This is a genomic window from Ruegeria sp. BI11 (genome assembly GCF_056538005.1).
In genome coordinates, this window is sequence record NZ_JBQFSM010000012.1 from 1 (window position 1) to 113,559 (window position 113,559).

At 57.5% G+C, this 113,559-nt stretch carries 107 protein-coding genes and 1 pseudogene (1 of these 108 only partly in view); 48 read left to right on the plus strand and 60 right to left on the minus strand.

From position 1 onward, the window contains the following. Window positions 1-567: 567 nt before the first annotated feature. From ACR0DT_RS20165 to gcvA, 6 genes are all read right to left on the minus strand, one after another. A complete protein-coding gene (locus ACR0DT_RS20165; protein ID WP_480712480.1) occupies window positions 568-1,227 on the minus strand; it encodes an FMN-dependent NADH-azoreductase in 660 nt (219 codons plus the stop codon). 95 nt (window positions 1,228-1,322) lie between these two features. Continuing rightward, window positions 1,323-2,594, minus strand: a complete 1,272-nt coding sequence (locus tag ACR0DT_RS20170) for an amidase family protein (protein ID WP_480712481.1) — start codon at window positions 2,592-2,594, stop codon at window positions 1,323-1,325. Further along, a complete protein-coding gene (locus ACR0DT_RS20175) occupies window positions 2,591-3,478 on the minus strand; it encodes a polysaccharide deacetylase family protein (protein ID WP_480712482.1) in 888 nt (295 codons plus the stop codon). The genes ACR0DT_RS20170 and ACR0DT_RS20175 overlap by 4 nt, the downstream gene beginning before the upstream one ends. Before the next feature lie 15 nt (window positions 3,479-3,493). Next, a complete protein-coding gene (locus tag ACR0DT_RS20180) occupies window positions 3,494-5,005 on the minus strand; it encodes an amidohydrolase family protein (protein ID WP_480712483.1) in 1,512 nt (503 codons plus the stop codon). Continuing rightward, on the minus strand, window positions 4,995-5,678 hold the full coding sequence (locus tag ACR0DT_RS20185; protein ID WP_480712484.1) for a DUF1989 domain-containing protein: 684 nt from the start codon (window positions 5,676-5,678) through the stop codon (window positions 4,995-4,997). Before ACR0DT_RS20185 ends, ACR0DT_RS20180 begins: the two co-directional genes overlap by 11 nt. A gap of 97 nt (window positions 5,679-5,775) precedes the next feature. Continuing rightward, window positions 5,776-6,702 carry a transcriptional regulator GcvA gene (gene gcvA / locus ACR0DT_RS20190; protein WP_480712485.1) on the minus strand — a complete coding sequence of 309 codons (927 nt, stop codon included), beginning with the start codon at window positions 6,700-6,702 and terminating at the stop codon, window positions 5,776-5,778. Window positions 6,703-6,865: 163 nt separating this feature from the next. Between gcvA and ACR0DT_RS20195 the strand changes: the two genes are divergently transcribed. The 4 genes from ACR0DT_RS20195 (at window position 6,866) to ACR0DT_RS20210 (ending at window position 11,456) form a co-directional block, all read left to right on the plus strand. Beyond that, window positions 6,866-8,395: an ABC transporter ATP-binding protein gene (locus ACR0DT_RS20195; protein ID WP_480712486.1), complete on the plus strand. Its 1,530-nt coding sequence runs from the start codon at window positions 6,866-6,868 to the stop codon at window positions 8,393-8,395. Then, window positions 8,392-9,477 carry an ABC transporter permease gene (locus tag ACR0DT_RS20200; protein WP_480712487.1) on the plus strand — a complete coding sequence of 362 codons (1,086 nt, stop codon included), beginning with the start codon at window positions 8,392-8,394 and terminating at the stop codon, window positions 9,475-9,477. The genes ACR0DT_RS20195 and ACR0DT_RS20200 overlap by 4 nt, the downstream gene beginning before the upstream one ends. A 3-nt stretch (window positions 9,478-9,480) precedes the next feature. Beyond that, window positions 9,481-10,413: an ABC transporter permease gene (locus ACR0DT_RS20205; protein ID WP_480712488.1), complete on the plus strand. Its 933-nt coding sequence runs from the start codon at window positions 9,481-9,483 to the stop codon at window positions 10,411-10,413. An 89-nt stretch (window positions 10,414-10,502) separates the two neighbouring features. Further along, window positions 10,503-11,456 (plus strand): BMP family protein, encoded by a 954-nt coding sequence (locus tag ACR0DT_RS20210; RefSeq protein WP_480712489.1) that lies wholly within the window; start codon window positions 10,503-10,505, stop codon window positions 11,454-11,456. 394 nt (window positions 11,457-11,850) lie between these two features. Here the strand turns inward: ACR0DT_RS20210 and ACR0DT_RS20215 are convergent, their stop codons facing one another. Beyond that, a complete protein-coding gene (locus tag ACR0DT_RS20215) occupies window positions 11,851-12,546 on the minus strand; it encodes a hypothetical protein (protein WP_480712490.1) in 696 nt (231 codons plus the stop codon). 255 nt (window positions 12,547-12,801) lie between these two features. Next, window positions 12,802-13,263, minus strand: coding sequence for a hypothetical protein (locus ACR0DT_RS20220; RefSeq protein ID WP_170347863.1), 462 nt, complete (start codon window positions 13,261-13,263; stop codon window positions 12,802-12,804). Between the two features lie 356 nt (window positions 13,264-13,619). Between ACR0DT_RS20220 and ACR0DT_RS20225 the strand changes: the two genes are divergently transcribed. Then, complete coding sequence (locus ACR0DT_RS20225; protein WP_480712491.1) at window positions 13,620-14,198, plus strand: thymidine kinase; 579 nt, start codon at window positions 13,620-13,622, stop codon at window positions 14,196-14,198. On the opposite strand, the gene ACR0DT_RS20230 is transcribed toward ACR0DT_RS20225, so the two are convergent. The 5 genes from ACR0DT_RS20230 to ACR0DT_RS20250 form a co-directional block, all read right to left on the minus strand. Continuing rightward, the gene (locus tag ACR0DT_RS20230; RefSeq protein WP_480712492.1) at window positions 14,195-15,145 is read right to left on the minus strand and encodes a 2-hydroxyacid dehydrogenase; all 951 of its coding nucleotides are present in this window, start codon (window positions 15,143-15,145) and stop codon (window positions 14,195-14,197) included. The two genes, ACR0DT_RS20225 and ACR0DT_RS20230, sit on opposite strands and share 4 nt — an antisense overlap. Beyond that, a complete protein-coding gene (locus tag ACR0DT_RS20235; protein ID WP_480712493.1) occupies window positions 15,145-15,483 on the minus strand; it encodes a tRNA-binding protein in 339 nt (112 codons plus the stop codon). The genes ACR0DT_RS20230 and ACR0DT_RS20235 overlap by 1 nt, the downstream gene beginning before the upstream one ends. Then, entirely contained in the window at window positions 15,476-16,291 is an 816-nt protein-coding gene (gene proC, locus ACR0DT_RS20240; RefSeq protein WP_480712494.1) for a pyrroline-5-carboxylate reductase, read from the minus strand. Before proC ends, ACR0DT_RS20235 begins: the two co-directional genes overlap by 8 nt. Before the next feature lie 36 nt (window positions 16,292-16,327). Beyond that, entirely contained in the window at window positions 16,328-16,828 is a 501-nt protein-coding gene (locus tag ACR0DT_RS20245) for a type III secretion system chaperone family protein (protein ID WP_480712495.1), read from the minus strand. Between the two features lie 314 nt (window positions 16,829-17,142). Continuing rightward, on the minus strand, window positions 17,143-17,391 hold the full coding sequence (locus ACR0DT_RS20250) for an accessory factor UbiK family protein (protein ID WP_171669487.1): 249 nt from the start codon (window positions 17,389-17,391) through the stop codon (window positions 17,143-17,145). Between the two features lie 97 nt (window positions 17,392-17,488). On the opposite strand from ACR0DT_RS20250, the gene lgt reads away from it, so the two are divergent. The 5 genes from lgt (at window position 17,489) to ACR0DT_RS20275 (ending at window position 21,710) form a co-directional block, all read left to right on the plus strand. Further along, window positions 17,489-18,376, plus strand: coding sequence for a prolipoprotein diacylglyceryl transferase (gene lgt / locus ACR0DT_RS20255; RefSeq protein ID WP_480712496.1), 888 nt, complete (start codon window positions 17,489-17,491; stop codon window positions 18,374-18,376). Further along, window positions 18,373-19,440, plus strand: a complete 1,068-nt coding sequence (locus ACR0DT_RS20260; RefSeq protein ID WP_480712497.1) for a class I SAM-dependent methyltransferase — start codon at window positions 18,373-18,375, stop codon at window positions 19,438-19,440. Before lgt ends, ACR0DT_RS20260 begins: the two co-directional genes overlap by 4 nt. Then, window positions 19,437-20,195 (plus strand): peptidoglycan editing factor PgeF, encoded by a 759-nt coding sequence (gene pgeF / locus ACR0DT_RS20265; RefSeq protein WP_480712498.1) that lies wholly within the window; start codon window positions 19,437-19,439, stop codon window positions 20,193-20,195. The genes ACR0DT_RS20260 and pgeF overlap by 4 nt, the downstream gene beginning before the upstream one ends. A 270-nt stretch (window positions 20,196-20,465) precedes the next feature. After that, a complete protein-coding gene (locus ACR0DT_RS20270; protein ID WP_302476795.1) occupies window positions 20,466-20,594 on the plus strand; it encodes a hypothetical protein in 129 nt (42 codons plus the stop codon). 333 nt (window positions 20,595-20,927) lie between these two features. Continuing rightward, the gene (locus ACR0DT_RS20275) at window positions 20,928-21,710 is read left to right on the plus strand and encodes a Hint domain-containing protein (RefSeq protein ID WP_480712499.1); all 783 of its coding nucleotides are present in this window, start codon (window positions 20,928-20,930) and stop codon (window positions 21,708-21,710) included. A gap of 116 nt (window positions 21,711-21,826) precedes the next feature. Here ACR0DT_RS20275 and ACR0DT_RS20280 read toward each other — a convergent pair whose 3' ends face one another. Continuing rightward, complete coding sequence (locus ACR0DT_RS20280) at window positions 21,827-22,327, minus strand: Lrp/AsnC family transcriptional regulator (protein ID WP_170490337.1); 501 nt, start codon at window positions 22,325-22,327, stop codon at window positions 21,827-21,829. A gap of 226 nt (window positions 22,328-22,553) precedes the next feature. On the opposite strand from ACR0DT_RS20280, the gene trxB reads away from it, so the two are divergent. The 3 genes from trxB to ACR0DT_RS20295 all read left to right on the plus strand — a co-directional run bounded on the left by trxB (window position 22,554) and on the right by ACR0DT_RS20295 (window position 25,697). Further along, entirely contained in the window at window positions 22,554-23,495 is a 942-nt protein-coding gene (gene trxB, locus ACR0DT_RS20285) for a thioredoxin-disulfide reductase (RefSeq protein ID WP_480712500.1), read from the plus strand. Between the two features lie 3 nt (window positions 23,496-23,498). Continuing rightward, the gene (locus tag ACR0DT_RS20290; RefSeq protein WP_480712501.1) at window positions 23,499-23,963 is read left to right on the plus strand and encodes an RES family NAD+ phosphorylase; all 465 of its coding nucleotides are present in this window, start codon (window positions 23,499-23,501) and stop codon (window positions 23,961-23,963) included. A 63-nt stretch (window positions 23,964-24,026) separates the two neighbouring features. Beyond that, window positions 24,027-25,697 (plus strand): adenylate/guanylate cyclase domain-containing protein, encoded by a 1,671-nt coding sequence (locus tag ACR0DT_RS20295; RefSeq protein ID WP_480712502.1) that lies wholly within the window; start codon window positions 24,027-24,029, stop codon window positions 25,695-25,697. Here ACR0DT_RS20295 and ACR0DT_RS20300 read toward each other — a convergent pair. Further along, window positions 25,650-25,805: pseudogene (locus ACR0DT_RS20300) on the minus strand (hypothetical protein); the annotation flags it as partial. The gene ACR0DT_RS20295 and the pseudogene ACR0DT_RS20300 sit on opposite strands and share 48 nt — an antisense overlap. 108 nt (window positions 25,806-25,913) lie before the next feature. Between ACR0DT_RS20300 and ACR0DT_RS20305 the strand changes: the two are divergent. Both ACR0DT_RS20305 and ACR0DT_RS20310 read left to right on the plus strand, forming a co-directional pair. Beyond that, window positions 25,914-27,632, plus strand: a complete 1,719-nt coding sequence (locus ACR0DT_RS20305; RefSeq protein ID WP_480712503.1) for a bifunctional sulfate adenylyltransferase/adenylylsulfate kinase — start codon at window positions 25,914-25,916, stop codon at window positions 27,630-27,632. Between the two features lie 120 nt (window positions 27,633-27,752). Then, the gene (locus ACR0DT_RS20310) at window positions 27,753-28,601 is read left to right on the plus strand and encodes a hypothetical protein (RefSeq protein ID WP_480712504.1); all 849 of its coding nucleotides are present in this window, start codon (window positions 27,753-27,755) and stop codon (window positions 28,599-28,601) included. Here ACR0DT_RS20310 and ACR0DT_RS20315 read toward each other — a convergent pair. The 4 genes from ACR0DT_RS20315 to ACR0DT_RS20330 form a co-directional block, all read right to left on the minus strand. Then, window positions 28,598-29,473 carry a hypothetical protein gene (locus tag ACR0DT_RS20315; RefSeq protein WP_480712505.1) on the minus strand — a complete coding sequence of 292 codons (876 nt, stop codon included), beginning with the start codon at window positions 29,471-29,473 and terminating at the stop codon, window positions 28,598-28,600. The two genes, ACR0DT_RS20310 and ACR0DT_RS20315, sit on opposite strands and share 4 nt — an antisense overlap. Beyond that, window positions 29,470-30,357: a PhzF family phenazine biosynthesis protein gene (locus tag ACR0DT_RS20320; protein WP_480712506.1), complete on the minus strand. Its 888-nt coding sequence runs from the start codon at window positions 30,355-30,357 to the stop codon at window positions 29,470-29,472. Before ACR0DT_RS20320 ends, ACR0DT_RS20315 begins: the two co-directional genes overlap by 4 nt. A 109-nt stretch (window positions 30,358-30,466) precedes the next feature. Then, on the minus strand, window positions 30,467-30,691 hold the full coding sequence (locus ACR0DT_RS20325) for a DUF1150 family protein (RefSeq protein WP_480712507.1): 225 nt from the start codon (window positions 30,689-30,691) through the stop codon (window positions 30,467-30,469). Window positions 30,692-30,696: 5 nt separating this feature from the next. Then, complete coding sequence (locus tag ACR0DT_RS20330; RefSeq protein ID WP_170347844.1) at window positions 30,697-31,110, minus strand: Hsp20 family protein; 414 nt, start codon at window positions 31,108-31,110, stop codon at window positions 30,697-30,699. A gap of 164 nt (window positions 31,111-31,274) precedes the next feature. On the opposite strand from ACR0DT_RS20330, the gene ACR0DT_RS20335 reads away from it, so the two are divergent. Further along, window positions 31,275-31,499: a YdcH family protein gene (locus tag ACR0DT_RS20335; protein ID WP_058280035.1), complete on the plus strand. Its 225-nt coding sequence runs from the start codon at window positions 31,275-31,277 to the stop codon at window positions 31,497-31,499. Window positions 31,500-31,592: 93 nt separating this feature from the next. On the opposite strand, the gene ACR0DT_RS20340 is transcribed toward ACR0DT_RS20335, so the two are convergent. Then, window positions 31,593-32,978 carry an FAD-binding oxidoreductase gene (locus ACR0DT_RS20340; protein WP_480712508.1) on the minus strand — a complete coding sequence of 462 codons (1,386 nt, stop codon included), beginning with the start codon at window positions 32,976-32,978 and terminating at the stop codon, window positions 31,593-31,595. A gap of 160 nt (window positions 32,979-33,138) precedes the next feature. Here ACR0DT_RS20340 and purE point away from each other — a divergent pair, with 160 nt between their 5' ends. Continuing rightward, entirely contained in the window at window positions 33,139-33,627 is a 489-nt protein-coding gene (purE, locus tag ACR0DT_RS20345) for a 5-(carboxyamino)imidazole ribonucleotide mutase (RefSeq protein WP_170347842.1), read from the plus strand. Beyond that, window positions 33,620-34,687: a 5-(carboxyamino)imidazole ribonucleotide synthase gene (locus ACR0DT_RS20350; protein WP_480712509.1), complete on the plus strand. Its 1,068-nt coding sequence runs from the start codon at window positions 33,620-33,622 to the stop codon at window positions 34,685-34,687. The genes purE and ACR0DT_RS20350 overlap by 8 nt, the downstream gene beginning before the upstream one ends. A gap of 1 nt (window position 34,688) precedes the next feature. On the opposite strand, the gene ACR0DT_RS20355 is transcribed toward ACR0DT_RS20350, so the two are convergent. The 6 genes from ACR0DT_RS20355 to ACR0DT_RS20380 form a co-directional block, all read right to left on the minus strand. Further along, window positions 34,689-35,840 carry an alpha-D-ribose 1-methylphosphonate 5-triphosphate diphosphatase gene (locus ACR0DT_RS20355; protein WP_480712510.1) on the minus strand — a complete coding sequence of 384 codons (1,152 nt, stop codon included), beginning with the start codon at window positions 35,838-35,840 and terminating at the stop codon, window positions 34,689-34,691. Next, window positions 35,837-36,610 carry an alpha/beta fold hydrolase gene (locus tag ACR0DT_RS20360; protein WP_480712511.1) on the minus strand — a complete coding sequence of 258 codons (774 nt, stop codon included), beginning with the start codon at window positions 36,608-36,610 and terminating at the stop codon, window positions 35,837-35,839. The genes ACR0DT_RS20355 and ACR0DT_RS20360 overlap by 4 nt, the downstream gene beginning before the upstream one ends. Window positions 36,611-36,648: 38 nt before the next feature. Next, window positions 36,649-37,491, minus strand: coding sequence for a DMT family transporter (locus ACR0DT_RS20365; RefSeq protein WP_480712512.1), 843 nt, complete (start codon window positions 37,489-37,491; stop codon window positions 36,649-36,651). A gap of 176 nt (window positions 37,492-37,667) precedes the next feature. Continuing rightward, on the minus strand, window positions 37,668-39,311 hold the full coding sequence (gene groL, locus ACR0DT_RS20370; protein WP_480712513.1) for a chaperonin GroEL: 1,644 nt from the start codon (window positions 39,309-39,311) through the stop codon (window positions 37,668-37,670). Between the two features lie 54 nt (window positions 39,312-39,365). Next, window positions 39,366-39,653, minus strand: coding sequence for a co-chaperone GroES (locus ACR0DT_RS20375; RefSeq protein WP_366551348.1), 288 nt, complete (start codon window positions 39,651-39,653; stop codon window positions 39,366-39,368). A gap of 153 nt (window positions 39,654-39,806) precedes the next feature. Beyond that, window positions 39,807-40,481: a DUF2161 domain-containing phosphodiesterase gene (locus tag ACR0DT_RS20380; RefSeq protein WP_480712514.1), complete on the minus strand. Its 675-nt coding sequence runs from the start codon at window positions 40,479-40,481 to the stop codon at window positions 39,807-39,809. Between the two features lie 118 nt (window positions 40,482-40,599). Here ACR0DT_RS20380 and ACR0DT_RS20385 point away from each other — a divergent pair, with 118 nt between their 5' ends. The 8 genes from ACR0DT_RS20385 (at window position 40,600) to ACR0DT_RS20420 (ending at window position 48,260) form a co-directional block, all read left to right on the plus strand. Continuing rightward, entirely contained in the window at window positions 40,600-41,580 is a 981-nt protein-coding gene (locus ACR0DT_RS20385; protein WP_480712515.1) for a TraB/GumN family protein, read from the plus strand. Window positions 41,581-41,689: 109 nt separating this feature from the next. Continuing rightward, window positions 41,690-42,610 (plus strand): manganese-dependent inorganic pyrophosphatase, encoded by a 921-nt coding sequence (locus ACR0DT_RS20390; RefSeq protein WP_480712516.1) that lies wholly within the window; start codon window positions 41,690-41,692, stop codon window positions 42,608-42,610. A gap of 126 nt (window positions 42,611-42,736) precedes the next feature. Continuing rightward, window positions 42,737-43,813: a DUF389 domain-containing protein gene (locus tag ACR0DT_RS20395; RefSeq protein WP_480712517.1), complete on the plus strand. Its 1,077-nt coding sequence runs from the start codon at window positions 42,737-42,739 to the stop codon at window positions 43,811-43,813. A gap of 106 nt (window positions 43,814-43,919) precedes the next feature. Beyond that, window positions 43,920-44,795, plus strand: coding sequence for a TIGR01459 family HAD-type hydrolase (locus ACR0DT_RS20400; protein ID WP_480712518.1), 876 nt, complete (start codon window positions 43,920-43,922; stop codon window positions 44,793-44,795). A gap of 100 nt (window positions 44,796-44,895) precedes the next feature. Continuing rightward, window positions 44,896-45,339, plus strand: coding sequence for a MaoC family dehydratase (locus ACR0DT_RS20405; protein ID WP_170495882.1), 444 nt, complete (start codon window positions 44,896-44,898; stop codon window positions 45,337-45,339). Window positions 45,340-45,823: 484 nt separating this feature from the next. Next, window positions 45,824-46,756 carry a bifunctional riboflavin kinase/FAD synthetase gene (locus ACR0DT_RS20410; protein WP_480712519.1) on the plus strand — a complete coding sequence of 311 codons (933 nt, stop codon included), beginning with the start codon at window positions 45,824-45,826 and terminating at the stop codon, window positions 46,754-46,756. Further along, on the plus strand, window positions 46,753-47,226 hold the full coding sequence (locus tag ACR0DT_RS20415) for a YcgN family cysteine cluster protein (RefSeq protein ID WP_480712520.1): 474 nt from the start codon (window positions 46,753-46,755) through the stop codon (window positions 47,224-47,226). Before ACR0DT_RS20410 ends, ACR0DT_RS20415 begins: the two co-directional genes overlap by 4 nt. Further along, window positions 47,226-48,260, plus strand: coding sequence for a threonine aldolase family protein (locus ACR0DT_RS20420; protein ID WP_480712521.1), 1,035 nt, complete (start codon window positions 47,226-47,228; stop codon window positions 48,258-48,260). Before ACR0DT_RS20415 ends, ACR0DT_RS20420 begins: the two co-directional genes overlap by 1 nt. A 12-nt stretch (window positions 48,261-48,272) precedes the next feature. On the opposite strand, the gene ACR0DT_RS20425 is transcribed toward ACR0DT_RS20420, so the two are convergent. Continuing rightward, on the minus strand, window positions 48,273-48,875 hold the full coding sequence (locus tag ACR0DT_RS20425) for a DsbA family protein (protein WP_480712522.1): 603 nt from the start codon (window positions 48,873-48,875) through the stop codon (window positions 48,273-48,275). A gap of 108 nt (window positions 48,876-48,983) precedes the next feature. Between ACR0DT_RS20425 and ACR0DT_RS20430 the strand changes: the two genes are divergently transcribed. Continuing rightward, a complete protein-coding gene (locus tag ACR0DT_RS20430; RefSeq protein WP_480712523.1) occupies window positions 48,984-50,003 on the plus strand; it encodes a ribose-phosphate pyrophosphokinase in 1,020 nt (339 codons plus the stop codon). A gap of 65 nt (window positions 50,004-50,068) precedes the next feature. Next, window positions 50,069-50,509 (plus strand): ribose 5-phosphate isomerase B, encoded by a 441-nt coding sequence (gene rpiB / locus ACR0DT_RS20435; protein ID WP_480712524.1) that lies wholly within the window; start codon window positions 50,069-50,071, stop codon window positions 50,507-50,509. 46 nt (window positions 50,510-50,555) lie between these two features. Here the strand turns inward: rpiB and ACR0DT_RS20440 are convergent, their stop codons facing one another. The 8 genes from ACR0DT_RS20440 to ACR0DT_RS20475 form a co-directional block, all read right to left on the minus strand. Next, window positions 50,556-50,927, minus strand: coding sequence for a hypothetical protein (locus ACR0DT_RS20440; protein ID WP_480712525.1), 372 nt, complete (start codon window positions 50,925-50,927; stop codon window positions 50,556-50,558). Window positions 50,928-50,960: 33 nt separating this feature from the next. After that, window positions 50,961-51,311: an H-type lectin domain-containing protein gene (locus tag ACR0DT_RS20445; RefSeq protein ID WP_480712526.1), complete on the minus strand. Its 351-nt coding sequence runs from the start codon at window positions 51,309-51,311 to the stop codon at window positions 50,961-50,963. A gap of 116 nt (window positions 51,312-51,427) precedes the next feature. Continuing rightward, the gene (locus ACR0DT_RS20450) at window positions 51,428-51,838 is read right to left on the minus strand and encodes a F0F1 ATP synthase subunit epsilon (RefSeq protein WP_480578714.1); all 411 of its coding nucleotides are present in this window, start codon (window positions 51,836-51,838) and stop codon (window positions 51,428-51,430) included. Window positions 51,839-51,850: 12 nt separating this feature from the next. Further along, complete coding sequence (gene atpD / locus ACR0DT_RS20455; RefSeq protein ID WP_170347820.1) at window positions 51,851-53,275, minus strand: F0F1 ATP synthase subunit beta; 1,425 nt, start codon at window positions 53,273-53,275, stop codon at window positions 51,851-51,853. Window positions 53,276-53,294: 19 nt separating this feature from the next. Then, complete coding sequence (locus ACR0DT_RS20460) at window positions 53,295-54,170, minus strand: F0F1 ATP synthase subunit gamma (protein ID WP_058280013.1); 876 nt, start codon at window positions 54,168-54,170, stop codon at window positions 53,295-53,297. Between the two features lie 15 nt (window positions 54,171-54,185). Continuing rightward, window positions 54,186-55,724 carry a F0F1 ATP synthase subunit alpha gene (gene atpA / locus ACR0DT_RS20465; protein WP_480712527.1) on the minus strand — a complete coding sequence of 513 codons (1,539 nt, stop codon included), beginning with the start codon at window positions 55,722-55,724 and terminating at the stop codon, window positions 54,186-54,188. Next, complete coding sequence (locus ACR0DT_RS20470; RefSeq protein WP_480712528.1) at window positions 55,725-56,285, minus strand: F0F1 ATP synthase subunit delta; 561 nt, start codon at window positions 56,283-56,285, stop codon at window positions 55,725-55,727. A 311-nt stretch (window positions 56,286-56,596) separates the two neighbouring features. Beyond that, complete coding sequence (locus ACR0DT_RS20475; protein WP_366551331.1) at window positions 56,597-57,331, minus strand: class I SAM-dependent methyltransferase; 735 nt, start codon at window positions 57,329-57,331, stop codon at window positions 56,597-56,599. A gap of 61 nt (window positions 57,332-57,392) precedes the next feature. Between ACR0DT_RS20475 and gloB the strand changes: the two genes are divergently transcribed. Next, on the plus strand, window positions 57,393-58,160 hold the full coding sequence (gloB, locus tag ACR0DT_RS20480) for a hydroxyacylglutathione hydrolase (protein WP_480712529.1): 768 nt from the start codon (window positions 57,393-57,395) through the stop codon (window positions 58,158-58,160). Between the two features lie 165 nt (window positions 58,161-58,325). After that, window positions 58,326-60,650: an ATP-dependent Clp protease ATP-binding subunit ClpA gene (clpA, locus tag ACR0DT_RS20485; RefSeq protein ID WP_480712530.1), complete on the plus strand. Its 2,325-nt coding sequence runs from the start codon at window positions 58,326-58,328 to the stop codon at window positions 60,648-60,650. Between the two features lie 144 nt (window positions 60,651-60,794). On the opposite strand, the gene ACR0DT_RS20490 is transcribed toward clpA, so the two are convergent. From ACR0DT_RS20490 to ACR0DT_RS20500, 3 genes are all read right to left on the minus strand, one after another. Next, entirely contained in the window at window positions 60,795-62,432 is a 1,638-nt protein-coding gene (locus ACR0DT_RS20490) for a peptidoglycan -binding protein (RefSeq protein WP_480712531.1), read from the minus strand. Between the two features lie 3 nt (window positions 62,433-62,435). Then, a complete protein-coding gene (locus tag ACR0DT_RS20495; RefSeq protein ID WP_480712532.1) occupies window positions 62,436-63,614 on the minus strand; it encodes a biopolymer transporter ExbB in 1,179 nt (392 codons plus the stop codon). A 69-nt stretch (window positions 63,615-63,683) separates the two neighbouring features. Further along, the gene (locus ACR0DT_RS20500) at window positions 63,684-64,214 is read right to left on the minus strand and encodes a gamma-glutamylcyclotransferase (RefSeq protein ID WP_480712533.1); all 531 of its coding nucleotides are present in this window, start codon (window positions 64,212-64,214) and stop codon (window positions 63,684-63,686) included. Window positions 64,215-64,281: 67 nt separating this feature from the next. On the opposite strand from ACR0DT_RS20500, the gene ACR0DT_RS20505 reads away from it, so the two are divergent. Further along, entirely contained in the window at window positions 64,282-65,283 is a 1,002-nt protein-coding gene (locus tag ACR0DT_RS20505) for a DUF2125 domain-containing protein (RefSeq protein WP_480712534.1), read from the plus strand. Here the strand turns inward: ACR0DT_RS20505 and ACR0DT_RS20510 are convergent. The 4 genes from ACR0DT_RS20510 to ACR0DT_RS20525 all read right to left on the minus strand — a co-directional run bounded on the left by ACR0DT_RS20510 (window position 65,280) and on the right by ACR0DT_RS20525 (window position 69,590). Then, a complete protein-coding gene (locus ACR0DT_RS20510; RefSeq protein ID WP_480712535.1) occupies window positions 65,280-66,110 on the minus strand; it encodes an extensin-like domain-containing protein in 831 nt (276 codons plus the stop codon). The two genes, ACR0DT_RS20505 and ACR0DT_RS20510, sit on opposite strands and share 4 nt — an antisense overlap. Beyond that, the gene (locus ACR0DT_RS20515) at window positions 66,107-67,027 is read right to left on the minus strand and encodes a prephenate/arogenate dehydrogenase family protein (protein WP_480712536.1); all 921 of its coding nucleotides are present in this window, start codon (window positions 67,025-67,027) and stop codon (window positions 66,107-66,109) included. Before ACR0DT_RS20515 ends, ACR0DT_RS20510 begins: the two co-directional genes overlap by 4 nt. Further along, the gene (gene hisC / locus ACR0DT_RS20520) at window positions 67,024-68,109 is read right to left on the minus strand and encodes a histidinol-phosphate transaminase (protein WP_480712537.1); all 1,086 of its coding nucleotides are present in this window, start codon (window positions 68,107-68,109) and stop codon (window positions 67,024-67,026) included. The genes ACR0DT_RS20515 and hisC overlap by 4 nt, the downstream gene beginning before the upstream one ends. A gap of 65 nt (window positions 68,110-68,174) precedes the next feature. Further along, on the minus strand, window positions 68,175-69,590 hold the full coding sequence (locus ACR0DT_RS20525; RefSeq protein WP_480712538.1) for an aminotransferase class V-fold PLP-dependent enzyme: 1,416 nt from the start codon (window positions 69,588-69,590) through the stop codon (window positions 68,175-68,177). A gap of 102 nt (window positions 69,591-69,692) precedes the next feature. On the opposite strand from ACR0DT_RS20525, the gene ACR0DT_RS20530 reads away from it, so the two are divergent. After that, window positions 69,693-70,154: an Lrp/AsnC family transcriptional regulator gene (locus ACR0DT_RS20530; protein WP_480712539.1), complete on the plus strand. Its 462-nt coding sequence runs from the start codon at window positions 69,693-69,695 to the stop codon at window positions 70,152-70,154. A gap of 2 nt (window positions 70,155-70,156) precedes the next feature. Here ACR0DT_RS20530 and ACR0DT_RS20535 read toward each other — a convergent pair whose 3' ends face one another. Continuing rightward, window positions 70,157-70,981, minus strand: a complete 825-nt coding sequence (locus tag ACR0DT_RS20535; RefSeq protein WP_480712540.1) for an SDR family oxidoreductase — start codon at window positions 70,979-70,981, stop codon at window positions 70,157-70,159. Between the two features lie 149 nt (window positions 70,982-71,130). Between ACR0DT_RS20535 and ACR0DT_RS20540 the strand changes: the two genes are divergently transcribed. Next, complete coding sequence (locus ACR0DT_RS20540; RefSeq protein ID WP_480712541.1) at window positions 71,131-72,012, plus strand: AraC family transcriptional regulator; 882 nt, start codon at window positions 71,131-71,133, stop codon at window positions 72,010-72,012. Window positions 72,013-72,067: 55 nt separating this feature from the next. Here ACR0DT_RS20540 and rpsD read toward each other — a convergent pair whose 3' ends face one another. The 3 genes from rpsD to ACR0DT_RS20555 all read right to left on the minus strand — a co-directional run bounded on the left by rpsD (window position 72,068) and on the right by ACR0DT_RS20555 (window position 75,952). Beyond that, window positions 72,068-72,688, minus strand: a complete 621-nt coding sequence (gene rpsD, locus ACR0DT_RS20545; protein WP_170325974.1) for a 30S ribosomal protein S4 — start codon at window positions 72,686-72,688, stop codon at window positions 72,068-72,070. Between the two features lie 202 nt (window positions 72,689-72,890). After that, window positions 72,891-73,397, minus strand: coding sequence for a hypothetical protein (locus ACR0DT_RS20550; protein WP_480712542.1), 507 nt, complete (start codon window positions 73,395-73,397; stop codon window positions 72,891-72,893). A gap of 641 nt (window positions 73,398-74,038) precedes the next feature. After that, window positions 74,039-75,952, minus strand: a complete 1,914-nt coding sequence (locus ACR0DT_RS20555) for a DUF3604 domain-containing protein (RefSeq protein WP_480712543.1) — start codon at window positions 75,950-75,952, stop codon at window positions 74,039-74,041. Between the two features lie 359 nt (window positions 75,953-76,311). On the opposite strand from ACR0DT_RS20555, the gene ACR0DT_RS20560 reads away from it, so the two are divergent. Together ACR0DT_RS20560 and ACR0DT_RS20565 are read left to right on the plus strand one after the other, a co-directional pair. Beyond that, window positions 76,312-77,232 (plus strand): ABC transporter ATP-binding protein, encoded by a 921-nt coding sequence (locus ACR0DT_RS20560; protein ID WP_480712544.1) that lies wholly within the window; start codon window positions 76,312-76,314, stop codon window positions 77,230-77,232. A gap of 48 nt (window positions 77,233-77,280) precedes the next feature. Beyond that, window positions 77,281-79,098, plus strand: coding sequence for an SLC13 family permease (locus ACR0DT_RS20565; protein ID WP_480712545.1), 1,818 nt, complete (start codon window positions 77,281-77,283; stop codon window positions 79,096-79,098). A gap of 811 nt (window positions 79,099-79,909) precedes the next feature. Here the strand turns inward: ACR0DT_RS20565 and ACR0DT_RS20570 are convergent. Further along, on the minus strand, window positions 79,910-82,192 hold the full coding sequence (locus tag ACR0DT_RS20570) for an adenosylcobalamin-dependent ribonucleoside-diphosphate reductase (protein WP_480712546.1): 2,283 nt from the start codon (window positions 82,190-82,192) through the stop codon (window positions 79,910-79,912). Between the two features lie 129 nt (window positions 82,193-82,321). Between ACR0DT_RS20570 and ACR0DT_RS20575 the strand changes: the two genes are divergently transcribed. Next, window positions 82,322-82,753, plus strand: coding sequence for a DUF1489 family protein (locus ACR0DT_RS20575; protein WP_480712547.1), 432 nt, complete (start codon window positions 82,322-82,324; stop codon window positions 82,751-82,753). On the opposite strand, the gene hisG is transcribed toward ACR0DT_RS20575, so the two are convergent. The 3 genes from hisG to hisS are packed head-to-tail and all read right to left on the minus strand — an operon-like array spanning window position 82,754 to window position 86,019. Continuing rightward, window positions 82,754-83,443: an ATP phosphoribosyltransferase gene (hisG, locus tag ACR0DT_RS20580; RefSeq protein ID WP_480712548.1), complete on the minus strand. Its 690-nt coding sequence runs from the start codon at window positions 83,441-83,443 to the stop codon at window positions 82,754-82,756. Continuing rightward, window positions 83,440-84,528 carry an ATP phosphoribosyltransferase regulatory subunit gene (locus tag ACR0DT_RS20585; protein WP_480712549.1) on the minus strand — a complete coding sequence of 363 codons (1,089 nt, stop codon included), beginning with the start codon at window positions 84,526-84,528 and terminating at the stop codon, window positions 83,440-83,442. Before ACR0DT_RS20585 ends, hisG begins: the two co-directional genes overlap by 4 nt. Window positions 84,529-84,531: 3 nt before the next feature. Then, window positions 84,532-86,019, minus strand: coding sequence for a histidine--tRNA ligase (gene hisS, locus ACR0DT_RS20590; RefSeq protein WP_480712550.1), 1,488 nt, complete (start codon window positions 86,017-86,019; stop codon window positions 84,532-84,534). Window positions 86,020-86,150: 131 nt separating this feature from the next. On the opposite strand from hisS, the gene ACR0DT_RS20595 reads away from it, so the two are divergent. Both ACR0DT_RS20595 and ACR0DT_RS20600 read left to right on the plus strand, forming a co-directional pair. Next, window positions 86,151-86,345, plus strand: a complete 195-nt coding sequence (locus ACR0DT_RS20595) for a SlyX family protein (protein ID WP_170407015.1) — start codon at window positions 86,151-86,153, stop codon at window positions 86,343-86,345. A 106-nt stretch (window positions 86,346-86,451) separates the two neighbouring features. Further along, complete coding sequence (locus ACR0DT_RS20600; protein ID WP_480712551.1) at window positions 86,452-87,210, plus strand: SDR family NAD(P)-dependent oxidoreductase; 759 nt, start codon at window positions 86,452-86,454, stop codon at window positions 87,208-87,210. Between the two features lie 44 nt (window positions 87,211-87,254). Here ACR0DT_RS20600 and ACR0DT_RS20605 read toward each other — a convergent pair whose 3' ends face one another. From ACR0DT_RS20605 to dnaE, 3 genes are all read right to left on the minus strand, one after another. Further along, window positions 87,255-87,623: a hypothetical protein gene (locus ACR0DT_RS20605; RefSeq protein ID WP_480712552.1), complete on the minus strand. Its 369-nt coding sequence runs from the start codon at window positions 87,621-87,623 to the stop codon at window positions 87,255-87,257. Window positions 87,624-87,628: 5 nt separating this feature from the next. Beyond that, window positions 87,629-87,850: a YMGG-like glycine zipper-containing protein gene (locus ACR0DT_RS20610; RefSeq protein ID WP_480712553.1), complete on the minus strand. Its 222-nt coding sequence runs from the start codon at window positions 87,848-87,850 to the stop codon at window positions 87,629-87,631. A gap of 85 nt (window positions 87,851-87,935) precedes the next feature. Further along, window positions 87,936-91,436 carry a DNA polymerase III subunit alpha gene (gene dnaE / locus ACR0DT_RS20615; RefSeq protein ID WP_480712554.1) on the minus strand — a complete coding sequence of 1,167 codons (3,501 nt, stop codon included), beginning with the start codon at window positions 91,434-91,436 and terminating at the stop codon, window positions 87,936-87,938. A gap of 343 nt (window positions 91,437-91,779) precedes the next feature. On the opposite strand from dnaE, the gene xdhA reads away from it, so the two are divergent. The 8 genes from xdhA to ACR0DT_RS20655 all read left to right on the plus strand — a co-directional run bounded on the left by xdhA (window position 91,780) and on the right by ACR0DT_RS20655 (window position 102,656). Further along, window positions 91,780-93,141, plus strand: coding sequence for a xanthine dehydrogenase small subunit (gene xdhA / locus ACR0DT_RS20620; RefSeq protein ID WP_480712555.1), 1,362 nt, complete (start codon window positions 91,780-91,782; stop codon window positions 93,139-93,141). After that, window positions 93,138-95,552, plus strand: a complete 2,415-nt coding sequence (gene xdhB, locus ACR0DT_RS20625; protein ID WP_480712556.1) for a xanthine dehydrogenase molybdopterin binding subunit — start codon at window positions 93,138-93,140, stop codon at window positions 95,550-95,552. Before xdhA ends, xdhB begins: the two co-directional genes overlap by 4 nt. Then, entirely contained in the window at window positions 95,552-96,487 is a 936-nt protein-coding gene (gene xdhC, locus ACR0DT_RS20630; protein ID WP_480712557.1) for a xanthine dehydrogenase accessory protein XdhC, read from the plus strand. The genes xdhB and xdhC overlap by 1 nt, the downstream gene beginning before the upstream one ends. Next, entirely contained in the window at window positions 96,484-98,001 is a 1,518-nt protein-coding gene (locus ACR0DT_RS20635) for an ABC transporter ATP-binding protein (protein WP_480712558.1), read from the plus strand. Before xdhC ends, ACR0DT_RS20635 begins: the two co-directional genes overlap by 4 nt. Before the next feature lie 36 nt (window positions 98,002-98,037). Continuing rightward, window positions 98,038-99,120, plus strand: coding sequence for an ABC transporter permease (locus ACR0DT_RS20640; RefSeq protein ID WP_480712559.1), 1,083 nt, complete (start codon window positions 98,038-98,040; stop codon window positions 99,118-99,120). Between the two features lie 3 nt (window positions 99,121-99,123). Beyond that, window positions 99,124-100,044: an ABC transporter permease gene (locus ACR0DT_RS20645; protein WP_480712560.1), complete on the plus strand. Its 921-nt coding sequence runs from the start codon at window positions 99,124-99,126 to the stop codon at window positions 100,042-100,044. A gap of 31 nt (window positions 100,045-100,075) precedes the next feature. Next, window positions 100,076-101,149: a BMP family ABC transporter substrate-binding protein gene (locus ACR0DT_RS20650; RefSeq protein WP_480712561.1), complete on the plus strand. Its 1,074-nt coding sequence runs from the start codon at window positions 100,076-100,078 to the stop codon at window positions 101,147-101,149. Window positions 101,150-101,288: 139 nt separating this feature from the next. Next, complete coding sequence (locus ACR0DT_RS20655; RefSeq protein WP_480712562.1) at window positions 101,289-102,656, plus strand: MFS transporter; 1,368 nt, start codon at window positions 101,289-101,291, stop codon at window positions 102,654-102,656. 21 nt (window positions 102,657-102,677) lie between these two features. On the opposite strand, the gene ACR0DT_RS20660 is transcribed toward ACR0DT_RS20655, so the two are convergent. After that, entirely contained in the window at window positions 102,678-103,910 is a 1,233-nt protein-coding gene (locus ACR0DT_RS20660) for an HlyD family secretion protein (RefSeq protein ID WP_480712563.1), read from the minus strand. Window positions 103,911-103,913: 3 nt separating this feature from the next. Beyond that, complete coding sequence (locus tag ACR0DT_RS20665; RefSeq protein WP_480712564.1) at window positions 103,914-104,318, minus strand: hypothetical protein; 405 nt, start codon at window positions 104,316-104,318, stop codon at window positions 103,914-103,916. 128 nt (window positions 104,319-104,446) lie between these two features. Between ACR0DT_RS20665 and ACR0DT_RS20670 the strand changes: the two genes are divergently transcribed. Then, entirely contained in the window at window positions 104,447-105,520 is a 1,074-nt protein-coding gene (locus ACR0DT_RS20670) for an NAD(P)/FAD-dependent oxidoreductase (RefSeq protein WP_480712565.1), read from the plus strand. After that, the gene (locus ACR0DT_RS20675) at window positions 105,517-106,170 is read left to right on the plus strand and encodes a DUF938 domain-containing protein (RefSeq protein WP_480712566.1); all 654 of its coding nucleotides are present in this window, start codon (window positions 105,517-105,519) and stop codon (window positions 106,168-106,170) included. Before ACR0DT_RS20670 ends, ACR0DT_RS20675 begins: the two co-directional genes overlap by 4 nt. Window positions 106,171-106,212: 42 nt before the next feature. Here the strand turns inward: ACR0DT_RS20675 and ACR0DT_RS20680 are convergent, their stop codons facing one another. The 5 genes from ACR0DT_RS20680 to ACR0DT_RS20700 form a co-directional block, all read right to left on the minus strand. Continuing rightward, window positions 106,213-108,720 carry a GcvT family protein gene (locus tag ACR0DT_RS20680; protein WP_480712567.1) on the minus strand — a complete coding sequence of 836 codons (2,508 nt, stop codon included), beginning with the start codon at window positions 108,718-108,720 and terminating at the stop codon, window positions 106,213-106,215. Between the two features lie 141 nt (window positions 108,721-108,861). Beyond that, window positions 108,862-110,187, minus strand: a complete 1,326-nt coding sequence (locus ACR0DT_RS20685; protein WP_480712568.1) for a cupredoxin domain-containing protein — start codon at window positions 110,185-110,187, stop codon at window positions 108,862-108,864. 96 nt (window positions 110,188-110,283) lie between these two features. Next, window positions 110,284-111,696, minus strand: coding sequence for an FAD-binding oxidoreductase (locus tag ACR0DT_RS20690; protein ID WP_480712569.1), 1,413 nt, complete (start codon window positions 111,694-111,696; stop codon window positions 110,284-110,286). Window positions 111,697-111,708: 12 nt separating this feature from the next. Then, window positions 111,709-113,502: a gamma-glutamyltransferase gene (gene ggt / locus ACR0DT_RS20695; RefSeq protein WP_480712570.1), complete on the minus strand. Its 1,794-nt coding sequence runs from the start codon at window positions 113,500-113,502 to the stop codon at window positions 111,709-111,711. Between the two features lie 39 nt (window positions 113,503-113,541). Further along, window positions 113,542-113,559: the 3' portion of a 2-hydroxyacid dehydrogenase gene (locus tag ACR0DT_RS20700; RefSeq protein ID WP_480712600.1), read on the minus strand. 969 nt of this gene lie beyond the right edge of the window; the window shows 18 of its 987 coding nt (coding positions 970-987); its start codon lies off the right edge, out of view — the gene reads right to left on this strand; the stop codon is at window positions 113,542-113,544.

Genomic DNA, 113,559 nt, shown 5'->3' on the forward strand with positions numbered 1-113,559 from the left:
GCCTCGGTCCCATCATCGCCGCGCCCTCCCACTCTCAAAACAAGTGAATCAGGACAACAGCAACCAATCAACAGACTTTTTCAACAGTATCCCCGCAAAACGGGCTTTCACTGAATTTTACGGAACGTCCGCATCGAGCCCAAAGCGGTCATAGTGATCTAGTGCTGCGCGCGCACGCAGTACGAAAATTGCTGCGTCTGCGGGGTTCTTGGCGCTGCTGGGCGGCGGAAAAGCCTGCCATTCGTTCGTGGCGCGGCGAGCACTTGGAGGGCGAGGATAAAGTCGCGGACAAATCTGCCTTTAAAACGAAACGTAACAAAGTCTGCTTTCGAATCTGGAAAGCGAATAAGGGGATGTTGTTTCAAAAGATTGGTTCAAACTATCCGCCAATCTGAAATGAAGGTCTATAACTACATTCGCTGCCGTTTCGTATCTTTAGCGACTTGAACCACTCAAGTAAGGGCGCAGGACAGAACCACCTGACTTACACACCTTGAGCTGTGATCAGTTGGAAATGTAGAACCTGTTCATTTCATCAGGTTCTACTTTCCATAGATTGGCTAACTGTTAGGCAAGCTCACGCGCAATGTGACGTGCCTGGGCCTGAGCTGAGGCGACCGAAGCTTTGTGACGCTCATCGGCGAATTCCTGATACTCGGCCGCAGCTTCGAACATGCGTTCTGCGCCCAGGTACTTGCGCAATGTGCCGATATGCGCAGATAGGTGACCCGAGTCATTGCGAATTCCACCCTCATCAAAGCCGAATTCGCCAGCCGATGTCAGCAGCACCAGTGTTTTGCCGGACATGATCGGTTCCAGAGGGAAGTCACCGCGCGCCAAGTCAAACGTAAATGTCTTGTTGATCCGGATGATCTGATCAAACCAAGCCTTCAGGGCTGCGGGCATGCCGTAGTTGTACATGGGCGTCGAAATCAAAAGGATGTCGGAGCGGTCGATCTCGTCAATCAGCGTATCAGACAAGCTGATCAAAGCGCTCTGTTCAGGAGTGCGTTCCTCTTCTGCTGTAAAGACGGACGCGATCCAATCGTTGGAAATGAAATCCGGCGGGGCCATTCCGACGTCACGCACAATAACTTCGACGCTCGGATCAACCGTTTTCCATTCTTCCACGAAACTGTCCGCCAAAGCACGGGAAATGGAGTTATAGGCCGCAACAGGGTTGTCGGTGCGGCGCACGCTGGCGTCAATTCTCAGGATTGTGGTCATCTTGTCACCTAGTCAGTTTGCAATGAACTATTCAAAGGTGAGGCCAGAGACGCGAAGGTACAAATGAAGAGAATTCTGAATAGAGTGAACTGACCTCAGCCATCTCTAATCGCTGAAAAAATCTTCTCCAGATGACACGCCGTCGCAAGTACATCCGCGTCCCTGTTTGCGCCGCCGCTCAAAGATAGGCTGACCCCCGGTCTCCGGTCTCCAAATGGAATGGAAATTGTTGGGGCATTGAGGAAAGCGGCTTTCATCGATACCGACAGGATACGGGCGTTTTCCCGTGCAAAGACTCCTTTATCGCGGGTCACAGCCTGAACAGACGGCGGGTACGACGGCAATGTCGGGTAAAGCAGCATCTTCCCTGCCAGTTCCCTGCCAAAGTCCGGGATGAGGGCCCGCCGGATTTCCAGCAATGCCTCCAGATCTGTGCCAAGGATTGAAGCCGCCTGAGCAAGGCGATCCTGCAAATTTGGGTCCAGTCTGGCCTGCTGGTCTCCGACCAGATTTGACAGAAGACGAAAGGCTTCGGCACTCACCAGCGTTCCATAGGTTTGGAAGATCTCCGTGACACGAGTGAAACTTCGGATATCAACCCTTTCCAGTTCGATGCCGTGCTCGGACAAATGCTGCTGGGCCTGTTCGTACATGGCCTTGATTTCCAGGTTAAATCCCACCAGGGCATCTTCTCTCAGGCACAGAATTTGACGGCAGGCGTGCCCGGTTTTTTTGCAATCCGACAAAACGCGATCTACAGCGCAAATCTGACTGACGTTTAAGGCAAGTGAGCCTGGCGTATCCAAGGAAGGTGCCAGAGGTAAAATCCCGGCGCTTTCATAGCGGTTCATAGTTGGGCGAAACCCCACAAGGCCCTGACAGGCGGCCGGAATGCGCACGGAGCCGGAAGTATCGGTGCCTAAGGCGATGTCGGCCAAGCCCAAGGCAACGGCCGATGCCGAACCGCTCGAGGACCCTCCAGGCACCATTGTGCTATCTAACGCATTTAGAGGGGTGCCGAAATGCGGATTAACTCCGAGCCCGGAGAAGGCGAGCTCCGACATGTTCACATGGCCCAGAACTATCGCGCCCGCAGAACGGAGCTTGGCCACGATCGGGGCGTCATTGTCTGCTGGTTGAGGATCGATGGCCAAAGATCCCGCATGGCTTCGGAGCGCTTGCACGTCGATATTGGCCTTCACTGCAAGAAACTGGCCGTCCAACGGGCCAAGCAGCCTCCCTGCGGCCCGCCGCGCGGCGGCAGATCGGGCATCCTGCAACAGTCTATCTGGCGCTATGCTAAGGAATACCTCGCGCTGCGTATCTAGGGAAGCCAGGAAGTCGCGCGCTCGTTGAAGGATATTCATGTCGTCAGGACCGGAGCCTTATAATAGGGCAGTTCTTCAACCCGTACGCTTTGCCGGTCTGCCTCATATTGCGCGCGCACGTGCTGCGCGATCTCTCCGAGAGTGGCGAACCAGACGTCACCCCTGTTCAAGATGGTTTCCATCCAGTCTTCCACCTGCCGCCACCGCGCCAAACGCCCGGTCAGGAAGGGATGCCAGATGCCGATCCAGAAGCCACCTTCTTCGTATTGGGCTTCGAATTCCTCCCAAAATGGGGTCAGCCCGGCGCGTGGCCCGGCGACGGGCATCATGTAGCCAATCTCCTCAAAGTGGGCGAACTGCGGCCAATCGTCGGTCCCCCAATGCGATGGAAGTTCGACTAAAGTCCGCCCGCCGGATCGCATGAGATATGGCAAATCATCCGCCATCAGCGAACTGTCATAGTCGAATTCATGCTTGTTCAGCAGGTCGATGACGGCTTGCGTTACATTGTAAACCGGTGCGCGATAGCCTTTTGGCACATTTCCCAGAACCCGCTTATGCGACTCCAGCGCGCGTTCAAACCAATAGGCTTGTTCAGACGAGCTGTGGTTTGTCGGGTCTTCGTGCAAATAGCCATGATGGCCGATTTCATGACCATCTTTCAGGATGGCTTGCATAGCATCTGGATATTGTTCCACGACCCATCCGGGTGCGAAGAAGGACTGTTTCAGCCCGAGACGTTTGTAGGTTTCTAGTATCCGAGGGATGGCAACCGTCGGCCCGTAGCGCCCCATGGAGATCGGATAGAGGCGATCATGCCCGTCGACCGGTTTTGCTATATGGATCAGGCTGTCCGCATCGATATCAAAGGTGATCGCACAGGCGCATCGCGCGCCGTTTGGCCAGATTATCTTCTTCTGCATGGTCTTGCTCCTCTGTCACAATTGCGGGGCGTTGTTCGTCAGCCAATCGTCATACCAGCGCTGCAATGCGGATTTGACGGCGGCATATTCACTGGCGCTCAGCCTTTGATCCGCGGCGCGCTGCATGCCGTCGGTGATGTTTTGAAGAATTGTCTTTTCGTCGCACTTTTGGGCCTCGCCGTGCGAAACGGCCAGTTGTCCACCGGTGAAGACGCTCTGGATGTCCGTGGATTTTGCCGAGCTGACCAACAGCTCAACCGGATCAATGCCGGGGTCTAACCAGGGACCTTCAAGACGGTCCAGGCGCAGGATCACAAAGTCGGCGCGTTTGCCGACGGACAGGCTTCCGATGCTGTGATCCATACCCATCAAACGCGCGCCACCCAAAGTGGCCATGTCGAAAACATCCTTCGCGGTCAGGCTAGGGTTCGCTCGATCACTCGACCAATAAAGGCTTTGCGCCAGACGCATTTCGGCGAACATATCGTCATCGCCTGCCAGGCTGGTCCCATCCATCCCCAGTGCGAGGTTGATGCCCATCCGCTTCATCAATGGCGCGGGTGCAATGCCGGACCGCAGCCGCAAATTGGAGCTAGGATTGCACACGATATGCGCGCGCGCCTCGGCCACTCGCGCCAGATCTTTTTCGTCCGTCCAGACCATATGCGCCAAAGACAAGCCGTCAGTGAGTAGGCCAGCTTTGCCCAATTCTGCGATGGCACCCTGAAAACTCCAGGCTGAAGCCGACAGGTGCTGCAGCCGAGACTCTTCGGCATGGGTGTGAATGCGCTGGCCGCTTTCGCGAACATCCCTGGCGATGTCGCGCAGGGCCTCACGGCCCGTCCAATGCGGTGCCGTTGGGCCAAACCACACATCAGCGCATTCAGAAGCCTCGTATTCGCCATACGTCCGCGACAGAAGCCGCACAAAGCTCCGCGGTTCAATACGTGTGCGCGCAACGTACTGGCGTTGCAGTTTGCGTCGCAGAACCTCGGGCAAGGTGACCAGAAACGATTGGCTTTGCCCATATGGATGCACAAGCTGGTTGTGCCATCTCTCGCCCGGCGCGATGGCACAGGACAGGCCAAGCGCATTATATACGGCGATTTTGTCCCTTATCTTCGCTTCGGCAATGGCCGCTGTCTGACCCGCGGTGCAGGCATCCACAACAGCCGTTACCCCATTCTTCAGCAAGCGCAGTGCCGCGTATTCGGTGGCGAGGCGCGGCGCAATGTCGGCTGCGCCAGCGGAGGCGAAAATCCAAGGCTCTAACAGGTCATCCCGTATCCCTTGGTTGATCAGGTTCACCCCATAACAATGGTGATGAGCATTCACAAACCCGGGCAGGATCGCCGTGTTTGTGTCCGAGTGCACCCTTGCGCTGGGATAACGTGACTTCAATACGGCCAGAGGTGCTAAGTCACCTATTCTACCGTCTAGAACATAAAGAGCGAAGTCGTTGTGACTGTGAAAAGCATCTTCGATGATCCAGCGGGCAGAAAATATGTCGCCGCCATTAGCTGTCATGAACAACAAATTCCAGCGCGCTGGGTTTGCCTTCGTCCCCGTTGACTGGAGTGATATCTTGCGGGCAGGCCGACATCACGGCGTAGACTGGCATCTCAGCTTTGAATGTTATGCTATCCCCCGCCTTTGACACGGGCGCAGCCCAGGCAAGGCTGCCATCAGGGTGAACTGGGACGTTCATCCACAGATTGAAGGGCGCTGGCACATGCGGTGCTTTTTTCCCGATAGCAAGCAAGGCCTGCCTCAAGTTGTCGGCGCAATTGTCGTGGTAATCAGTAACGCCCAATTGCTTGTACCGGTTGGCATCGCAAGCGGCGACCGTTGTGTCATGAACACCCGGCGATGTGTCTTGGGTCAGCGTCAGAAGAGGATTGCGCAGATTGCTGACCAACCTGTCACCGACCTTTGGGAAAACAGACAGAAGATCCGTATGCACATGCGGCATAGACAAATATTCTTGCAGCTCTGCCGCATTGAAGGCCCAGAAATCGCAGACTTGCCAGCCGGTCGGGTTGATGATGGTCAAAGTCTGACCAGCTTTCAAACGCGCCGCGACACCGCAACGTGCTGGCACCGTATACCGTTTTGCAATGACCGGGGCGCCGTCGGCAGAGACCGTGCTGTCCAGAGTTTGATTGAAACTATCGGGTTGGGAAGGGGCAAAACTTTGCATGCGCAAGAACTCCTGATTAGGAGTTCAGAAACGCATGCTTCTCGGCAATTTAGAAATGACAAAATTTCAAGCGACGGATTAGGTCGTTGCGGTCATGCTATTCTTCAAAAAACCTTTGACCAACGGCGCTGTCGCGAAAGTCATCTGCTTGGTCCAATAGCCATTCCCGGAACACACGAACGCGTGCACGATTGGCGTAAGTTTCCGGGCAGACGAGAAAATAGCTCTTGTTCTTCAATGCCGTGTCAAAGGGGGCGACCAGCATATTACGTTCCAGAAAACGCGCGGCGGCCAAAAGGCTGACCAGGGCCACACCATGACCATCGCATGCCGTCAGCAAGCAGATGTGTTCCTCGGAATAAGTGACATAGGGCTCGACATCACCAGTCTGCAAGCCAGCCGCGTCCATCCAGCGCTCCCAACTCGGATCCGCATCAGAAAACCCGCTCCATTGGTATTCGATCAGACGAGACTTCAGAAGATCTTCGGGGGAACTCAGTGACTTCGCCTTTTCCACGCTGCAGACAGGGGCTACCCAGTCATTCAAGACCCAAGCCACATTGCTGTCAGGATAATCGCCAAAGCCATACCGAATGGCCACATCCACATCGCTGGATTTGAAATCCACCAGTTGATCGCTAGATAGAACCCTTACCGAAATCTCCGGGTATTTCTCGTAAAAGCCTCGCAGCCGCGGGCTAAGCCAGTTGGCGGCAAAGGATCCGGTGGTTGAGATTGTCAATGTGCCTGCAAGGTCGTCTTCCTCCAGCGCGAGAGAGGCGGCTTCGATGTTCTTGAAGGCCTCAATAATGTGGGGCGCGTAATTGGCCCCATCCTCCGTCAATTTCAAGGCGCGGGTCAGCCGGTGGAACAGGGGCACCCCAAGTTGATCCTCCAGCGATTTGATCTGATGGGAAATGGCAGTCGGAGTGACGCATAATTCATCGGCGGCATCCTTGAAACTCAGATGCCGACAGGCCGCTTCGAAGGCCTGAATGCTTTTCAACGACGGTATCTTCGCCATAACGCGCGGCTTTGCTCTCCTGATGCGATGCTATTTCGTCGCTCCACTCTAACCCGATTGCCAGTTCACATGTGGACGAATTTCTCAGCTGTGAGGTGAAAACATCTAATTTGAGAAGATAGGGCATTCTCTCTTGAATTTGCGTGAAAGTTGGGAGGTTGTCTTGGATCCATTTTTGAAAGTCACCGGCATCGATAAGTCGTTTGGCGCCGTTCGTGCATTGAACAACGTCAATCTGCTGGCCTCCAAGGGCGAGTGCATTGCGATTTTGGGCGAGAACGGAGCGGGGAAAACCACGTTCGCAAGCGTTTTGATCGGTCTGTATCAGCCCGATAACGGCGAAATCAAACTGGGCGGAACACCTGTTTCGGTGACCAGCCCAGCAAAAGCTATTGAGCATGGGATCGGCATGATCCACCAACATTTCAGCCTGGTCGGCGCAATGAACGCCGAAGAGAACATTCTGATCGGCTTGCCCAGCACAAAGAGGGGTGCAGAAGCGCGGGCGCGCATTCGGCAGCTTTGCAGCGACTTTGACTTTAACGTCGATTTTGACATCCGCGTCACGGAAATGCCTGTGGGCATGAAGCAAAGGGTGGAAATCCTTAAGGCGCTGTTTCGCGATGTATCGATCCTGATCCTGGATGAACCCACCAGCGTTCTTGCCCCGACCGAAGTCGCGCCGTTTCTCAAAGGGGTGCGCAAGCTGGTCGCCAACGGCTGCCTTGTCTTTTTCATCAGCCACAAGCTCGATGAAATCCGCGAAATTGCCGATCGCGTCATGATAATGCGCCATGGGCGTGTCGAGGGAGTTCTTCCAGTTGCGACCACGCCTATGGCCCAGATGTCAGCGCTTATGATGGGAGACAAGCCGACCGGCGAAACGGTCGAGACGCCCAAGGCCAAAAAGGCGCGCAACGACACCAGCTCAGCACCGGACGCTCTGGTTGTCTCTGATGTCTGCCTGATCGATCCAGGCGGCGCGGAAATCCTGCAGGATCTGACCCTCTCCGTGAAGGCTGGCGAAATCCTTGGAATCGCCGGGATCGATGGCAATGGTCAGACGGAGTTGAGCGAGGTGATCACCGGCCTCAAAAGGCAAACCAGCGGCACCATCCACCTTAATGGCAAGGAGATATCAAGCGCCTCCATCACTTCGCGCATTGCAGATGGCATCGGCTTTGTGCCCGAGGACCGACATGCCGAAGGCTTGGTTCTGTCACTCAGTGTCGAAGAAAATCTTGCTTTTCGATCCATTGGTGATGACAGGTTCATGTCAGGCGGTCTGATTTCCCGGCGCGCGATGCACGAGATCGCAAGCGACGTGGTCGCGGCCTTTGACATTAGGCCCCCTGACCCAAAATTGAACGCCTCGGCTCTATCCGGTGGCAATCAACAAAAGATCGTTCTGGCCCGTGAAGTGGCCCGGGCGCGCAATCTTTTGGTCGTCGTACAGCCGACTAAAGGGCTTGACGTCGGCGCAACGGAATTTGTTCAGAACCAGATCCGTGCCGTCGCCCAAAGCGGCGTGGGGGTTCTCTATATCTCCACTGAACTTGAACATGTGCTCGACATCTCTGACCGCGTCGCCGTGATGGCCTTTGGTCGGATCACGGGTGTTGTCGATCCAGAAAACACAACTCTTCAAGACATCGGGCTCTTGATGACCGCAGCGCCGGAGGAGGTACAATGAACAGGTTTACCATGCAACGCCGAATTGCGATTGCCTTACTGTTAGCGCTGAGCGTTGGCGGCGTGCTGATCCTGCTCGACGGGCACAACCCGTTTGAGGCCTATAAGGTTCTGTTTCTGGAATCTTTCCTGAATTACTGGGGTTTCTCCAATACTTTGGTCAAAGCCTCGCCGATGCTTCTGGCCGGGCTGGCCGTGATCATCCCGATGCGCGCCGGTGTGTTCAACATCGGTGGCGAAGGACAGATCTATATTGGTGGGTTGTTTGGCGCTGTCTTTGCTTTGGCGATCCCCGATCTGCCCGGTCTCTTGGGCGTGCCGCTGATATTTATCGCCGCCGCCGCCGGCGGGGCGTTCTGGGCGGCAATTCCTGCGTATCTCAAAGCCTATCGGGGCACGAATGAGGTCATCGTCACGCTGTTGATGAACTTCATTGCGATCCACATCGTCAGCTATGCCGTGGCTGGGCCGCTATTGGCTGAAGGCGCGCCATATCCTTATTCGGAGGAAGTCTCAGAAGCCTATCGCCTGCCTATTCTGATGCCGCAATCTGATACCCATGCGGGCTTTGCTTTCGGGCTGGGCATGACGATCATCTTGTATTTCTGGCTGCGCTTCACGCCATCGGGCTTCCAACTGGATCTTGTGGGGCGCAATGCCCGCGCTGCGGCCTACGCCGGTGTGGACCAGAAAAAGACCGTCATCCGCGCCATGTTGATTGGCGGCAGCCTTGCAGGCATGGCCGGCGCAATCGAGGTGATCGGGTTGAAGTACCGCCTGTTCCACCTGTTTAGCGATGGCTACGGCTATGACGGAATTGTCGTCGCCTTCCTTGCGGCTCTTAACCCAATTGTCGCGCCTTTGACCGCGCTGTTCCTTGCCGGGCTTTCTGCCGGCGCGGGAACGATGCAACGTGCCGTCGGGGTCGACAGTTCCGTCATCGAAGTGGTCGAGGGGCTCGTTGTGGTTCTGGTCGCCGCCGCCCTCGTGACACCGCGAACCAGGTCAATATCCATTTTGAAACCACTGGCAAAAAACCTGCGGCTGCGCCGCCAAACACAACGCCAAAAGAAAGAGGCATAGGCTATGATTGATCTTGTTTTGCTTGGCGACGTCCTTGCCGGAACCGCCCGATTGGGTACGCCAATTGCTTTTGCTGCCCTTGGCGGGGTGATTGCGGAACGTGGCGGGCTGTACAACATCGGTCTCGAAGGTCAGATCCTCGCCGGAGCGCTTGGCGCCGCTGCTGGTTCTTTCGCAACGGGCTCTGCCATGATCGGGCTCGGATGCGGGATCATTTGCGGCCTGATCTCCGGCCTTCTGCTTGGGTATATGTCGATCCGGCTGCGCATCAACCAGCTGGTTGGCGGTATCGGCCTCAACCTGCTGCTGGCCGGACTCACAGCTTTTCTGTCCCGTCAGATATTTGGTGCTCAGGCCGGAGGGGCGCGGGTAAACGGGTTCTCGCAGATCGATATTCCCTTCTTGTCAGATCTTCCCGTCGTTGGCCCGTCCCTGTTCTCCCAGGATCCGCTGTTCTACCTTTTGATCGGATTGGCAATAGCCGCCTGGTTCTGGCTGATGAAATCCCACAAGGGTCTGGATCTTCGCGCCGTTGGCGAAAACCCGAAGGCCGCGGACTTGGCCGGGGTTCCTGTCTTTCGCATGCAATATCTCGTAATCGTAGTCAGCGGAGCCCTCGCGGCACTGGCAGGGGTGCATCTGGTCTTATCGCAAGTCTATGTGTTTGCGGAAGGCATGAGCGCGGGCAAAGGCTTCATTGCGCTTGCGGCTATCATCTTAGGACGTTGGTCGCCCATCGGCGCGATCTGCGCGGCGCTTTTCTTCGGCTTCTGTGATGCGGTGCAATTCAAACTGCAATTCACCTCGCCAGAGATTCCCTATCAGCTCTTCCTGATCTTGCCTTACTTCGCATCGCTCATCGCACTCGTGGTCCTCGGCGCCAAGGCCAGCGCACCTGCAAGCGTTGGACTGCCCTACGACCGAGAGCATCGATAAATCTCAGCCGTGACGTGAGAAACCATCGTTTTTCACGTCGCGATCCTCCCGTCACCCTGACAACACATATCCAATATGGGAGAACAACAATGCAATTGAAGTCCAAACTATTAGCGGGGCTTGCGGTACTGATGTTGGCCGGGCCTGCGACCGCTGAGGGGATCGAACGCGCCGCGATCGTTATGCCCGGATCGATCTCTGATAATGGCTGGAACCAAGCCGGATTCGAAGGTCTTACCAAGGCAGGTGAAGTGCTTGGCTTTGAAGCCGCTTTTTCAGAAAGCGTGCATCAGCCGGAACAAATCGAAGTCCTGAGCGACTACGCGCGCCGGGGGTATGACCTTGTGATCGGTCACGGCGGAGAGTTCCAGGACGCAGTGGAACGTGTCGCAGCACGCTTCCCGGAAACCATGTTCATGGTGAACAACGGAATGGGCACAAAAGAAAACATTGCCAACGCGGATTTCTATTTCAGTCAAATCGCTTATCTGATGGGCTACGTCGCGGGCTCCATGTCAGACACAGGCACCATTGGCATAATCGCAGCGCAACAGTTCAAATTCACGACCGACACCGTTGCTGGCTATGAAGCAGGGGCCAAAGCGGCCAATCCGGACGTCAGAGTTCTGGTAACCTGGACCGGCGACTGGGATGACATCGCCAAGGGCAAAGAAGCTGCTTTGAACCAAATTTCCCAAGGCGCCGATGTCGTCTGGCCGACAATGGACAGCGCGACGCTGGGCTCCATGCAGGCCGTTCAGGAAAAAGGCGTCTATGGCATCGGCATCTATCGTGATGCGCTCAACGAATGGCCGGAAATCCTGCAGTCCGCTATTCTGGATGTCCGAGGCAACATGCGGTCCTACTTGGAACTGGCAGCTGCTGGAAAACTGGAAGGTGCACTCTACCGGGCGGATATGGGCAATGAACTGGCCATGCGGATCGGGTCGTTCCACCCAGATATCCCGTTGGAAGTTGTGGATGAAGTCAACAAACTGATCGACGCCATGAAGTCAGGCACTTTGGTTGTAAATCCACAATAAGGAATCCCTAATAATCGCTCCTCTTATTACTCTCGCCCCCAAGACTGGGGGCATTTTTTAGTATTGGAGAAATCAATAATTGAAGCCTTTCGCTTGTACCGCGTGGGATTGCGATACCCCCAATTTCGCCGGAATCTCTATGCTTTCTATTCCTGATCATCAGTTCGACAACACCCGAAATTGAACAAATTCAGGACTGCCTAAGATCCAACCATGCAAAACGCTCAATCAACATCATCCTTGCAAAATCTGTGACCAGACATCCATGCGCATTTCAGCGTCGGTCAAACTGGGCTCTTCGTCGTCGTTCGCTGCGAGCGCAAATTCAAAGGCTGCCTGAACTCGCGAAATGCGGACGAAGCCGCCTTTCAGGTTTTCCTGTCGCCGTTAAAAACTATTCTGGTACCACCTCGATCAAATAACGCACGTTTTGGAGAGTATTTTGACCGCCGTCCCATTTTGAAACAGCCAAAATTGACAAGTCGTAGGTGCCGACCGGAAGAGGTTTAAGCATGAACCAATAGCCATCAGTTGCGGATGGATAATAACTCGGCGGATTGTACTCACTGGGAATTCGGGCAAGAATATCAAAGCAATCTGACGATCCAACAAGATGCAATGCAGGATTTGGAAATGGCGTCCCGTTTAGTTTGACTTCGATAACGTCACTCGAAACTGGCTCAAAATCTACCCACGCCTTAGCCTCGTCACAACTCTGTTCAACACCGGGAGGCGTCCAACCGATGTTGTTAATGACTGTAAAGAAAAGGCTTCTCCCAAAAGGTACCTGACACTTCCGTTCAATGAGTTCGCCGGGTTCGGCATCGGCAAGAAACCAGACGCCTCCTGATTGCATAGCAGCACAGTGTATTCCGGTAGAATCAAGTCTCGGGTTCTGTATCTTCGGAATACTATAAAACCACTGCCACCAACGGTTTGCCAAATCTGGCATATCGGCTTCATCTGGTTTTACAAAATAGTCCTGAGGATCGAAGCCTTCTTTCGAAGCAGCAGGTAAAGCTATCAGAAGAATAAAGCAGGAAATTGCTACCCTTATTGATACCCCGGCTCTCACACCTTTTACGCCCATTTTTGCTCCAAGCGAAACCAGTCTATGTGTGTGCATCTATAGACTATCGAGTGTTCCTCGCAACTTGGAAAACCCTCAGGTTCAGATTGTTACTTTGGGCTCGTTGCTGAAGTCTTCTGCACCCCGTATCAGCGATCGGTGGCAGCCCGAAGCAGACATTCACAACTGAGCTTTGCAAATTCCGAGATGTGGACAAATCAGACCTTCGAAGCCCGCGTCGGCAAACTTTCCTCACGGGAAGGTTAACGATCAGCCTCAGCTCACGCTTTCTTCTTCCAGGTGCAGCTTCATCTCTATCAGCACCTGTTGCAGCAGGCTGGTTTCCTTCAACAGGCGTTTGGCTTCGTTCACGGTGATGATGCCGTCTTCGATAGCGGCCTGGTATTCGGTCATCAGCATGGCAAACCGCTGGCTCAGCGCGATGACGTCGGAATTCACCCCGCCGGTGCGCGGGCTTTCAGTGTTGCGACCGTCATAAGACAGCGTGATGTTCTTCAGGTCAGCCAGCGCCGAGGTCACGTGCGGATAGTTCGACACGGCCTCAAGCCGGGCCACAGCATCCACGGGCATAAACCGGTCGGCGTGTTCGGCGTTGTCTGAATAATACCGCCCCAGAGTCGCCTTGGATTTACCCGTGATTTCACACGCGGATTCAATGCCGACGTCTTTGACCAACGCCTCTGTGTGCTTTTTCAGGTAGGCCCCGATATCTGCCATGTTTTTACCTTTGCTGCCTGCCTCGCCCACAAGATCTGCCACTGTGGGGGAAAGGGACAGGAATTTTCCCATACTCGATTCATAATTGAAATGTCATAAATTGGCTATCCCTCAGATATGCAGGGGTTTTGTGAGTGAGTGGCGGCCGTTCCGGCCGGTAATGAGTGATCGCGGGGTGCAATTTATACTCCGCTTTGTATAGGCCGCATGTTGGCCGACGGCGTCGCTGTTGTGGGCGCGGGGGATCCATCCCCTTTGAGCGTAAGCTCAGTCCCTGCAATGACAATGGCGACGTCGCTTCTTTAACGGCTTTTGATATCTTGCCCAGTCCGGTCTTGCCATTTAGACCCGGGCGCATGGCAAAGCTTTACTTCAATTATTCCACCATGAACGCGGGTAAATCGACCGTGTTGCTGCAGGCCTCGCACAACTATCGTGAGCGAGGGATGCACACTTATCTGATGACCGCAGCACTGGATGGGCGTGCCGGTGTTGGAAAGATCGCATCGCGGATCGGGATTGCTGCGGACGCCGATACTTTCGCAACCGAAGATGATGTCTTTGCTATGATTAAATCACGGCTGGGCAAGGGCCAAATTGCCTGTGTCTTTGTCGATGAGGCGCAATTTCTGACGGAAGATCAGGTCTGGCAACTGGCCCGTGCGGTGGATGACCTGAAAGTACCGGTTCTGGCCTACGGGCTGAGGGTGGATTTTCAGGGGCAACTGTTTCCCGGCTCAGCCGCCCTGCTGGCCCTAGCTGATGAAATGCGCGAGGTACGCACCATCTGCAAATGCGGGCGCAAGGCGACAATGGTGATTCGTCAGGACGAAAACGGCAACACCATCACCGAGGGCGCACAGGTGCAGATCGGCGGGAACGAGACTTACGTCTCGCTCTGCCGCAAACATTGGCGCGAAGCGGTCGGGTCTTAAACCGGATTCGGCAACGCGCGCCCCGCGACAAAGGCCTCTACGTTGTCTAGCGCCATATGGCCCATGTCGCTGCGCACTTCCTCGGTGGCTGTGCCCAGATGCGGCAGAAGGGTCACGTTGTCCACGTCGCGCAGGGCCTGAGGAACGGCGGGTTCGAATTCGTAGACGTCCAAGCCGGCGCCCGCGATCTGGCCGGATTGTAGAGCGGTGATCAGGGCGGTCTCGTCAATGACCTCTCCGCGGGCGATATTGACCAGGATGCCGGATGGGTTCATGGCCTCCAGCACCTGCACGTTGATCAAGTGTCGGGTTTCGGCCCCACCGGGCACTGCAATCACAAGGAAATCGACCGAGGCCGCCAAAGACGATAGATCGGCGATGTATTCAGCAGGAAACTCTACGTCCTTCGGGCTGCGCGACTGATACAAAACCTGCATCCCGAACCCGAAATGACAGCGCCGGGCAATGGCCTGACCAATCCGGCCCATACCAACAATGCCGACACGCTTGCCAGTCACATGATGGCCCAGCATCTGCGTCGGATGCCATCCTTGCCATTCACCTGCGCGGACCAGTCGTTCGCCCTCACCCGCTCGGCGGGCCGTGGACAGCAATAGGGTCATGGCAATATCGGCCGTTGCATCGGTGACGGCGCCCGGCGTGTTGGTGACGGCAACACCGGCGGTGCGCGCGGCTTCTACGTCGATATGGTTGTAACCGACCCCAAAATTGGCAAGCAGCTTGCAACGGGGGCTGGGGACATCAGCAAATATCTGATCCGAGAACTGGTCGCCTAAAGTGGGCACGACCACGTCGAACTCTCTTAGTGCGCAAAGCATTTCTTCAGACGGCATGGGCAGCGTATTAGTGCGGATTTCAACGTCGAACGTGGAACGAGCACGTGCCTCGACGGCGGCGGTCATTGGGCGGGTGATCAGCAATTTCATCAGTGCATCCGCCCGCCGATAGGAACTTCGCCATCTGGGCCAATCAGAACGACCTCACCGTTTTCATCCGGCAAGCCCAGCACCAGAACTTCGGACATGAACCGGCCGATCTGGCGCGGAGGGAAATTCACAACGGCCATCACCTGTTTGCCCACCAAAGTTGATGGATCGTAATGCGCAGTGACCTGGGCCGAGGTTTTCCGTTCACCAATCTCATCACCAAAGTCGATCCACATCTTGATCGCGGGCTTGCGGGCTTCGGGGTAGGGCTCCGCCCGCGTCACTTCACCCACACGAATGTCGACCTTGAGAAAATCGTCAAATGTAATTTCACTCACGGGACAGCTCCTTGGATCGGTCGGTTGCTGCTTTGACGGCGCGGTGCAGCAGGTCGGGAAAGCCTTCTTCTTCGTGCATCAACACCTCAAGTGCGGCTTGCGTTGTGCCGTTCGGAGACGTGACATTGATGCGCAATTGCGACGGGTCTTCGTCGGCCGCCATAGCCAGAGCCCCTGCCCCGGCCACGGTGGACTTGGCCAGCTTCATCGCCAAATCATGCGGCAAGCCCTGTGCCTGACCAGCAGCAGCCAGTGTTTCGATCAGGTGAAAAACATAAGCCGGGCCCGATCCGCTGAGACCGGTAACGGCGTCCATTTGCGCCTCATCTTCCAGCCGAACGGTCTCGCCAATAGCGGACAGCAGGTTTTCGGCCAATGCAACATCCGCGTCCGAAGCATTCGCATTTCCGATCAGCGCTGTGATTCCCTGCCGGATGGCCGCAGGTGTGTTTGGCATCGCGCGCACGATAGGGGTACTTTCGCCCAAAACACCCTCGAACGTGGCAATCGACGTCCCGGCCGCGATCGAGACAAAAAGGCTGTCGCCACCACCCAGCGCTTTGATTGCAGGTAGGGCTTCGCCCATCATCTGCGGCTTGACTGCCACCAGCACCACGGCAGGGGCCTCGGGCAGCGGAGTGTTGATATTAACTCGCTGCTCCTTCAGCCAATCCGAGGGGTTCGGATCAATCACCCAGACCGCTGACGCAGGAAGGCCATGCTCTAACCATCCGGCGAGCATGGCCGATCCCATCTTGCCGCACCCCAGAAGAACCAGCCCCTGCTCGGCGACCCGTGACATGTCCATGATTGCCCCTCTCCTCATTCGGTTCGGGGCAAAGCTTTACGCGCGGCCGTAGGCCTCTGCAATGGCGACTTGCATCGCTTCTTCGGGGGTACGATTGCCCCATGTGACCAACTGGATCGCCGGGTAATAGCGCTCGGCGCTCAGCACGGCGGCGTTGATCATCGTATCGATCTGATCCGGGCTGGCCATCTGACCACCGGCCAGAACCAGACCATAGCGGTACACCATCAGCTTCTGATTGGCCCAGTAGGTAAACGCGCCTGCCCAGCACTGATCATTCATCTTGTTCAGCAGCTCATACAGCTTGGCTTCGCGATCCGTCGGAGGCTCCATCTCGAACGAGCACACCATGCGCAGGGTTTCGTCATAGTTCGACCAAGCCAAAGTGATCGAGTATGTGCGCCACTGCCCTTCGACAGCCATAGCAATCTGATCATCCCCGATCCGGTCAAAATCCCAGTCGTGATGTTCAGCTAAGTGTTCGACAATATCGATCGGATGAAGGTCTTCTTCGAGAAACTGCTCGGAAAGGGCCATAATGCCACCTCACTAATCTCTAGCCTTTAAGGGGCTGGCAGCGCCCCAGCGCTAGTTGCTTACTCTACAAGCCGGGGTATTCCCCGTCTGCCTGTACTAAATATGGTGCGATGCGAGATGGGTTCTGGCAACCCTATTTATTGGGGATAACAGCAATAAGTTGTGGACAGTCGGCAACGGCGATCAAAATATTGGCACGAATTGTACCTTTGTCTTGATAAAACTCTGCAAGACGGCAAGATACACAACACCGCACAACCCAGGGTCGGATTGCGCGGCGCATACCTTTAGCCAAAAATCAAATTGTTGGGGCGTTACTTTTCCAGTTTTGCCTCAAGCGCGGCGATGCGGGCTTCGAGAGCCGCATTTTCTTCACGCGCTTTCTGAGCCATCGCGCGGACAGCGTCGAATTCTTCGCGTGTGACGAAATCGCGGTCGGCCAGCCAGCGGTCGATCATCGACTTCATCGCATTCTCAGCTTCTTCCCGCGCGCCCTGCGCCACACCCATAGCGTTGGTCATCAATTGAGAAACATCGTCGAGGATCTTGTTGCGGGTTTGCATGGCTTTACTCCGAATTCGCGGTTGGTCTCTATATGGGGAATGATTACGCCGGGCTCAAGGTTGACTTGCCCTGCAAACCCCGGGCAATGAGACGCACATGCAGGCTGTTTTGAATTTCCCCGATCTTTCGCCCGAATTGTTCTCGATCTCACTGTTTGGGATGGAGTTCGCGCTGCGGTGGTACGCGCTGGCCTATATCGTCGGCATTCTGATCGCATGGCGACTGGGCATAGCAGCGCTGCGCCGCCCGGCCCTGTGGCCCGACAAGACCCCTCCGATGAAGCCGGAACAGCTTGAGGATCTGATTACCTGGATCATCCTCGGCGTGATTCTGGGCGGGCGCCTTGGGTTCGTGCTGTTCTATCAACCCGCCTACTATCTTTCGAACCCGTTAGAGATTCTGCAGGTCTGGCAAGGAGGCATGGCGTTCCATGGCGGGCTGCTGGGTGTTGTGCTCGCCTCGTATCTTTACGCGCGACGTCATCAGATACCTGTTCTGTCTATGGCCGACCTGATTGCGCATACAGTGCCGCCGGGGCTCTTGCTGGGGCGGTTGGCCAACTTCATCAATGCAGAATTGTGGGGACGCCCCAGCGAATTGCCGTGGGCCGTGATTTTTCCCGGCGGTGCAGCGCAGGATTGCCCCGGCGTTGTGGCCGGGATGTGCGCGCGCCACCCATCGCAGCTGTACGAGGCTGCGTTGGAGGGCCTGCTTTTAGGCGCCTTACTGTTGTGGCTCGCTTATCGGCGCGGCGCATTTCACAAGCCGGGCCTGATCATGGGCATCTTTCTGGCTGGCTACGGGGCGTCGCGATTCATTGTTGAATTCGTCCGGCAGCCCGACGCGCAGTTCATTTCGGCCGGGAATCCGCTGGGTCTGGCCTGGCAAGTGGGCGGCTATGGTCTGACTATGGGCCAAATGCTGTCGCTGCCGATGATCGCTCTTGGCTTGTGGTTCGCCTTGCGTGCAAGATCGAAAGCATGAGTCTGCAGGATCATCTGCTGGCGCGTATCGCGCAGAACGGCCCGATGAGCGTGGCCGACTACATGACCGAATGCCTGCTGCACCCGACACATGGCTATTACACAACCCGTGATCCACTGGGCGCTCAAGGCGATTTCATCACAGCCCCGGAGATCAGCCAGATGTTCGGAGAGTTGATTGGCCTGTCTCTGGCCCAAAGCTGGCTGGATCAGGGCCACCCCGAGCATTTCGTATTGGCTGAACTTGGACCAGGACGCGGTACATTAATGGCAGATATGCTGCGCGCCACGGCGCGTGTGCCGGGTTTTAATGAGGCAGCCGAGATTGTCTTGCTTGAGGCTTCGCCCGCCCTGCGTGATGTGCAGGCGCAGACCTTGAAGGACCACAAGCCGCGTTGGATCGACTCGGTTGCCGACCTGCCCCAAGCACCGTTGTTTCTGGTTGCGAACGAATTCTTCGATGCGCTGCCTGTTCGTCAGTTCCTGCGTGACGGTGATGGTTGGCGCGAGCGGTTGATTGGCCGAGACGGCACCGCGTTGACTTGGGGACTGGCACCGCATGCAGAACAGGTCGCGCTGAAGGATCGGCTTGGCGACACTGAAGATGGCGATCTAGTTGAACTGTGTGCCGCCGCCATTCCGGTCATCACTGTTATCGCCGCGCGGATAGGCACCCATGGCGGCGCAGGGCTGATCGTGGATTACGGCGACTGGCATTCGCTAGGCGACACGTTTCAAGCGCTGCATGCGCACCAGCGTGCCGACCCGCTGGACCAGCCTGGTCAGGCTGATCTGACGGCCCATGTGGATTTCGAACCGCTGGCGGTGGCGACTCGCGCTGCCGGATGTGCCCATTCGCGCCTGACACCACAGGGCGTATTTCTGGAACGGCTGGGTATCGCGACCCGCGCACAGGCCTTGGCCGCCCCCCTCGGCGGGTCTGAGCTAGAAGCGCTGATTGCCGCACATCGCCGGTTGACGCATCCCGAGGAAATGGGAAACCTGTTCAAAGTTCTGGGCCTGTACCCTACCCCTTGCGCCCCACCACCGGGATTAGAGCCATGACCTTGGAAATTCTGACCTCTGATTTACTGGCCCCTGTGCGCCATGGGTTCTTCAGCCGCCGCGGCGGTGCATCGTCAGGGATTTTTGCGGGCCTCAATTGCGGCTACGGCTCATCCGACCAGACCGAAGCCGTTTCGGTAAATCGTAAGCGGGTGGCGCAGGCGATGGACGTTACACCCGAAGCGCTTGTTGGCATTCACCAGGTCCACTCACCCGCAGTTCTAGTAGTCGATGAACCGATCAACGGCGAAAAACCCAAGGCGGATGCGGTCGTCACGGCAACCCCTGGACTGGCTCTGACGATTCTCACGGCTGACTGCCAGCCGGTCCTGTTTGCTGATTCTGACGCGAACGTGATCGGGGCCGCACATGCCGGTTGGCGCGGTGCATTGGACGGGGTTCTTGAGGCGACATTGGACGCGATGGAATCCCTGGGTGCAAAGCGAGAAAGCATTGTGGCAGTGATCGGCCCCTCAATCTCGCAAGCGGCGTATGAGGTTGGACCCGAATTCCTAGACGAATTTGTTGCTGAATCGTCTGAAAACCTACGATTCTTTGCAAATGGAACAGGCGACAGACTTCAGTTTGACCTGCCTGCCTTCGGGCTGCACAGGTTGCGTCAGGCGGGGGTTGGACAAGCTGAATGGACACGTCATTGCACCTATTCCGACCCTGAGAGATTCTATTCGTATCGCCGGTCGACACACGCGAAAGAGGCCGATTATGGCCGCCTCATTTCCGCCATAAAACTTTAAGATCGAGCCCCAATTGTGGCGAAACCGCCGCTTTTTTGCCACATTTTTTTTGTCTATTCGTATCTCGACAATTTGATAATTATTGTCCGCTCTCAGATGGTTATCAGCTGATATTTCAGTAGAGCGTGACCAGATCAGAAAAGAGGAAATACGAAACTTCATTTTTCCTGATTTCATCCCGGGTCAGCCTTATCGCCGCCGTAATGGCCGGGCAGACTAAGGCCTCAAAGGGAAAAGGGGCCTTAATCCCCAAGCGAGCAGGACAATAAAATGAAGACAAGATCACGCTTTCTCAGCGCCGTACTTGTGGCCACCAGAGAGCAAAAGCTGGAAATGCCGTGGAAACGAGTTTCCAGCAACTCGGTCAGAGTAGCCCGCCGTTTGGCGGCCCGACGCTGATCATGAATATCCCGCGAACCAAGCTGCCGGTTCCGGGAAACAAGACGCACAGCGGAGGGGTGCTCCGACCCGATGTGCGACCAGCCGCCGATATTTTGTGCGGTTCGATTCCGGGGCGTGTGTGCGTTGGCAATTTTGCCCGCGTTTGTATGAGTTTGTCTGGGGGGTCAATGTGCTGACCAAAGATATAGGAATATCCGTCGCAACAAGCGCTCAGTGTTTCTGTCGCCATGCGAGTCACCGCCTTCTTCCAAGACAAGGAAATAACCGATCAGGCTGGCCTGTACGGGGGTATTGCCTGTCTGCGCGGTTTCTAGAGGGGACGGAATTGTAATGGCTATTCCACATTCTTTATCTCGCGCTGCCAGAAATGCTGTTGAAACGTCGGCATTGCTGCGTGACGCGCCAAGACCAACCACAAAACACAAGGCGCAGCTACGGCGCTATGAGGTCAGTACGCTGATGAAAAACGGCGATGTAGTTCAGACCCGCCATATCGCGCCTGCCCTGCCAATGTTCGAGGATGCGTTCTGCGCCTTTACCCGTGGGGCGTTGGTTGAAACAGAATTTGGCCCGATGGCAATCGAAGATCTGCTGCCAGGTGATACGGTCCTGACGCAAGATGGTGAATCGGAAACGGTCGTGTGGAAAGGGTCAGTTACCCTGATACCTGGGCGCGTGGATTCGCGGGGTCGAACGCGCCCGCTGACGCGGATCATGGCCGATACGTTCGGGATGCAAAAACCGATGTCGGGTGTCATCGCTGGTCCCGCTGCCAGACTCCTTGGCACGCCCGCGCATTTGCGGCATCTGCATGGGGACGACCAGATGCTGACCCCGGTTCACGAATTCCAAGATGGCATGGGCGTCATTGAAACCTTGCCGCCGACGCCGGTCGAGCTGTTTCACATCTGCCTGAAACGGCATTCGGTCATACGGGTAGACGGTCTGCAATTCGAATCATATCACCCTGGCACCAACGCCATTCGCCAGGTCAGCCGATCGCTTAGGTCGGTCTATCTCAACCTGTTCGCGCATATCGAATCACTAAACGATTTCGGACCGTTGGTCATGCCGCGCGCCGGTGATGGTGAGGTGGACGCAATTTCCGCCTAGTCTAAAGCAACTTCTGCAATGTGGGGGCATTATGCAGTTATTAATCAGTTGGATGGTCTCTGTGTCGGTGGCAGCGCTCCTGCCACCGATGAAACCACACCCTAAATATCTGGAGTTCAGGCGGTTCGGCTCATGCGTTCCTCAAGAACGTCGAATGGCACGCCTGGTTCGTCTTTTGCGCCGCGGATAACAAGCGACGTCTTGACGCTTGCCACGTTCGGAGTGGTCAGCAGTTCGCCAGTCAGGAACTGCTGAAAACTGCTGAGGTCAGGCGCTACGCATTTCAGGATGAAATCCACTTCGCCATTCAGCATGTGGCATTCCCGAACCAGAGGCCATTCGCGGCAACGTTCCTCGAATGCGCTAAGTTCGGATTCGGCCTGACTTTCCAGACCGACCATGGCAAAAACCTGAACCTCAAACCCCAGCTCGCGCGAATTCACATCGGCGTGGTAGCCGCGGATCAGGCCTGATTCTTCAAGAGTGCGTACGCGACGCAGGCAAGGCGGGGCTGAAATTCCCACGCGTTTCGCCAATTCGACATTGGTCATGCGACCGTCTGCCTGCAATTCCGCCAGAATCTTGCGGTCAATCTCGTCCAGCCGTATCGCGACCATTAAATACTCCTGAATTTTTCGGTTGTTATATCAGCACCCAGCAGATGCGCAATAATCTTTCGTGACTGCGCAATATTGTTTATTTTCAATGTTCTTTTTCGATTGCCCTTTGACGGGCCTATAAGGGGTGCAAATCAGTAAGGGGCTTTAAGCGCGGCACATGGGTCGCTATATCCATCCGCCAGGGGCCACAGGCCCAAATCAGGCAGATCGAGTTGGGGGTACCATGACCGAGACACGTCACACCAAGGTTCTGATCATCGGGTCGGGACCGGCCGGTTACACAGCGGGCGTCTATGCAAGCCGCGCGATGCTTGAGCCGATCCTGGTTCAGGGCATCGAACCCGGCGGTCAGTTAACCACCACCACCGAGGTCGAGAACTGGCCGGGTGACACCGAAGTTCAAGGCCCCGACCTGATGGTGCGCATGCAGGATCACGTCAAGGCAATGGGTTGTGAAGTCATCGGCGACATCATTAGCGATCTGGACATCAGCAAGCGCCCCTTCACCGCTAAGGGCGACAACGGCACGACTTACACAGCCGATGCCGTTATTCTAGCCACTGGCGCGCGCGCCAAATGGTTGGGTCTGCCGTCGGAGGAAAAGTTCAAGGGCTTTGGTGTTTCGGCCTGTGCCACCTGTGACGGTTTTTTCTATCGCGGACAAGAAATCGTTGTGATCGGCGGCGGCAACACCGCCGTGGAAGAGGCGCTGTTTCTAACCAATTTCGCCAGCAAGGTCACTTTGATTCACCGCCGCGACGAACTGCGGGCCGAGAAGATCCTGCAGGACCGTCTGCTAAAGAACGAAAAGATCGAACCGCTGTGGTTCCACGAGCTGGAAGAAGTGGTTGGCACCGATGCTCCTCTGGGTGTCGAAGGTGTGCGGGTCAAGAACGTAAAAACCGGCGAAATCACCGAGATCCCCTGTAAAGGTGTCTTTGTCGCTATCGGCCACGCACCGGCAAATGAACTGGTAGAGGACTCGCTGGAAACCCATATGGGCGGCTATGTCGTGACCAAGCCGGGCTCAACCGAGACCTCGGTACCCGGTGTGTTCGCAGCAGGCGATCTGACCGACCATATCTATCGTCAGGCCGTTACCAGCGCAGGCATGGGCTGCATGGCGGCGCTGGACGCCGAACGGTTTCTGGCGGAACAGGAATAACTGATGCTGGAATTCTCCGGCCCAGTCTGGAGAATTCTTTTTCTGTCCCAGTGTAACGCCCCTTTGGCCCCTGCCCGGGCGCCCGAGGGGCGTTTTCACCATTCGGGGCAGATCGGTCTCTATGCCTCGCTCAGCGCCGAAGGTGCAGGGGTTGCCATTCGGCGATATGTCTTGGCCAGCGATCCGCCGCGGATATTGCAACGAGCTCAAGTATCTGGCGCAAGGATGGTCGATCTCAGGGGCCTGCCCGATGCGTCGATCGTCTGGCAGGATATCCACGAAGAACGCGGCATTTCACCGACATGGATTTTTTCTGATCACGCCCGCGACAAGGGCGCTGACGGTTTGATCTACAGCTCTCGGTCCCGTCCCGACCTAAGCCATATCGTATTGTTCACCCTGTCCCCGACTGTGATTTGCGCCGATGCCCAACCCATCCCGTGGACGCCGCCTTATACGCAACCATAGCTTGACCCATTCGCGCCAGCGTACCAGACTCGGACATACGCAAGGCGAATACAGGTGGCTTGATTGAAAAGCGTTCTATGGCAAGGCGGGTGGACAACCCGGCTGAGGATCGTCAGCGGTCTCATCCTGTTCACCTTTGCCTTCTTTCACTTCATCAATATCGGGCTGGGTCTTTTCCACACCGATTATCTGCACGGCATGCAAGATGGTCGCCACGCAATCACCCGCCATGATCTGGGCAGTGTGATCCTATATCTAGCGCTGTTCGTCCATCTCGGCCTAGCGCTGTATTCCATCAGTCAGCGCCGGACGCTGCGCATGCCTTTCAGCACTGGCCTGCAGGTACTCCTGGGGCTGCTGATACCGCTGCAGCTGATCGCGCATATCGTGCAAACGCGCTATGCCCATGAAATCTATGACGTTAACGACGAGATGGGGTACATCATCCTTCTGATGTGGCCCAACTCGGCGATCTGGATGCAGAGCCTGCTGTTGCTGGTCGTCTGGGTTCACAGCTGCATCGGGTTGCACATGTGGCTTCGGCTGACTCGCTGGTGGTCCAAATGGGTGCCTTATCTGATCGGTCTGGCGGTTTTTGTACCCTCGTTCGCTCTGGCCGGGCTGTTGACCGAGGGGCGTCGCCTTTGGGCGGACTTCGCCGATCCGTTCCTGCGCGATCAATATATCGAACACTACAACTGGCCCTCGCCCGAGGCCTTTCAGACCATGTTCAGCGTCAAGGACAATGCCTTGATGGCATTCTGGCTGGCACTGGGAGTCTCACTCACCGTTTTTGTGCTCCGTAAATTGTGGCGGCGCAGGCATTCGGTCCGCGTGAAATATGTCGACGGCCCCGAGGTCGTAGCTGAAAAAGGCATGACCCTGCTTGAGATTTCGCAGGCCAATGGCGTTCCACACACCGCTCTGTGTGGGGGCAAAGGGCGCTGCACCACCTGTCGCGTGATCATTGAGGATGGCGCGGACAAGCTGCCCACACCCAGCGAGGTCGAAACCCGCAGTTTGGCCGCCGTCAGCGCCCCCGAAGGCGCACGGCTAGCCTGTCAGATTCGGCCAACCGCACCCCTTACGGCGTTTCGCATGTTCCGTCCCGATGGTAAACGCGGACGGGCTCATGCCAGTCAGGGGCAGGAAAGCAAGTTGGCGGTTCTGTTTCTGGATATGCGCGGGTTTACCTCGCGAACAACTGGCCAACTGCCTTATGACATCGTGTTCCTGTTGAACCGGTTCTTTGATGCGATTGTCCCGGCGATCACGAACGACGGCGGCATGGTGGACAAATACATGGGTGACGGTCTGCTCGCCGTCTTCGAAACCCCAAACGCCGCAGACTCAGCACGTGCAGGACTAAAGGCCGCCACCGATGTCAGTCGCGCGCTAGAGCGTTTCAACCAACAGCTTCAAACCGAAGGTAGCCCCCGGATACGCATTGGGATGGGTCTACATCTCGGCGACCTGGTATTGGGTGAGATCGGTGCCGCAGGCAGTTCCGCACGCACAATCATCGGCGATGCAGTCAACGTGGCCAGCCGTCTTGAGGGCCAGACCAAGGCATTGGGTGTGGAATTACTCGTCTCGGCTGAATTACTTCAGGCGGCCGGATATGACGGCGACTTGACTGGCCTGCAATCCTTTGAGCTGCGCGGTGTCACACAACCGGTATCCGCTCTGCCAGTGACATGTGCTGCCGATCTTGAATCGGTCAAAGCCGCCTAGGAACAGATGTACTGAATTTACACAACAACCGCACCTTAGCGGGATACAAGTCGGGAAAAGCTGCGTGAGACGAAAAATCCTTCCATTTCGGACAAAAACCGCGCATATCGTCCTTAATTTTGTGAATGTATATGGACTTCAACCAATAGTCGGGGCACATGCCCCACAAACACCCCTGAATCACCGATAAAATCGCACTTCGACAAGAGTATTCCTATGACGATGTTAAGCAACCTGGCTCCGATCCCCGAACTTTACGTTTCGTACGAGTCGGCACAGAAACTGAAAGTGGAGGCGGCCGACCTGACCAGCTGGGACTTGAGCCCGCGTCAGATCTGCGACCTAGAACTGCTGATGAATGGCGGGTTCAACCCGCTCAAAGGGTTCCTGAGCGAAGCGGATTACGAAAACGTCGTTGAAAACATGCGTCTGGCTGACGGCACCTTGTGGCCGATGCCTATCACGCTGGACGTTAGCGAAGATTTTGCCGAGACCATCGAACTGGGTCAGGATATCGCCCTGCGCGACCAGGAAGGCGTGATCCTCGGCACCATGACCGTGACCGACCGCTGGACCCCGAACAAAGCGCGCGAGGCCGAGAAGGTTTTTGGCGCTGATGACGATGCGCACCCGGCCGTGAACTACCTACACAACGTTGCTGGTAAGGTTTATCTGGGTGGTCCCGTGGTCGGTATCCAGCAACCGGTTCACTATGATTTCCGCGCCCGTCGCGACACCCCGAACGAGCTGCGCGCCTATTTCCGCAAGGTGGGCTGGCGCCGCATCGTCGCGTTCCAGACCCGCAACCCGCTACACCGAGCGCATCAGGAACTGACCTTCCGCGCCGCGAAGGAGGCAGAAGCCAACCTGTTGATTCACCCCGTCGTGGGCATGACCAAACCGGGTGATGTCGATCACTTCACCCGCGTGCGCTGTTATGAGGCGGTTCTGGACAAATATCCGGCGTCGACCACCTCGATGTCTCTGCTAAACTTGGCGATGCGGATGGCTGGCCCTCGCGAGGCGGTCTGGCACGGCCTGATCCGCGCCAACCACGGCTGCACCCACTTCATCGTTGGCCGCGACCACGCTGGTCCCGGCAAGAACTCGGCTGGTGAAGACTTCTACGGTCCCTATGACGCGCAAGATCTGTTCCGCCAGTTCCAAGATGAAATTGGCGTCGAAATGGTCGATTTCAAACACATGGTCTATGTGCAGGAACGCGCCCAGTACGAGCCAAACGACGAGATTGCCGACAAGGACAACGTCACGATCCTGAACATTTCGGGCACCGAACTCCGCCGTCGTCTGGCCGAAGGTCTGGAAATTCCCGAATGGTTCAGCTTCCCCGAGGTTGTGGCCGAGCTGCGCAAAACCAAACCACCGCGGTCTCAGCAAGGCTTTACCGTGTTCTTCACCGGTTTCTCGGGCTCGGGCAAATCCACCATCGCCAACGCGCTTATGGTCAAGCTGATGGAAATGGGCGGTCGTCCGGTCACATTGCTGGATGGTGACATCGTTCGTAAGAACCTGTCGTCTGAACTGGGCTTCTCGAAAGAACACCGTGACTTGAACATCCGCCGCATCGGTTATGTGGCCTCCGAGATCACCAAGAACGGCGGCATCGCCATCTGCGCCCCGATAGCACCTTATGCATCCACCCGCCGCGCTGTACGTGAAGACATCGAACAATTCGGCGCCTTCTGTGAGGTCCACGTTGCGACCAGTATCGAGGAATGCGAACGCCGTGACCGCAAGGGTCTTTACAAGCTGGCACGTGAAGGAAAAATCAAGGAATTCACTGGCATTTCTGACCCTTATGATGTTCCGGCAAACCCAGAGCTGAGCGTCGAGACGGAAAACGTTGACGTCGACAACTGCGCTCATCAGGTGCTGCTCAAGCTGGAAAGCATGGGTTTGATCGCCGCATCCTAAACGCAAGCTATTCCAAATAAACGGCCTCCGGTTTCCGGGAGCCGTTTTTTCTTGCCCACAATTGACAATGTGCGGTCCAGTTGGTGCAGTTGCCCGACCTGAAATGGACACGACGCAACAATGCCCCCTGCCCTACCCACAATTGCCAGTTTCTGGTTTGGATCAAACCTGAGCTGGCTCGAGGCGCTGTGTATCCAATCCTATCTTGATCGGGGCCATCACTTCGTTCTTTTCACGGGGCATGAGATCGCTGGCGTTCCCACTGGGGTCGATATGCGGCCCGCCAGTGATATCCTCTGGCCTGCACCGTTTGATATGCCTGCGGGCGACCGCCTGAGCGTCGCGGTGTTCTCTGATGTTTTCCGTCTGCACCTGATGCAGAAAACCGATTTCATCTGGGTCGATCTGGATGCCTATTGCGCCAGACCGTTCGATTTTCCATCGCCCTATATCTTTGGCCAGTCCCATACTGGGAACTTTCTGACCGGAGTATTACGCCTGCCAGCAGATTCAGAAACGTTGACGCTGATGCTGGAATTCGTGACCGCAGCTAATCCGACGCAGCCTTGGCGGGGGGGGCCGCTACACCGCCGCAACCGTCAGCGCATCCGGAACGGCGAAACCTGGGGAATCGAGGCGCTGCCCTGGGGTAGTTCCGGACCCAAGGCTTTTGCACATTTTCTGCGAAAGACCGAAGAAGACGGCCATGTCATGCAAGCCGATGTGTTTTACCCTTTGTCCAAGCATGACCTGTGGAAATTACACGATCCGTTCATCCCGACCGCACAGATTGAAGGCGACACTGTTCATTCGGTCCACATCTATGGCCACCAAAAACGGCTGATGGCGCAGAACACCGGTGGTCTGCCGGTGCGCGGTTCGTATCTGCAGCGGATATGCGACCGGCACGAGATTGATCCCAAGGCCCGCCCGATCCTGCCCGAAGGCTGGCTGGCACTGGCCGGCTAGTTCGAGGCCGCGTTCAGTTCGGCGCGCAACAGGCGCACAGCCCTGCCCTCGAAATCCCCATACTCGGCTGCTTGCTGCTGGATGGCTTGCAGATGCGGCAGGCGCGAGGCGAAATCCTCCGGCGAAGCGGATTGGATCGCGCGATGGATATCCACTTTGGTCTCGCACAGGATCATGCCAGAGGTATCGAGAAAGTCTCCGATATTCGGGCAACCCCAATAAATCGGGACTGTGGAACACAGGATCGCGTCCGTCAGCTTCTCGGAAAAGTAATTATTCTCCCGCACATTCTCGATCACCACGGAATAGCGGTACGGCGCCAACCCGTCGGATTTGAGATCGAACGGAGTGTATCCCCGCCCCATGATATCAACATCCGCACCGGTTTCGCGCACCCAGTCGATCACCAAATGGCGTAACTGGTGTCCTTCAAGATCACGCTTGGCCGAAGCAATCAGCGAGCAGGATTTGGTTTTCTCGACCTTCAGATCCTGCCAGTCGGGCACCATCGTGACGCCATAAGGTAGGAACACCGCATTCGGGATGCTTTGCAGCAGCACGTCATGAAAGGTCAGCACTCGGAAGAACCGCCGCCAGGTTTGGCGCAGCATCCGGTCGTGCTTGGCGTGAATGGCAGACGGTTCGCCCATCATCAACGAAATCCGCGCGCGGGTGCCACGACGCAGGCGCAGATGCACGGTCGAGTTCGGGTACATGATCAGGTGATCGGTGCGCTCCAGATCGCCCACTGTCTTACCGATCAGGCGATCCGGGCAGCCCTCGGGCCAGATGAGTTCGGACAATGGAACCGCGGCCAGTTTGGGCCCCAACCGATGCCCGTATGGCAGGATAGCAATGGCAGGTTGGGTCATTGTGTTGTCTCGGGCAGATCAACCTGCCCTCGCATCAGTACATGGCCGCGTCCAGACACCTTGATACCAGTCATCGCATCGCTTGGGCCAACGCGCGTGACAACGGCTTGACCGGGGCGGCCCATGTCATGGCCCTGTTCGGCGATGAATGTGTCTTTGGACATCAGCCCGTATTTCCACAGATAAGCCGCCATAGCGCCGGTGGCCGATCCGGTGAACGGATCTTCGGGCAAGCTGGGTGGTGCCATCAACAGGCGCGAAAACGTGTCGCCAACCGAAGTTGCACCCTGCAGCGTTACAAGGAACGGTTCCGCCATATCCGTGCCAGAATACCCGGCCTCTGCGGCCACCTTGCGCAGCGCTTCAAGGTTCAATTTCGCTGCACGCAGAGCCTTATGGTCGCGAAGGATCGTGATACAGAACGGCAACCCGGTGGACACAAACTGCGGCGGAGAAATAATTGCATCCTCGGGCAAGCTGACGGCGGCAGCGACCAAACCTGCGGGAACAAGGTTGCCGAATTGCGGCGCGACCTGGGTCATTTCGATCTCATCGCCGTTCAGGTAGATCGAGACAACCCCTGCACCAGTTTCCAAGGTCAGCGTATCGCCCTTAACCATGCCGCGGGACCGCATGGCTGCGACGGTTGCAATCGTGGGATGCCCAGCAAAGGGAATTTCCCGACTAGCCAGGTAATAACGCACCCGTATGTCGGCCACATCGGATGGCCCTGTAAACGTACATTCAGCCAGAGAGGTTTCGCGCACATAGGCGGTGCAAACATCTTCGGGCAATTCAGCACCGTCAAACACCACGGCGCAGCCATTGCCGCCAAAGGCGCGATCACTGAAGGCATCCACCCAATCAAAATCGAACCAGCTCATCCGCAAAATCCCCTGAAGCAGAGTAAATCAGCCGGGCATGTCATGCCGGTTCGTATGTGTCGCCCTTGTTGTCGGGATTGTCACGCCGAAAAGTTATAGGCGGGGCCGTTCAGTGCACCGCCACCGGTGAAAGATCGTGCTCACGGGCCAGGAAAAAGGCCATCTTGCGATCCGTTACCAGCGCGATTTGCTGGCCGTCAGAATCGTGAACCGCATAAAGTTGGTCCAGATCGCCTGCTTTATCCCGGACATCGCGCGGCAGATCGGCGACATCTACGGTTTTCACATAGACGATACGGTCGCCTTCGGCTTTGTATTCAATCGGTGTATTCATAGCTCTTACCCCTTTTTTATGTTGATCGTTTGCACCACCGTTTCAGGCACAGCGCGGGTCAGATCCACATGCAGCAGACCGTTTTCCATGATCGCCTCTCCCACCTCGACACCGTCGGCCAGCACGAACATGCGCTGGAACTGACGCGCGGCGATGCCGCGGTGCAGGAATATGCGCCCCTCGCTATCGTCGCGTTGGCGCCCCCGGATCACCAGTTGGCGATCCTCGATTGTGATCGAGAGATCCTGTTCCGCGAACCCTGCCACTGCCAAGGTGATGCGGTATGAAAAGTCCGAGGTCTGCTCGATATTATAAGGCGGGTATCCTTCGTTTCCGGCCTTTGCAGACCGTTCCAGAAGACGTTCCAATTGCTCGAACCCCAAAAGATGCGGGTATGAGCCAAGAGTAAGTTTCGACACGTATTTTCGTCCTTTATTGCCAAAGCGACGTGTGGTGCGGCCCCGTTTTGGCAACCGCGTACAATAGAATATGGGAATATGGCAGGATGTCCACAAGGTCTGGCCGGATAAACCCTGACACACTATCTTGTGTCACAAGCACCACAAAAGGCACTGAGTCGCTCATGAATGCGCCAACCGATCTTTCGATGAAAACAGACGAGGTATTGCGGGTTGAACTGGAGGTTTTCCGCCGCCAGCACCGTGATCTGGACGAAGCGATCGAGGCGCTGCAGTCCACCGGCACAGCTGATCAGCTGACGATCAAGCGATTGAAAAAGCAGAAACTTCGCCTGAAGGATATCATTCGCCTGATCGAAGACCGTTTGACGCCTGACATCATTGCATGAGCCCTCCCCCACCCGGCTCAAAAGCACATTCCGTGCACCTTTGAACCGAGTTTTGACGTGCCCCGTCGGATTTCCTAAGGCGTGACATCTGTTTCAGGGTGAAACATTCGCATTCTCACTGAAGAAATTGGTCGGATCGTATTTCCGCTTAACTTCTTTCATTTGGTCAAGATTTTCACCAAATGCCGTCTCTATCGCGCTGTCTTCGTCAGCTCCCAGATAGTTCAGATAGGTTCCGCCCGTAGAATAGGGCTCCATCGCCTTATGCATTGTGCGGGCCCATGCAATCTGATCCGCATCATTTGCCGGATCGGTCCACAGTGGCAGAATCGCAATCAGATAGTCGTGACCGCGTTGTGCAAATGCGTTGTCACCGTTTGATTTGGACTTTGCAGCGCCAGCGCAGTGTTCGATCAGAATGCCCGAGCCCGGTATTGTCATCCCCTTGGATTGCGCAACGATCGTGTCAATGGCCTCGTCGGGCAGAGCGTTGAGATACGCAGATTTCCAGTAATTCCGGCTTCCTGGCCCATAGGCACCGTCCAGCATGCTTTGTTTGGCCGGGAATGGCATTTCGTGCAAATCAACGACCAGCGGCTCTCCGATCTCCGTCAGGGGCTGGATCGCCTGGCGGCCAGCTTCTTTATCGTCACCGATCCAACAGGGCACCATTGCGGTTAACGGAGTTCCATCCGGTCCCCACAACAGCGCTGCATAGACCGTCAGTTCATCAGGTGCTCGCGAAACGATATCCCGAAAGCCGCGCAAAACCTCGGCAGCGGCGGCACGCGGATAGGCAATCATTCCCCCCAGCACCGTCGAAAGAGGATAGGCCTTGTAAAGGAAAGACGTCACGATACCGAAATTGCCACTGCCGCCGCAGATTCCCCAGTAAAGATCCGGGTTTCTGTTTGCGTTGGCGGTTCTGATCGACCCGTCCGCCGTTACAACTTCGGCCTCGATGACATTGTCGCATGTTGGCCCGTATTTTCGCGCCAACCAGCCGAATCCTCCGCCCGTCGTCAATCCGCCGATGCCTGTCTGTGAGACGACGCCCAATGGCACCGCAAGGCCGTGAAGATGGGTTTCACAATCTACGTCCCCCAACGACGCACCACCTTGAGCACGAACGGTTTGAGCCTCTGGATCAACATGAACCGCGCGCATGCGGGACAGGTCTATGACAAGGCCATCATCGCAGACAGCACGCCCACCTACATTGTGACCGCCACCCCTCACCGATACCAGTATGTTGTTTTCAAAAGCGAACTTGGCGGCCGCCGCGACATCGGCAGTGCCCTGGCACCGCAGGATCGCGCCGGGGTATTTGTTGACCAGCGCGTTCCAAATACTGCGCGCATCGTCGTAGTCTGGGTCGCCAGGCAGAATCAGCGCCCCGCGAACTTGCGAATTGAATGCCTCAATACTGTCTCGCGGCACGGCTTGACCGTCCCGATTTTTCAAAACTGTATCTGTCATGGGTTCCTCCTCGGGGACCACTGCCCCGCCATCAAGCATACACTAATTTGAATGTATTTTCAGCAGGCACTGGAATGCGCCCTACGCGGCCAAACCACATTGCCTCTGGGGCCGATTTGGCTATAGTGCGCGCTCTTTCGGACGGCAGGGAAACAAGCGGATGAGCGATGTGAAAGTGGGGATCATCATGGGCAGCCAATCGGACTGGCCCACGATGAAGGAAGCCGCGAACATTCTGGATGAGTTGGGCATTGCGTACGAAAAGCGCATCGTCTCGGCGCACCGCACACCGGATCGCTTGTGGGACTATGGCAAGACCGCCGCATCGCGCGGGCTGCATGTGATCATTGCCGGTGCCGGAGGGGCCGCGCACCTGCCCGGCATGATGGCGTCTAAGACCCGAGTGCCGGTGATTGGCGTACCGGTACAGACACGTGCTTTGTCCGGTGTCGACTCGCTATATTCTATTGTGCAAATGCCCAAGGGCTTCCCCGTTGCGACTATGGCTATCGGCGCGGCGGGCGGCGCCAACGCGGGCCTGATGGCGGCTGGAATTCTAGCCTTGCAGGACGACGCTTTGGCCCAAAGGTTGGATGCATGGCGCGACGCACTTTCAGCCTCGATCCCTGAGGAGCCCGTCGATGAGTGATGCACTGCAAACCGGTGCCAGGATCGGAATTCTGGGCGGCGGTCAGTTGGGCCGGATGCTGTCTGTGGCGGCGTCTCGTCTTGGGTTTGCAACCCACATTTACGAACCGGGCGCCAACCCGCCAGCCGGGCAAGTGGCAGACCGCGTAACCGCCGCCGCCTATGACGACGCCGACGCGCTGAAAGCATTTGCAGAATCCGTTGATGTCATCACCTATGAGTTCGAAAATATCCCGACCGAGGCGCTAGATATCCTCGAAGCGCACTGCCCGATCCGTCCGGGTCGCGAAGCGCTGCGCGTCAGTCAAGACCGGCTGATTGAGAAGAATTTCCTGCAGGGGCTGGGTCTGCAAACCGCGCCTTTCGCGGATATCACGGATTTGGCCAGCCTGAATGCAGCAATCAAGCAGATCGGAGCGCCCGCAATCCTGAAAACCCGCCGATTTGGCTATGACGGCAAAGGACAGGCCCGTCTGCGCGCGCCCGAGGATGCCGAGAGCGCGTTGGCCGATATGGCCGGTGCCCCTGCGATCCTTGAGGGGTTTGTGGAGTTCAGCCACGAGGTCTCGATCATCGCAGCGCGCGGATTGGACGGACAGGTCGCCTGTTTCGATCCCGGTGAGAATGTGCACCGTGATGGCATTCTGCACACCACGACAGTCCCTGCCCGCCTGCGCCCAGCACAGCGTACAGATGCCGTTCTGCTGGCCGCCAATATCCTCAACGCGCTGGATTATGTCGGCGTCATGGGGGTCGAGTTGTTTGTGACCCCCGCCGGTCTGATCGTGAATGAGATCGCCCCGCGTGTGCATAACTCGGGTCACTGGACGCAGAATGGCTGCGCCGTGGATCAGTTCGAACAGCATATCCGCGCTGTGGCTGGATGGCCCTTGGGCGACGGTCAGCGGCATTCAGATGTGGTTATGGAGAACCTGATCGGTGCAGACATGGATCGCGTTCCCGAGCTGGCGCAGGAACGCGACGTGGCCCTGCATCTCTATGGCAAGGCCGAGGTCAAGGCAGGTCGCAAGATGGGTCATTTCAACCGCATTTCGCGGTAAATCAACCGACGAACCGCGCCGCAATATCCCCTGACATATAGCTGACCCGCCCGCCAGCCAACGTGGCGGCAACGCGGTGGGTTTTAGCATCCAGGATCACCAGATCAGCGCGTTGGCCGGGGGTCAGCGTGCCCCGATCCTGCAACCCAAGAACGCGGGCCGGGCCGGATGACACCAGCGCCCAGGCCCCTGCCAAATCCACCAATCCGGACTTGGCCACCATCAGTGCCGCACGGCGCGGGCTGGGGTAGTGGTAATCCGAGGCCAGCGCGTCACAATACCCCATCGTAATCAGATCCAACGCGCTGACATTGCCTTTGTGCGATCCACCGCGCACCACATTGGGCGACCCTAGAATGATAAAGTCTCCGGCGGCGCGCGCGGCCTCGGCCGCTTCGAGCGTTTCGGGGAATTCCGAGATCTGCGCCCCGCGCGCGCGCCAATCAGCGCGGATTTGTGCGGTGGCGTCGTCATGGCTGCCCATGCGCACACGCTGAGAGTCCAAAGCCGCACACAGCGTGTCCAGCGCCTTAGGTACTTCACTGCGGCGGGCATGCATGGACAGCAGCATTTCAAAATGCGTGTCCGGGTTGCGTCCGGCTTTCAGCGCCTGCCCGGTCAAACGCGGCGGTTTGCGCCCTTCTGCAAGACGATCATGTGGCAGGTGGTCGTTGAACACCACATAGGGCACCTGCCAATCCGCGATACGTTTGGGCAAGTCCGCATAATCATCCAGCATATGCGTTTCAAATCGCAGCTGGGGCATCAGGTCAGTCACGACGCGATCCTTGACCGAGGCTATGGCACCAAACACCTGATCCGCGAATTCCGGGCCACGCACCCCACCTTCCCAACTGTGGAACTGGGCCAGGACGGCAGTGGTGATACCATTGGCGGCCAATTCCGCTTCTACTGAGAGAATACCCTCGTCCATCTGTTTCATCGCCCCGCGACGGGGCGCGATGTGGCGTTCGAACCCATCCCCGTGCAGGTCAATAATACCGGGTAGAACAAGATATCCGGAAAGGTCGATCTGCCGCCCGGTTTGATCGGTTTGAATGACGCCGTCCGCGAGGGACAGATCGGCAGGCACAAGGCCATCCTCCGGCAACAGCACCTCTGCGCCGGTCAGGGTCAGGTTCAATGCGGTCATTGCGTGGGCTCCGACTCGGGTTCCGAGCAATCCTGCCCGATACAGATTTCGTTGATGATATCCATCACTCCATCCAACCAGGTGATCTGGGGATCGAACTGGCCGAATTCGATGAAATGCAGCGCCTGCGCCATGACCCGAGGGTTGTTCATCATGAAGGTATGGGTCACTGGCAGGACGATGTGATCCGCCATGCCTTCGACCTTTGTGGTCTCGACGGAGACTTTTCCGTCGTCCTTGCCGTCGATCAGCGAGGAAAACAATGGATTCAACGAGTTCTCACCGGCGATAACGCCCACTTCAAAATCAACAGGCGGCAGTTGACGAGGAATGCCTTCGGGGCCAGTGCCCAAGGCCAGCCCGGCGGGGCCGTGCAGCATGCCGAACACCTCATATGCGCCCAATTCGTCAACCAATTGACTGCCCTGATTGGGCGGGCCGAGCATGACAACGCGGCCCAGATTTTCCGGGTGATTGTCCTGCAGCCAATAGCGCAGCAGGATGCCGCCCATCGAATGCGCCACCACATTCACAGTATCGTCACCACAGGCCGCGAAGGCGTCCGGAAGCGTCTGATCAGCCAGTTCCGGGATCGGCAGATCTGTCGAAGGGTAACCCGGTCGAACAACGGTGTATCCTTGCGCCTGGAAGAGTTGCTCCATCACGGTGAAGGACGCCTCGGTCCGCGCCAGACCATGCAACAACACCACGCATTTTGCCTGGGCCATGGCAGGAAGAAAGAACAAAAACAAGGCGAACAGATATCTCATAGCCGCCAGATAAGGGTTAAGTGGTTGCGTTGAAACCCCTAGCGCGGCTTCAGGCGCAAGACGGCCAGCGCGATGCCGCCTAAAACCAGCGCCGTACCAAGGATCAGGCGCAGGCTTGCGACCTCTCCCAACAGAATAACCCCGCCCAGGATGGCGATGATTGGCACGCTCAATTGCACCACTGCCGCTGTGCTTGGCGCCAGTTGGGGCAAAACGCGATACCACAGCGCATAGCCCAACCCCGAGGTGACGCCCCCGGAAAGAGCCGCCAGCAAATAGCCAGAGCCGTTCATTTGCCATTCCCCTGCAACCAGAACCAACGCCAACGCGGTGACCGGCAGAGCAACGACGAAATTAGCCGCAGTCCCAGAAAGGGCGTCTGATTCAGATCGCCCAACCAGCGAATATATCGCCCAGCCGACCCCTGCGGCTGTCATCAAAACTGCGCCGCTAGGGTCGACTTGCACCGTACCGGATGGCCACAGCACACAGGCCAAACCCACTAGCGCGATGGCCGCCCCGGCCACTTGTCGAGCGGTCGGAGCACTCCCGGTCACCGATGTCACCGCGAACATCGTGATCTGCACAACACCAAACAGGATCAACGCCCCGAGCCCGGCATCCAGCGTCAAATAGGCGACGGAAAACCCGATCATATACAGCGACAGTGAGCCCGCCCCAGCAATCCTGCGTCGATTGCGCAACGGCAGATGCCCTGATCTGAGCCAGACCAGAATGGTAAGCACCATGGCCCCGGACAGCACGCGAACAATGGCAAACCCGGCAGGGTCGCTGGCACCGCTGTCGATGGCCAGACGGTTCAGGATCGAGTTCGCCGCAAAAGCGCACATGGTAAGGGTAGTGAGCAGAAACAATCTCATATCAATCGCATAGCGGTTTCGTGGGCGCTTGCATACTCACCTGCCCTGTAAAACGAAACGGGGCCGCCCGAAGGCGACCCCGTTCTTATTTCTCTGTGCGGCCCCCTTCGGCAGCTTGGCCTGTAGGCCAAGCGCCTGTCGGGATCGTCAGAATTCGCAAAAGCGAATTCGACGTCTTACATCATGCCGCCCATGCCGCCCATGTCGGGCATGCCGCCGCCAGGTGCCGCGCCTTCTTTGGCAGGCTTGTCGGCAACCATCGCTTCGGTGGTGACCAGCAGACCAGCAACCGATGCCGCATCTTCCAGAGCGGTACGGACAACCTTGGCTGGGTCGATCACGCCGAACGAGAACATGTCGCCATATTCTTCGGTTTGCGCGTTGAAACCGAATGCTGCGTCGGCGGATTCGCGGACTTTGCCCGCGACAACCGCACCGTCAACACCTGCGTTCTCGGCGATCTGGCGCAGCGGCGCTTCGATTGCCTTACGAACGATGTTGATACCAGCGTTCTGGTCAGCGTTTGCGCCTTCCAGAGTTTCCAGTGCTTTGCCGGCCTGAACCAGAGCAACACCACCGCCCACAACAACGCCTTCCTGAACAGCAGCGCGAGTTGCGTTCAGAGCATCGTCCACACGGTCTTTACGCTCTTTCACTTCAACTTCGGTCATGCCGCCGACGCGGATAACAGCAACACCGCCTGCCAGTTTGGCAACGCGCTCTTGCAGCTTCTCACGGTCGTAGTCCGACGAGGTTTCTTCGATCTGAGTGCGGATCTGAGCAACACGTGCTTCGATCTCGGCTTTCTCGCCAGCACCGTCAACGATGGTGGTTTCGTCTTTGGTGATTTCAATTTTCTTGGCGGTGCCCAGCATGTCCATGGTGACGGACTCGAGCTTCATGCCCAGATCTTCGCTGATGACCTGACCGCCGGTCAGGATTGCGATGTCCTGCAGCATGGCTTTACGGCGATCGCCGAAGCCCGGTGCTTTGACAGCAGCAATTTTCAGGCCACCGCGCAGTTTGTTAACAACCAGAGTTGCCAGCGCTTCGCCTTCAACGTCTTCCGCGATGATCAGCAGCGGCTTTTGCGACTGGATCACTTGTTCCAGCAGCGGAACCATCGGCTGCAGCGAGGACAGTTTCTTTTCGTGCAGCAGGATCATGCAGTCGTCGAGGTCTGCGATCATCTTGTCCGCGTTGGTGACGAAGTAAGGCGACAGGTAGCCACGGTCGAACTGCATACCTTCGACAACATCGGTCTCGGTTTCCAGACCTTTGTTTTCTTCGACGGTGATAACGCCTTCGTTACCAACTTTCTGCATCGCGTCTGCGATCTGCTGGCCGATTTCAGCTTCGCCGTTGGCCGAGATGGTGCCAACCTGAGCAACTTCTGCAGAGTCTTTAACTTCGCGCGAGGCGTCTTTGATGCCTTCAACAACCTTGGCAGTTGCCAGGTCAATGCCGCGCTTCAGGTCCATCGGGTTAAGGCCCGCTGCAACCTGCTTCAGACCTTCGCGAACGATGGCTTGGGCCAGAACGGTCGCGGTTGTGGTGCCGTCGCCGGCTTCGTCATTGGTGCGGCTGGCGACTTCTTTCACCATCTGCGCGCCCATGTTTTCGAACTTGTCTTCCAGTTCGATTTCCTTGGCAACCGATACACCGTCTTTGGTGATGCGCGGCGCGCCGAAGGATTTGTCCAGAACCACGTTGCGGCCTTTGGGGCCCAGGGTCACTTTGACAGCGTCGGCCAGGATGTTCACACCTGCCAGCATACGGTTACGGGCATCGGTGTCGAACTTGACGTCCTTAGCAGCCATATTGTTTCTCCTTGAGAAATAAGTTGAGAATGAAGATCAGAGAAAGTGCGCGGCTTACTCGATGATCCCCATGATGTCGCTTTCTTTCATCATCAGCAGCTCTTCGCCGTTGACCTGAACCTCGGTGCCCGACCATTTACCGAACAGGATCTTGTCACCAGCGGATACAGCCATCGCGATCAGCTCGCCGCTGTCCTTGCGTGCGCCTTCGCCAGTTGCAACGACTTCGCCTTCGCTGGGCTTTTCTTTTGCGCTGTCAGGAATGATCAGGCCGCCTGCGGTTTTCTCTTCGCTTTCGGTACGGCGAACCAACACGCGGTCATGAAGCGGTTTCAATGCCATCTTTGCAGCTCCTTGGGCTCAAAGTTTGTTTATCCTCCCCTCACCGGACGGTGAGGCGTTAGCACTCGGAGTGTGTGAGTGATAACGACGCATAGCTAGGGAGTTAAAAACCCCGAGTCAACAAGCCGTGAAGTATTTTTTGCAAACGAGCGTTCAGTCAGGCTGTTCCCAGCTGTAAGCCCAGTGTTTCAGACCGTCCTGCCCGGCATTAGTCAGGTTGTAGACGCCCTTTTCAACCTTGTCGAACCAACCATAGTGATTGTCGCGCATCAGGCGAGTGGCCTGAGGGACGCCGGTTGCGTTGGCTACTTCAGAACCCTTTGTCGCCCCACATTCCGCCAGATGCGCCGCGCATTTCAAGGCGTCCTGACGATAGGCCGTGACGATCCCGTGCCGTGTGGCACCGCCTTCGTTGGGGTCGCCTTCTAGCCGGTCGAATTCACGCAGTAGGCGAGCTGTTTTAGGCTTGCTCTTGCGCGGTGCATATGGGCCCGGATCGCATTGCACCTCAACCGTACCATCGGCGCGCACGGTAATCAGCCCCAACCCCAGACGTCGGCACAGTGCCAGATTGTCTTTCAGGGCCCGTCGTGCACTACGGCCCTTGGGCTTGCACACGCCGATGTAGACTTGATCCGTCACTTTCAACCGCGTGATGGCTTGATGGAACAACGTCAGCGAAAACCGGAGCTTAAGCTCAACGATCACCGGCTCATTCCCATCCCGCACGGCCACGATATCGGCTGCGCCGACCTCGCCTTTGACAGTATAGCCCTGACGCTCTAACAGCGCCTTGATAGGGGGATAGAGATCCTGCTCGCGGTCCATGGTCGTATGCTAAGTGATTTGCTGCGGAAAGCCAGCCCGCGCAGCAAGCCGATCTACCTTGCACCCTAAGGCACGCCGGGGCAAGCTGCGCCGAAGAGATGCCACCGGGAAGACACGAATGCGCCTGCTGCTGTTTTTGATTTGTCTGCTGCTGCCCGCCACGGTTCAGGCTGCCTGCGAAGGTCGCGACTTGCGCGCTGAGCTGAGCCCCACCGCACAGGCTGAACTGGACCAGACACTAGCCAATGTCCCTTACCCGGAAGGCAACCACTGGATCGCAACCAAGGACGACACAGTTCTACATCTGATCGGAACCATGCACGCCAACGACCCGCGCATGGATGCGGTGGTTGCACGCCTGACGCCAACTCTCAGTAAGGCCGACGCCTTTTATTTCGAAGTCACTCAGGATGAAATGAAGGCTTGGGAAAAGAAGCTCGCCAATGACCCAAGCCCTGTCCTGATCACGTCCGGCCCCACCCTTATTGATCTGATACCCGAGGAAGACTGGGCCGCCCTTTCCGTAAACCTGGCTGAACGCGGCATACCCGGCTGGATGGGGGCAAAAATGCGCCCCTGGTTTCTAAGCATGATGCTGAGCATCCCGCCATGCATGGTGCAAGACCCAGACGCCGATAACGGGATGGATGCGCGCTTGAACAGGCTGGCGGTTGACCTGGACATCCCTCAGCACTCTCTAGAGCGGATAGAAGATCTGATGGCAATGTTCGACAGGCATCCGATCGAAAAGCAAGCGCAATCCCTGGCCCGCATGGCTGATGCCTTTGAAGGCAGCGAAGATCAACTGGTCACTATGGCAAATGCCTATCTCGAGGAACAACACGGCCAGGTTATGCAACTGGCCCGCATCATAGGACGCGATGCCTCAGGCTTGCCACCTGAGGTATTCGACGAAGAATGGAATACGTTCGAACAGCAACTGCTGGTCGAGCGCAACAACAATTGGATGCGGCACATTCTGGACATTCAGGATCAGACCGCGGTGATCGCTGTAGGCGCTGGCCATCTAAGTGGCACGCACGGGTTGCTGAACCAATTGCATCAAGCCGGATATACCCTGACCCGCGCGCCTTTCTGAATGCACACGACAAAAGTCAGACCAACCGTCGCAGCGGGGATTCTGCCGGGTGACAACCCCGGCAGACCGACCTATAAGGCGCGCAAAATATCATCCTCAGGACGCTGACATGACAACCCTTGTATTTGGCCATAAATCTCCCGACACCGACTCGACAGGCTCGCCGATCCTGTGGTCGTGGTACCTGAACGAAGTTAAAGGCGAACAGGCCGAGCCCGTTCTGCTGGGCGAGCCCAACACCGAAGCAGCGTTCATGCTGCAACGCTGGGACCTGCCCAAGCCGCGCATCATCGATGGCGTCGAAGCAGACGTGCCGGTTGTCATCGTCGACACCAACAACCCGGCCGAACTGCCCGCTAGCGTCAACAGCGCCGACATCCGCGCCATCATTGACCACCACAAGCTGGTCGGCGGGCTGGAAACCAAAGGCCCGATCGACATCACTGTGCGCCCGCTGGCCTGTACCGCGACCATCATGATTGACCTGATGGGCGACGACGCGGCCAAGCTGCCCGACGCCATCAAAGGCGCAGCACTGACCTGCATCCTTTCGGACACGCTGGAGTTCCGGTCGCCCACCACCACGCCGCACGACCGTGAAGTGGCCGAGAAGCTGGCCGCTGAGCTGGGTCTGGACGTGTCAGCCTATGCCGCCGACATGTTTGCGGCCAAATCGGATGTGTCGTCCTTCTCGGACGCCGAACTGATCCGCATGGACAGCAAGGAATACGAAGTCGACGGCACCAAGTTCCGCGTCTCGGTTCTGGAAACCACCGCACCGGGCGTTGTGCTGGACCGCAAGGCGAGCCTTGCTGACTCGATGGTCGACGTTGCCAAGGAAGACGGCGTTGATCAGGTTCTGCTGTTCGTAGTCGACATCCTGAACGAAGAAGCCACCCTGCTGGTGCCGAACGATCTGGTCAAAGGCGTGGCCGAGAAAAGCTTTGGAGCATCGGTCGACGGCGATGCCGTAGTTCTACCGGGTGTCATGAGCCGCAAAAAGCAGATCATTCCGAACCTCAAAGTCTGATTTTCGGAACAGTCCAAGGAAAAGGCGTCCCACGTGGGCGCCTTTTTTCATTGAGATGGAGGATTTGCGCAATCTGCTTCCGTTGCTACTCTGGTTAGCAAGTAAGTAGCGGATCAGGTCCCACGTATGAGTACGCGCAAGTTCAGCACCACCCGGGACATCCTGCGGTTTGAAGGCAAGGACAAGGCCGCCTATTGGCGACGCTTTGCTATGCTGCTGACTCTGTCGGTAGTGATCGCCACGATGGGTATGCTGCGCGATTCCGGCGCGGTGGTGATTGCCGCGATGCTGGTGGCTCCGCTGATGACCCCCATTCTAGGCGTGGCGGCGGCCATGGTCATGGGCTGGCTGGGACGCGCATTCAATCTTGCCCTGATTGTCTGCGGCGCGGCCATCCTTTGCGTGCTGCTGGCGTGGCTCCTGGTCTATGTCGCCGATGTCCCGCGCGGGATCCTGATCCCTGATCAGGTTCTGGCACGGACTGACCCCGGAACTGAGGACCTGATCGTCGCCCTGGCCGCGGGCGTTGCCGGAGCTTACGTGCAGATCAACCGATCCGAGGCTAGTTTGCTGCCCGGCGCAGCCATAGGCGTGTCGCTTGTGCCGCCTCTGTCAGCTTCGGGTGTTCTGCTGTATTTCGGCGAACCCAGTGAGGCTTATGAGGCCGGGTTGTTATTCGCCACAAACCTTGGCGCGATCATCCTGTCTGCCTGCGCGGTTTACATCGTGTACGCTGCTCGCTCGATGGTCTTCAGCAAGGGTCGTCGGAAACTGAATTTTACGGCCAGCGTGACTGTAACACTGGCTTTTCTGGCCCTTGTCGTTCTGCAATTGGGTAAATCCACCTATAACCGCTATCTCGAAACCCGAACCGAGGCAGAGGTCGCGCAGGCCATCCGTGATTGGGCCGATCCGGTTTCGGTCGAGGTCATCCGCATCGACGTGAACGCCAAACGCAAACAGGCGGATATCTGGCTGATCGTGGACCTGCCGATCGAGGCGGCGTACAAAATCTCTTCGGCTGTGGGATTGCTGCCGGAAAGCCTGCGTGAAACACCTCTGGTCGATGTCCTGCAGGATCAGTTGGGCCCGGGCTATTTGGTTGTGGTGCGGTTCCAGAACAGGATTGGAGCACAGATCATTCTGGGCACCGACGCAGTCCAACAAGCGCCAGATATCGAGGAAATCAGCGAAGAAAACTGACCGGCACAGCCATATAGCGACGGCAATTGGCATTGCGGGATGGTCAAAACCTGTCAGCTTTGCGATAGCTGACGCAACTTTGCATTCAACTCGCCCGAGGCCCTCAATGACCCAGATCATCCACGCCCTGTCCGACATTTCCGACCGTTATAAAGCGCTGTTCGTTGACCTTTGGGGCTGTGTCCATAACGGCATCACCGCCTTCCCCGATGCCGTCACCGCCCTGCAGGCCTATCGCGCGAAGGGGGGGATTGTCGTGCTGGTGACGAACTCTCCGAAACCTCGTGCGGGCGTGGCCCAGCAACTGGTGCAATTTAACGTCCCCGCAGATGCCTATGACACCATCGCTACCAGCGGTGACTCGGCGCGGTCGGCGATGTTCCGAGGCGCAGTTGGGGAAAAAGTCTATTTCATGGGCGAATGGCAGCGCGATGCTGGGTTCTTTGAGCCGCTGAAAATCCTGCATCACCCGATCCAAATCGAACGGGTCCCGCTGGATGAGGCCGAGGGGATCGTATGCTGCGGCCCGTTTGATCCGTTGGCGGACCCCTCAGTCAACCGCGCGGATTTCCTCTTTGCCAAGCAAAAAGGCATGATGCTGCTATGTGCCAACCCCGATATCGTGGTCGACCGGGGCGAGGTGCGGGAATGGTGTGCCGGGGCGCTGGCCAAGCTGTATACCGAGATGGGGGGCGAAAGTCTCTACTTCGGCAAGCCCCACCCGCCGATCTATGATCTGGCCCGCCGCAGGCTGCAAGAGTTGGGTCACGACATCCCCGACGGTGACATTCTGGTGATCGGCGACGGCCCCCACACCGACATTCTGGGTGGCATGGGAGAAGGGATTGATTCTCTATTCATCTCGGGTGGATTGGCCGCTGCAGAAACAAAAACTGAGCACCATCCGCACCATGAATCGCTAACCGATTACATCGCAAGGGAAAATATAAATCCCACCTATACAATCGGTCGCCTGAGATAAGAAGAAAAGGCTTGATTTTCTGCGCTTGCGAAGTAATAAAGTTGCCGAACACGGGCAACATTGATCTTTTTGTTGCTCAATGGATGCAAGTGAGGGCGACATGTTGGACAATCTTCCGCGCGGCACGATCTGTATTGAAGACATCGAAATGGGTATGACCCGTCACCTGCGCAAAGTGGTGACCGATGAAGATATCGAGATGTTTGCGCAGGTCTCGACTGATCGGAATCCGGTACATCTGGACGATGACTATGCCCGCGATACGATTTTCGAAGGCCGGATCGCGCACGGTATGCTGACGGCGGGCCTGATCTCGGCCGTAATTGGTGAGCAACTGCCCGGTCACGGCACGGTTTATATGGGCCAGTCACTCAAATTCCTGGCCCCCGTCCGCCCCGGCGACATGGTGTATGCCGAGGTCAAGGTAATCGACATCGACTTTTCCAAGCGTCGGGTGAAACTGGATTGCCACTGCGCCGTGGATGGCAAAAAGGTGTTGATTGGCGAAGCGATGGTTCTGGCGCCATCCCGCAAGTTCGATTGACTTAAGCTGAACTAGAAAAGGGCGTCGCGTTGACGCCCTAACCTCTAGTTACAGTGAAAAGGATCTTTTCCTGCGTGGTAACATTTGCGCAGGGGAGAATCCCGACGACAACCGCCACCGCGCTGCATCTTCATTGAATTAGAGACCAAGATGTAGAATGGTGAAATTTGGCTACGTTGTCAGCGAGCAAACTAAACACGAGAGAAGCATCAACTTTTTTTCTGCGTAGTATCCACCTTAAACTAAGGTTTGTTGGTGAAGTTTAGCATTCTCCTATTGAATTGAAGACTGAGATTGTGTTCTGCAATGCCGAAGGTGATTAGCACAACCACTGAATGGACGCACAATGCACGCCCCTCCGCACGCGGCCAAACTAGCAGATGCGACGTATCGGGACCGGGTCAGACAATTTGCGACCGGCCATTGATGAGCTAACCACAATCATACGCTTGAACCCGCCACGCAGTCCCGCTAGGCAAGCGCTATGCGCATCATCCGGGATTTCCAGTTCATCGAGCCTCAGGACCGCGGCGCCAGCGTGGCGATCGGGAATTTTGACGGCGTCCATGTCGGCCACCAGTCGGTGATCGAACTGGCCCGCAATGCTGCGCCGGATGCGCCCCTTGGCGTGTTGACCTTTGAGCCTCACCCTCGTGAGTATTTCGCGCCCGACGCCCCGCCCTTTCGGCTTATGCGCGGCAATGCCCGCGCGCACCGGTTGGAAAAACTGGGGGTCAAAAAGCTGTACGAACTACCCTTCAATGCCGCCCTGGCCGGGCTGACCCCGGAAGAGTTCGCGCGCAACGTGATCTGCGACGGGTTGGGCCTGTCGCATGTGGTTGTCGGGGCCGATTTCTGTTTCGGCAAAGGGCGAAGCGGTTCGGCTGACGATATGGTTCGGTTTGGGCACCAGATGGGTTTCGGCGTAACCATAGCGCCGCTTATGGAACGGTCCGAGAATGTCGTGTCGTCCACCGCGATCCGCACCGCCCTGACCGAAGGCCGCCCCCGCAATGCGGCCACAATGTTGGGCCATTGGCACCGGATCGAAGGTGAAGTGATCGGCGGTGAACAGCGCGGGCGCGAGCTGGGCTTTCCCACCGCCAATATGTCTATCGAAGGGCTGCACCCACCGAAATTCGGCGTTTACGCCGTGCTGGTCGATGTTTTGGACGGCCCGCATCAAGGCAGTTATCACGGCGCAGCCTCGGTTGGAACGCGTCCGATGTTTAACGGCGAAGTACCCAATATTGAAACTTTCCTGTTCGATTTCTCAGGTGACCTCTATGGCTCGACCTTGTCGGTCGGACTGGTCGAGTACCTGCGCCCCGAGATGACCTTTGACGGGTTGAATGGACTGATCGCCCAGATGGACGCTGACTGCGACAAGGCTCGCGCAGTATTGGCGGTGCTATGACCGCCGACCCGATTGATCGCAACGGTCTTTCCCCCCGGTTCTGGGAACGCAAACCTCTGACCAAGATGAACCAGCAGGAATGGGAGGCGCTGTGCGACGGCTGTGGCAAGTGCTGTCTGAACAAGCTGGAAGATGAAGATACCGGCGAGGTTGCCCTGACTTGCGTCGCCTGCCGCCTGCTGGATGACGAAACCTGCCGCTGCACCCAGTACGACATCCGCCACCAATTCGTGCCGGAATGTATCGTCATGAAGCCCGACAATATCGACGATCACGCCTATTGGCTGCCGCAGACCTGCGCCTATCGGCTGCTGTGGGAAGGGAAACCTCTTTACGACTGGCACCCTTTGATATCTGGTACGCCGGACAGCGTGCACGCCGCCGGGGTCTCGGTTCAGGGGCGCATAGTATCCGAGTTCGAAACGCCCATCGAAGAATGGGAAGACTATATTATCGAGGAGCCCAACTGATGTATTTCGCTTCTGACAATTCCGGCCCGGTTCACCCTCAGGTCATGGCCGCGTTGAATGAAGCAAATCAGGGCTTTCAGATGGCCTACGGGGCCGACACGCTGATGAACGAGGTGCGCGATCGTATTCGCGGCATCTTCGAAGCGCCCGGCGCGGCGGTATATTTAGTGGCCACCGGGACGGCGGCTAATGTGCTGGCGCTCTCAACACTGGCAAAGCCGTGGGAGACGATTTTCTGCTCCCCCGTCGCTCATATCCACGAGGATGAGTGCAACGCCCCTGAATTCTACAGCGGTGCCAAGCTGACGCTGGTGCCCGGCGAAGACAAGATGGAACCCGACGACCTGCGCCGGTCCATTCTGGCCGAGGAAACCCGCGGCGTGCACGGCCCCCAGCGCGGGCCAGTGTCGATCACACAGGTGACAGAGCGCGGCTCGGTTTATTCACTGGCGGAATTGCGGGCACTATGTGGCGTGGCGAAGGAATACGATCTGCCCGTCCATCTCGACGGCGCGCGTTTCACCAATGCATTAGTGGCGCTGAATTGTTCTCCGGCCGAGATGACGTGGAAAGCGGGCGTAGACGCGGTCAGCTTTGGCGGCACCAAAAACGGGTTGATGGGGGTCGAGGCAGTTGTCTTTTTCGACGAATCCAAAGCCTGGGAGTTCGAACTGCGGCGCAAGCGCGGGGCGCATCTGTTCTCGAAACATCGGTATCTTTCCGCTCAGATGGCAGCGTATCTGCAGGACGATTTGTGGCTGACCTTAGCGCGTCAGGCCAATGCCAATTGCGCCCGGCTGGCCGACGGCTTGCGCGCCAAGGGCGCGACGTTCCTGCATGAGCCGCAAGCCAACATGATTTTCGCCCAGTTTTCCCGCGCCCAGCACAAGCAACTGCATGGGGCCGGGGCGGTTTATCACCTGTGGGGTGCCGAACTAGACGGGGCGGATGACCAAGAGACCCTCGCCTGCCGTCTGGTCTGCGACTGGGCAATCAGCAACGACGAGATCGACCGGTTCCTCGACCTGCTTTAACGGTCCTGCTGGTCAGCCTTTGGCTTCGGTCAGGTGCCGATCCAAGTCATCCAGACGATCCTGCCCCCAGAACCGCTGGCCATCCTCGGTGACATAGAATGGCGCGCCAAAGACACCGCGTTCGACAGCCTCTTCCAGATTGGCGGCATAGGTTTCGGCACCGACCAGCAAGCCACTGTCGGCAAGGTTGGCATCGAACCCGGACTGCGACAAGCAATCGCGGATCACGTCGTCTTGTGCGATGTCTTTCTCTTCGGCCCAGCAGGCGCGCAAAAGTGACTGTACCAGCTTGCCAACATCGCCTGAACCATCCTTTGCCGCCGCAATTACCGCATAGGATGACGGCGCCATATTGGTCGGCCAATGTGCAGGCTGTAGATTGAATTCCATGCCCAGGGATTTCGACTGTCGCAGCAGTTCCTGCGCCCTGTATTCATTGCGCGACGGGTGGCGATCTTTCGGCGGCGTTCCCCCCGTGCGACCGAACAGTGCCATGATATCCAGCGGTTTGTAATTGATTGTCGCACCATGCTTGGCCGCGACCTCCTCCAGACGCCCACCTGCCAAATATGTGAATGGCGAAATTGTCGCAAAATAGTAGTCAATCTGGGCCATGTGAACTTTCTCCGCTGCGTTACCTTTGCTGGACGGTAAGGCCATGCTAAGCGGTGTCAACATCACGAATCTGTCACATTTGCCATTGCTGCCCGGGGACCTCAGCCGATGCCGACACTCAACGAACCCAAGCTTATCGCTGGGAACGCCAATCTTCCGCTTGCCGAATCCATTGCTCGCCGCATGAGCCTGTATCGCGGTGTCGATCAGGGTCTGGCCGATGCGCGGGTCGAACGGTTCAATGATGGCGAGATTTTCGTCGAAGTGTTCGAAAACGTGCGTGGCGAGGATATGTTCATCGTCCAGCCGACCTCGAATCCCGCCAATGACAACCTGATGGAGCTGCTGATCATCGCCGACGCACTGCGCCGCTCGTCCGCACAACGGATCACCGCCGTGATCCCCTATTTCGGTTATGCCCGTCAGGACCGCCGCACCAAGGCGCGCACGCCGATCAGCGCCAAGCTGGTCGCCAACATGCTGACTGGTGCTGGCATCGAGCGGGTTCTGACCATGGATCTGCACGCCGCCCAGATTCAGGGCTTTTTCGATATTCCGGTGGACAACCTTTATGCCTCGCCGATCTTCGCGTTGGATGTAAAGCACCAGTTCAAGGACAGCCTGGATGAGCTTATGGTCGTCTCGCCCGACGTTGGCGGCGTGGCCCGCGCGCGCGAACTGGCAAAACGGATCAACGCCCCCCTGTCGATCGTCGACAAGCGCCGTGAAAAGGCCGGTGAAGTGGCTGAGATGACCGTAATCGGCGATGTCAAAGACAAGATCTGCCTGATCGTGGACGACATGTGCGATACGGCCGGAACACTGTGCAAAGCAGCGCAGGTGCTGATGGATAACGGCGCAAAAGAGGTTCACTCATATATCACTCACGGTGTCATGAGTGGCCCAGCAGTCGAGCGCGTGACCAATTCGGTGATGAAGTCGCTGGTGCTCACTGATACGATCCAGCCCACCAAAGAAATCACCAAGGCCAAAAACATCCGCATCGTGCCGACTGCGCCGATCTTCACCCAAGCGATCCTGAACATCTGGAACGGCACCAGCGTGTCGTCACTGTTCGAAGACAAAACCCTGATCCCGATCTACGAGTCCATGTATCACGTGGATTAACTTTGATGGGCGGCCTTAATAAGCCGTCCTTTTCGCCCACTTATACACAAAGGCAGGACATTTCCGTGACCGCCACCAAACGTATCGTTCTCTCAAGCGACCATGCAGCTATCGAGTTGCGCAAGGCTGTCGCCAATCACATAGCAGCACAGGGCTGGGATGTGGTCGATATTGGCCCTACTACCCCGGAAAGCACCCACTACCCCCTGCACGGCAAAGCCGCCGCGCAGGCGGTTGCTTCGGGCGATTGCCAGCTGGGGATCATTCTGTGTGGTACCGGACAGGGCATCATGATGGCCGCCAACAAAGTGCCCGGTATTCGTTGTGGTGTTTGTTCTGACGCGTTCTCGGCCCGAATGATCCGTCAGCATAACGATGCCAACATGCTGTCCATAGGTGCGCGTGTTGTTGGTGAAGGCCAGGCACTGGATATCGTCGATGCCTTTCTGACCGCCGAGTTCGAAGGCGGCCGTCACGCGACACGCGTGGGCATGATCGAAGGCTAACGATTTCTTTCAGCCGTTGTTCAACCGGTTCGCAAGTGACGGCAACCTATAGGCAAATGGCACCGACATCCGTGTCTATCCACATCACAAGGTTGGCTTGGGATTTCCACCGAACATCCCAGACATAGTCGCACGCAGTGCCTCGTTTGCTAAACCGTGCAAATTGGAACTCTGCGTTCACGCCAAACCCTTGCTGTGACAACCAATCAATCAAGTCTTGTTCGGGGAACGGCAATGTGAGTTCATTATGCAATCGCGCCTGAAGCTGCGCGTCCGCTTCCTCGAAGTTTGCGGGCAGCTCTTGCAGCAAGGCGGGGGTAGGTGTCTGTTTACGATCAACGAAACAGGCAAGTACAATGATCGGAAGCGACACGAAGAGCGCGATCAATAGAACTCCACGCTTGGTCACTCGGCGCATGTCAACCTCTCCAAGTTGACGGCAGGTTGAATTTCAGGAGATATCCCAATCGTCCTCATGCGCTACTTCGCCAATCGCCGTCCATGTCACCCGAATTCGGGCAATTCGTGTATCTGACCATGTGCGGAATACGGCCATGAAACCCTCGGGGGTAATGTCCGCGGTCGTCACCTCGGCGCGAAGGGCCGAGGACGTGTCCACATCCCACAGCGACACGCCGATCTGGACCACTGGTGCGGTTCGAAACGGTTGACTGAAGGTTATAGCTGTACGCCGCTCTCGTGGGCCTTCGCCTGTCCACATATCGCCGCCATTTGCGAAATCGGAAAACAGTACTGCCTCGCCTTGGTCGACGCCAATAGGGTGGGTTCGAAAAGTCTTCATTTTGATATCTTTGTCTTTGTATCCCCTACACCTATCGCGCTGCCCTGGCAAAATCACGACAAAAAAACGGCCCCGCGCAGGCGGAGCCGTTCCAATTCATCAGAAAAGCCAGAGCCTTACAGGCTCATATGCGTTCCAAGGGCTTCCATGTCGGCCAGCAGCTTGGCGGCGTCGTCGACGATGGTCTGATCATCGCCTGCCTTCGCTGCCTCGTGCGACGCGCGTGCCTCGGCGATCAGATCGTCCAAATGCGAGCGTGTCACTTCGGCAACCGGAATGGCCTTTTCGGCTAGAACCGACAGGCCATCGCCATTGATCTGAGCAAACCCGCCGGTGACCAGATATTCGCTGGACCCTTCGGGCGCCTCGACCTTCAGGATGCCCGGGCGCAGCGTGGTGATAGTAGGGGCATGATCGGGCATTGCCGTCATATCCCCGTCCGCGCCGGGAATCTGGACCGCGGTCGCGCTGAGCGAAGCGAGGCTCCGCTCGGGGCTGACGAGGTCGAATTGCATCGTGTTTGCCATCAGGGATACTCCTTAGGCGGCTTCTGCGGCCATCTTTTCCGCTTTGGCGATCACTTCGTCGATGCCACCAACCATCAGGAAGGCCGCTTCGGGCAGGTGATCGTATTCGCCGGCCACAACGGCCTTGAACGACGCGATGGTGACATCCAGAGGAACCTGAACACCAGGCGAGCCGGTGAAGACCTGTGCAACGTCGAACGGCTGCGACATGAAGCGTTCGATCTTACGGGCACGGGCCACGGTCAGTTTGTCCTCTTCCGACAGTTCGTCCATGCCGAGGATGGCGATGATGTCCTGCAGCGACTTGTAGCGCTGAAGGATCTGCTGAACATCGGTCGCAACCTGATAGTGCTCTTCGCCAACGATAGCCGGGTCAAGCAGACGCGAGGTCGAGTCGAGCGGGTCAACGGCCGGGTAAATACCCTTTTCCGAGATCGCACGGTTAAGAACGGTGGTCGCATCCAAGTGAGCGAACGAAGTTGCCGGAGCAGGGTCGGTAAGGTCGTCCGCAGGCACGTAGATCGCCTGCACCGAGGTGATCGAGCCCGATTTGGTCGAGGTGATGCGTTCCTGCAGAGCGCCCATGTCGGTGGCCAGCGTCGGCTGGTAGCCCACCGCCGAAGGAATACGACCCAGCAGAGCCGAAACCTCGGAACCCGCCTGCGTAAAGCGGAAGATGTTGTCGACGAAGAACAGAACGTCGGTACCGGACTGGTCGCGGAATTGCTCAGCCAGGGTCAGACCGGTCAGAGCAACACGCGCACGTGCTCCCGGAGGTTCGTTCATCTGACCGTAAACCAGGGCCACCTGCGATTCCGACAGGTTATCCGGTTTAATAACGTTCGATTCGATCATCTCGTGGTACAGGTCGTTCCCTTCACGGGTCCGTTCACCAACACCCGCGAACACCGAGAAGCCCGAGTGCACTTTTGCGATGTTGTTGATCAGTTCCATGATCAGAACGGTTTTACCAACGCCGGCACCGCCGAACAGGCCGATCTTACCGCCTTTGGCGTAAGGGGCCAGCAGGTCCACAACCTTGATGCCGGTGACCAGAACTTCCGACTCGGTCGACTGTTCTGCAAAGGTCGGTGCAGGCTGGTGGATGGCACGGGATTCGGTTGCCTCAACCGGGCCCTTCTCGTCGATGGGATCGCCAACAACGTTCAGGATGCGGCCCAGAGTGGCATTACCAACCGGAACCGAGATCGGCGCGCCCATGTCGGTAACTTCCGCACCACGGACCAGACCTTCTGTCGCGTCCATCGCGATGGTGCGGACAGTGTTTTCACCCAGGTGCTGGGCAACTTCCAGTACCAGACGCTTGCCGTTGTTTTCGGTTTCCAGCGCGTTCAGAATTTCAGGCAGCTGATCTTCGAAGTGCACGTCGACGACGGCCCCGATGATCTGTGTGACTTTGCCTTTTGCATTCGCCATATTGTTGTCTCCGGTTTTCTTACAGCGCTTCGGCGCCGGAAATAATTTCAATCAGCTCGTTGGTGATCACGGCCTGACGTGAGCGGTTGAACTGGATCGTCAGCTTGTCGATCATTTCACCCGCGTTGCGTGTCGCGTTGTCCATTGCGGACATCCGTGCACCCTGTTCCGAGGCTCCGTTTTCGAGCAGGGCCGAGAAGATCGCGGTCGCAACCCCCTTGGGCAGCAGGTCGGCCAGAATGGCCTCTTCGCTGGGCTCATAGTCGAAAACAGCACCGCTGTCGTCACCCTCGGTTTCCTCGAACGAGGCGGGGATGACTTGCTGTGCCGTCGGGATCTGGGTCACAACGTTGACGAACTTCGAGTAGAAGATCGTGGCAACGTCGAACTCACCCCCGTCAAAGCGCGACAGGACGTCCTTCGCGATGTCTTGCGCGTTGGTATAACCCAGACGCTTGACCTCGCTCAGGTCGATATGTCCAACGAACAGATCGCCAAAATCACGCTTGAGCGCGTCGCGGCCTTTTTTGCCGACGGTCAGAACTTTGATCGTCTTGCCTTTGGCCCGCAGCTCGTCCGCCTTTTGGCGAGCCAGCTTGGCGATATTCGAGTTGAAGCCGCCGCACAGGCCGCGTTCAGCTGTCATGACAACCAGCAGATGGACATCATCACTGCCCGTACCACGGAGCAGCTTGGGGGCGCTGTCGCTGCCCCCGACCGAAGCCGCCAGCCCCGCCATCACGGCATTGAACCGCTCGGCATAGGGACGCGAGGCTTCGGCAGATTCCTGGGCGCGACGCAGTTTTGCAGCCGCGACCATCTGCATGGCCTTGGTGATCTTGCGGGTCGATTTGACCGACTCGATCCTGTTTTTAAGGTCCTTAAGATTTGGCATATGCCCGCCTCTCCCTTAAGCGAAGGTTGCGGCGTATTCGTCCAGCGCAGCCTTGATCTTGTCGGAAGCGTTACCCTTGATCTTGGGATCTTCGTCCGTGATCCACTGAAGCAGATCCGCGTGTTTGCCACGCAGGTGCGCCAGCAGGCCAGCTTCGTAACGGCCAACATCGGACACATCGATCTTGTCGAGGTAACCATTGGTACCCGCGAAGATGACGCAGACGATTTCCGCGTTGGTCAGCGGCGAGTACTGCGGCTGTTTCATCAGCTCGGTCAGACGCGCACCACGGTTCAGCAGCTGCTGGGTCGCGGCGTCAAGGTCGGAACCGAACTGCGCAAACGCAGCCATTTCGCGGTACTGAGCCAGTTCCAGCTTAACGGGACCGGCAACCGACTTCATCGAGTTGGTCTGAGCCGAGGAGCCCACACGCGAAACCGACAGACCGGTGTTCACAGCAGGACGGATGCCCTGATAGAACAGCTCGGTTTCCAGGAAGATCTGACCGTCGGTGATTGAGATCACGTTGGTCGGAATAAACGCCGAAACGTCACCACCCTGAGTTTCGATAACCGGCAGAGCGGTCAGCGAGCCCGCACCGAAGTCTTCGTTCAGCTTCGCCGAACGTTCCAGCAGGCGGGAATGGAGGTAGAAAACGTCACCCGGATACGCTTCACGTCCGGGCGGGCGGCGCAGCAGCAGCGACATCTGACGATAGGAAACAGCCTGTTTCGACAGGTCATCATAAATGATCAGCGCGTGACGGCCGTTGTCACGGAAGTATTCGGCCATCGCGGTGGCGGCGTAAGGCGCCAGGAACTGCATCGGCGCCGGGTCGGACGCGGTTGCGGCAACAACGATCGAATAATCAATCGCACCGGACTCTTCCAGTTTCTTCACCAGCTGCGCAACGGTCGAGCGCTTTTGACCGATCGCAACGTAAACGCAGTATAGCTTCTTCGACTCGTCGTCGCCTGCTGCGTCATTGTAAACTTTCTGGTTCAGGATCGCGTCCAGAGCAACGGCAGTTTTACCGGTCTGACGGTCACCAATGATCAGCTCACGCTGGCCACGGCCGATCGGGATCATCGCGTCAACCGATTTCAGGCCGGTTGCCATCGGCTCGTGAACCGATTTACGCGGGATGATACCCGGTGCTTTAACGTCTGCAACGCCACGCTTGGTTGCGTTGATCGGACCTTTGCCGTCCAGCGGGTTGCCCAGACCGTCAACAACGCGGCCCAGCAGTTCGTCACCGATCGGAACGTCCACGATCGAGTTGGTGCGCTTGACGGTGTCACCTTCTTTGATGTCACGGTCGGAACCGAAGATAACGACACCGACGTTGTCGCTTTCTAGGTTCAGGGCCATGCCCATGATGCCGCCGGGGAATTCGACCATCTCACCGGCTTGCACGTTGTCCAGGCCGTATACACGGGCAATCCCGTCACCGACGCTCAGCACGCGGCCGATCTCGGCCACTTCGGCTTCCTGACCAAAATTCTTGATCTGGTCCTTCAGGATTGCAGAAATCTCTGCAGCTTGGATTCCCATTTATCCGACCTCTTTCATTGCATTCTGTAGGGAGTTGAGCTTCGAACGGATCGAGCTGTCGATCATTTTCGAGCCCACTTTAACGACAAGACCGCCGATGAGGCTTTCATCAACGGTCGCATTGATTGTCACGGTCTTGCCCACACGCTCGGACAGCGTCTTGGACAGTTTTTCCATCTGGGTCTTGGTCAGCGCCTTGGCCGACGCGACATCGGCAGTCACTTCGCCGCGCTCATCTGCCAGCATATCGCGCAGAACCTGCACCAGTTGCGGGATAACGAACAGGCGGCGTTTCTCAGCCATCAGACCCAGTGTGTTACGCAGGATGGTATGCAGGCCCATCTTGTCGGCAATCGCGGTAATCGCTGCTTCCTGTTCAGCGCGCGAAATCAGCGGCGAAGCAATCAGGTCGCGCAAGTCGGCGCTCTCACCCAAAGCTGCTGCCAGATCATTGATGCCGGTTTCCAGACCTGCAAGGTCATTATTCTCTTTGGCGATCTCAAAGATCGCTGTGGCATAGCGCTCGGCAATGCCAGTGGAAATCGAAGCTGGTTCGGACACGTCCACCCTTCCGATATTTGAGGCCCCGATTTTGCGTAGCGGCCGCTACTCGGGGCGTGAGGAAACCCCGTCCATAAAGGGCGGGGATCAAAATCACCGGGGATGTAGCAGAGCCGAACCAACCTCGCAATATATTATCACGGTAAGCACTTTATCCACAAAACGTTTTATTTCAGCAACTTACGCTAGGTGCGACCCTTTTGTCCGGCTGGAAGGGGGGAAAAATGTTACGAAAGTGTAGGTTTTTGCGATTCCTGTGACCTTTTTCCCGCAATTTCACGCTTTGAAACGTCGCAAGCCGATACAAGATCCTATGCCGGCTTCAACAACCCATCTAGCGCTTTGATCGGGCGGCGTTCAGTGTCTTTTGTGACGCTGCCGCTAGGGGGACGGATGTGCTTGGTGACCTCAACCATCAGTACACCTCCGGCCATCACCGTTGGCATGCGCTGACCGGTTTTCTCGATCAAACTGCCCGATTTCAACCAGAACCGGCGAAACGAGGGCGGCATGTAGAGGGCCGAGCAATGGCCTTCGGGAATGAAGTGATGCGCCTTGAGCTGGCTTTCCAGTTGAGATGCCGAATAAGGGCGCCCGAAGCCAAAAGGCGTTCGGTCTGATCGCGACCACAGCCCGGCTCGGTTCGGCACAATGAAAATTGCACGCCCACCCGGCCCAAGGACCCGCCAACATTCGTTCAGCAATTCACTGGGCTGACCCGAGGTTTCCAGCCCATGCATCACCACCAACTTGTCCACGTGCCCGGTTTCAATGGGCCAGAGCGTCTCTTCGGTCAGCACCGAGACATTGGGCATCCCGGCAGGCCAGGGCATCACCCCTTGCGGCCCCGGCATCAGCCCAATCACCCGCCGCGCATCCGCCAGATACGGCCGCAACAGCGGCACCGCGAACCCAAAGCCCGCAACGGTCTGACCCTTGGCTTCGGGCCACAGCTGCGTCAGTCGACCACGAATAGCCGCCTGTGCCGCGCGACCCAATGTGCTGCGGTAGTAGAAGTTCCTCAAATCCTGCACATCAAGATGCATTGCGGACACCCGGTCAATCGGCTTAGCTGGGCGCAGTCTAGCAACGAAAGGGCAAAAGGCCATGCCTCTTGAGATCGTCACCATCCCATGTCTCAGCGATAACTATGCTTTTTTGGCGCATGACGCCGTTAGCGGCAACACCGCATTGATCGACGCACCCGAGGCGGGGCCGATTCTGGCGGAACTGGACGCGCGCGGATGGGTCCTAAGCCACGTGTTGCTGACCCATCATCATTGGGATCATGTGGACGGGTTGGCCGGTATTCTGGAAAAACACGCCCCTACGGTCATAGGCGCCGCCGCCGACGCCCACCGCCTGCCCCCACTGGACCAGCAAGTGGTAGAGGGCGACTCGTTCGAGATTGGTGGCGAACCGGTGCAAGTGCTGGATGTGTCAGGCCACACGATCGGCCATGTTGCGTATTATATGCCACAAAGCTCTGCCGTTTTCACCGCAGACAGCCTGATGGCGCTGGGTTGTGGTCGCTTGTTCGAGGGCACTGCACCGCAAATGTGGGCGTCCCTTAGCAAACTTGCTGCCCTTCCAGACCAAACGATGGTATACTCAGGTCACGAATATACACAATCTAATGCAAAGTTCGCTATTACCGTCGATCCAAACAACACCGCATTGCAACAGCGCGTGTCGGATATTGACCAAACTCGCAGCAACGGTGAGCCGACTGTTCCGTCGAGTCTGGCTCTGGAAAAAGCCACAAACCCGTTTCTGCGCGCCACCGATCCGGCGATTCAAGCCCATCTGGGAATGCAAAACGCCGAGCCGGCTGCGGTTTTTGCCGAAATCAGGGCTAGAAAAGACCGCTTCTAGTGACTATTTCGCCCTCTTCACGGCCACGGTCACAGGAAATGTGACTGTCAAGTGAAAGAAAACCCTTGAAGCCGGGCCACGATCAACCAAACTCTAATAGTATGAGGACATGGTTGAACCGGGGCCAGATCCTGCCCCTTCGACCCAAGACAGAGGAGCACCCGCGTGCCTTCATTCTCGAGCACTTTAGAACAAGCCATCCACGCGGCTCTTGCGGCTGCGAATGAACGGCGACATGAATTCGCAACGCTGGAACACCTGCTGCTGGCGCTGCTGGAAGAACCCGATGCCATCCGCGTCATGAAAGCCTGCAGTGTCGATCTGGAGGAATTGCGTAGCACATTGGTCGAATTCATCGACGAAGACCTGTCCAATCTGGTTACTGACATTGACGGATCCGAGGCCGTGCCGACTGCAGCCTTCCAGCGCGTGATTCAGCGTGCCGCGATCCACGTGCAAAGTTCGGGCCGAACCGAAGTGACCGGAGCCAACGTCTTGGTCGCGATTTTTGCCGAACGCGAAAGCAACGCGGCCTACTTCCTGCAAGAACAGGATATGACCCGTTATGACGCGGTGAATTTCATCGCGCACGGTGTGGCCAAGGACCCTGCTTACGGCGAAAACCGCTCGGTATCTGGTGCGGATCAAGTCGAGGAAGAGGCGCAATCCAGCACCAGCGAGGGTGATCAGAAAGAAAGCGCGCTAGGGAAATACTGCATCGATCTGAACGCCAAGTCGCGTGCAGGCGATGTTGACCCCCTGATCGGCCGCGCCGATGAGGTGGAACGCTGCATTCAGGTGCTGTGCCGCCGTCGCAAGAACAATCCCTTACTGGTAGGTGATCCGGGCGTGGGCAAAACTGCCATTGCCGAGGGTCTGGCCCACAAGATCGTGGGCGGTGAAGCCCCCGACGTGCTGTCGAACACCACCATCTATTCGCTGGACATGGGCGCACTGCTTGCAGGCACCCGGTATCGCGGTGATTTCGAGGAACGGCTGAAAGCAGTCGTAACTGAACTGGAAGATCACCCCGACGCGGTGCTGTTCATTGACGAGATTCACACCGTGATCGGTGCCGGTGCCACTTCGGGTGGCGCGATGGATGCGTCCAACTTGCTGAAACCTGCCCTGCAGGGCGGCAAGCTGCGCACTATGGGCTCGACTACCTATAAAGAGTTCCGTCAGCATTTCGAAAAGGACCGCGCGCTCAGCCGCCGGTTCCAGAAGATCGATGTGAATGAACCCTCGGTCGAAGATAGCGTGAAAATCTTGCGCGGTCTAAAGCCCTATTTCGAAAAGCATCACGAGATCAAATATACCGCTGATGCGATCAAGACCGCCGTGGAACTGTCGGCGCGCTATATTAACGACCGCAAACTGCCGGACAAAGCCATCGACGTGATTGATGAGGCCGGCGCGGCACAGCATCTGGTCGCGGAAAGCAAGCGTCGCAAAACCATCGGCGTAAAAGAGATTGAGGCCGTAGTTGCCAAGATCGCACGCATTCCGCCCAAGAACGTCACCAAAGATGATGCAGAGGTTCTGAAAGATCTCGAAGCCTCGTTGAAACGGGTGGTGTTCGGTCAGGACGTCGCCATTGAGGCACTTGCCAGCGCGATCAAGCTGGCCCGTGCTGGTCTGCGCGAACCTGAAAAGCCCATCGGCAACTATCTTTTTGCCGGCCCGACCGGTGTAGGCAAAACCGAAGTGGCGAAACAGCTGGCGGATACACTAGGTGTGGAACTGCTGCGGTTTGACATGTCCGAATACATGGAGAAACACGCGGTTTCCCGTCTGATCGGTGCCCCTCCGGGCTATGTCGGGTTTGATCAGGGTGGTCTTTTGACCGATGGAGTCGACCAGCATCCGCATTGCGTGCTGCTGCTGGACGAGATCGAAAAGGCCCACCCGGACGTGTTCAACATCCTGTTGCAGGTGATGGACCACGGTGAGCTGACCGATCACAACGGCCGCACGGTGAATTTCCGCAACGTGGTGCTGATCATGACGTCGAACGCGGGCGCACAGGAACAGGCTAAGGCAGCTATCGGCTTTGCCCGAGACCGTCGCGAAGGCGAAGATACTGCCGCGATCGAACGCATGTTCACACCAGAATTCCGCAACCGTCTGGATGCCGTGATCTCGTTCGCGCCGCTACCGAAAGAGGTCATCCTGCAAGTGGTCGAGAAATTCGTTCTGCAGCTTGAGGCGCAATTACTGGATCGCAACGTGACCATCGACCTGACGCCCAAGGCCGCCGAATGGCTGGCCGACAAGGGCTATGACGACAAGATGGGCGCGCGTCCTCTGGGCCGCGTTATCCAGGAACACATCAAGAAACCTCTGGCCGAGGAGCTGCTGTTCGGCAAGCTGGCCAAGGGCGGTGTGGTCCGCGTCTCAGTCAAGAAAGGCGATCTGAATCTGGAAATCTTCGGTCCCGATCAGCCGCGCATTCCTGGGGACAAGCCGCCGCTGCTGACTGCAGACTGATCCGAGGATTGAACAGACTATAACGCCCGCCAACCTGCGTTGGTGGGCGTTTTTCGTTGACGGATAACAGCTTGCAAATTCAAGCTGGAACGTAAACGAGCCAAGCGTCGATTAGCTTGAAAAAAAATAGGTAACGACGGGCAGTTACCGCTCAGTTAGCTTCAGTTCAATCCGCCGGTTCTGGGCACGGGCTTCGGGGGTGTCGACCGGGTTCACGGGCTGGAACTCACCAAAGCCGTTGGCGGCCAGCCGGTTCGGTGGGATACCCAGCGCTTCGACCATGTAGCGCACAACGGACAACGCGCGGCCCTGGCTAAGTTCCCAATTGTCGCGGTACCGGCCCGTCCCCGCCAAAGGCACGTTGTCGGTGTGACCATCGACCCGGATGACCCAGTTCAAACCCTCGGGGATCTCTGCCGCCACACTTCGCAGGATATTTGCCACCTTGGCTACCTCTTGCCGTCCGACCGGAGACAACACAGCTGAGCCCGTATCAAACAGCACCTCGGACGAGAAAACGAACCGGTCCCCTTCGATCCGCACGCCTTCTTCATCGCCCAAAACATCGCGCAGCCGACCAAAGAATTCAGACCGATAACGCTGCAGGTCCTCGGCCTGCGCCGCCAACTCTTCGGCCTCAGCTTCAAGACGGATGCGCTCGGCCTCTTCCAACAACCGGCGACGACGTTCTTCCGAGGCAGCCCGAGCCAGCGCGGCGTTCAAGTCCTGCCCCAACGTTTGGATACGAATATCGGCAGCTGCATTGCGTTCCTGATAATCGTCCAGCAACGCCTGCAACCCGCCCAGTTGTTCACGCAGTGCAGCCATTTGCTGATTGAGCAGCGCAGTTTCACGCTGCGCTTTTTCCGAGATCGCTTGTTCATTCGATAGCGTATCACGCGCTACAGCCAGCAAAGCCGCGCGCTCTTCGGCCAGTGTCCGCTGTTCCTGTGCCTCGGCCTGCGCCTCGGTACGAGCTGTCAAGGCCGCCTCAAGCCGGGCTTGCAGATCTTCCGCATTCAAAGCACCAAACTGCCGTTCCAATTCGGCCTTTGCGGCCTGCGCGGCAGCCAGCAAGGTCAAGGTTTCCTCGGCCTCTTTTCGCTGCGCCTCTAGCGCAAGAGTCATGGCTGTTAGTTCAGCATCAGCATTCTGCAGCCGGTTGCGCAGGTTTTCGGCAGCGGCGGCCGCAGCCAGTTTGGCAGCTTCTTCGATGCTCAACTGCTCTTCAAGCTCGGAAATCCGCGTGGACTGCGCCGCATCGCTTTGTTCCAGATCAGCGACCAAGGCTTCCAACGCTTCGCGTTGGGCTGCGGCCAGGCGGGCAGCTTCGGTCTGTTCATCGATCTCAGCCCGGCTTTGCGCCAAAGCCAGGTTCAACGCATCTTGCTCTTCAACCAACCCAGCGATTTCACCCTGCGCGCGCTCTTGTTCCACCAGCAAGGCCGCAACCTGCGCCTCAAAATCAGTCAATTGGATTTGTGCCTGTACCAGTTCGGTTTCAACCTGTGACAGGGTCGAGTTCAAAACACCCAACCGCGCCTGCAACCGGCTGTTTTCCCGTTCCTCCAGACCCAAAGCTCCGGCCAGCGCCGCAACCTCATCGGACAGGGCGGTCAGCTCATCCTCTTGCCCCGAAATAGTTTCGCGCAGCACAAACTGCACGACCATGAAAATCGTCAGCACAAAGGTCAACACCATCAGCAGCCCGGTAATCGCATCCACGAAACCGGGCCAGACCGAGCCCTGGAATCTTTGACCTGTGCGTCGGGACAGAGCCATGGGTTACTCTCCTTCCGGAGCGGTACGCACTGCGCCTCGGGGTAAAGTCAGGGCTTTGACCAGCAGTTCGATATCCTTGCGAAGCTCACTCATGCTTTCCTGACGGCCGGCTGAGATTTCTTCAAGAATTCGCAGCAACTGCACATCCATCGAACGCAGGCGCATACGGCTTTCGGCGTCGATCCCTTCGCCGGTGCCCTGTTCGCGCATGTGGTCCAACAGGGCGTCCTGTCCAAGCGCGACCCGTTCAAGGGCCGCCGTCACGCCGTCATTGTCGGATTGTCGCACATTCATTTCGCCGATCGAATCCGCCAACTGGCCCAGTTTGGACGACACTGCGGCACGGTCAGCCTCTTGTGCTGAAAACAGATCCTGCAGCGCGTTCATCTGTTCGGACATGGCATCCAGCACCGGTGTCAGAACCGCCAGTTCAGCGCCCCCTTCATCACTGGCCGCAAACCCGACACGAGTGATCGAGGACAGCCATTCCTCAAGCTCGCGGTAGAACCGGTTCTGCCCATGGCCTGCGAACAACTCAAGCAGACCAACGATCAGCGATCCGGCCAGCCCCAGCAGCGAGGATCCAAAGGCCACGCCCATACCCTGCAACTGCGATTCCAGCCCGACCATCAGGCGGTTAAAAACGGCCAGCCCCTCCTCGCCCTCTTGCGGGTTGAGACTGCGGATCGTGTCGACGATGGCGGGAACGGTGGTGGCCAGCCCGAAGAACGTGCCCAAAAGGCCCAGATAGATAAGGACATTGGTAATATAGCGTGTGATCTCGCGCTCTTCCTCGACTCGTTCAGCGACAGAATCCAGAATGGACCGTGTCGAGGTTGAGCTGATCTGCGATCGTGCGCCCCGTTCGCGTAGCAAGGACGCCAGTGGCGCCAGCAATTGCGGTGTACGGGCGTCTTCACGGACGACACCGCCCACAAAAGCCTCGATCCACCGGACCGAACCGATCAACTGTGTCACCTGATAGAAACAGGCGAAAACGCCGATGATGAACACCAGAATGATAAAGCCGTTTAGGTAGGGGTTGGCCTCGATCACCGGCATCACGTAGGGCAACGCCATGAATACGCCCAGCCCGGCCAGACCTATTGCGACCAACATCATCACAATCTGTCGAATGGGATGCGAGAAATGGGGTCTCGCGCCCTGATGTGCCTGCGCCATGCGCGTGGTTCCCGGTTTTTGCCTGCTCTGCGCTGAATCTAGCGAACTTACACCGGTGACGCCAAGGGTTTATGCGGTGATATCACGCACACGTTGCGCCAACCACTCAAGATCAGGGTCACGCAGGTCGATCTCGGCCAGATGTTCGGCGGTGTTATAGAGGTATTCGGTGTTTGGACCGCGCCCTCCGACAGCATGGGCGATGATCTGAGCCTGCTCTTCAAGTGGGATACCGCCGCAATATTGCACATGGTCGGCGTCGATCACGTAAGTCACGGCATTCACGACCTCACCGCTGTCCAGATGCAAATCCAGCATCTTTTCGACATAAGCCGATGAGATCAACTCGCGCTCGCGCAGGTCGTGCAGGGTACGCTCTTCGTGTCCCGCCTCAACCGCCAGGGCCAGACCTTTGCAATTGGCGTCGGCCTGTTCGTCCAGCGCTAGAACCAAACCGGGATGGTCTTCAGTACCGCGATGATGGATCGAGCTCATGCAGAAGGATCGTGCGTAACCGTGCAGCGTGGCGCGTTCGCTGCGGGCCACCGGAAAGCCCGGATTCCACAGCAGCGATCCATATCCGAAAACCCACATTGTCATAGCACTGGTCCTTGCCCGTTTGCGTCTATAAACATCAATTCCGAGGTGGGAAAAAGGGCGAACTGCCATGCGCGGTCTGATACGAGTAATCATTTTCATAGCTGTGATCTGGAGCGCTTATTGGTTCGTCGCCGGTTTCGGCCTGCGCAACGCGATCACCACGTGGTTCGACAAACAGCAGGAACAGGGCTGGCAGGCTGATTTTTCAGATGTCGAAACCGCCGGGTATCCACTGCACCATATGACACGCCTGAACAACCCAGCCCTGGCCGACCCGGTCAATGGCACCGCCTGGAGCGCTGATTGGATCGAATTCCAAAGCCCGGCAATCTGGCCCGGTCGTCAAGTGCTGCGGTTTGCCGACACACCGCAGCGCCTGTCTTATTTTGACCAGACCGCGACGATTCAGGCCACCAACCTGCAAGCCGAGCTGCAGCTGCAGCCCGGCGTGGCGCTTGTGCTGGAAAAGATGGCTCTGACTGCCGGGCCGTGGTCAATCACCGACGAAGCCGAGGCTTTAGCCGGAGGTGACACCTTGGCCCTGGTGATGGAACAGACCACCACCCCTGAGGCTTATGTGATCAGCGCCAAGGCTGATGGCTTCACGCCCGGAGACGAATTGCGTGAGTTGATGCGCTCGGCCACTTCTCTGCCGCAGGCGTTCGAGACGCTGGAACTGGATCTGACAGCCACGTTCGACAAGGCCTGGGACCGATCCGCGCTGGAACAAAGCAGGCCGCAACCTGTTAAGATGGACTTGCGCCTGGCCGAAATGAAATGGGGCGTGCTACGCCTGTTCGCAACCGGAGAGCTGGACGTGGACCCGCAGGGTATCCCCACCGGAGAAATTGCGGTCCGGGCCGAAAACTGGCGCGACCTGATCGCCATGGCCAACGCGGCAGGTGCCCTGCCCGATCAGGCCGTAGACCCTGTGACAACGACACTAAACTTTCTGGCCGGGCTTGGCGGCAACCCCAACGCGTTGGATGTTCAATTGAACTTCCGCGACGGATTTGTAGCTTTGGGCCCAATCCCTTTAGGCCCCACGCCGCGCCTGATCCTGCGTTAACGGCAATATGGCCCCCGACGGTGGCGCGCCGTATCCAGATGGAAATGGTCCCTGTGATAGCGGTCTGCATTTGGCCCCAGAACCGTGCCGAACGGACCGCACGCGCCGCGCCAGACCTTGGTCAGCTGGCGCTTTGACGGGTTCTTGCGCCAACCATTCAGAACGGTCACGACCTCTCCGTCCGCCATTTTAAAACCCGAAATATCGATCGCTCGGCCTTTGCCGTGCTCCGAAATCCTGGCCCCTTTTTGGTTGTTTCGAGTCCGACAGGCGTAATGGGCCGCGATCTGAAGCTCGGCCACCGGTCCGCGCCGCTTGAAGGTGGGTTTAACCGTCTTGTCGACCCATTTGTTCAACGCTATCGCCGTACCGCAATCCATCGTCGACGGACGGCTTAGCGTCACACCAGACACCGAGGTAACCTGTACAGCATCCTTTATGCCGCAGGCCTTGATCTTACCGGGCACTTTTCCGACAGGCTTGCCCTGAATTGCAATGTCTCCACAGACCGAGGTTTTGCGCAGCTTGCGTTTCTTAAACAACGCCTCCTGTTCCAGTAACTTGGGCCGCAGATACGGTATCAGCGAGGTATCCGGCCCCAGCAACGGCAATTCCGAAGGGCGCGCTGCCACTGCCAATATCTGCGGCGATGCGGGGCGCAATACCGGCCGGGTCTTTGCGCTGGGAAGGGCGCTGGCAAAGGCCAGAACCGGCGCTGCCGAGGGCCGCGCCACTGGAACCAGCGACTGTTCAGGAGGTGCCGCGTTGGACAATGAGGCACTGATGGCAACACATCCAATCGCAAGAAACCTCCAGCAGCGTTTCATGGGTTCGCCTTTCCCCGTCCGAAATCGGGCGCATCCGTATCCTGACCTGCATCAATGATCCCTCGCCGGATCGCGCGAGTGCGGGTGAAATAGTCAAACAGATGTTCGCCATCACCGGTGCGAATAGCACGTTGCAGGGCAAAAAGCTCCTCAGTAAAGCGCCCGAGGATTTCTAGGGTCGCATCCTTGTTGGTTAGAAACACATCGCGCCACATAGTCGGGTCCGAAGCCGCAATCCGCGTAAAGTCCCGGAAACCGGCGGCCGAATACTTGATAACCTCGCTATCGGTAACACGGCGCAGGTCGTCCGCGACCCCCACCATCGTATAAGCAATCAGGTGCGGCGCGTGCGAAGTCACGGCCAGAACCAGATCATGGTGGTCCGCGTCCATCTCATCCACATTCGCACCCATCCCCTCCCACAGCGCGCGCAGGCGGGCGATGGCGTCCGGGTCTGATCCTTCGACCGGAACCAACAGGCTCCAACGATTGTCGAACAATTCGGCGAACCCGGATTCAGGGCCGGAATGTTCGGTTCCCGCCAACGGGTGCGCCGGGATGAAATGCACCCCATCAGGAATATGGGGCGACACCGCCTGAATCACGTGCCGCTTGACAGAGCCTACATCGGTTACCGTCGCGCCCGGTTTCAGGACCGGCGCGATCTCTTGCGCAACCGCCCCCATTGCGCCGACGGGCACGCAAAGCACCACCAGATCCGCACCTTCGACCGCCTCTTGCGCGGTGTCACAGACACGGTCGCACAGGCCGATCCGGCGGGCAGTGTCGCGTGTGGCCTCGGACCGGGCATAACCGGTAACCTCACCCGCAAGGCCCGCGCGTTTGATGGCCCAGAACATGGACGACGCGATCAGGCCCAGCCCGATCAGTGCGACGCGGTCGTAAACTTGGCTCATGCAGCGCCCCCTTTGAACGCAGTGATGGCCGCAACGACGCGGCGGCATGCATCTTCATCGCCCACAGTAATCCGCAAAGAGTTGGGCAGGTTGTAGCCTGCCACGCGGCGCACAATCAAACCCTGCGTCTTGAAATAGTCGTCACAGGCCTCTGCCTCGGCTTGATCGGCGAAACGGGCCAGAATGAAGTTGGTGCAGGACGCATCCGAGGGCACGCCAATCTTGGCCAGCGCTTCCGACAGCCACACGCGTAGGCGGGCGTTCTCACCGTGGCAGAATGTCAGGTACTCCTCATCCTTTACCGCCGCTTCGGCCGCAGCCAAAGCAGTCAGTGACAGGTTGAACGGCTGGCGCACACGGTTGAGCACATCGATGATTGATTGCGCGGCATAGCCCCAACCGACCCGCATTCCGCCCAGCCCATAGATCTTGGAGAACGTACGGGTCATGATTACGTTTTCGAACCGGTCCACCAAGAACGCACCACCATCGAACCCGTCAACAAATTCGGCATAGGCTCCGTCAATGACCATCAGACAGCTTTGCGGCAAAGCCTCGGCCAGCCGCACAAGATCCGCTTCAGGGATCATGGTCGAGGTCGGATTGCCCGGATTGGTGACAAAAACGATGCGCGTCTGCGTAGTGACGGCGGCAAGGATGTTGTCCACGTCCACGTGACGATCACGCTCAGGAACCATGACCGGCGTCGCACCAACCATGCGTGCGATTATAGGGTACATGGAAAACCCGTGCTCGGTATAGATGACTTCATCCCCCACGCCGGCATAGGCTTGGGCGATGAATTGCAACACCTCATCGCTGCCCACACCACAGATAATCCGCGCCGGGTCCAAATCGTGACGATCGCCAATCGCAGTGCGCAGGCTGGCATGGTCGGTACTAGGATAACGATGCAAGGTGGCGGCACTGTCGCGCACGGCCTCAATCGCTTTGGGACTGGGCCCGAACGGGTTTTCATTCGAGCTAAGCTTGATCACATGCTCGACCCCGGCCACATGCGACTGGCCGCCCTGATACAGCGCGATGTCCATAATGCCGGGTTGAGGGGTGATCTTGGTCATAAGAGGCTCCGTTGATTGGAGCCTCTCATACCTGTCTCAACGCGTTGAGAAAAGCGGCAATTCCGTCACGCCGCTTTGAAGCGGGCCGTCGCCGGGTCGGCGCTGTAAAATGGTGCGAATTCCTCGGTCCGGTGGGACAGGTCATTGACGCTGTCGATGATGAACTGAACAGTGTCTTCGCTCATCAGATACGAGAAGTTCAGCCGCACCCAACCGGGTTTCTTCATCTCTTCCCCCGCGGACAAGGCCGCGTGCAACTCATCCGAGGTTGCACGGTCGATCCCCAACAAGCGGTGCGCGTAGGGCCCCGCACAGGCACAGCCGCCGCGCGCCTGAATGCCATAGATATCACTGAGCATCCTGGTAAAGAGCTGCTGGTGAACCGGATGGCCCGAGTTATCCCGAACAAGGAAGGAATAGATCGGCAGGCGATGCGGGTTGTCGACACCCAGCAGGGTCAGGTTTGGATTGTTGCCCCACCCCTCAAGCGCCATGCGGTTGAACTGCTCCTCACGTTTGGCGATCTCGTCGGTGCCGACGACATCCTTGACGATAAAGGCCAGCGCTGCGCGGATGTCCCCGATCACGTTGGGCGTTCCGGCTTCTTCGCGTGTGGCCAAGTCTTCGCTGTAGTCGTGCCGCCAAGGCGATACGAAGCTGACTGTACCACCGCCGGGCCAACTGGGGTATGTGCGTTTCACGGCGGTTTGATTTACGATCAGAACTCCTGATGCCCCAGGCCCGCCCGGAAACTTATGCGGAGACACAACGATGGCATCCTTGCGTGCATCCTCGGGGCCCATATCCATAGGAAGGTAGGGTCCACCGCCTGCGTAATCCCAGACCGAAACGGCCCTATGCGCCTTGAGCAACCGAGTGATCGGGTCCGGGTCGGTAATGATGCCCGTCACGTTTGATGCAGCAGAAAAGGACCCGATGATCAGATCCGACGCAGCGTTGTCGATCAGAGCCTGCTCCAACGCCGCCAGATCAACCCCACCTTCAGCGGCCTCTGGAATCTCGATCACCTGCGCCTTGCTTTCACGCCAGGGCAGAATGTTGGAATGGTGTTCATAAGGTCCGATCAAAACGACCGACCGGTCAGCCGTATCCACACCCAACAAGCTGACCAGCCGGTTCAGACCCGCGGTAGCGCCGGACCCGGTGAAAATCACCGCGTCTTCTCCCCTCGCGCCAACGATGCGGGCGATCTCTGCGCGCGCCTCGCGGCGCAAGCGAGTCATGTATGAACCGCAATAGGAGGCCTCGGTGTGGCTATTGGCATAGAAAGGCAGCACCTGTTCGGTGACAAAATCCTCGACCTGCTGCAGCGCACGGCCCGAAGCGACGTAATCCGCATAAACCAGCGGCACGTCCCCATGCAGACCCGGGATCAGAACGTTCTCTCCGATCAGCCCGTCGCGCAGGCTTGAATCGCGAGTGGTGGACAGGATGTCTGCACGAAATTTGGACAGGGTCATGGCATAGTCTCCGTATTGCCCCACCAATGTGATTGCTTTGGACCGAGAATACTTCACCTTTCTTTTGATGGATTTTAAAAAATTTGTGTCATATGATTAGTAATGGAGAAAAAAATAGATCAAATTGATAAACACATCCTCCGCGAGCTGCAAACAGACGCTACATTGTCCCAGCGAGAACTGGCGGATCGGGTTGGCTTGTCACAAAACGCTTGTTGGCGACGGCTGAAGGCGCTGAACGAGGATGGGGTGATCACCGGCTCGACGGCGCGGATTGCACGCGAGAAACTGGGGCTGAGCCTCGTGGTTTTTGTCATGTTGCGCACCCGACATCACTCGGCCGAGTGGTTGCAGGCATTTCGCAGCCATGTGCTGACTATCCCCGAAGTGGTGGATTTCCATAGGATCGGAGGCGACTATGACTATCAGCTGAAAGTCGTGACCGAGGATATGGCGTCATATGACAAAGTCTATCAGCGCCTGATCGAAAAGGTCGAACTGGACAGCGTGACCTCGTATTTTGCGATGGAAGCGATCGCCGAGGGGCGACCGCTACCGATCTAGACTCAGGTCAGCCCGAGCATGGTTTTCATTTCGCCGATGAAGATGGCATCGTCCAGAGCCTTGCGGTTGTCGAGATACTCAACCGCGTCCTCACCAGCGCGATAGCGCAGAGTGTCCGTGCCGTCCGTCACCGCGCTCCAGATCACGTCAGCCACAACGCTGGGTGGCGAAGTGCGTTCGGCCATATCCTCGGACCCCCATGTATTGAACAGGGCCTGCACCACGGGCTGATACTCTCCCATGCTTTCGTCATTGATGAAATCAAAGGAACGACCACCGAAATCAGTGGCAATCAGGCCGGGTTCGACGATCTTGACTTTGATACCGGCTGCGGCGAGTTCGTAGTGCAGCGACTCTGACAGACCCTCGACCGCGAATTTTGTGCCGTGATACAGCGCGCCGAGTGGGAAAGTTATCTGCCCGCCGATGGACGAAATATTGACGATGCATCCCGAGCCGTTGGCCCGCATATGCGGCAGAACGGATTTGGTGACAGCCAGCAGACCGATCACGTTGGTATCGAACTGCCGGCGGATGCGATCCATCGGGAAAGCCTCCAACGGCCCATAAGCACCGTAACCTGCGTTGTTCAGCAGTACATCAATCTGACCGAACCGTTCTATACCTTGTGCCACTGCTGCCGCGATTGAATCCTCGTCGGTCACATCCAAGCGCGTGACCAAAACATTCTCCAACTGCGTCAGTTCGGTTTCCTTTTCGGGGCTGCGCATGGTGGCGATGACGTTCCAGCCCTGCTTGTGAAACAGTTCTGCCGTGACTTTACCGATGCCCGAAGATGCGCCGGTGATGAGGATAGTCTGTGGCATTGTCGTTCTCCGCTATGATGATCCTGCCCATCAGATAGGCGACTGAGCCACTGTCTGCCTGCCAGATTCTCTGCAACTCCTGCCTATTTCTCTGAACCTCGGGATTTTTACTGGTCGTCGGCTGGCCCGGAAAATATGTTATACTTGCCATGACACATACCGATTTGATTACCGAAATCTGCAACACTGTGCGCAATGAGCCAGAAGATGCTGCCTTCTACCCCACCGCAATCGAGGGATTTGGGTTGCTGCACGATGTCAAAACCAAGTCTGTCGAAGCGCAGGTCTATGAACCCATCGCTTGCCTGGTTCTACAAGGGAAGAAAGAAACACGTATCGGCGATCGACTGGTGCATTTCGGGGCAGGCGACTCTCTAATCGTAAGCCATTCGCTTCCGGTTCTGGCCTCCGTCACCGAGGCAAGCCGCGAGAAACCCTATGTGGGGCTGGTTTTTGCGCTGGACCTGTCCATCCTGCGCAGCCTTTACGATGAGATTGAGACCGCCGAACCGGAAGCGGCCCACAGTCTTGCTGCATCCAAGGCCTCCCCCAATCTGATCGACGCCATGACCCGTCTATTTCGCGCCAGCCAGAACCAGATGGATGCACAGGTCCTCGCGCCGATGATAAGCCGTGAAATCCACTATCGGCTGCTGCAGGCGGATCACGGGGGTATGTTGCGGCAAATGTTGTGGCGGGACAGTACAGCCAGTCGGATCGCCCGCGTGATTGACTTCCTCAGGGTGGACTTCCGGTCTCCGCTTCCCGTGTCCGACCTAGCACAAACCGCTGGCATGAGCGTTTCGGCCTTTCACGCCCATTTCAAGGCGGTCACTGCCAAGTCGCCGCTGCAATACCAAAAAGATCTCAGATTGCTCGAAGCGCGCCGGCTTTTGTCACATGGGACGCTCAGCGTATCACAAGCGGCCTTTGATGTGGGTTATGAAAGCCCCACCCAGTTCAGCCGGGAATATTCCCGAAAATTCGGTGTATCCCCGCGCCAGGATATCGGAGCGCAAAGCGCAGCCTGAAACTAAAAAGGCCGCGCAGAATGCACGGCCTTGAAAGTTCGAATGTCGGCGAAGATTAGTTCTTCGCGTAGAATTCGACGACCAGGTTCGGTTCCATCATGACCGGGTAAGGCACATCGCTCAGGCCCGGTGCGCGAACGAAAGTCGCGGTCATTTTCGAGTGGTCGGCGTCGATATAGTCAGGCACATCACGCTCGGCCAGTGCAACAGCTTCCAGCACAACGGCCAGTTGCTTGGACTTGTCGCGCACTTCGATCACGTCGCCTTCTTTGACACGGTAGGACGGGATGTTGACCCGCTTGCCGTTCACCTTGACGTGGCCGTGGTTCACGAACTGACGAGCAGCGAACACGGTCGGTACGAACTTGGCGCGGTAGACGACGGCGTCCAGGCGGCGCTCCAGCAGACCGATCAGGTTTTCACCGGTATCGCCTTTGACACGCTCGGCTTCGGCGTAGATGCGGCGGAACTGCTTCTCGGTCAGGTCGCCATAGTAGCCTTTCAGCTTCTGCTTAGCGCGCAGCTGCAGACCGAAGTCCGACAGTTTGCCCTTGCGGCGCTGACCGTGCTGACCGGGGCCATATTCACGACGGTTGATCGGGGATTTCGGACGACCCCAGATGTTTTCGCCCATCCGGCGGTCAATTTTGTACTTGGCAGACGTGCGTTTGGTCACGGCTGATCTCCTTCTTAAGGTCGAGGCCCAGTTGGGCCACTATGAAGGGCGTTGTCCTCTTGAGGCTTCCCCCATGACAGGCATCCCCTTGCGGGGGCCACCAACACCAATGAAGTCGCGCTTATATCTGTGGAATCGGCAGAGTCAACACGCCTTGCCGTGCAGTATCTGTATTTTCACTGGATTTGGTGTCGCCTGGGCGTCAGTCTGCCCTGCGGCCGACAGAAGCCGCCCGTCGCTGATCCCGCTCGTCTGCTTCCTGACTCGGTTGGGACGGGAATGCTATGACGGTTTCATTCATCCCAGCGGCTTCGATCCCTTGGCGTTCGATTTGGGTGATTTCACTGATCCAGAAATCCTGATCCCGCGCAGGAATATCACCGTCAAAAACCAGCATCGGCGCAGATTCGCCCGAAACCTGGAACAATGCCGCAGTGAACGTTTGCGCACCATTGGTCAAAACAATCTGCTCACTTGCTACATCCTGCAGGGTTTGAACGTGTGCACAATGTGTCGAAGTCGTCGCGCTGGCACCAGAGTCTCCGGTCCATTCTAGCACTTGCGCAGAGGAATCCACCAAAAACCGCCCCTGCCCACGCCACGACCAGGCGGCTCCGACATTCAAAAAGGACAGAGGCGCTGCCTCAAGCCCGTCGATTTCCGTCTGCCTCCAAAAAATGGCTATACGACCGCCTTGTCCGGTTCTCATATTACTGCCCGTACCCTTAAACCCATCACTGCGTACTGGCTAAGTCTTATCAGTGTAAAATAAGGCGGAAAAGAGACGTTAACGCGGCGTTAACGAAATTGTTGCTTAAGAGAATCAACTATTGACCGCTGGTGGGCAATAGTTCCGCCGGATTTGCACATTAACCGTTGTGAAAACCAGCATCTGAGTACAACTCGAGACAATCTACTTTGCAAAAACCTATTACTTTCAGGCGCAATGAACCGTTGTGTGCAACATGCTTAGAAATTTCGATCCGCAAATGGTTGCAAGTATCCAGCCTACGGTCAAAAAGCCCACGCAAAGCCCGACCTCTTTTCGGTGATCTATCAGCTTTGCCATGCGGCTACTGCATCCCGGTGTGAAAAGGTGTACTTTGTTCTTCTCTGGATCACGGGCTGGATAAACGCTTATTTTCGCGCAGCTGCGCTTCAAGCGGCAGCCCATTCGAGTAAAGCAACGCTTAGAACAATACGATAACCGTCATTATCGATGCCAGGAAGGCCATGCCAGTGGCTATTGCCGCAGGTTCAAGTGCGGCTACATAAATGCAAAGAACCGGACACTCTTTTCATCCATCAGAGCGACCAAAGTTCCCCGAATTACCCAAGATAATAATCTCACTACTTGGCATTGTACCAAATCGGTGACGTGTAAGCACGGTCCTGAACTTCTGCCGGGACAGCCTCAGGCAACGGGATATCATAGAAAGCTGCGTCTATAGTCGTCCAACGTGGCTTTGGAATTTCGATAACCCTCACGTAGTAAAAGGCATTGTTACCCGGGTCAAAATCCGGATCTTGCCAATAGGCCGCGAGTTCCACAGAACCGATTGAGTTGCTGTACGTGGCGTTTTCAATATCTACCGTCGATCCGACCGGTTCGCGTGCGCGGCCATCGTCTCCAATCTCTCGGTCACCGGAAACGGCCACGTCAAAAATACGTTCATAGGTTTCGCCACTCTCGTCGATCCAGCCTTTGATGATTTGGACACGATCGAGGTTCGCACCATCCGGATCGCGCAAGGCACGGATCAAGAAGCTGGGAGAAACCCCATCAGGTGCGTTCTTCAGGTCTCCGCCCATCGGCACACCGTTCTGATACCCATGGGACACAAAATCCGAAGCGTACAAATCATCGGCGTCGAAACCCCAGCCGCCAAAGACCCGGACTCGCATTCTTGGCCCCGTCGTCGCGTAGGCTTCCTTGCGCTTGATGGCGCCGTGGACTTCCTCACGCGTATTTTCACGTGCCCAAACAGCGGTGAGGCCTGCAGCCGACTCTTGCGCAGTAATGATACGCAACGCAGGGTCTTCGGCCGGGATTACATCGAAGTTGTGACGGTTTGCCGAAGGCTCTGTGTGTTGGTACTTGCCGAAGTAGTTGTCTTCCCGTGTGGTCGGGAGCGCGGTATGCGTGTCTGTCGTACCGTAGAAGCCAAACTTGAACGGGTTTACGCCTGTCTCTTGCTGAACCTCAAGCCCGACCTTCAAAGCAGAGCGACCATATTCGTACCGCAGCATTTCAGGTGTCTTTGCGACGGTTCCCGAGATATTAGCAACGTCCCAGGTTTCAAAATCCGCAAACTCATCATCAGGTGACAAGTAGGGGTGTGTTTCCTCGTCACCCTTGATCTGGGTTACCTCATGCATCGGCTCCCAACGAATGCGTTTGGCAGCGTATTCCGCGTCCATTGGCGAACCGTCAAACTTGGTAGGTGCGAACATTATGCCGTTTGAGATGTTTCCGTTGTGCGGTACGGAAACTGCGCTTCCGCCCGTCGCCTCTTCATAGGCCGCCAGATAATCCCACAGCGGCTCGGGGTCTTCGCTTTCAAAGAAGGTGAATGGACGCGTGCGACTGGTCTTATCGGCTCCGTCCCCGAAGATCACTACGCGGTGGAGGTTGTCTCCCCGTGGTGTCGAGGTCCATTCGTAACCTGCCAGCGATGTGAAGACGCCGGGTTCGTAGTAATCGTCTACAGTATCCACGATCTGTTGCCATAGGTCGCCATCCAAACCCAAACCAGCTGTCGGATCCCGGCCTTCGATTGATGCGATTTCGATGATGTCGGCAAACGCAGCCATCCGGCCTTCCTGCCCGGAATTGAACCTTTCATAAGTCAGACGTCCCCATTCGTCAGCCAAAAGCCGGGGGTCTGCCGCGCGCATGGCGGTCGCAAGCCCCAACATTTCTGCGTGTTCAGTGATGGCGAGGAAATCGAGGGGCCTGATGAGTTGTACGGGCTGCCCGGTATTTGAGGTTACCCTCTCGCCTCGGGCCACGCGGAAGGCGTCATGAATGTTTAAAGAGGTTCCCACCAGCCCTGCGTCGAACGAAATTTCAGTGTGGAAGTGAAGATCGCCGAAGAGAACTTGATCAGGATAAGATCGGTCAACAAACGGAGAGTAGGTCTGCGTGGGCACCGCTGTATCTGGAGGCACTTCGCCTTCGAAACCTGTTGCTTGTGTCCCCAATGAAAGCGCCAAGATAGTCGTTGTTTGTAGCAAAAACTTGGGTTCAAAATGAGTTCTCATGACTTGCCCCCCAACAGCAAACTGAAGTCGCAGTTTAGAAAAAAGCATGCAAAAAATCAAATGTACGAGTGCATAAGGCGCCCTGTCCGCAGCCCCCCGCTTGTGGATCTGATCAGAAAACTTGCACGTCATCTGCACCCCTGTGCAATACTGAAGCTTGGGGTCGGTGACCTGCCCAAAGTGCGCGAAATCAAATTGCGACCATTGAGTTTTCAATAATTCATGGGCCCCAATTCATCTGAAATGCTCGGCTGAAACGCATCTTTTTATGCGAATGGAATTGAGTGTTACAGTGCGTTTACTAAACGGCACCTGCATCGTTCAGCAGAAGTGCCGCAAATATTTTGGGGGAACGTGAAGTGTTTGAATTCTACAGATCCATTTGGAAAACAACGGGACGACGCCAAGTGGTTAACATCTTGCTGTCGCTGTCCATTGCCGCCCTTGCGGCGTTTCCTCTGAACTATCAGAAAGAAATCGTAAACGGGCTGACCGAAAAGAACATAAGCCCCGGAGGATTGCTGTGGCTTGGCGCGGCAATGGGCGGAGTAATAACCCTGAGCCTCGCGTTGAAGTGGGTACTGGGATATCTTTCGAGCATTCTGGGCGAGGACATGATCCGCAAGTTACGCAAGCGTATTTGCAATCTGTCTCGAGAGAGCCCCCAAGGGTCTGGGAAAGTTGCCTACGGCGCCAAAGCAACAATGGTGTCGGCAGAGGCTGAGCAAGTGGGAAAGTTCACCGGAAGTGCATTGTCGGAGCCGCTGGTGCAGGCCGGGACACTTATTGTGATCGTCGGCTACATTGCAGCCAATCAACCCTCTTTGGGGCTGATCGCTATCGGCATGATTATACCCCAGGTTTTCATTGTTCTCATTGTTCAGACGCGCGTGAACAGCCTCGTCTCAGATAGGGTTCATACATTACGCAAGGCTACAAATTGGCTTATCGAAGCCGATCGCTCAGCTGCAGAGATCACGCCTAACTTTGATGAGATATACGACACACGTTCGCGGATATTCGTATGGAAGTTATCATCAAAATTTGTCCTCAGCACGATCAACGGAGTCGGAACCGTGGGGGTTCTTGTCGTCGGCGGTTGGCAGGTCCTGGAGGGTAATACCGATGTCGGCACAGTCGTAGCCGCGACCGTTGGATTGACGCGCCTTCAGGGCCCAACGCGGCAGTTGATTTCATTCTATCGACAGGTCAGCGCAACAGCCGTGAAATTTGATCTGCTGCGGGAAGCAGGCGTAGATATGGCTGACGCAACCGGCTGAACTTTGCCCGGCTGGATTGCCGGCCAGTTGTTTCAAGGGGATAAAGCAATGACCAATGAGGCCGGTTTTGTCTTCGCTTTGATTGCCGTCGCAGGCGTTCTGATGGCAAGCAATCGGGTCCGGTACGACTTTGTGGCCTTGATTGTGGTTATTGCTCTTGCTCTTAGCGGTACGCTGACAATTGGGGAAAGCCTCGCAGGCTTTGGAAACACCGTAGTGATCCTAGTCGCTTGCCTTCTTGTACTGGGGGAAATGCTGGACAGAACCGGTGTGGCACGGGCTGTCGGTGATGCCATCATGCGTTACGGTGGCAGTCGGGAAACCAGCCTTCTGATCCTTATAATGGTCAGCACCGCCCTTCTGGGAAGCGTTATGAGTTCCACGGCAGTTGTCGCGATTTTTATTCCAGTCATTCTGCGAATTGCCGAGCAAACGGGAAACGACAAAGCGCGGCTTCTGATGCCGATGTCCTACGCCGCATTGATCAGCGGTATGCTGACCCTTATCGCCACGCCGCCAAATCTGGTCGTAAGTGATGAATTGGTTGCCCAGGGGTATCAACCTCTGGGTCTGTTTTCCTTTTTCCTGATCGGCGCCCTTGTTCTCTTGGTTGCGGTTGTCTTCGTCCTGTTTTGGGGGCGGTTTCGACTACAGTCCAATACGGATACGCAAGGAGAGGGCTTGGCGACAACCGGAACGACCCTTGCGGCAATGTGGAGATCTTTTGACCTTCATGCTCACTCTGCAGTCTTCGTGGTCGCCAAGAAGGTTCCTGCAGAAGACGTCGCCGAGTTGATCGGAAGCGGTTCCAAAATTGTGATCAGGTTGAGGTCAGGCGTTAAAGGCAAACTCATCCCAGCGATGTTCCGCGATGGAATGGAGTTGCTACGCGGGGATCGCATCTTAGTGCGCGGTCCGGAAGAGGCAAAAAAGACTCTCGCGCAGAGAACTGAGTTCTCCGCGATCATCGACCCTGAAAACAAGATCGACACGTGGATTGATGAGATTGGGTTTGCAGATGTTTTGGTACATCCAGAGTCGCCACTGACTGGCAAGGCCGTAAGCATTGGACTTGGAGTGGAGGCGAAAGACGTTGAGGTCGTCGCGTTGGTCAGAGATGGTGAACCCATCGAGGATGTAGCAACAACGACGTTGCAATCCGGGGATCGTCTCTTGATTGCCGGACCTTGGGACGCATTGGATCGAGCCGTCAAACGGCATGACTCGCTCGTGCTGCTATCCTTTCCACAGGAACGGCAATCAATACCACCCGCAGCGTCGGGGTTTTGGGCCGCAATAGTTATTATGGCTGGGATGATCGCAGCGACTCTGTTTGAGCTCGTCTCGATTACGGCCGCGGTCCTGATAGCCGCTGTCGCCGCGGTTGTTTTTCGCACGCTATCTGCTGAAGCCGCCTATCGCGCAGTTAAACTACCAAGCCTCGTACTGATCGCCGGGATGTTGCCATTGGCGGATGCTCTGCAAGTCACCGGAGGCTCCGATCTGATCGTCGAACAATTGCTTTATCTTGTTGGCGACGCCAGCCCAAGGGCGGTAATGTCAGCAATCTTCATTCTAACCGCTTTGTTGGGCTTGGTCCTTTCCAATACAGCCTCTGCTGTACTCGTGGCGCCCATAGCGATCTCTGCGGCTGAAGCGCTTGTAATTTCACCCTACCCGGTGGCGCTTTGCGTTTTGATTGCTGCGTCGGCGTCCTTTTCAACACCCATTTCAACCCCCGTGGTCACTTTGGTTGTCGCACCTGGAGGCTACAGTTTTTCCGACTTTCTAAAACTTGGTGTTCCGCTGACAATCTTGACCGGGATTGCAGCAGTAGCTATCGCGCCGATCCTGTTCCCGTACTGACGACGGGCAAGGCTACTTGTCGCCGTCTTCTTTCTTGCGATTGCGGCTCGGTACGCGCCACCACGAAATAGCCCCCCAAACCACGAGGAAGACGGTGATTATGGCGCCAATAACAAATTCCATACTCAAGAAGGTAACTGGACACACACAGCCAAACAATACCATTCACGATTGATGACGTCCCATACCAACCAAAGCCGAGAGGTGATGGGGGTATCCTGCGTTAACAGTCAATTTGTTCGTAAGCGCTGAAAATGATAGTGTTTGGGATCACATTGGAGGTCAGAAATACAATGTCTGGCAATAACACTGATCCCGAAAACAAAGGTTCGCGCCATCGTGCTCCTCTCTTAGGAATTTCAGGAGTGGTAGTTTTCGCTGCTTTGGTTTTCATCGCGTTGTTGTTCTACTTGTTTACTCGCTCTGACGGACCAACGCGTGTCGCACCTGCAGCTTCCGAAACAACGCAGAGTGAGTGAGATAAAAATTCGACTTTTCGCGAATTTCTGTCGGTTTGACACAAACGTTCTTTTGTGCAGCGCACCACCGGCGATCGGCCGGGGGGAAGTCGAAAAGATTCAAGTGAACTACTCAGCGCTTAGTTTGGTTCTGACGGACCAACGCGGCTTGGCACGCGCCAGCTTTTTGGGGTGCGCGCGCGCCAAGGCGCTGACTACCCCAAAGGCATTCCAATTCCCTAGGATACGCCACCGCCTCAAAAGCGGTGGCAAAGTTTTTATGGTCAAAGTTGCAGTTTGGGCTGGTTAAATTGCAAACTGATGCAGGCTTTCACACAATTCCGTCGTAGGGCTCAACCACACTTGGAATGCCCGCAGCTCCTGCAAGTCATGCAACCTTCGATCATCACCATATCGAATTGACCACAGGACGGACAGGTTTTGCCGCGTGGTGCATCCATGTTGACTACTTGCGCTTGAGGATCGGATTTCAGCCCCATACCTTCACCTTCGAGAAAGCCGATATTGATCAGGTGCTGCTCAATCACGCCACCGATCGCCGCCAGGATCGACGGGATGTACTTACCCTGAACCCAGGCCCCACCGCGCGGATCGAACACCGCCTTCAGCTCCTCAACCACAAAGGACACATCCCCACCCCGACGGAACACGGCCGAGATCATTCGGGTAAGTGCCAGTGTCCATGCATAGTGCTCCATGTTCTTCGAGTTGATGAACACTTCGAACGGGCGGCGGCGACCGCCGATGACGATATCATTGATGGTCAGATAGATCGCGTGCTCGCTATCGGGCCATTTCAGTTTGTAGGTCGACCCTTCCAACGCCTGCGGACGATCCAGCGGCTCGGACATATAGACCACTTCACCACCATCGACCTCGTGCGGAGCGGCAGCGCTTTCGCCCGGCGCAGTGTCTGCACTTTCCGAGACGGTCAACACAGATCCGGTCACGTCATTCGGCCGATAGGTGGTACAGCCTTTGCACCCCTGATCCCAGGCCTGCATGTAGACATCCTTGAAGGCGTCAAAGCTGATATCTTCGGGGCAATTGATCGTCTTAGAAATCGAACTGTCGATCCACTTCTGCGCCGCAGCTTGCATCTTGACGTGATCGGATGGAGGAAGCGTCTGCGCATTGACGAAATAGTCGGGCAATTCCAAATCCCCGAACTTGTCGCGCCACATCTGCACGGCGTAATCGACCACCTCTTCCTCGGTGCGTGAGCCGTCTTTTTGCAGCACCTTGCGCGTATAGGCATAAGCAAAGACCGGCTCGATCCCCGAAGACACGTTCCCGGCGTAAAGGGAAATCGTCCCCGTCGGCGCAATCGACGTCAGCAATGCGTTGCGGATGCCATGTTCACGGATCGCATCGCGCACATCCTCGTCCATCTGCTGCATCGTACCGCTAGCCAGATATTTCTCGGCATCGAACAGAGGGAATGCCCCTTTTTCCTTCGCCAAGTCCACCGACGCCAGATACGCGGCGCGGGCGATCGCGTGCAACCAGCGCTCGGTCTGACGCGCCGCCTCGTCCGAGCCATAGCGCAGGCCCTTCATCAACAACGCATCGGCCAGTCCCGTCACGCCTAGGCCGATGCGGCGCTTGGCCTGTGCCTCGGCCGCCTGTTCCGGCAGCGGGAATTTGGATGCATCAACCACATTGTCCATCATGCGAATGGCCGTGGCGACAAGTTCCTGCAACGCGGCTTCATCCAGATGGGCCGCTTTCTCGAACGGTTCCGCAACCAATCGCGCTAGGTTTATCGAACCCAAAAGACACGCACCATAAGGCGGCAAGGGCTGTTCACCACATGGGTTGGTCGCCGCGATTGTTTCTACATAGCTCAGGTTGTTGGACTGATTAATGCGGTCGATGAAGATCACGCCCGGCTCGGCAAAATCATAGGTGGCCTGCATGATCTTGTTCCACAGGTCACGCGCCTGAACGGTGTGGTACACCTTATCTCCAAACACCAGGTCCCACGGGCCATCAGCTTTGACAGCTTCCATGAAGGGGTCGGTCACCAACACAGACATGTTGAACATGCGCAGGCGGGCCGGGTCTGATTTAGCCGTGATGAACTGTTCGATATCCGGGTGATCGCAGCGCATGGTTGCCATCATCGCCCCACGACGCGAGCCCGCCGACATGATTGTTCGGCACATCGCGTCCCACACATCCATGAACGACAACGGCCCCGAGGCATCGGCGGCCACCCCATGCACATCCGCGCCACGCGGACGGATGGTCGAGAAATCATAACCGATCCCCCCACCCTGCTGCATGGTCAACGCAGCCTCTTTCAGCATGTCGAAAATACCGCCCATGCTGTCGGGCACTGTCCCCATGACGAAACAATTGAACAGGGTCACCTGACGCGCAGTGCCCGCACCGGCGGTGATGCGCCCGGCGGGCAAGTATTTAAAATCCTCCAGCGCCTCAAAGAACTTGTCTTCCCAATGTTCCTGATCTTTCTCCACCCGCGCCAGATCGCGGGCGATGCGTCGCCAGCTGTCTTCGACCGTCTGGTCGATGGGCGTGCCATCCGCCTTCTTAAAGCGGTATTTCATGTCCCAGATCTGCTCGGCGATGGGGGCGGCAAAGCGGCTCATTGGTGATTCCCTGTACTGAAAGAGGTATCCAGACTACCCTAAATCACATGCACACCACAACACCTTGATGAAAGCCTCCAGAGAGCTACAATATCAAGATACGCCTCGGGACGACTCTGTGGGAAAGCTGTGGATAACTACGTAAACCTGATAAAACTGTCAGTCGGTTCGGAAAGCGTCGACACGCTGATCGCGTGGCAGAACAGCCGCAAACCGCTGTACGAGGACGGCTGCCCGCGCCATGTTACCCGGATGTGGCCCAAGCGCGAGGCCGAGATTCTGAACGGCGGATCAATCTATTGGGTGATCAAGGGTGTGGTCCAATGCCGTCAGCGCATCCTGCGGCTGGACGAAGTACGCGGCGAAGATGGCATCCGCCGCTGTGCCATCGTACTGGACCCCGAGATACATCGCACCCAAACCGCTCTGAAACGCCCGTTCCAGGGCTGGCGCTACCTAAAACCAGAGGACACCCCCGCCGACCTGCCGCAAGGGCGCGAGCAGGACGACGCCCTGCCCGACGATCTGAACCGCGCACTGGCGGAAATCGGAGTGCTTTGATCAGCTCAGACGATCCAGCAAATTGGACAGAACCGCTTTGTCATCGGCTGAATAGTTGGGTACCCGGCTGCGCCACAACGTTGCCTGCGATCGCAGGATCACTCCGTCCGACAGAATCTTCAGGTGATTGGCGCGCAGGGTCTCACCGGTCGAAGTGATATCCGCAACAGCTTCAGCCGTTTCGTTCATCACAGTGCCTTCGGTCGCGCCCTGACTGTCGACCAAAGTGTAATCGGCCACGCCCGCGTCTGTCAGAAACTCGCGCACAAGACGGTGGTATTTAGTGGCAATCCGCAGCCGATGACCGTGGGTCTTGCGAAAGGCCGCCGCGACCCCGTCCAGATCGTCCAGCGTATCGACATCCACCCAACAAGCCGGTGTAGCGATGATCAGATCAGCCTTACCGAACCCCAGCTGTGATACTTCCTCTACCTGCTGTTCCCAGCGCGGCAGTTTTTCCTGCACCAGATCAATACCGGTGACACCCAGATGGATGCGCCCCGCAGCCAATTCGCGCGGGATTTCCCCGGCGGACAGCAGGATTAGCGAAACGCCATCAATCCCTTCGACCTTACCTGCATATTCCCGGTCTGACCCGCTGCGCGACAAGGTGATGCCGCGCTTTTCAAACCACGAGAATGTCTTTTCCATCAACCTGCCCTTCGAGGGCACGCCCAGTTTCAGGCTCATTGCGCGCCCTCCTCGATTTCCAGGATCAGGTCAGGGCGCAGCACGCCACCCACAGCAGGGATTTCAGCACCGTTCCCCAACTGCCGGGTCAGCGCATCATACCGCCCACCCGTAGCAACCGGAGGCAGGTCAGGGCGTCCCTCGGCATAGAAACCAAAGACGAACCCGTCGTAATATTCCATGGATGTGCGGCCATAAGCGGCCTCGAAATCCAGCCGCTCGACATCGACGCCGCGTGCCTGCAGCGCGGCCACCCGCGCCCCTAGCCGATCCAGCGCCGGGGTGATCTGCGGCAAGTCCACCGCCACATCGCGCAGTTGTTCCAGTGCAAAGGGCATGGTTTCGCGCACGTTCAGCAGCGTTTCCAGCCCGCCCAGTTCGCTGTCGGAAATCGGGGGTGTGTCGCGGTCTTCACGCAAAGCTTCAATCCGCGCTTCGATCTCACTCGCGCGGCGTTTGCCGATCATCGGCACGTCAATGGCCAGAGGATCCTGTGAGTCCAGCAACGCATCACGGCCTTCAGGCACTTGCTTGCGACCTGCAAACCGATCCAACAAATTGCGGAAGCGGCGCGGGTGCCACAGGTGTCGCATCAGCGCTGCCTTGCGGCGATCCGTGGTACGCAGACCCCGAACCGCAGCTGTCAGGATGCCGATATCACCGGTCGCCGCACGCAGCGCCAGGCCGCGCAATTGCAGAGCGAACAGCGAAAACACCTCGGCATCAGCGCCGGATGGATCGTCGCGGTCAAAAACCTCATACCCGACCTGAATATATTCGTTTGACCGATCCGGATCGTGTTCCTGGCGACGGAAGACCTCACCGGAATAGGTATACCGCGCGGGTTCAGCCCCTTCGCTCATGTGCATCTGCACCACGGGCAGAGTAAAGTCCGGGCGCAACATCTGCTCGCCCCGCAACGCATCCGAGGTCACGTAAGCACGAGCACGGATATCCTCTCCATAGAGGTCCAGCAGAGTTTCCGCTGGTTGCAGCAGCGGCGGGTCAACGACCTGCGCGCCTGCAGCCTCGAACCGGACCCGCATCATCGCGGCGCGGGCTTGTATCTGGGAACGCTTGGCCATCGGTCAGTCCTGACTGTCCAGAATTTCGCGCACCTTGGCGACCAGATCGCCACGCGTCACTTCGAACTGGCTGGGGCGTTCCTTCCACTCCTCCAGCGTGGCGCTTTCGGCGATCTTCGCACCTAGGATCAAGTCCTTGATCTGCACGATGCCATTGGCCTTTTCATCCCCGCCCTCGATCACCGCGATCGGAGAGTTTCGTTTATCCGCATATTTCAGCTGATTGCCAAAATTCTTGGGGTTGCCCAGATAAACCTCGGCCCGAATGCCCGCATTGCGCAACTCGGCCACCATGGCCTGATAGTCGGCCATGCGATCCCTGTCCATCACGGTGACAACCACGGGACCGGTCGCTTGCGCAGCGATCCGGCCTTTTTCACGCAGGGCAGCCAACAAACGGTCAACACCGATGGAGATACCGGTCGCAGGAACTTCCTGCCCGGTAAAGCGCTTGACCAAATCGTCATAGCGACCACCGCCCGAAACCGATCCGAACTGCCGCTTGCGGCCCTTCTCGTCGAAAATTTCAAAGGTCAACTCGGCCTCGTAAACTGGCCCGGTGTAGTAACCGAGGCCACGCACGACCGAGGGGTCAATCTCGATCCGGTCCGCACCGTAACCGCCCGCATCCAGCAGCGCGCCGATCTGTTCCAACTCGGCAATACCATCGGCACCGATCTTGCTGTCACCGACTGCCGCACGCAGATTGGCCAATGTCCCGGCGGTGTCTGCGGCTTTCGAAGTCAGGAAAGCAATCACCGGTTCGGCTTGATCATCGCTGAGACCCACGCCGTCGATGAACGCACCCGAGGCGTCCAATCGGCCTTTGGTTAGCAGCTCACGCACGCCCTGCTCACCAACCTTGTCGAACTTGTCGATGGTTCGCAGAACGTTGTCGCGGGCGGCCAAGTCTTCGCCTAGTCCCATCGCTTCGAGCACACCGTTCAGAACCTTGCGGTTGTTGACCCGTACCAGATAGTCACCACGCGGAATGCCGACGGTTTCCAGAGTGTCCGACAACATCGCGCAGATCTCGGCATCCGCAGCCATCGAGGCTGTACCCACCGTATCCGCATCACACTGATAAAACTGGCGATAGCGCCCCGGTCCCGGCTTTTCGTTGCGCCAAACCGGCCCCATCGCATAGCGACGATAAGGCGTCGGCAGATCGTTGCGGTGCTGCGCATAGACGCGGGCCAAGGGTGCGGTCAAATCATAACGCAGGGCCATCCAGTCGCCCTTGTCGTTCTCGTCCACTTCCTGCCACGCGAACACGCCCTCGTTCGGGCGGTCTACGTCGGGCAGGAACTTGCCCAGCGCTTCAACGGTCTCGACCGCGCTGCTCTCCAAGGCGTCGAACCCGTACCGATGATAGACGTCCGCAATAGCCCGCAGCATCTCGGTGCGCTGCGTGACTTCCTGGCCGAAATAGTCGCGGAACCCTTTCGGCGTTACGGCCTTGGGGCGGGGCTGTTTCTTGGGCTTGGCCATGTGGGGCGTCCTTGGGAGTATACTTGTTCCGCGCGCGGTCTATCCCATGGCCCGCATCGGGGCAAGGCGCGCTTTCGCTGGCCTTGGTGTCACAGGGTCGCTATGACCAGCACAAGACACAGGAGTCCCCTATGCAGCATCTGGAAGAACAGATCGCCCACCTGACCCGTACGGTCGAAGACCTGAACGCAATCGTCACCCAGCAACAGGACGAGATCGACCGTCTGACACGCCGGGTAGAGATGCTGATGCGCCGCGAAGGCGAACGGGCGCAAGAAGGGTCCGGCGGAGTTGTGCTCGGAGACGAACGTCCGCCACACTATTGAACCCAATTTCAATGCCCCCAATAATCGACGGTCAGTAATTTAGCTTCTTCAGCTCCATTGGTTAAATGGGGCCCCATTCAATGCAACCCAATGACGGGAGTAATTCATGATCCAAAGACTCGCTCTTGTTACTGGTGCCGCGCGCGGCATTGGGTTGGCTACCTCAAAACTGTTTCTGCACGACGAGTGGCACGTGGCGATGGTCGATCGTGATGCGGAGGCATTGACTGAGGCGACTAGCGATCTTGATGGCGCGTTGCCAGTTGTAGCTGATGTTTCAGACCAGGATCAGGTCGACGAAATGGTAAAGGCAGTCATGTCGAAGTTCGGACGAATTGACGCCGTGGTAAACAATGCAGGCATCGCCGAATTTGGACCGATCGAGCAACACGAATTTGCGGTGTGGCGCCGTGTCATGGAAACCAATCTTGACGGTGTGTTTCTGGTTTCACAGGCTTCAATTCCAGCCCTTCGCGAAAGCCGAGGGGCTATTGTCAATGTCGCCTCGATCTCGGGACTGCGAGCCAGCACACTACGCGTCGCGTATGGAACGTCAAAGGCAGGCGTCATACACCTAACCAAGCAGCAAGCTGCAGAACTGGGAGAATACGGGATTCGTGCCAATTGCGTCTGTCCGGGCCCGGTGCGCACCAAGCTTGCGATGGCGGTCCACACACCCGAAATCATCGCTGCATATCACGACGCCATTCCACTGAACCGGTATGGTTCGGAAGAAGAGATCGCTCAGGTGATTAAATTTCTCTGCTCGGACAAGGCCAGCTATGTAACGGGCCAAGTGATTGCTTCCGATGGAGGTTTTGAGAGCACAGGCGTCGGGCTGCCCGCGCTGCGAACACCCGACTAAACTCTCAGACCCGAATTTTAGTCAGAAACACAGAAATCCGTTGACTACAGACCCAACGTCGACTTCACCGCATTATCAACCACTCCGCCCAAGAGGGCATCCTTATCCGCAGCGCATCCTTCTGAAAGCGCAGCTATGAATGCTTCACGCAGCTGGACCTTTTCCTCGTCAGTGGTCGCATGGTCTTCGATGTTGATCTGGCGATTGTAGAGCGACAGAGCCGTCATCTTTTCGACAACGGTTACGACGAAGGCTTCGTCTCCATCCGCCTCCTCAGCAATCGAGGCGCAGGTATAGTGCATCACAGGCAATGCGTCCTGCACCATCTGTTCAGCAGCCTCATCGGCCGTCACCACGCACGGAGCCGCAAGGATCGCGGCGCAAACGGGCATTCTGAGTCTAAAAAACCACATCACTATCACTTCCAATTATGTCCGATAATGGCACCGGCCACGCCTCCGATCGCCGCGCCCTTGCCGTCGCCGACCAAGGCACCCACGCCAGCGCCGATCAAAGCACCTTCGATCGTTTGCTTTTTCTTCTTGTCATCCTTGTCATCTGCCAGCGCTCCGGACGCCATCGCCAGTGACGCGGCCGCTGCCAAAGCAAGTGTTCTGAACCCAATAGCTGAAATTGCCATAGCTGTGCCCTCCTGTGACACGCCCCAAACCGGGGCATGACCTCAGCCTAGCGACGCGAAAACCCTGTGGCAACAATAGGGTGGGTCAGATTTCCTCGACCAGGGCCACGCCATCCAAAGATTTGATCGCACCCTTGATCTGCGGGTTGATCGGGAAGTCTTGCCCCAAATCCATCTCGACGTCCCCTGGCAGGCCGGGGTCCAGAAGACAAATGTGGATCGGTCCCTTGGCCGCGCGCTTGGCCGCGCCGGCCGCGTCTTCCAGCACCTTGGCGACCGTCGGCAACACCTCAGGCACGTCAACAAAGATCCGCAAGCCCGTTGCACCCGCTTCGGCCACAACCGAATCCACCGGCCCCACTGAACGGGCCAGCAGTTTCAACTGATCGGATTCCATCGTCGCTTCGGCGGACAGAACAACCTGTGCGCCGGTTTCCAGAAACTCGCGTGATTTCTCTAGCGTCTCTGAGAACAGTGTGACCTCATACGCCCCGCTTGGATCAGACAATTGCGCAAAGGCAAAACGGTTGCCCTTGGCCGATTTGCGCTCTTGCCGCCCCGAAACCACACCGGCCATCTTGGCAATGAACGGACCCGAACGCGCCTTTTCCGTCACCTCATCCAATGTCATGACCTTCTTGCGTTTCAGCGCGGGCATGTAGTCGTCCAGCGGGTGACCAGACAGGTAGAAACCAATCGCCTTGAATTCCTCGCTCAGGCGTTCCGCAGGCAACCAGTCCGGCGTCGGCGACAGGCGGGGTTCGGGCAAGTCATCGCCCGCCTCACCAAACAAAGACACTTGGTTCGAGTTCTTCTGGTCGTGAATCGCCGCCGAATACTGCACCAGCGGATCGAGGCTTTCGAACACGCGGCGGCGGTTCTTATCAAGCTGGTCGAACGCCCCGGCCCGCGCCAGCATCTCAAGCGGGCGCTTGCCAACCTTCTTCAGGTCTACCCGGCGGGCGAAATCGAACAGGTTTACAAAAGGTTTGTCCCCGCGTCCCTCGACGACAAGATTCATCGCTTCGACACCCACGTTCTTGAGTGCGCCCAGCGCGTAGACCAAGTGCCCTTCAACTACATCAAATGTCGACAAAGATCGATTCACGCAGGGCGGCACATAGGGCAGCTCCAGCCCCTTGCGGACCTCTTCGAAATAGACGGCCAGCTTGTCGGTCAGGTGGATATCGCAGTTCATGACGCCTGCCATGAACTCGACCGGATGGTTCGCTTTCAGCCATCCCGTCTGGTAGCTGACCACCGCATAAGCGGCGGCGTGGGATTTGTTGAAGCCGTAGTTGGCGAATTTTTCCAGCAGGTCGAAAACCTCAGAGGCTTTCTTGGCGTCCACGCCATTCTCGCCCGCACCCTTTTCGAATTTCGGGCGCTCGGCATCCATCGCCTCTTTGATCTTCTTACCCATCGCGCGGCGCAGAAGGTCGGCACCGCCCAGCGAATACCCCGCCATGACCTGAGCGATCTGCATCACCTGTTCCTGATAGACGATGATGCCTTGGGTTTCCTCTAGGATGTAGTCAATTAGCGGGTGTACCGACTCGATCTTGCGCAGCCCGTTCTTGACCTCGCAATAGGTCGGGATGTTCTCCATTGGACCCGGACGATACAGAGCCACAAGGGCGACAATGTCCTCGATGCAGGTTGGCTTCATGCGCTTGAGCGCGTCCATCATGCCCGAGGATTCCACCTGGAACACTGCCACGGTCTTGGCCGCCGAATAGAGTTTATACGTCGCCTCATCATCCAGCGGGATGGCGTTGATCTGGTTTTCGGCCCCGTCAGCGGGCTCATAAAGCTCTGTACCGTCCGCCGCGACGTGCAGAGACCGCCCGCCCTTGAAAATCAGGTCCATCGCATTCTGGATCACAGTCAGGGTTTTCAGACCCAGAAAGTCGAACTTGACCAGACCGGCCTGCTCTACCCATTTCATGTTGAATTGGGTTGCAGGCATATCCGATCGCGGATCCTGATACAGCGGTACCAGCGCGTCGAGCGGGCGGTCTCCAATCACCACACCCGCCGCGTGGGTCGAGGCGTTTCGCAGCAGCCCCTCGACCTGTTGGCCATAGGTGAGCAGCCGGTCCACGACCTCTTCACTGCGGGCCTCTTCGCGGAGGCGGGGTTCATCCTTCAAGGCTTTTTCGATGGAGACCGGTTTGACACCCTCAACCGGAATCATCTTGGATAGGCGGTCAACCTGCCCGTATGGCATCTGTAGAACCCGCCCGATATCGCGCACCGCCGCTTTCGACAGCAAGGCTCCAAAGGTGATGATCTGCCCCACCTTGTCGCGCCCGTATTTCTGCTGCACGTAGCGGATCACCTCTTCGCGGCGGTCCATGCAGAAGTCGATATCGAAGTCGGGCATCGAGACCCGCTCGGGGTTGAGGAACCGTTCGAACAGCAGCGAATAGCGCAGCGGGTCAAGGTCGGTGATCGTCAGCGCATAAGCCACCAGCGAGCCCGCGCCCGAACCCCGGCCTGGCCCCACGGGGATGTCGTGATCTTTGGCCCATTGAATAAAATCGGCAACGATCAGGAAGTAGCCGGGGAAACCCATTCCTTCGATGATACCGAGTTCAAAATCCAGGCGCTCCTGATATTCCTCGGGCGTCACCGCATGCGGGATCACGGCCAGACGTTTCTGCAACCCCTCATTGGCGATTCGGCGCAGTTCAGCAACCTCGTCATCTGCGAACTTTGGCAGGATCGGATCGCGGCGATAGGCCATGAAGGCACAGCGTTTGGCGATCTCGACGGTGTTCTCGAGCGCCTCGGGCAGATCGGCGAACAGTGTCACCATCTCTTGCTGCGACTTAAAATAATGCTGCGCGGTCAGGCGGCGGCGACCATCCTGCTGGTCAACATAAGCACCCTCGGCAATGCAAATCAGCGCATCGTGGGCCTCGTACATATCCGAGGTCGGGAGATAGACGTCGTTGGTAGCGACCAAAGGCAGGTTCTTGGCGTAAGCCATCTCGATATGGCCACGCTCAGTCAACCGTTCGGATTCAGGCTGGCCACCCTCGCCGGGATGACGCTGCAGTTCGATGTAAAGGCGATCTGGGAACATCGCTGTCAGCCGATCCACCAGAACCTCAGCTGCAGGACGCTGGCCCTGCTGCAGCAGCATTCCCACTGGCCCTTCCGGCCCACCGGACAAGCAGATCAGGCCATCGGACCGCTCTGCCAGTTCCTCTAAAGTGACCTGCGGCAGCTGCCCGCCTTTATCCACGTAAAGGCAGGAACTGAGTTTCATCAGGTTTTCATAGCCAACCTCGGACTGCGCCAGCAGCACCAAAGGCGCGGGAATTTTCGGCTTTTCGCCCGGCTGCGCCTGCACATAGGTCAGATCCACCTGGCACCCCATGATCGGCTGCACCCCTGCCCCGCTTGCGGTGACCGAGAATTCCAAGGCCGAGAACATGCTGTTTGTGTCGGTAACGGCAACGGCGGGCATCTCCATCTTTTCGCACAGGGCGGGCAGCTTTTTCAGCCGCACAGCGCCTTCCAGCAGGGAATATTCAGTGTGAACGCGGAGGTGAATGAATCGAGGAGTACTGCTCATAACGCCTACGCTATCGCAGCCAGAGGCGCGGCAAAAGCGGGAACCGTCGCTTTGGGAGACATAAAAAACAAGCGTTGATTATTCGGATTTTTTAGAAGGTGCTTCGGGTAGAATTACGGGACGCTACAAGAAAACACTTTATTTTCAGTCTTCTGAACACCAAAAAGGTAAATTGTTTTCGCGAAAAACAGTGCTAATGGTATATCATATAGGCAGTTTTTCTTGCCAGAGAACCTGCCGTGTTTCTAACATCTAATGGCAAGCTTTCCGCCCGCCACTCTTTCTACGTCGCATCGAAGGAGTGCCACAGGGGCGCAACTGGGTAAGGCGACGGGTTTCTCGAATGGATATCACGTTTCTTCTGAACGGAGAGACAGTGGAACTGGCGGATGTCAATCCGACAGCAACCCTGCTGGATTGGCTACGCGAGGATCGGAGCCTGACCGGCACTAAGGAAGGCTGCAACGAAGGCGACTGCGGGGCCTGTACCGTCATGGTCACGGATGAGGGTGGTGCCAAGGCATTGAATTCCTGCATCCTGTTTCTGCCGCAACTACACGGCAAAGCCGTCCGCACTGTCGAAGGCGCAAGCGGCCCGAATGGTGAAGCCCATCCGGTGCAACAAGCCATGGTAGATTTGCACGGGTCGCAATGCGGCTTTTGCACCCCCGGTTTCGTGATGTCGATGGTGGCAAGCCATTCCAGCGGCGCAAAAGATCATGATACTCAGCTGGCGGGAAACCTGTGCCGCTGCACCGGATACGCCCCAATCATCCGCGCGGCAAAAGCCGCCGAAGAACACCCCGTGCCCGTATGGATCAAGGACGAACCCCTTGCTGCACCTGCAACAACGCCCATGCTGCCCAGTTCGTCCGACGAACTGGCCGCCGTTTATGCCGAGCACCCCGATGCCACTCTGGTCGCGGGCGCAACCGATGTTGGTTTGTGGGTCACCAAGCAATTGCGTGATCTTGATCCGGTGATCTTCCTGAATCGCTGTGACGATCTGAAGGACATTACGATTTCCGACGATGAAATCCGTTTCGGCGCCATGGTTGACATGAATCGGATGGGCGAGTCGTTGGCCGACCTGCACCCGTCTTATGCCGAGATGATCCGACGATACGCCAGCGTTCAGGTGCGCCATGCCGCGACCGTTGGTGGGAACATCGCCAATGGCTCACCTATCGGGGACAACCCTCCTGCGCTGATCGCTCTGAACGCCACCCTGCATCTGCGCAAAGGTGACACCCGCCGTTCCCTGCCACTGGAAGACTTCTTCATCGACTATGGCAAGCAAGACCGCACCCCCGGCGAATTTGTCGAAGCCGTCAGCTTCCCCCGTCAGGCGGATCGCCTGAAGGCTTATAAGATCAGCAAACGGTTCGATCAGGATATCTCGGCTGTCTGCGGCTGTTTCAACATCACCGTATCAGACGACATCGTCGATCAGGCCCGCATCGCCTTTGGCGGCATGGCTGGCGTCCCGAAACGGGCCGCTCATGTCGAGGCCGCATTGAACAGCAAACCGTGGACACTCGCAACGGTGCAAGCTGCAATGCAGGCCTTTGGCGATGACTTCACACCAATGACGGATATGCGCGCCTCGGCCACCTATCGTCTGGAAACCGCCAAGGCGCTACTTGAAAGGTACTTCCTTGAGGATCAGGGACACGTAACCAACGTGCTGGAGGTGTCGTCATGAGCGTGACCAGTCCCCTTCCCCATGACGCGGCCCCGCTGCATGTGTCCGGCAACGCACGTTACGTGGACGACATTCCGACGCCCAAGGGAACGCTTTATCTGGCGTTTGGTTTGAGCCCGATTGCCAAGGGCAAGATCACCGCGATGGATTTGTCTGCGGTCAAAGCAGCCGAAGGCGTCGAGACGGTCATGACGGCCGAAGACCTGCCTTTTGCCAACGATGTCTCGCCCTCGATCCACGATGAGCCGTTGCTGTCGGACGGCACCGTTCATTACATCGGCCAGCCCGTGTTTCTTGTGGTTGCTACAAGCCATCTGGCCGCCCGCAAGGGCGCGCGGCTGGGCAAAGTCGCCTATGACGAAGAAACCCCGATCCTTACGGTCGAAGAAGCTCTTGCCGCCGACAGTCGGTTCGAAGAAGGCCCGCGCATCTATGCCAAGGGCGACGCGGATGCGGCCATCGCAAGCGCTGCCCATGTGATCGAAGGGGGCTTTGAACTCGGCGGGCAGGAGCATTTCTATCTGGAGGGTCAGGCGGCCCTGGCCGTGCCGAACGAAGGCGTGGATATGCTGGTACACAGCTCGACCCAGCACCCGACCGAAATTCAGCACAAGGTTGCCGACGCTCTGGGCGTTCCGATGCACGCCGTCCGGGTCGAAACCCGCCGCATGGGCGGAGGGTTCGGTGGCAAGGAAAGCCAGGGCAATGCGCTGGCCGTGGCCTGCGCCATTGCCGCGCGTGCGACCGGCAAGGCCTGCAAGATGCGCTATGACCGCGACGATGACATGGTCATCACCGGCAAGCGTCATGCGTTCCGCATTTCCTATCGTGCCGGGTTTGATGAGCATGGCCATATTCAGGGCGTGTCCTTCTTGCAATATGCCATCTGCGGCTGGGCACAGGACCTGTCTCTGCCCGTCGCCGACCGCGCCATGCTGCATTCGGACAATGCCTATCTGCTGCCCAACGCGCGGATTGAAAGTCATCGGTTGAAGACCAACACCCAATCCGCCACCGCCTATCGCGGCTTTGGCGGCCCGCAGGGCATGATCGCGATCGAACGGGTCATGGATCACGCCGCCCACGCGTTGGACATAGACCCGGTCGAGCTGCGCCGCCGGAACTATTACGACCCTGCCCATGCGCCAACCATGAAACCTGAGCATCTGGCGAAGAAACCGTTGGAACGTGTCGATCCGCATGAGGACCTGACGAGTCTCGGCGCGGTCGAACAGGTTGAGACCGCCCCTCCCGTGCGTCCAGTTCCGCAAGGCGGCAATACAACGCCCTATGGTATGGAAGTCACTGATTTCGAGCTGCACGGCATGACCGAAGACCTGCTGAAATCCAGCGACTATGCTGCGCGCAAAGCGGCGATTGAGATTTGGAATGCCAAAAACAGCGTGATCAAGAAAGGCATCGCTTTTTCTCCGGTCAAATTCGGTATCTCGTTCACGCTAACCCACCTGAACCAGGCGGGTGCGCTGGTACATGTGTATCAGGATGGCTCGGTTCATCTGAACCATGGTGGCACAGAAATGGGTCAGGGCCTGTTCCAGAAAGTCGCGCAGGTCGCGGCGTCGCGCTTTGGTATCTCGCCAGAGATGGTGAAGATCACCGCAACGGATACGGCCAAAGTACCCAATACATCCGCCACTGCCGCGTCCTCGGGCAGCGACCTGAACGGAATGGCGGTGAAGGCCGCGTGCGACACGATACGCGACCGGATGGCCAACTATCTTGCCGAACGGCATCAGGCTGATCCGTCAACGGTCACCTTTACGGACGGTCACGTTTCGGTCGGCGAAGAACGCTATACCTTCGCCGAAGCCGCGGCGATGGTCTACCAAGGCCGGGTCAGTCTGTCTGCGACCGGATTTTACAAGACTCCCAAGATCGAATGGGACCGGATCAAGGGTCGCGGCCGTCCGTTTTATTACTTTGCTTATGGCGCTTCGGTCACCGAGGTCGCCATCGATACCCTGACTGGCGAGAACCGCATCCTGCGCACTGATATTCTGCATGATGCGGGCGCGTCGCTGAACCCGGCATTGGATATCGGGCAGGTTGAAGGCGGCTACGTGCAGGGCGCGGGCTGGCTAACGACCGAGGAACTGGTCTGGGACGGCAAGGGCAACCTACGCACGCACGCGCCCTCGACCTACAAAATCCCCGCCTGCTCGGACCGGCCCGACATCTTCAACGTAGCACTCTGGGATGGCCAGAACCGCGAGGACACAATCTATCGCTCGAAAGCCGTAGGTGAGCCACCCTTTATGTTGGGTATTTCCGCCTGGCTGGCGCTGTCCAACGCAGTCGCAGCCTGCGGCGGCGACTATCCAGCGCTGGACGCCCCAGCCACGGCTGAGGAAGTCTGGCGCGGCGTCCAAAGGATGAAGGGAGGCATCTGATGGGATTTGACCTGGAGGCTTTGAGGGAGGCGGTCAAAACCCACGGAACAGTAACCCGGGTGGTCCTAGCGGCGATCAAGGGGTCGTCCCCGCGCGAAGTTGGGGCGGCCATGCTGGTTTGGAAGGATGGGCAATGCGGTACAATCGGGGGTGGCGTGCTAGAGTTTCAAGCAGCCCAAGCCGCGCGGACCCAGACTGCGGCCTCTCGCCTGACGCACCATGCGCTTGGGCCTGACATGGGCCAATGCTGCGGCGGCGCGGTCTCGCTGATTAGCGAAGTCTTTGATACCAAAGCGGTGAACGCGCTGGACGAAACGGTCATCGCGAGATCGCCATTGGGTGGTGACATGCCCCTATCTGTCAAACGTCTGCTGGCGGCGGCACGCGGACAGGGCATCGCGCCCGATCCGCAATTGGTCGACGGATGGATGATTGAGCCGGTGCACAAACCGGCCCGTAATCTGTGGATCTGGGGCGCAGGTCATGTCGGTCGAGCGCTGGTAGATGTTCTGCACCCAGTGCCGGAACTGGCAGTCACATGGGTCGACACCGCGACTGAGCGTTTCCCAGATACGATCCCGAACAGCGTAACAGTGGTTCCGGTCGCGAAACCGGCCGAGTTGGTGCGCCACGTACCGACCAATGCCGAACATCTTGTGCTGACTTATTCACACAATCTGGACTTAGAATTGTGCAACCGGCTGCTTTCGCACGATTTCCGCTTTGCGGGGCTGATCGGCTCGGCTACGAAATGGGCGCGATTCCGGTCTCGGCTAGCGGCTCTGGGCCATGCGCCGGAACGGATAGGCCGGATCACCTGCCCAATCGGCGACCCCGGTTTGGGCAAACACCCGCAAATGATTGCCATAGGCGTTGCAGCAGACCTGCTGCGTCCCGCCCGGCAGAACGAATTGAAGAAGGACCTGAGCGCGTGACCACTCCACTGCTAAGCTTACAAGGTTTGACCAAGGCCTATCCCGGCGTCGTGGCCAACGATCAGGTGTCCTTTGACATCGGCGAAGGCGAAGTGCATGCCCTGCTAGGCGAAAACGGCGCGGGTAAATCCACGCTGGTCAAAATGATCTATGGGCTGGTCAAGCCCGACAGTGGCACGATGCTGCTGCGCGGTCAGGCGTTTGCGCCACCGGAACCCCGCGCCGCGCGGGCCGACGGGATCGCAATGGTGTTCCAGCATTTCTCGCTGTTTGACGCGCTGAACGTGGCCGAGAACATCGCGCTGGGGATGGAGAACCCGCCGCCGATGGGTGATCTGGCCTCGCGTATCCGCGAAGTGTCGGAAACCTATGGCCTGCCGCTGGACCCTTTCCGCACCGTTGGTGACCTGTCTGCGGGTGAACGTCAGCGGGTCGAGATCATCCGCTGTCTGTTGCAGGACCCCAAGCTGCTGATCATGGACGAGCCGACCTCGGTTCTGACCCCGCAAGAGGTTGAAATCCTGTTCGAAACGCTGAACAAGTTGCGGTCCGAGGGCACCTCGATCCTGTATATCTCGCACAAGCTCGAAGAAATCCGCACGCTGTGCGACCACGCTACTATTCTGCGTCTGGGTAAGAACGTGGGTGAGTGTGTACCTGCTGAAACCTCGGCGCGGGACATGGCCGAGATGATGGTCGGCTCAACCTTGCAGACACCGGAACGCTCGGGTCGTGAATTTGGTGAGGTGGCACTGGATGTCAGCGGGCTGTCGGTTCCGTCGCCCTCGGAATTCGGGACGGCCTTGAAGAACGTTCACATGACAGTCCGTAAAGGCGAAGTTCTTGGTGTCGGCGGCGTGGCTGGCAACGGTCAGGATGAACTGCTGGGCGTGTTGTCTGGTGAAATTCAGACAACGGCTGACGCGATCAAATTCAATGGTCAGCCGATTGGTAAACTGGGCCCGACGGCCCGCCGCAAACTGGGTGTTTTGACCGCACCTGAAGAACGGCTGGGCCATGCTGCAGCACCAGACATGAGCCTGACCGAAAACGCATTGCTGACCGGTTCGGTCCGCGAGGGGTTGGAAAATAACGGCTTTCTAAAGTGGTCAGAAACCAAAAGCTTCGCAGAAAAAATCATTAGCGCCTTCGACGTCCGCACGCCGGGGCCAGAGAACGCGGCGCGGTCGCTTTCCGGTGGCAACCTGCAGAAATTCGTGATCGGACGCGAGGTGTTGCAGAACCCTGACGTTCTGGTGGTAAACCAGCCCACCTGGGGCGTGGACGCGGCGGCGGCAGCCTCGATCCGCCAGTCCATTCTGGATTTAGCCGCCAAGGGAACGGCGGTGATCTGCATTTCTCAGGATCTGGATGAACTGATGGAAATCTCGGACAGCTTTGCAGCCCTCAACGAAGGGCGGCTAAGCGCGCCGCGTACAACTACCGGCCTGACGGTGGATGAGATCGGCCTGATGATGGGTGGCGCGCATGGCATGGAGGTGGCTCATGTCTAATCCATTGCAAAATAATGAAAACAGGGGGACGAGCGGATGATTGTGTTGGAGAAACGGCCTCAGCCGTCCAAGGCGTGGTCTTATGCCACCCCGTTGGTGGCCGTATTGGCGACGATGGTGTTCGGCGGCATTCTGTTTGCCATTCTGGGCAAGAACCCGATCGAGGCCATCGGTACCATCTTCTGGGAGCCCCTGTTTGGCGAATTCGCTTTTTACTACCGCCCGCAATTGCTGGTGAAAGGTGCGCCTCTGGTTCTGATCGCCATTGGGCTGTCGCTGGGTTTCCGCGCAGGTATCTGGAACATCGGCGCCGAGGGTCAATACATCATGGGTGCCATCTTTGGTGCTGGCGCTGGCTTGGCCTTCTATCCGCTGGAAGCATTCTACATCTTTCCGATCATGGTAATCGCCGGCGCGTTCGGCGGGTGGTTGTGGGCATCCATTCCGGCCTTTCTGAAAGTCCGTTTCGGCACAAACGAAATTCTCGTCTCACTGATGCTAGTCTATGTGGCCGAGCAAATGTTGGCCTCGGTCTCGCTGGGCCTCCTCAAAAACCCGGAAGGCTTCGGCTTTCCCGGCTCACGCAACCTGCAGTCTTATGAAAGCGCACATAACGCGGAACTGATTGCAGGTTCGGGAATGCACTGGGGCGTAGTGACAGCGCTGATCGCGGTGATTTTTGCCTATGTCCTGCTGAACCGTCACATGTTGGGCTTCCACATCCGTCTGACCGGAGAGGCCCCTCGCGCGGCAAAATTTGCAGGCGTGAACCCGGCACGTCTGATCCTGTTCTGTCTGGGTCTGTCCGGTGCGCTGGCAGGGCTTGCTGGGATGTTCGAAGTGTCCGGCCCATCGGGCGTGGTCAGCATCGACTTCAACGTAGGCTATGGCTTTACCGCGATCATCGTGGCCTTTCTGGGCCGTCTGCATCCGGTTGGTATTCTGCTGGCCGGTGGCCTAATGGCGCTGACCTATATCGGCGGTGAAATCGCGCAGTCTCAGCTGGGCCTGCCCGCCGCCGCCATTCAGGTGTTTCAGGGCATGTTGCTGTTCTTCCTGCTGGCTTTCGACCTTTTGACCAACTACCGCATCCGTGCGGCTCATAGCGAGGTGGCGTGACCCATGGATTTAGGTGAAATCAATCCCGTACTTCTGATTGCATCGCTGATGGTGGCGGCAACCCCGCTGCTTCTGGCTGCGATCGGAGAGCTGGTCGTCGAGAAAGCAGGCGTCCTGAACCTTGGTGTCGAAGGCATGATGATCGTTGGTGCGATCAGCGGCTTCGCGATCTCGGTCGAAACCGGATCACCCTGGTTGGGGTTCATCGCGGCGGCCATCGGGGGCGCGGTGCTGTCGCTGTTGTTTGTCCTTCTGACGCAGTTCGCGCTGGCTAACCAGGTGGCCAGCGGACTGGCCCTGACCCTCTTCGGCCTCGGATTCAGTGCCCTTCTGGGTCAAAGCTATGTGGGCATCAAGCCGCCCAGCATGGGAGACATTCACATCCCGCTGATCAGCGATATTCCTGTGATCGGCCCAATCCTTTTCCAGCATGACCCGATCCTCTATGTTGGTATCGCCCTGACGGCCGCAGTTTGGGCCGTGCTCAAATACACCCGTGTCGGTCTGATCCTGCGCGCGGTGGGTGAAAACCACGATGCGGCCCATGCCTTGGGTTACAAGGTTATCAAGATCCGCATCATGGCAATCCTGTTCGGTGGCGCCTGCGCGGGCCTCGGCGGAGCTTATATCAGCCTGATCCGCGTCCCGCAGTGGACCGAGGGCATGACAGCCGGCGTCGGCTGGATCGCCCTGGCGCTGGTGGTCTTCGCCAGCTGGAAGCCATGGCGAGCCTTGCTGGGTGCCTATTTGTTCGGCGGAATCACGGTGTTGCAGCTTAATTTGCAGGCGGCGGGCGTTGCCATTCCAGTCGAGTATCTGGCAATGTCGCCCTATATCATCACGATCCTTGTGCTTGTGATCCTTTCGGCCGACAAGAGCAGCGCACCTGCCTCACTGGGCCGAACCTTCCATGCCTCACACTAGGGGCCAATTGAACCAACTTGGGGAGTAACACATGAAATTCACTACACTTCTGACAAGCGCCGCCATGGCGCTGGGTCTGGCGACAAGCGCCATGGCCGAAGACAAAACCAAGGTCGGTTTCGTCTATGTCGGCCCCGTCGGCGACGGCGGCTGGACCTATGAACACGACAAGGGCCGTCTGGCCGTCGAAGAGCACTTTGGCGACAAGGTCGAGACTGTGTTCGTTGAATCGGTACCCGAAGGCCCGGACGCCGAACGCGTGATGACTCAGATGGCTCTGGAAGGTGCTGACCTGATCTTTACCACCTCATTCGGTTACATGGACCCGACCATCAACGTGGCCAAGAAATTCCCGAACGTAAAGTTCGAGCACGCGACCGGCTACAAGACTGCCGACAACGTCTCGGTATACTCGGCCCGTTTCTACGAAGGCCGCGCCGTACAAGGCCACATCGCTGGTAAAATGACTGAGTCCAACATCGTCGGGTATATCGGATCGTACCCGATCCCCGAAGTGATCCGTGGCATCAACTCGGCATATGTCCACGCCAAAAAGGTAAACCCGGATGTCGAGTTCAAGATTGTCTGGGCGTACACGTGGTTTGACCCCGCCAAAGAAGCGGATGCCGCCACCGTTCTGATCGAACAGGGCGCTGACGTGATCCTGCAGCACACCGACTCGACCGCACCGCAGGCGGCCGCGCAAGAGGCAGGCAATGTAATCACCTTCGGTCAAGCCTCGGACATGAGCGAATACGCTCCGAAGCCACGCGTATCCTCGATCATCGACAACTGGGCGCCTTACTACATCGCCCGCACCCAGGCCGTAATGGATGGGTCGTGGGAAACAGTGAACACCTGGGACGGTATCAAGGAAGGTATGGTTGAGATTGGCGAAATCTCGGACGCAGTTCCTGCCGACGTCAAAGAAGAAGCGCTGGCGATGAAGGCCGCCATGGCCGCTGGTGAATACCACCCATTCACCGGCCCGTTGAAAAAGCAGGACGGTAGCGACTGGCTTGCCGAAGGCGAAACCGCTGATGACGGTACGCTGGCGGGCATGAACTTCTATGTCGAAGGGCTGGAAGGCGACATTCCGCAGTAAACCGAGCTGCACTCACACCGAGGGGCTAGCCGTTTGGCTGGCCCTTTTTTGTTAGGACACTTTTAAAACGACCTTGACGAGCAGTGTCTCGCCGAACCTGATAGAGCCAGCGCTCCATTAACGGCGGAATGGAAAACCGATGCAAACCAAGGCACAAGACCGCAGCCGCTGGTGGATACTGGGCGCGATGGGGGCGATCCTTGGCGTCATACTGTTGGACGAAACAGTGGTCAGCGTGGCCTTGCCTACCATCCGGACTGAACTCAACCTGTCGCGGCTGGACGCACATTGGGTGGTCAATATCTACCTGCTGGTGCTGGCCTGCTTTGCAGGCGCGGCAGGAAGGTTGGGCGACATTCTGGGCATCCGGGTTTTGCTGAGCGTAGGCCTTATGATCTTTGGTGTGTCCTCAGCGCTGGGAGGGTTCGCCGAAAGCAGCCTGGCGCTGCTAACGGCACGCGCGGTTCAGGGCATTGGTGCTGCGCTGATCTTTCCTTTGTCGATGGTGGTAATGATCCAATCTTTTGATGAAAAGGAACGCGGCCTTGCCCTTGGTCTATACGGCGGCATCGGGACAGTCTTTCTGTCACTGGGGCCACTGGTCGGAGGCATACTGACCGAGTACCTGTCCTGGCGCTGGATATTCTGGGTCAATCCGCCGATTGTTCTGGCCGTTGCTGCGATTGCCTGGACCTGCTGGCGCGACCCGCCACATCAGCCCGAACTTGGGTTTGACTGGAAAGGTCTGGTGCTGCTGGTACCCAGCCTGGCGGCACTCGTGTTCGGGATCATGGAGGGTCCGGATCGGGGCTGGTTCCAGCCCGAAGTGATTTTGGCATTGCTCGCGGGCCTTGCGGCACTAGCCCTTTTTGTTCGGGCGGAACAAAGCATTCCAAAACCGTTGATTGCCATATCGCTGTTTGCCAATCCCGGTTTCGCCGCGTCGAACATGATCCTGTTCACCGCACAGTTCGGCAAGATTGCCTTGTTTGTGTTCGGAGCATCGTATTTTCAAACCACGCTTGGCTATTCGCCGCTGGCCGCCGGGGCCGCCCTGTTACCAATCGCGTTCCCACAAATCTTCGTGGCACCCGTGGCAGGAAAGGTGGCAGACAAGTTTGGAACGCGCAGTCCATCGCTGACGGGCACAGCGCTTGGGACTCTAGCAATCGTACTGGTCGCGCTGGGAATGCACTTTGAGATCACAACGCCGATCTATGCTGGCTATATTTTGTGGGGATGTTGCGTGCCGTTTCTGTTCGTCCCGCCTCGGCGAGCCATCATGCTTGCCGTACCACAGAACCTGCACGGACAGGCCAGCGGGATTTCCATGACATTTCAGCTGTTGGGTGGAACGGTTGGCATGGCCCTGGGCAGTTCCGTCTATGCCCTCAGCGGCTCCTACACCATGGTATTCGGCTTTGTGGCGGGCTTTGCGGCCTGCGTTCTGGCCTATTCCTACGCCTCGCTGACCGAAGCGAATTCCCCGGACCGCGCCGCCGATTAAGGCGGCGCGGTCCGGGATCGTTTAATGACCGGTCAAAACCAGCGTATTCACCGGCATCAGGATCAGACGCAGGCGCAGTCCAGCGGCATGAACAACGCCGATCGTGTCGATCACATGCAGGGTTGCGGATTTCCAGAAACCCAGATCCTCATGCTCCAGCCGTTCGTGATTGTCGGTATAGACATTGGCTAGACAGTTGCTGCCCGGTGGGATGTCATCCGCCATACTTTTGTACAGCGGCTCCAAATACACCAAGATCGAACCTGGGTTGGTATTGGCCTGCACATCTCGTAGCTCATCCGAAGGCCGGATTTGACCCGAGGGGATGACATCCTGCACTTCAACTACCACCATCGGAATGACAGTGAAGGGCTTGGTCATGCAGCCTAGCTCTCCGATCATACCCGGCTTGATGACCTGAGCCGACATCTGATTGAACGCGGCCTGAAACCGGTTGTGGCCCGAGTGTGATGGCACCAGAATACCCGCCGGACGCAACAACGGGCTGACAAAATCGCCAACCTGCAGGCCAAACTGTTCAACCCGGCCAGTAACCCCAGCGCTTATCACGGTCTTGTCCAGTTCGGTCAGAGCAGCATCCAACTGAGCATTGGCGCTGGCAAGTTGAGCGGGGATCAGTTCCTCGATCTGCTGCACGACAGCACCGCGCTGGGACTCAGCGGCCCGCAATTGCGCTTCACGCTCGGCCACCAGGTTTTCTAGCCGATCAATTTCGGCCAGACGCACGGCGCTGGACCCTTCGTCGCGTAGCGTGGTGTTGCGTTCCAGATCCTCAAGCGACTGGTCCAGCGCGGCTCGCGCTCCGGCAATGCCAGCCTCAGCTTCGGCCAAATCGGTCTGCGCCACCTTGAGCGACGCCTGAACCTGCGCAATATCTGCGTGTGCGGCTTCGACCATGGCCCTTTGTGTGAAATCCTCGATCCGGAAGATCGGCTGTCCGGCGGTCACCAGTTCATTGTTCTGCACATAGACCTCGGACACGCGCCCGCCCAGTTGCGGCAGGATCGTTACGGTGCGGAAATACGAGGCTGCTGTTTTGCTGGCGGGATGGAAATAAAACAGCGTGGTGATCACGGTCAGCGCCAGTATGGCACAGGTGGTCAGGCCCCAGCGCAGTTCGTACCACATGGTGAACAGCGTGATCTCATGCCCGATCCGCTTACCCTGTACATAGCGTCGGAAAAGGTAATCAGGCAGCACCGTCACCAGCGCGCACATCAATGTCTCAAGCATATCTTACTGCTCCTGCTGCGCGGTGGGTTCGGTGGGTTGGACCGGGGCGGGGTCTTCGGGGCGTTGATTGCCCAAAGATCGGATCGCATCCGCGATGGCCCTGAGCGGGGCCGCCACATCGGGGAACTGGAACCCAGCTACCAGAATGGCAGCAACCCAGAACAACCCGTTATGGGTGAACAGCGCCAGCAGGGCCAGAATACCGACCAATTGGAACTGAGGGTGGTTGGATTCATGCGCTATTTTTTCGGGGATCGAATGCAGGGTGAAATATCCAACCCCAATCAGAACGATCACCAGAACGGTAAACACAAACATGAACGTCAAAAGAAAATCACTGCCGTCCGCCTGGGTCACGTAGGACGGAATATGTCCCGTGGCCATCGGGTGTAGGTCTGCGGTACTCACCCTGCCCTCCTGTTATTGCTTGTTACTTCTTTGGATGGGTTGATGCGCAAATTCAAGCCTGCTTAGAGTTTAGGCAACCGCATCGCGCTGGTAATCATCGCAAAATGCACGTGGTCAATAGGAGGCATATGATTGATTTCCTTGTCATAGGCGGCGGTGTCGCCGGATTGAGCGTCGGGGCACGTCTGTCCTGCCACGGTCGGGTGACCGTGCTAGAGGCCGAGGGTGCGTTAGGCTATCACGCATCAGGCCGATCTGCCGCGTTGTTCGAGGAAAGCTATGGCCCGCCCTCAGTCGTCGCGCTGAACAGAGCCAGTGCGGCGTTTCTTAAAGCCGAGAATGGCGGGTATCTGACGCCCCGCGATCTGATGCTGATCGGCCACAAGGATCAAGGCGGCATCTTTGAACGCGACGCCGGTGATCTGACCATGCAGGTGATCCCTACGGCTCAAGCTCTGGATCGAGTGCCAATCCTGAACCCCGACACTCTTGGATTTGCGGCGCTCAGCAAGGGGGCGTTCGACATCGATACGGACCGGTTGCTACAGGACTTCGCTCGCACCATTCGCGGCAATGGGGGTAAAGTGCTGACCAATGCCAAGGTCACTGGCATTCGCAAGGATAGACATTGGGTCGTTGAAGCAGGGGATACTCATCAGGCCCGCATTCTGATCAATGCCGCTGGGCCTTGGGTTGACGAGGTCGCCGCAATGGCAGGGATTGCCCCGATCGGGATCGTTCCAAAGCGACGGTCGATGGCGCGCCTACCTGCCCCCGGTGGGCACGACCTACGCGAGTGGCCGATGATGTTGGGCGCAGGTGAGACATGGTATGCCAAGCCCGATGCCGGCAAGCTGCTGGTTTCCCCGTCCGAAGCCGATCCCGTACCACCACACGACGCCTATGCCGACGATATGGTACTGGCCGAGGGGCTGGCCCGATACGAAGAGATGGTGACCAAGCCCGTCACCCGGGTCGAGGCAAACTGGGCCGGGTTGCGCAGCTTCGCGCCAGATGGAACTCTGGTCTTGGGCCCCGACCCGTCCGATCCGTCCTTTGTTTGGTCCGCGGGTCAAGGGGGGTACGGGTTCCAGACCTCTCCGGCAGCGTCGCAACTGGTGGCGGATCTGACCATTGGCACGTCATCCGAACTGGACCGCGAAACCATTGCCGCCCTTAGCCCGGAAAGGTTGCGTAGATGAGCAAACGAACCCTCCCCTCGAACGCCAGCGTTGCCACAGAAGGTCAGGACGGACGGCTTATCGCCCCCGCCGCGACCCGCAATGCCGAAGCCTTGTTTGACCTACTGGTGCAATGGGCCCCAAAATCTGCCCGGGCGCTGGAAATTGCCAGCGGCACCGGCCAGCATGTCAGCGCCTTCGCCCAGTCCCTGCCCGACCTCACTTGGCAACCGACCGAGGTCGAGGCCGAGCGACTAATCAGCATCGACGCCTACGCCACCGACCTGCCCAACGTCGCGAACGCTGCCGCTCTGGACGCCACGGCGCAAGGCTGGCATGCAGACTTTACCGATCAGAACCTGATCGTCCTGATCAATCTGGTACATCTGATCAGCTGGCCAGAGACGCAGGCGCTGGTGTCCGAGGCCGCGCAGGCGCTGGCCCCAAAGGGGCGTTTTATCCTTTACGGACCGTTTAAACGCTCCGGGCAATTGACCAGCGATGGAGATCAGCGCTTTCACGACGCACTGATCCAGCAGGATGCTGAGATCGGGTATAAGAATGATGAAGACATTGCTGCGCTGATGCGCGCCCAAAATCTGACTGTCGTCGAGATTGTCGAGATGCCTGCGAATAACCTAGCCTTTATCGCGGAACAGCCGGGCCAATAGCAGAACAGGCGGCACCTTCGCGCCGCCTGTTCTCTTTCCGGATCAACCGTCCTTGCGGATGGTTTCGTTTTTCGGATCGTAGGGGCTGTCGCAGGTCACGACCGCATCCCACAACTTGTCCTGAATTTTGACCTTCAGCTTGGTGCCTTCGACCGCCATCTCAGGCTTCACATAGCCCATGCCGATGGATTTTTCGAACGCCACCGAGTAACCACCCGAGGTCAGACGACCCACACGCTCACCTTCCGGTGTGTACAGTGCCTCGCGGCCCCACGGGTCGGCATCGTCTGGTCCGTCGATCAGCAAGGTGCAGCACTTCACCCGCACGCCGGTTTCTTCCAGCTTAGCCTTGCCGTGGAAGTCCTTGGACAAGTCGACAAACCGCGGCAGATCAGCTTCCAGCGGGGTCGCGTCGCGGCCCAGCTCGGTGCCGAAGGCGCGATACGATTTCTCCTGGCGCAGCCAGTTCTGGGCGCGGGCACCGACCAGCTTCATACCGTGCTTCTCACCCGCTTTCTCCAGCAGGTCGAAAAGGTAGTTCTGCATCTCGATCGGGTGGTGCAGTTCCCAGCCCAGCTCACCAGTATAAGCCACACGGATCGCGTTGACCGGGCACATGCCCAACTCGATCTGACGCGCCGACAGCCACGGGAAACGTTTGTTGGACAATGCGGTTTCCGGATCGGCGTCCTTGATGACCTCTTTCAGAACGTCACGCGACTTGGGTCCGGCGATGGCGAAGACGCCCCACTGAGTGGTCACGTCCTGGATCTCGATGTAACCGAATTCGTCCATCTTGTCCTCGGCCGCCTTACGCAGATAGTCGGCGTCGTACTCGGTCCAGGCACCGGCAGAGACGATGTAATAGTTGTTCTCGCCGTTGCGGACGATGGTGTATTCGGTGCGGGTGGTGCCGTGCGAGGTCAGCGCGTAGGTCAGGTTGATACGACCAACCTTGGGCAGCTTGTTACAGGTGAACCAGTCGAGGAACTGGGTCGCACCGGGGCCTTTAACAACATGCTTGGTAAACGCGGAAGCATCGACCAGACCCACGCCTTCGCGGATTGCCTTGGCTTCTTCGACAGCATACTGCCACCAACCGCCACGGCGGAACGAACGGCTTTCTTTGTCAAAGTTGTCTGGTGCATCGACGGGGCCGAAATAGTTCGGACGTTCCCAGCCGTTGACCCAGCCGAACTGTGCGCCACGTGCCTTCTGACGCTCATAAGCTGGAACTGTACGCAGCGGACGGCAAGCTTCGCGCTCTTCGTCGGGGTGGTGCAAGATATAAACGTGCTCGTAGCATTCTTCGTTCTTGCGCGCCGCGAACTCGGTGGTCATCCAGTTGGATGAGTAACGCTTGGGGTCCAACGAGGCCATGTCGATCTCGGCTTCGCCATCGACCATCATCTGCGCCAGGTAATAGCCGGTGCCGCCCGCAGCAGTGATCCCGAACGAGAACCCTTCGGCCAGCCACATGTTGCGCAGGCCCGGAGCCGGACCAACCAACGGGTTGCCGTCAGGGGTGTAGCAGATCGGGCCGTTGAAATCGTCTTTCAGGCCGGATTCGGCACAGGACGGCACACGCTCGGCCATCGCCATATACTGATCGGCGATCCGGTCCAGATCCAGCGGGAACAGGTCGGCTCGGAAGCTGTCCGGCACACCATGCTCGAACCGCGCGGGCGCGCCATGTTCATAGATACCCAGAATCCAGCCGCCACGTTCCTCACGCGCGTAGGATTCGTTGTCGGCATCACGCACGACGGGGTGTTCTGGATTGCCCGCTTCGCGCCATTTGACCAGCTCGGGGTCTTTATCCATGACGATAAAAGTGTGCTCGACCGGAATGGCGGGCATCTTAATACCCAGCATCTTGGCGGTGCGCTGCGCGTGGTTGCCGGATGCGGTCACCACGTGCTCGGCGGTGATCACCACCTGCTCATCGCTTTCGACCAGGTTGCCGCCCTTTTCGACCATCTTGGTGCAGGTGACTTCCCAATGGGTGCCGTTCCAGTGGAAGGCATCGGCCTGCATCTTGCGGACGATGTCTACGCCACGCTGACGGGCACCCTTGGCCATCGCCTGGGTCACGTCGGCGGGGTTAATGTAGCCGTCTTCGGTGTGGTAGATCGCACCCTTCAGGTCCGAGGTCTCGATCAGCGGCCAGCGTTCCTTGATCTGGTCCGGGGTCAGCCATTCATAGGCGACGTCACAGGTCTCAGCGGTGGACGCATAAAGCATGTATTCGTCCATACGCTCTTGCGTCTGCGCCATACGCAGGTTGCCCACCACGGCGAACCCTGCGTTCAAACCAGTTTCTTCCTCAAGCGTCTTGTAAAAGTCGACCGAGTATTTGTGGATGTGAGTCGTCGCATAGGACATGTTGAACAGTGGCAGCAGACCGGCGGCGTGCCATGTCGATCCGGACGTCAGTTCGTCCCGTTCGATCAACATCACATCATCCCAGCCCGCCTTGGCCAGATGATAGGCAATCGAGGTCCCAACGGCGCCGCCGCCAACGACCAGTGCTTTGACTTGGGTTTTCATAGCCGGGTGTCTCCCCTTGAATTCAGTTGACACCATATGGCGCATTAGATGCCTCCAGCGCGACATTCATCCGACCAGTGATATAAAAAAAACGACCCCCAATCTCTTGGGAGTCGTTTTTCGTCTTATTGTGGGGCAGTTTTAGCCGCCTCCCCACGTACAGGTTTTGAATGCATCTTTGGTCGCGCATTTGCTCAAAGCCCCTGCCCCGCCCTTGTTGACACGAACATCTGACGCTTGCGCGGAATCGCTCGTTTGGAAATAGGATTTCAACCCGCTCAAAAATCCACCAGAGGGTTCTCCTGTGGTGCCGGGGTTCTCTCCATCGCCCTGAAAGGACGCGAAAAGGCGTCCGAACATATTTCCACCTTCGGCCTCGGCCTTTTGAGTTTGATCCGCCAAAAGATCGGTCAAACCCTTGCGGTACCCCACCTGCACCAGATCGTCCGCAGATTGGATTTTATTCGCTGTCAGATCAAACGTGTCGGCGGGCAGTCCATATTGCCCGGCCAGCGAATTGGCAACCATCGCCAGCGCATCGACATTATTCAGACGTAGCCGTGCCAGTTCTCCGCGCAATTTGACGAATTCACCTCTTAAAGCGGCCATATTTGCAGCCAGCTCCGCTTCAGTCTCGGGTATCGCGATAACGCCATTCCCGACCCCGGGTACAGGCGCGCTTAGCAACGCGTTCATCCCGTCGTAGTCCAACTGGGCCAGAAATGCGGATACTTCCTCTGCGGGCGCGTCCGAATAAAGTTGCATGCGGATTTCCTCGCCCAGGCCGAGGGTTCCTTTGTAGATTTCGAAACCGGGAGGGGTTTCATAATCGGACACCGTCGCAGTGACCATCGCCCAAAAAGCCCGGTCATTTACTGTAATCACGCTGTATCGGTTTTGCTTAAACTGGAAATAAGCCACGCCTCCGATAACACCGAAGGGGGCGTAGTCGCCACTATTAAGGCCCAGAGAGGCAACTGATTGGGCGATGTTACCCATCAACGTGCTTGATCTGGCGTCTTCCCTGAGGGTCACCTGCAACCAGAGCGTATAGTCACCTTTTTCATAAACCCAGCTGGTGCGGTCCAGTTTCTTCGCCAGTAGCTGGGCTTCCTGAACGGCGACATTCTTGGCCAGTGGTCGGGCCGCTTCGCTAACATTATCTAGCCCCGGTCCTTCACGAGCATCGAGGGTAAAATCCCTATCCGCAATCGAGCGGCGCTCCCATCCTTCGCCGGTTTCCGGAACGTAAGGCTTACCGCCTGCACGCCAGCGCTGTTGCCGTTCGCGCTCTAGCTTTTCCGCGTCCAGTTCCTGATTATAGAGGGCAAACCGCTGTTTTAGCGTGTCCACATAGCCGCTGGCGGATAAGGTTCCTTCATGCTTTTTGCCCTGCTGGTAATAATCGAGGCCTGCCATGGCCAATACCGCAATCAGCGCAAAGCCAATAAACCGTAGAGCGCCCATCTAAATCTCCGAAATCAATCACTGCTCATTTTTTCAATAAACTAGTTGAGAAATTCGGCAATCTTGTGACTTCCATGCAGAAAAATCGATATTACCTCAGCTTTTTGAGGGTGGAATAATTTTACCCGGATTCATGATGTTATCCGGGTCCAGCGCTCGTTTTATGGCCTCCATATAGCTGACCGCCGTACCCAGTTCCTTGATCAGGTATGGGCGCTTGCCCTGTCCGATTCCATGCTCACCGGTGCAGGTACCTTCCATCGAAATGGCGAGATCGTTCAACCAACCGACAAAACCGTCGGCCCGGGCCACCTCATCGGCATTGTCCATGTCGATTAACAGCAGGGTGTGAAAATTCCCATCCCCGACATGCCCGACGATCGGTGCCATTAAGCCCAACTCATTGGCCTTGTCCCGGGTCGTGGTGACGCATTCCGCCAGGCGTGAGATCGGAACGCAGACATCAGTGGAGATTCCCCGTGCCCCGGGGCGCAATTGCAGGCTGGCCCAGTACATATCATGCCGGGCTTGCCACAACTTGTTGCGTTCTTCGGTCGTTGAGGTCGCGGCAAAATCGGTGCCACCGAACTCATCGGCGATCTGACCAAAGGTTTCGGCTTGCTCAACCGCGCCGGATTCTGATCCGTGGAATTCCAACAGCAACAAAGGCGTCTCCGGCAGGCTGAGCCCGGAATAGGCATTGGCCGCCTTGACCGACAGTTCATCCAGCAGCTCGATCCGGGCCACAGGCACGCCGTATTGGATCGTCATCATCACCGCCTGACAGGCTGCATCAACTGTCGGAAAGGAACACCGGGCCGAGGTGATCGCCTCGGGAATGCCCTGTAGGCGCAGGGTAAGCTCGGTTATGATGCCCAACGTTCCTTCGGCCCCGATCAGCAGGCGGGTCAAGTCATACCCCGCCGAGGACTTTCGCGCCCGGTGACCGGTACGGATGATCTGACCATCGGGCATCACCGCCTCAAGGCTGAGGATATTGTCTTTCATCGTGCCATAGCGTACTGCGTTGGTGCCCGAGGCCCGCGTTGCCGCCATACCGCCCAGTGATGCATTGGCACCGGGATCGATGGGAAAGAACAGGCCCTGATCGCGCAGATGGGTGTTCAGGTCTTCGCGCGTCACACCCGGTTGCACAACGCAATCCAGATCATTGGCATGCACCGCCAGCACCTTGTTCATCTGGCTCAGATCGACCGAGATCCCCCCTGCCGGAGCGTTCACATGCCCCTCCAGCGACGTACCGGTACCAAAGGCGATCACGGGAACCTTGTGCTGGGCGCAGGTTTTGACGATCTGAGAAACTTCCTCGGTCGAATGGGGGAATACCACTGCGTCCGGGGCCTGATTATTAATCCAGGTGGTCGTGTGACCATGCTGTTCACGGATCGCCTGACTGGTTTGCAAACGATCACCGAATTTCTGCTTTAGGATACCGACCGCCGGCTCAATCCCGGCCTCGTTTCGCGGCAACGCAGCTGCCTGCACCATGAGCTTCCCCTTTTATTCGCCTAGCGCAATGCCTTCGCGGCGTGGATCGGCACCACCGGTCAAGACGTCTCCGATCTCAATTGCGTGCAGCCCTGATGTCAGATCGCGCGGATTTACCTCGAATCCGAGTTCGATCAACGGGTCCGAGAACCCTTCGGCTGCGGTGCCCTGTTCCACATCATAGGTGCCGAAGCGGTTGACCAGATGCGGCAGCGACAGCGCCTGTTGCACGTCCATACCCCAATCGGTCCAGGCGATGATCGACTTGGCGACATAACCAATAATGCGGCTGCCGCCGGGCGATCCGATCGCTAGCACCGGTTTGTCGTCCTGCATCACAATCGTCGGGCTCATGGAAGAACGCGGGCGCTTGCCGGGTTCCAACCGATTGGCAATCGGAACACCATCGCTGTGCGTTTTAAACGAGAAATCGGTCAGTTCGTTATTCAACAAGAATCCATTGGTCATCAGCCGCGAACCGAACCCGTTTTCAATCGTTGTGGTCATCGAAAGCACGTTGCCATACTGGTCAACAATCGAAATATGCGAGGTCGACGGCAACTCGAGCGATACATCATCCGCCCAGTTCGACGCATGGTCGAACTCAGGGTTGCCTGGGGTGACCTCGATCAGCGCGCCCTCTCCGCCCAGCAGTTGCCCACGTTCAGACAGATAGGCTGGATCGACCAGACCTTGCGTTGGCATCGGCACATAGTCGTGATCGGCCATGTAGCGACCGCGATCCGCAAAGGCCAAGCGAGATGCATCGCCAATCAACCGCCACGCATGTGCATCTTCGGGGCCCATCGCGGCCAGATCATATCCGTCCAGCATGCCCAGAATCTGTCCAACCGTCAGTGCCCCGGATGAGGGCGGCCCCATACCGCAAACCTCATAAGCACGATAGGCAGCACAAACCGGTTCCCGCTCGATCACCTGATAAAGCGCCAGATCGACACCGGACAGAACACCGGGATTACCCGGCGCATTGCGCACCGTGCTAACGATACCGGCAGCGATTTCACCGCCGTAGAAACCGGCAGAGCCTTCGCTGGCCAACAGCCGCAACGTGTGCGCATAGTCAGGGTTCATCAGACGCTGACCTTGCTGCAATGGCGCACCACCTGGCAGGAAGTATTCTGCGGTCACCGGAAAACGGGACAGTCGTTCGGCATCCGCCTCTACCAAAGTGGCTAGACGCGGGGATACAAGAAAGCCTTCATCGGCCAGCATGATGCCATCCTGAAACAGGCTGGGCCATGGGCTGCGGCCCCAGCGCCGGTGTGCCTCTTCCAGCAACGCGGGCGTGCCGGGCGTGCCGACTGATAGCCCACCGACCACGGCATCGTAGAATTTCAGCGGCTCGCCATTTTCATCATGAAATAGCTGATGGTTCGCCTCTAACGGAGCTGTTTCGCGCCCATCCAGCGTGATCAATTTGCCGGTTGCCGCGTCATACCAAACCAGAAACGCGCCGCCGCCAAGGCCCGAGGATTGCGGCTCGACCAACCCCAGCACGACTTGCACCGCGACCATGGCATCTGCGGCCGATCCTCCGGCCCGCAGCACCTTGGCTCCGGCTTCAACGGCCAGAGGGTTCGCCGCAGCAACCATCCAGTTCTGCGAAGTTACAGGCTGTCCGGCCATCTTCGCCTCAAGCGAGGCGATCACCTCAGCGGTCAAACCCTTGGCCTGACCTTCCGAGGCCCCTTCGGGTGCCACAGCATCAGCCGTTTCCTGCGCGAAGGACGCCCCACAAAGGGTCAACGCCGTCACAAACAATCCTGAAATCAGATTTCGTCGCATCGTATCCTCCTGAAAAATTGTTCCTTCGGCTTGGGTGCTTCACAACATAGATGGCAC

Bases quoted from the DNA above. Each gene is read 5' to 3' on its own strand.
- ACR0DT_RS20525 (WP_480712538.1), bottom strand. From the start codon at position 69,590: ATGACCCTGTCCAAATTTCGTGCAGACATCCTGTCCACCACTCGCGAT.
- ACR0DT_RS20610 (WP_480712553.1), bottom strand. From the start codon at position 87,850: ATGGCAATTTCAGCTATTGGGTTCAGAACACTTGCTTTGGCAGCGGCC.
- ACR0DT_RS20540 (WP_480712541.1), top strand. From the start codon at position 71,131: ATGACACATACCGATTTGATTACCGAAATCTGCAACACTGTGCGCAAT.
- ACR0DT_RS20690 (WP_480712569.1), bottom strand. From the start codon at position 111,696: ATGGTGCAGGCAGCTGCGTTGCCGCGAAACGAGGCCGGGATTGAGCCG.
- ACR0DT_RS20490 (WP_480712531.1), bottom strand. From the start codon at position 62,432: ATGGCTCTGTCCCGACGCACAGGTCAAAGATTCCAGGGCTCGGTCTGG.
- ACR0DT_RS20605 (WP_480712552.1), bottom strand. From the start codon at position 87,623: ATGTGGTTTTTTAGACTCAGAATGCCCGTTTGCGCCGCGATCCTTGCG.
- ACR0DT_RS20355 (WP_480712510.1), bottom strand. From the start codon at position 35,840: ATGACCGCATTGAACCTGACCCTGACCGGCGCAGAGGTGCTGTTGCCG.
- ACR0DT_RS20165 (WP_480712480.1), bottom strand. From the start codon at position 1,227: ATGACCACAATCCTGAGAATTGACGCCAGCGTGCGCCGCACCGACAAC.
- ACR0DT_RS20670 (WP_480712565.1), top strand. From the start codon at position 104,447: ATGATTGATTTCCTTGTCATAGGCGGCGGTGTCGCCGGATTGAGCGTC.
- ACR0DT_RS20660 (WP_480712563.1), bottom strand. From the start codon at position 103,910: ATGCTTGAGACATTGATGTGCGCGCTGGTGACGGTGCTGCCTGATTAC.
- ACR0DT_RS20280 (WP_170490337.1), bottom strand. From the start codon at position 22,327: ATGGTCGCGATACGGCTGGACGAGATTGACCGCAAGATTCTGGCGGAA.
- ACR0DT_RS20535 (WP_480712540.1), bottom strand. From the start codon at position 70,981: ATGCCACAGACTATCCTCATCACCGGCGCATCTTCGGGCATCGGTAAA.
- ACR0DT_RS20600 (WP_480712551.1), top strand. From the start codon at position 86,452: ATGATCCAAAGACTCGCTCTTGTTACTGGTGCCGCGCGCGGCATTGGG.
- gcvA (WP_480712485.1), bottom strand. From the start codon at position 6,702: ATGGCGAAGATACCGTCGTTGAAAAGCATTCAGGCCTTCGAAGCGGCC.
- ACR0DT_RS20655 (WP_480712562.1), top strand. From the start codon at position 101,289: ATGCAAACCAAGGCACAAGACCGCAGCCGCTGGTGGATACTGGGCGCG.
- atpD (WP_170347820.1), bottom strand. From the start codon at position 53,275: ATGGCGAATGCAAAAGGCAAAGTCACACAGATCATCGGGGCCGTCGTC.
- ACR0DT_RS20320 (WP_480712506.1), bottom strand. From the start codon at position 30,357: ATGAGCTGGTTCGATTTTGATTGGGTGGATGCCTTCAGTGATCGCGCC.
- ACR0DT_RS20495 (WP_480712532.1), bottom strand. From the start codon at position 63,614: ATGGCGCAGGCACATCAGGGCGCGAGACCCCATTTCTCGCATCCCATT.
- ACR0DT_RS20550 (WP_480712542.1), bottom strand. From the start codon at position 73,397: ATGAGAACCGGACAAGGCGGTCGTATAGCCATTTTTTGGAGGCAGACG.
- ACR0DT_RS20510 (WP_480712535.1), bottom strand. From the start codon at position 66,110: ATGAAACGCTGCTGGAGGTTTCTTGCGATTGGATGTGTTGCCATCAGT.
- ACR0DT_RS20350 (WP_480712509.1), top strand. From the start codon at position 33,620: ATGAGTGATGCACTGCAAACCGGTGCCAGGATCGGAATTCTGGGCGGC.
- ACR0DT_RS20500 (WP_480712533.1), bottom strand. From the start codon at position 64,214: ATGACAATGTGGGTTTTCGGATATGGATCGCTGCTGTGGAATCCGGGC.
- ACR0DT_RS20260 (WP_480712497.1), top strand. From the start codon at position 18,373: ATGAGTCTGCAGGATCATCTGCTGGCGCGTATCGCGCAGAACGGCCCG.
- ACR0DT_RS20675 (WP_480712566.1), top strand. From the start codon at position 105,517: ATGAGCAAACGAACCCTCCCCTCGAACGCCAGCGTTGCCACAGAAGGT.
- ACR0DT_RS20425 (WP_480712522.1), bottom strand. From the start codon at position 48,875: ATGGCCCAGATTGACTACTATTTTGCGACAATTTCGCCATTCACATAT.
- ACR0DT_RS20395 (WP_480712517.1), top strand. From the start codon at position 42,737: ATGAGTACGCGCAAGTTCAGCACCACCCGGGACATCCTGCGGTTTGAA.
- ACR0DT_RS20180 (WP_480712483.1), bottom strand. From the start codon at position 5,005: ATGACAGCTAATGGCGGCGACATATTTTCTGCCCGCTGGATCATCGAA.
- ACR0DT_RS20325 (WP_480712507.1), bottom strand. From the start codon at position 30,691: ATGAATACACCGATTGAATACAAAGCCGAAGGCGACCGTATCGTCTAT.
- ACR0DT_RS20405 (WP_170495882.1), top strand. From the start codon at position 44,896: ATGTTGGACAATCTTCCGCGCGGCACGATCTGTATTGAAGACATCGAA.
- ACR0DT_RS20555 (WP_480712543.1), bottom strand. From the start codon at position 75,952: ATGAGAACTCATTTTGAACCCAAGTTTTTGCTACAAACAACGACTATC.
- ACR0DT_RS20585 (WP_480712549.1), bottom strand. From the start codon at position 84,528: ATGGCCAAGCGTTCCCAGATACAAGCCCGCGCCGCGATGATGCGGGTC.
- ACR0DT_RS20515 (WP_480712536.1), bottom strand. From the start codon at position 67,027: ATGAGCCAAGTTTACGACCGCGTCGCACTGATCGGGCTGGGCCTGATC.
- ACR0DT_RS20420 (WP_480712521.1), top strand. From the start codon at position 47,226: ATGTATTTCGCTTCTGACAATTCCGGCCCGGTTCACCCTCAGGTCATG.
- ACR0DT_RS20290 (WP_480712501.1), top strand. From the start codon at position 23,499: ATGCTGGAATTCTCCGGCCCAGTCTGGAGAATTCTTTTTCTGTCCCAG.
- ACR0DT_RS20430 (WP_480712523.1), top strand. From the start codon at position 48,984: ATGCCGACACTCAACGAACCCAAGCTTATCGCTGGGAACGCCAATCTT.
- ACR0DT_RS20365 (WP_480712512.1), bottom strand. From the start codon at position 37,491: ATGAGATTGTTTCTGCTCACTACCCTTACCATGTGCGCTTTTGCGGCG.
- ACR0DT_RS20450 (WP_480578714.1), bottom strand. From the start codon at position 51,838: ATGGCAAACACGATGCAATTCGACCTCGTCAGCCCCGAGCGGAGCCTC.
- ACR0DT_RS20530 (WP_480712539.1), top strand. From the start codon at position 69,693: ATGGAGAAAAAAATAGATCAAATTGATAAACACATCCTCCGCGAGCTG.
- xdhC (WP_480712557.1), top strand. From the start codon at position 95,552: ATGGGATTTGACCTGGAGGCTTTGAGGGAGGCGGTCAAAACCCACGGA.
- proC (WP_480712494.1), bottom strand. From the start codon at position 16,291: ATGGACATGTCACGGGTCGCCGAGCAGGGGCTGGTTCTTCTGGGGTGC.
- ACR0DT_RS20210 (WP_480712489.1), top strand. From the start codon at position 10,503: ATGCAATTGAAGTCCAAACTATTAGCGGGGCTTGCGGTACTGATGTTG.
- ACR0DT_RS20645 (WP_480712560.1), top strand. From the start codon at position 99,124: ATGGATTTAGGTGAAATCAATCCCGTACTTCTGATTGCATCGCTGATG.
- ACR0DT_RS20335 (WP_058280035.1), top strand. From the start codon at position 31,275: ATGAATGCGCCAACCGATCTTTCGATGAAAACAGACGAGGTATTGCGG.
- groL (WP_480712513.1), bottom strand. From the start codon at position 39,311: ATGGCTGCTAAGGACGTCAAGTTCGACACCGATGCCCGTAACCGTATG.
- ACR0DT_RS20175 (WP_480712482.1), bottom strand. From the start codon at position 3,478: ATGCAGAAGAAGATAATCTGGCCAAACGGCGCGCGATGCGCCTGTGCG.
- pgeF (WP_480712498.1), top strand. From the start codon at position 19,437: ATGACCTTGGAAATTCTGACCTCTGATTTACTGGCCCCTGTGCGCCAT.
- ACR0DT_RS20505 (WP_480712534.1), top strand. From the start codon at position 64,282: ATGCGCGGTCTGATACGAGTAATCATTTTCATAGCTGTGATCTGGAGC.
- ACR0DT_RS20185 (WP_480712484.1), bottom strand. From the start codon at position 5,678: ATGCAAAGTTTTGCCCCTTCCCAACCCGATAGTTTCAATCAAACTCTG.
- ACR0DT_RS20400 (WP_480712518.1), top strand. From the start codon at position 43,920: ATGACCCAGATCATCCACGCCCTGTCCGACATTTCCGACCGTTATAAA.
- ACR0DT_RS20385 (WP_480712515.1), top strand. From the start codon at position 40,600: ATGCGCCTGCTGCTGTTTTTGATTTGTCTGCTGCTGCCCGCCACGGTT.
- ACR0DT_RS20440 (WP_480712525.1), bottom strand. From the start codon at position 50,927: ATGCGCCGAGTGACCAAGCGTGGAGTTCTATTGATCGCGCTCTTCGTG.
- ACR0DT_RS20445 (WP_480712526.1), bottom strand. From the start codon at position 51,311: ATGAAGACTTTTCGAACCCACCCTATTGGCGTCGACCAAGGCGAGGCA.
- ACR0DT_RS20305 (WP_480712503.1), top strand. From the start codon at position 25,914: ATGACGATGTTAAGCAACCTGGCTCCGATCCCCGAACTTTACGTTTCG.
- ACR0DT_RS20275 (WP_480712499.1), top strand. From the start codon at position 20,928: ATGGCTATTCCACATTCTTTATCTCGCGCTGCCAGAAATGCTGTTGAA.
- lgt (WP_480712496.1), top strand. From the start codon at position 17,489: ATGCAGGCTGTTTTGAATTTCCCCGATCTTTCGCCCGAATTGTTCTCG.
- atpA (WP_480712527.1), bottom strand. From the start codon at position 55,724: ATGGGAATCCAAGCTGCAGAGATTTCTGCAATCCTGAAGGACCAGATC.
- hisG (WP_480712548.1), bottom strand. From the start codon at position 83,443: ATGAGCCTGAAACTGGGCGTGCCCTCGAAGGGCAGGTTGATGGAAAAG.
- ACR0DT_RS20460 (WP_058280013.1), bottom strand. From the start codon at position 54,170: ATGCCAAATCTTAAGGACCTTAAAAACAGGATCGAGTCGGTCAAATCG.
- ggt (WP_480712570.1), bottom strand. From the start codon at position 113,502: ATGCGACGAAATCTGATTTCAGGATTGTTTGTGACGGCGTTGACCCTT.
- ACR0DT_RS20570 (WP_480712546.1), bottom strand. From the start codon at position 82,192: ATGAGCCGCTTTGCCGCCCCCATCGCCGAGCAGATCTGGGACATGAAA.
- ACR0DT_RS20315 (WP_480712505.1), bottom strand. From the start codon at position 29,473: ATGACCCAACCTGCCATTGCTATCCTGCCATACGGGCATCGGTTGGGG.
- ACR0DT_RS20230 (WP_480712492.1), bottom strand. From the start codon at position 15,145: ATGAAATTGCTGATCACCCGCCCAATGACCGCCGCCGTCGAGGCACGT.
- ACR0DT_RS20270 (WP_302476795.1), top strand. From the start codon at position 20,466: ATGAAGACAAGATCACGCTTTCTCAGCGCCGTACTTGTGGCCACCAGA.
- purE (WP_170347842.1), top strand. From the start codon at position 33,139: ATGAGCGATGTGAAAGTGGGGATCATCATGGGCAGCCAATCGGACTGG.
- ACR0DT_RS20680 (WP_480712567.1), bottom strand. From the start codon at position 108,720: ATGAAAACCCAAGTCAAAGCACTGGTCGTTGGCGGCGGCGCCGTTGGG.
- ACR0DT_RS20225 (WP_480712491.1), top strand. From the start codon at position 13,620: ATGGCAAAGCTTTACTTCAATTATTCCACCATGAACGCGGGTAAATCG.
- ACR0DT_RS20245 (WP_480712495.1), bottom strand. From the start codon at position 16,828: ATGGCCCTTTCCGAGCAGTTTCTCGAAGAAGACCTTCATCCGATCGAT.
- ACR0DT_RS20215 (WP_480712490.1), bottom strand. From the start codon at position 12,546: ATGGGCGTAAAAGGTGTGAGAGCCGGGGTATCAATAAGGGTAGCAATT.
- ACR0DT_RS20340 (WP_480712508.1), bottom strand. From the start codon at position 32,978: ATGACAGATACAGTTTTGAAAAATCGGGACGGTCAAGCCGTGCCGCGA.
- ACR0DT_RS20640 (WP_480712559.1), top strand. From the start codon at position 98,038: ATGATTGTGTTGGAGAAACGGCCTCAGCCGTCCAAGGCGTGGTCTTAT.
- xdhA (WP_480712555.1), top strand. From the start codon at position 91,780: ATGGATATCACGTTTCTTCTGAACGGAGAGACAGTGGAACTGGCGGAT.
- ACR0DT_RS20595 (WP_170407015.1), top strand. From the start codon at position 86,151: ATGCAGCATCTGGAAGAACAGATCGCCCACCTGACCCGTACGGTCGAA.
- ACR0DT_RS20380 (WP_480712514.1), bottom strand. From the start codon at position 40,481: ATGGACCGCGAGCAGGATCTCTATCCCCCTATCAAGGCGCTGTTAGAG.
- ACR0DT_RS20170 (WP_480712481.1), bottom strand. From the start codon at position 2,594: ATGAATATCCTTCAACGAGCGCGCGACTTCCTGGCTTCCCTAGATACG.
- ACR0DT_RS20310 (WP_480712504.1), top strand. From the start codon at position 27,753: ATGCCCCCTGCCCTACCCACAATTGCCAGTTTCTGGTTTGGATCAAAC.
- ACR0DT_RS20475 (WP_366551331.1), bottom strand. From the start codon at position 57,331: ATGCATCTTGATGTGCAGGATTTGAGGAACTTCTACTACCGCAGCACA.
- ACR0DT_RS20650 (WP_480712561.1), top strand. From the start codon at position 100,076: ATGAAATTCACTACACTTCTGACAAGCGCCGCCATGGCGCTGGGTCTG.
- ACR0DT_RS20685 (WP_480712568.1), bottom strand. From the start codon at position 110,187: ATGGGCGCTCTACGGTTTATTGGCTTTGCGCTGATTGCGGTATTGGCC.
- dnaE (WP_480712554.1), bottom strand. From the start codon at position 91,436: ATGAGCAGTACTCCTCGATTCATTCACCTCCGCGTTCACACTGAATAT.
- ACR0DT_RS20220 (WP_170347863.1), bottom strand. From the start codon at position 13,263: ATGGCAGATATCGGGGCCTACCTGAAAAAGCACACAGAGGCGTTGGTC.
- trxB (WP_480712500.1), top strand. From the start codon at position 22,554: ATGACCGAGACACGTCACACCAAGGTTCTGATCATCGGGTCGGGACCG.
- ACR0DT_RS20360 (WP_480712511.1), bottom strand. From the start codon at position 36,610: ATGAGATATCTGTTCGCCTTGTTTTTGTTCTTTCTTCCTGCCATGGCC.
- ACR0DT_RS20200 (WP_480712487.1), top strand. From the start codon at position 8,392: ATGAACAGGTTTACCATGCAACGCCGAATTGCGATTGCCTTACTGTTA.
- hisC (WP_480712537.1), bottom strand. From the start codon at position 68,109: ATGACCAAGATCACCCCTCAACCCGGCATTATGGACATCGCGCTGTAT.
- ACR0DT_RS20205 (WP_480712488.1), top strand. From the start codon at position 9,481: ATGATTGATCTTGTTTTGCTTGGCGACGTCCTTGCCGGAACCGCCCGA.
- ACR0DT_RS20375 (WP_366551348.1), bottom strand. From the start codon at position 39,653: ATGGCATTGAAACCGCTTCATGACCGCGTGTTGGTTCGCCGTACCGAA.
- ACR0DT_RS20415 (WP_480712520.1), top strand. From the start codon at position 46,753: ATGACCGCCGACCCGATTGATCGCAACGGTCTTTCCCCCCGGTTCTGG.
- gloB (WP_480712529.1), top strand. From the start codon at position 57,393: ATGCCTCTTGAGATCGTCACCATCCCATGTCTCAGCGATAACTATGCT.
- hisS (WP_480712550.1), bottom strand. From the start codon at position 86,019: ATGGCCAAGCCCAAGAAACAGCCCCGCCCCAAGGCCGTAACGCCGAAA.
- ACR0DT_RS20390 (WP_480712516.1), top strand. From the start codon at position 41,690: ATGACAACCCTTGTATTTGGCCATAAATCTCCCGACACCGACTCGACA.
- ACR0DT_RS20250 (WP_171669487.1), bottom strand. From the start codon at position 17,391: ATGCAAACCCGCAACAAGATCCTCGACGATGTTTCTCAATTGATGACC.
- xdhB (WP_480712556.1), top strand. From the start codon at position 93,138: ATGAGCGTGACCAGTCCCCTTCCCCATGACGCGGCCCCGCTGCATGTG.
- ACR0DT_RS20410 (WP_480712519.1), top strand. From the start codon at position 45,824: ATGCGCATCATCCGGGATTTCCAGTTCATCGAGCCTCAGGACCGCGGC.
- ACR0DT_RS20565 (WP_480712545.1), top strand. From the start codon at position 77,281: ATGACCAATGAGGCCGGTTTTGTCTTCGCTTTGATTGCCGTCGCAGGC.